Origin of the sequence: Exiguobacterium sp. UBA3968, from assembly GCF_002385115.1 — a bacterium.
In the GTDB taxonomy this organism is placed as follows: Bacteria; Bacillota; Bacilli; order Exiguobacteriales; family Exiguobacteriaceae; genus Exiguobacterium_A.
Genome location: NZ_DGCW01000005.1, coordinates 82,132 through 197,474, shown reverse-complemented (window position 1 = coordinate 197,474; position 115,343 = coordinate 82,132). Strand labels below are relative to the sequence as shown.

Annotated in this window: 108 protein-coding genes and 1 pseudogene (1 of these 109 running past the window's edge); 21 read left to right on the top strand and 88 right to left on the bottom strand. The window is 46.4% G+C overall.

What is annotated here, in order from left to right; genetic code table 11:
- The 5 genes from B3S86_RS02645 to B3S86_RS02625 form a co-directional block, all read right to left on the bottom strand.
- On the bottom strand, nt 1-561 hold the 5' portion of the coding sequence (locus B3S86_RS02645; protein WP_290748860.1) for a bifunctional diguanylate cyclase/phosphodiesterase. 1,269 nt of this gene lie to the left of the window's left edge; the window shows 561 of its 1,830 coding nt (coding positions 1-561); the start codon lies at nt 559-561; the stop codon falls past the left edge of the window.
- Between the two features lie 151 nt (nt 562-712).
- Nucleotides 713-2,143, bottom strand: coding sequence for a bifunctional ADP-dependent NAD(P)H-hydrate dehydratase/NAD(P)H-hydrate epimerase (locus B3S86_RS02640; protein WP_035409177.1), 1,431 nt, complete (start codon nt 2,141-2,143; stop codon nt 713-715).
- 95 nt (nt 2,144-2,238) lie between these two features.
- Nucleotides 2,239-2,670, bottom strand: coding sequence for a Fur family transcriptional regulator (locus B3S86_RS02635; protein ID WP_290748857.1), 432 nt, complete (start codon nt 2,668-2,670; stop codon nt 2,239-2,241).
- On the bottom strand, nt 2,642-3,511 hold the full coding sequence (locus tag B3S86_RS02630) for a metal ABC transporter permease (RefSeq protein WP_290748854.1): 870 nt from the start codon (nt 3,509-3,511) through the stop codon (nt 2,642-2,644). Before B3S86_RS02630 ends, B3S86_RS02635 begins: the two co-directional genes overlap by 29 nt.
- A complete protein-coding gene (locus tag B3S86_RS02625) occupies nt 3,508-4,275 on the bottom strand; it encodes a metal ABC transporter ATP-binding protein (protein ID WP_035409184.1) in 768 nt (255 codons plus the stop codon). Before B3S86_RS02625 ends, B3S86_RS02630 begins: the two co-directional genes overlap by 4 nt.
- A 215-nt stretch (nt 4,276-4,490) precedes the next feature.
- On the opposite strand from B3S86_RS02625, the gene B3S86_RS02620 reads away from it, so the two are divergent.
- The 3 genes from B3S86_RS02620 to B3S86_RS02610 are packed head-to-tail and all read left to right on the top strand — an operon-like array spanning nt 4,491 to nt 8,404.
- Entirely contained in the window at nt 4,491-6,029 is a 1,539-nt protein-coding gene (locus tag B3S86_RS02620; RefSeq protein ID WP_290748849.1) for a Ppx/GppA family phosphatase, read from the top strand.
- A complete protein-coding gene (locus B3S86_RS02615; protein WP_035409188.1) occupies nt 6,026-8,179 on the top strand; it encodes an RNA degradosome polyphosphate kinase in 2,154 nt (717 codons plus the stop codon). The genes B3S86_RS02620 and B3S86_RS02615 overlap by 4 nt, the downstream gene beginning before the upstream one ends.
- Nucleotides 8,180-8,233: 54 nt before the next feature.
- Nucleotides 8,234-8,404 carry a XapX domain-containing protein gene (locus tag B3S86_RS02610; RefSeq protein WP_023467523.1) on the top strand — a complete coding sequence of 57 codons (171 nt, stop codon included), beginning with the start codon at nt 8,234-8,236 and terminating at the stop codon, nt 8,402-8,404.
- 120 nt (nt 8,405-8,524) lie between these two features.
- Here B3S86_RS02610 and B3S86_RS02605 read toward each other — a convergent pair whose 3' ends face one another.
- The 5 genes from B3S86_RS02605 to B3S86_RS02585 all read right to left on the bottom strand — a co-directional run bounded on the left by B3S86_RS02605 (nt 8,525) and on the right by B3S86_RS02585 (nt 14,277).
- Nucleotides 8,525-9,142 carry a hypothetical protein gene (locus tag B3S86_RS02605; protein ID WP_056060149.1) on the bottom strand — a complete coding sequence of 206 codons (618 nt, stop codon included), beginning with the start codon at nt 9,140-9,142 and terminating at the stop codon, nt 8,525-8,527.
- A 20-nt stretch (nt 9,143-9,162) separates the two neighbouring features.
- Nucleotides 9,163-10,065: a deoxyribonuclease IV gene (locus B3S86_RS02600; RefSeq protein ID WP_035409192.1), complete on the bottom strand. Its 903-nt coding sequence runs from the start codon at nt 10,063-10,065 to the stop codon at nt 9,163-9,165.
- A 98-nt stretch (nt 10,066-10,163) separates the two neighbouring features.
- Complete coding sequence (locus B3S86_RS02595) at nt 10,164-11,516, bottom strand: DEAD/DEAH box helicase (protein ID WP_035409194.1); 1,353 nt, start codon at nt 11,514-11,516, stop codon at nt 10,164-10,166.
- 47 nt (nt 11,517-11,563) lie between these two features.
- Nucleotides 11,564-12,517 (bottom strand): sugar ABC transporter substrate-binding protein, encoded by a 954-nt coding sequence (locus B3S86_RS02590; RefSeq protein ID WP_056060147.1) that lies wholly within the window; start codon nt 12,515-12,517, stop codon nt 11,564-11,566.
- Entirely contained in the window at nt 12,514-14,277 is a 1,764-nt protein-coding gene (locus B3S86_RS02585) for a two-component system sensor histidine kinase NtrB (RefSeq protein WP_035409197.1), read from the bottom strand. Before B3S86_RS02585 ends, B3S86_RS02590 begins: the two co-directional genes overlap by 4 nt.
- Before the next feature lie 145 nt (nt 14,278-14,422).
- Between B3S86_RS02585 and B3S86_RS02580 the strand changes: the two genes are divergently transcribed.
- Nucleotides 14,423-15,370 carry a 4-hydroxy-3-methylbut-2-enyl diphosphate reductase gene (locus tag B3S86_RS02580; RefSeq protein WP_035409199.1) on the top strand — a complete coding sequence of 316 codons (948 nt, stop codon included), beginning with the start codon at nt 14,423-14,425 and terminating at the stop codon, nt 15,368-15,370.
- 98 nt (nt 15,371-15,468) lie between these two features.
- On the opposite strand, the gene B3S86_RS02575 is transcribed toward B3S86_RS02580, so the two are convergent.
- From B3S86_RS02575 to rpsU, 21 genes are all read right to left on the bottom strand, one after another.
- On the bottom strand, nt 15,469-16,581 hold the full coding sequence (locus B3S86_RS02575; protein ID WP_290748838.1) for a Nif3-like dinuclear metal center hexameric protein: 1,113 nt from the start codon (nt 16,579-16,581) through the stop codon (nt 15,469-15,471).
- Nucleotides 16,581-17,297: a tRNA (adenine(22)-N(1))-methyltransferase gene (locus B3S86_RS02570; protein WP_290748835.1), complete on the bottom strand. Its 717-nt coding sequence runs from the start codon at nt 17,295-17,297 to the stop codon at nt 16,581-16,583. The genes B3S86_RS02575 and B3S86_RS02570 overlap by 1 nt, the downstream gene beginning before the upstream one ends.
- A gap of 120 nt (nt 17,298-17,417) precedes the next feature.
- On the bottom strand, nt 17,418-17,759 hold the full coding sequence (gene cccA / locus B3S86_RS02565) for a cytochrome c550 (RefSeq protein WP_035409203.1): 342 nt from the start codon (nt 17,757-17,759) through the stop codon (nt 17,418-17,420).
- Between the two features lie 153 nt (nt 17,760-17,912).
- Nucleotides 17,913-18,998, bottom strand: coding sequence for an RNA polymerase sigma factor RpoD (gene rpoD / locus B3S86_RS02560; RefSeq protein ID WP_023467512.1), 1,086 nt, complete (start codon nt 18,996-18,998; stop codon nt 17,913-17,915).
- A 34-nt stretch (nt 18,999-19,032) separates the two neighbouring features.
- The gene (gene dnaG, locus B3S86_RS02555; protein ID WP_290748831.1) at nt 19,033-20,829 is read right to left on the bottom strand and encodes a DNA primase; all 1,797 of its coding nucleotides are present in this window, start codon (nt 20,827-20,829) and stop codon (nt 19,033-19,035) included.
- Nucleotides 20,830-20,975: 146 nt separating this feature from the next.
- Nucleotides 20,976-21,785, bottom strand: coding sequence for a pyruvate, water dikinase regulatory protein (locus tag B3S86_RS02550; RefSeq protein WP_035409206.1), 810 nt, complete (start codon nt 21,783-21,785; stop codon nt 20,976-20,978).
- A 12-nt stretch (nt 21,786-21,797) separates the two neighbouring features.
- Complete coding sequence (locus B3S86_RS02545) at nt 21,798-22,427, bottom strand: helix-turn-helix transcriptional regulator (protein ID WP_029341036.1); 630 nt, start codon at nt 22,425-22,427, stop codon at nt 21,798-21,800.
- Between the two features lie 21 nt (nt 22,428-22,448).
- Nucleotides 22,449-24,509 (bottom strand): glycine--tRNA ligase subunit beta, encoded by a 2,061-nt coding sequence (glyS, locus tag B3S86_RS02540; protein WP_056060127.1) that lies wholly within the window; start codon nt 24,507-24,509, stop codon nt 22,449-22,451.
- Entirely contained in the window at nt 24,502-25,392 is an 891-nt protein-coding gene (gene glyQ, locus B3S86_RS02535; RefSeq protein ID WP_029341034.1) for a glycine--tRNA ligase subunit alpha, read from the bottom strand. Before glyQ ends, glyS begins: the two co-directional genes overlap by 8 nt.
- A 289-nt stretch (nt 25,393-25,681) precedes the next feature.
- The gene (gene recO / locus B3S86_RS02530) at nt 25,682-26,431 is read right to left on the bottom strand and encodes a DNA repair protein RecO (RefSeq protein ID WP_214854844.1); all 750 of its coding nucleotides are present in this window, start codon (nt 26,429-26,431) and stop codon (nt 25,682-25,684) included.
- Nucleotides 26,432-26,434: 3 nt separating this feature from the next.
- Nucleotides 26,435-27,343, bottom strand: coding sequence for a GTPase Era (era, locus tag B3S86_RS02525; protein WP_290748822.1), 909 nt, complete (start codon nt 27,341-27,343; stop codon nt 26,435-26,437).
- Nucleotides 27,336-27,734, bottom strand: coding sequence for a cytidine deaminase (locus B3S86_RS02520; protein ID WP_023467498.1), 399 nt, complete (start codon nt 27,732-27,734; stop codon nt 27,336-27,338). Before B3S86_RS02520 ends, era begins: the two co-directional genes overlap by 8 nt.
- 48 nt (nt 27,735-27,782) lie before the next feature.
- On the bottom strand, nt 27,783-28,133 hold the full coding sequence (locus B3S86_RS02515) for a diacylglycerol kinase family protein (RefSeq protein ID WP_035409213.1): 351 nt from the start codon (nt 28,131-28,133) through the stop codon (nt 27,783-27,785).
- Nucleotides 28,130-28,606, bottom strand: coding sequence for an rRNA maturation RNase YbeY (gene ybeY, locus B3S86_RS02510; protein WP_290748817.1), 477 nt, complete (start codon nt 28,604-28,606; stop codon nt 28,130-28,132). The genes B3S86_RS02515 and ybeY overlap by 4 nt, the downstream gene beginning before the upstream one ends.
- On the bottom strand, nt 28,603-30,660 hold the full coding sequence (locus tag B3S86_RS02505; protein ID WP_052019073.1) for an HD family phosphohydrolase: 2,058 nt from the start codon (nt 30,658-30,660) through the stop codon (nt 28,603-28,605). Before B3S86_RS02505 ends, ybeY begins: the two co-directional genes overlap by 4 nt.
- A gap of 36 nt (nt 30,661-30,696) precedes the next feature.
- Complete coding sequence (locus tag B3S86_RS02500; protein WP_052019074.1) at nt 30,697-31,659, bottom strand: PhoH family protein; 963 nt, start codon at nt 31,657-31,659, stop codon at nt 30,697-30,699.
- A 171-nt stretch (nt 31,660-31,830) separates the two neighbouring features.
- Nucleotides 31,831-32,301 carry a hypothetical protein gene (locus tag B3S86_RS02495; RefSeq protein WP_035409220.1) on the bottom strand — a complete coding sequence of 157 codons (471 nt, stop codon included), beginning with the start codon at nt 32,299-32,301 and terminating at the stop codon, nt 31,831-31,833.
- A gap of 13 nt (nt 32,302-32,314) precedes the next feature.
- The gene (gene floA / locus B3S86_RS02490) at nt 32,315-33,298 is read right to left on the bottom strand and encodes a flotillin-like protein FloA (RefSeq protein WP_035409222.1); all 984 of its coding nucleotides are present in this window, start codon (nt 33,296-33,298) and stop codon (nt 32,315-32,317) included.
- The gene (locus B3S86_RS02485; protein ID WP_035409223.1) at nt 33,295-33,804 is read right to left on the bottom strand and encodes an NfeD family protein; all 510 of its coding nucleotides are present in this window, start codon (nt 33,802-33,804) and stop codon (nt 33,295-33,297) included. The genes floA and B3S86_RS02485 overlap by 4 nt, the downstream gene beginning before the upstream one ends.
- Nucleotides 33,805-33,986: 182 nt before the next feature.
- Entirely contained in the window at nt 33,987-34,433 is a 447-nt protein-coding gene (locus B3S86_RS02480; protein WP_290748808.1) for a GatB/YqeY domain-containing protein, read from the bottom strand.
- Between the two features lie 21 nt (nt 34,434-34,454).
- Nucleotides 34,455-34,628, bottom strand: a complete 174-nt coding sequence (rpsU, locus tag B3S86_RS02475) for a 30S ribosomal protein S21 (RefSeq protein WP_012369719.1) — start codon at nt 34,626-34,628, stop codon at nt 34,455-34,457.
- A 312-nt stretch (nt 34,629-34,940) separates the two neighbouring features.
- Between rpsU and B3S86_RS02470 the strand changes: the two genes are divergently transcribed.
- The gene (locus tag B3S86_RS02470) at nt 34,941-36,194 is read left to right on the top strand and encodes a dicarboxylate/amino acid:cation symporter (protein ID WP_290748805.1); all 1,254 of its coding nucleotides are present in this window, start codon (nt 34,941-34,943) and stop codon (nt 36,192-36,194) included.
- Between the two features lie 67 nt (nt 36,195-36,261).
- Here the strand turns inward: B3S86_RS02470 and pulA are convergent, their stop codons facing one another.
- The 13 genes and pseudogenes from pulA to B3S86_RS02405 form a co-directional block, all read right to left on the bottom strand.
- Nucleotides 36,262-39,174 (bottom strand): type I pullulanase, encoded by a 2,913-nt coding sequence (gene pulA / locus B3S86_RS02465; protein WP_290748802.1) that lies wholly within the window; start codon nt 39,172-39,174, stop codon nt 36,262-36,264.
- Nucleotides 39,175-39,352: 178 nt separating this feature from the next.
- The gene (locus B3S86_RS02460) at nt 39,353-40,279 is read right to left on the bottom strand and encodes an LCP family protein (protein ID WP_290748800.1); all 927 of its coding nucleotides are present in this window, start codon (nt 40,277-40,279) and stop codon (nt 39,353-39,355) included.
- Nucleotides 40,280-40,292: 13 nt separating this feature from the next.
- Nucleotides 40,293-41,465: a DHHW family protein gene (locus tag B3S86_RS02455; protein ID WP_290748798.1), complete on the bottom strand. Its 1,173-nt coding sequence runs from the start codon at nt 41,463-41,465 to the stop codon at nt 40,293-40,295.
- Nucleotides 41,466-41,480: 15 nt separating this feature from the next.
- Entirely contained in the window at nt 41,481-42,869 is a 1,389-nt protein-coding gene (locus B3S86_RS02450) for an MBOAT family O-acyltransferase (protein WP_290748795.1), read from the bottom strand.
- Nucleotides 42,859-43,344 carry a hypothetical protein gene (locus tag B3S86_RS02445; RefSeq protein ID WP_035409236.1) on the bottom strand — a complete coding sequence of 162 codons (486 nt, stop codon included), beginning with the start codon at nt 43,342-43,344 and terminating at the stop codon, nt 42,859-42,861. Before B3S86_RS02445 ends, B3S86_RS02450 begins: the two co-directional genes overlap by 11 nt.
- Entirely contained in the window at nt 43,341-44,441 is a 1,101-nt protein-coding gene (wecB, locus tag B3S86_RS02440) for a non-hydrolyzing UDP-N-acetylglucosamine 2-epimerase (RefSeq protein ID WP_035409238.1), read from the bottom strand. Before wecB ends, B3S86_RS02445 begins: the two co-directional genes overlap by 4 nt.
- Before the next feature lie 112 nt (nt 44,442-44,553).
- Nucleotides 44,554-45,294: pseudogene (gene tagH / locus B3S86_RS02435) on the bottom strand (teichoic acids export ABC transporter ATP-binding subunit TagH); the annotation flags it as partial.
- A gap of 11 nt (nt 45,295-45,305) precedes the next feature.
- A complete protein-coding gene (locus B3S86_RS02430; RefSeq protein WP_035409242.1) occupies nt 45,306-46,106 on the bottom strand; it encodes an ABC transporter permease in 801 nt (266 codons plus the stop codon).
- Nucleotides 46,103-47,395, bottom strand: coding sequence for a nucleotide sugar dehydrogenase (locus tag B3S86_RS02425; RefSeq protein WP_035409245.1), 1,293 nt, complete (start codon nt 47,393-47,395; stop codon nt 46,103-46,105). The genes B3S86_RS02430 and B3S86_RS02425 overlap by 4 nt, the downstream gene beginning before the upstream one ends.
- A gap of 278 nt (nt 47,396-47,673) precedes the next feature.
- A complete protein-coding gene (locus tag B3S86_RS02420) occupies nt 47,674-48,927 on the bottom strand; it encodes a glycosyltransferase (protein WP_290748788.1) in 1,254 nt (417 codons plus the stop codon).
- Entirely contained in the window at nt 48,924-50,240 is a 1,317-nt protein-coding gene (locus B3S86_RS02415; protein WP_290748785.1) for a glycosyltransferase family 4 protein, read from the bottom strand. Before B3S86_RS02415 ends, B3S86_RS02420 begins: the two co-directional genes overlap by 4 nt.
- Nucleotides 50,135-51,139: a class I SAM-dependent methyltransferase gene (locus tag B3S86_RS02410; protein WP_035409251.1), complete on the bottom strand. Its 1,005-nt coding sequence runs from the start codon at nt 51,137-51,139 to the stop codon at nt 50,135-50,137. Before B3S86_RS02410 ends, B3S86_RS02415 begins: the two co-directional genes overlap by 106 nt.
- Nucleotides 51,136-53,760 carry a glycosyltransferase gene (locus B3S86_RS02405; RefSeq protein ID WP_290748779.1) on the bottom strand — a complete coding sequence of 875 codons (2,625 nt, stop codon included), beginning with the start codon at nt 53,758-53,760 and terminating at the stop codon, nt 51,136-51,138. Before B3S86_RS02405 ends, B3S86_RS02410 begins: the two co-directional genes overlap by 4 nt.
- A gap of 287 nt (nt 53,761-54,047) precedes the next feature.
- Between B3S86_RS02405 and B3S86_RS02400 the strand changes: the two genes are divergently transcribed.
- Nucleotides 54,048-54,212, top strand: a complete 165-nt coding sequence (locus B3S86_RS02400) for a hypothetical protein (protein ID WP_197026223.1) — start codon at nt 54,048-54,050, stop codon at nt 54,210-54,212.
- Nucleotides 54,213-54,267: 55 nt separating this feature from the next.
- On the opposite strand, the gene B3S86_RS02395 is transcribed toward B3S86_RS02400, so the two are convergent.
- A complete protein-coding gene (locus tag B3S86_RS02395; RefSeq protein ID WP_290748774.1) occupies nt 54,268-55,263 on the bottom strand; it encodes an NADP-dependent oxidoreductase in 996 nt (331 codons plus the stop codon).
- Between the two features lie 187 nt (nt 55,264-55,450).
- Here B3S86_RS02395 and B3S86_RS02390 point away from each other — a divergent pair, with 187 nt between their 5' ends.
- Complete coding sequence (locus B3S86_RS02390; protein ID WP_290748772.1) at nt 55,451-56,509, top strand: PTS transporter subunit IIC; 1,059 nt, start codon at nt 55,451-55,453, stop codon at nt 56,507-56,509.
- Between the two features lie 86 nt (nt 56,510-56,595).
- Here B3S86_RS02390 and B3S86_RS02385 read toward each other — a convergent pair whose 3' ends face one another.
- The 3 genes from B3S86_RS02385 to B3S86_RS02375 all read right to left on the bottom strand — a co-directional run bounded on the left by B3S86_RS02385 (nt 56,596) and on the right by B3S86_RS02375 (nt 58,370).
- A complete protein-coding gene (locus B3S86_RS02385) occupies nt 56,596-57,228 on the bottom strand; it encodes an HAD family hydrolase (RefSeq protein ID WP_035409257.1) in 633 nt (210 codons plus the stop codon).
- A gap of 13 nt (nt 57,229-57,241) precedes the next feature.
- Nucleotides 57,242-57,805 carry a DedA family protein gene (locus B3S86_RS02380; protein WP_035409260.1) on the bottom strand — a complete coding sequence of 188 codons (564 nt, stop codon included), beginning with the start codon at nt 57,803-57,805 and terminating at the stop codon, nt 57,242-57,244.
- Nucleotides 57,806-57,935: 130 nt separating this feature from the next.
- Complete coding sequence (locus B3S86_RS02375) at nt 57,936-58,370, bottom strand: YkvA family protein (protein WP_035409261.1); 435 nt, start codon at nt 58,368-58,370, stop codon at nt 57,936-57,938.
- A 136-nt stretch (nt 58,371-58,506) separates the two neighbouring features.
- Between B3S86_RS02375 and B3S86_RS02370 the strand changes: the two genes are divergently transcribed.
- Both B3S86_RS02370 and B3S86_RS02365 read left to right on the top strand, forming a co-directional pair.
- A complete protein-coding gene (locus tag B3S86_RS02370) occupies nt 58,507-59,256 on the top strand; it encodes an SDR family NAD(P)-dependent oxidoreductase (RefSeq protein WP_035409264.1) in 750 nt (249 codons plus the stop codon).
- Between the two features lie 334 nt (nt 59,257-59,590).
- Complete coding sequence (locus tag B3S86_RS02365) at nt 59,591-60,838, top strand: murein hydrolase activator EnvC family protein (RefSeq protein ID WP_290748767.1); 1,248 nt, start codon at nt 59,591-59,593, stop codon at nt 60,836-60,838.
- 63 nt (nt 60,839-60,901) lie between these two features.
- Here the strand turns inward: B3S86_RS02365 and B3S86_RS02360 are convergent, their stop codons facing one another.
- From B3S86_RS02360 to lepA, 15 genes are all read right to left on the bottom strand, one after another.
- The gene (locus tag B3S86_RS02360) at nt 60,902-62,551 is read right to left on the bottom strand and encodes a methyl-accepting chemotaxis protein (RefSeq protein ID WP_290748764.1); all 1,650 of its coding nucleotides are present in this window, start codon (nt 62,549-62,551) and stop codon (nt 60,902-60,904) included.
- Nucleotides 62,548-63,522 (bottom strand): BMP family lipoprotein, encoded by a 975-nt coding sequence (locus B3S86_RS02355; RefSeq protein WP_056060078.1) that lies wholly within the window; start codon nt 63,520-63,522, stop codon nt 62,548-62,550. The genes B3S86_RS02360 and B3S86_RS02355 overlap by 4 nt, the downstream gene beginning before the upstream one ends.
- A gap of 137 nt (nt 63,523-63,659) precedes the next feature.
- Entirely contained in the window at nt 63,660-64,325 is a 666-nt protein-coding gene (gene deoC / locus B3S86_RS02350; RefSeq protein ID WP_035409273.1) for a deoxyribose-phosphate aldolase, read from the bottom strand.
- A 75-nt stretch (nt 64,326-64,400) separates the two neighbouring features.
- Nucleotides 64,401-65,285 (bottom strand): EamA family transporter RarD, encoded by an 885-nt coding sequence (gene rarD / locus B3S86_RS02345; RefSeq protein WP_035409275.1) that lies wholly within the window; start codon nt 65,283-65,285, stop codon nt 64,401-64,403.
- 16 nt (nt 65,286-65,301) lie between these two features.
- Nucleotides 65,302-66,183, bottom strand: a complete 882-nt coding sequence (gene rarD / locus B3S86_RS02340; protein ID WP_235513988.1) for an EamA family transporter RarD — start codon at nt 66,181-66,183, stop codon at nt 65,302-65,304.
- Between the two features lie 47 nt (nt 66,184-66,230).
- Nucleotides 66,231-66,926, bottom strand: a complete 696-nt coding sequence (gene rluF, locus B3S86_RS02335; RefSeq protein WP_053452714.1) for a 23S rRNA pseudouridine(2604) synthase RluF — start codon at nt 66,924-66,926, stop codon at nt 66,231-66,233.
- A 107-nt stretch (nt 66,927-67,033) separates the two neighbouring features.
- Entirely contained in the window at nt 67,034-68,368 is a 1,335-nt protein-coding gene (gene mtaB, locus B3S86_RS02330; RefSeq protein WP_035409280.1) for a tRNA (N(6)-L-threonylcarbamoyladenosine(37)-C(2))-methylthiotransferase MtaB, read from the bottom strand.
- 5 nt (nt 68,369-68,373) lie between these two features.
- Complete coding sequence (locus B3S86_RS02325) at nt 68,374-69,120, bottom strand: 16S rRNA (uracil(1498)-N(3))-methyltransferase (protein ID WP_290748746.1); 747 nt, start codon at nt 69,118-69,120, stop codon at nt 68,374-68,376.
- Between the two features lie 4 nt (nt 69,121-69,124).
- Complete coding sequence (gene prmA / locus B3S86_RS02320) at nt 69,125-70,072, bottom strand: 50S ribosomal protein L11 methyltransferase (RefSeq protein WP_035409285.1); 948 nt, start codon at nt 70,070-70,072, stop codon at nt 69,125-69,127.
- A gap of 25 nt (nt 70,073-70,097) precedes the next feature.
- Nucleotides 70,098-71,204: a molecular chaperone DnaJ gene (gene dnaJ, locus B3S86_RS02315; protein WP_023467442.1), complete on the bottom strand. Its 1,107-nt coding sequence runs from the start codon at nt 71,202-71,204 to the stop codon at nt 70,098-70,100.
- Between the two features lie 132 nt (nt 71,205-71,336).
- On the bottom strand, nt 71,337-73,163 hold the full coding sequence (gene dnaK / locus B3S86_RS02310; protein WP_035398411.1) for a molecular chaperone DnaK: 1,827 nt from the start codon (nt 73,161-73,163) through the stop codon (nt 71,337-71,339).
- A 48-nt stretch (nt 73,164-73,211) separates the two neighbouring features.
- A complete protein-coding gene (gene grpE / locus B3S86_RS02305; protein ID WP_290748740.1) occupies nt 73,212-73,769 on the bottom strand; it encodes a nucleotide exchange factor GrpE in 558 nt (185 codons plus the stop codon).
- Nucleotides 73,770-73,793: 24 nt separating this feature from the next.
- Nucleotides 73,794-74,828 carry a heat-inducible transcriptional repressor HrcA gene (gene hrcA / locus B3S86_RS02300; RefSeq protein WP_035409289.1) on the bottom strand — a complete coding sequence of 345 codons (1,035 nt, stop codon included), beginning with the start codon at nt 74,826-74,828 and terminating at the stop codon, nt 73,794-73,796.
- Nucleotides 74,829-75,154: 326 nt separating this feature from the next.
- A complete protein-coding gene (hemW, locus tag B3S86_RS02295) occupies nt 75,155-76,294 on the bottom strand; it encodes a radical SAM family heme chaperone HemW (protein WP_290753165.1) in 1,140 nt (379 codons plus the stop codon).
- A gap of 64 nt (nt 76,295-76,358) precedes the next feature.
- Nucleotides 76,359-78,182, bottom strand: coding sequence for a translation elongation factor 4 (gene lepA / locus B3S86_RS02290; protein WP_056060060.1), 1,824 nt, complete (start codon nt 78,180-78,182; stop codon nt 76,359-76,361).
- 232 nt (nt 78,183-78,414) lie between these two features.
- Between lepA and rpsT the strand changes: the two genes are divergently transcribed.
- Nucleotides 78,415-78,675, top strand: coding sequence for a 30S ribosomal protein S20 (gene rpsT, locus B3S86_RS02285; RefSeq protein WP_023467434.1), 261 nt, complete (start codon nt 78,415-78,417; stop codon nt 78,673-78,675).
- Between the two features lie 127 nt (nt 78,676-78,802).
- On the opposite strand, the gene B3S86_RS02280 is transcribed toward rpsT, so the two are convergent.
- Together B3S86_RS02280 and holA are read right to left on the bottom strand one after the other, a co-directional pair.
- Nucleotides 78,803-79,246, bottom strand: a complete 444-nt coding sequence (locus B3S86_RS02280; protein WP_290748734.1) for a GNAT family N-acetyltransferase — start codon at nt 79,244-79,246, stop codon at nt 78,803-78,805.
- Between the two features lie 12 nt (nt 79,247-79,258).
- Nucleotides 79,259-80,260: a DNA polymerase III subunit delta gene (holA, locus tag B3S86_RS02275; RefSeq protein ID WP_023467432.1), complete on the bottom strand. Its 1,002-nt coding sequence runs from the start codon at nt 80,258-80,260 to the stop codon at nt 79,259-79,261.
- A gap of 100 nt (nt 80,261-80,360) precedes the next feature.
- On the opposite strand from holA, the gene B3S86_RS02270 reads away from it, so the two are divergent.
- Nucleotides 80,361-80,522, top strand: coding sequence for a YqzM family protein (locus B3S86_RS02270; protein ID WP_023467431.1), 162 nt, complete (start codon nt 80,361-80,363; stop codon nt 80,520-80,522).
- Between the two features lie 36 nt (nt 80,523-80,558).
- Here the strand turns inward: B3S86_RS02270 and B3S86_RS02265 are convergent, their stop codons facing one another.
- The 15 genes from B3S86_RS02265 to B3S86_RS02195 form a co-directional block, all read right to left on the bottom strand.
- On the bottom strand, nt 80,559-82,721 hold the full coding sequence (locus tag B3S86_RS02265; RefSeq protein WP_290748731.1) for a DNA internalization-related competence protein ComEC/Rec2: 2,163 nt from the start codon (nt 82,719-82,721) through the stop codon (nt 80,559-80,561).
- A complete protein-coding gene (locus B3S86_RS02260) occupies nt 82,721-83,329 on the bottom strand; it encodes a helix-hairpin-helix domain-containing protein (protein WP_035409301.1) in 609 nt (202 codons plus the stop codon). The genes B3S86_RS02265 and B3S86_RS02260 overlap by 1 nt, the downstream gene beginning before the upstream one ends.
- Before the next feature lie 229 nt (nt 83,330-83,558).
- On the bottom strand, nt 83,559-84,287 hold the full coding sequence (locus B3S86_RS02255; RefSeq protein ID WP_035409303.1) for a class I SAM-dependent DNA methyltransferase: 729 nt from the start codon (nt 84,285-84,287) through the stop codon (nt 83,559-83,561).
- Nucleotides 84,287-84,634 (bottom strand): ribosome silencing factor, encoded by a 348-nt coding sequence (gene rsfS / locus B3S86_RS02250; RefSeq protein WP_023467427.1) that lies wholly within the window; start codon nt 84,632-84,634, stop codon nt 84,287-84,289. Before rsfS ends, B3S86_RS02255 begins: the two co-directional genes overlap by 1 nt.
- A complete protein-coding gene (yqeK, locus tag B3S86_RS02245; RefSeq protein WP_035409306.1) occupies nt 84,631-85,206 on the bottom strand; it encodes a bis(5'-nucleosyl)-tetraphosphatase (symmetrical) YqeK in 576 nt (191 codons plus the stop codon). Before yqeK ends, rsfS begins: the two co-directional genes overlap by 4 nt.
- Entirely contained in the window at nt 85,196-85,765 is a 570-nt protein-coding gene (gene nadD, locus B3S86_RS02240) for a nicotinate-nucleotide adenylyltransferase (RefSeq protein WP_035409307.1), read from the bottom strand. Before nadD ends, yqeK begins: the two co-directional genes overlap by 11 nt.
- Nucleotides 85,762-86,055, bottom strand: coding sequence for a ribosome assembly RNA-binding protein YhbY (gene yhbY, locus B3S86_RS02235; protein ID WP_023467424.1), 294 nt, complete (start codon nt 86,053-86,055; stop codon nt 85,762-85,764). Before yhbY ends, nadD begins: the two co-directional genes overlap by 4 nt.
- A 2-nt stretch (nt 86,056-86,057) precedes the next feature.
- Nucleotides 86,058-86,846 (bottom strand): shikimate dehydrogenase, encoded by a 789-nt coding sequence (gene aroE, locus B3S86_RS02230; RefSeq protein ID WP_290748719.1) that lies wholly within the window; start codon nt 86,844-86,846, stop codon nt 86,058-86,060.
- The gene (yqeH, locus tag B3S86_RS02225; protein ID WP_023467421.1) at nt 86,846-87,955 is read right to left on the bottom strand and encodes a ribosome biogenesis GTPase YqeH; all 1,110 of its coding nucleotides are present in this window, start codon (nt 87,953-87,955) and stop codon (nt 86,846-86,848) included. Before yqeH ends, aroE begins: the two co-directional genes overlap by 1 nt.
- A gap of 143 nt (nt 87,956-88,098) precedes the next feature.
- Nucleotides 88,099-88,683 (bottom strand): YqeG family HAD IIIA-type phosphatase, encoded by a 585-nt coding sequence (locus tag B3S86_RS02220; protein ID WP_035409311.1) that lies wholly within the window; start codon nt 88,681-88,683, stop codon nt 88,099-88,101.
- 136 nt (nt 88,684-88,819) lie between these two features.
- Entirely contained in the window at nt 88,820-90,160 is a 1,341-nt protein-coding gene (locus B3S86_RS02215; protein ID WP_035409769.1) for an ArsB/NhaD family transporter, read from the bottom strand.
- 59 nt (nt 90,161-90,219) lie between these two features.
- Nucleotides 90,220-90,999, bottom strand: coding sequence for a phosphatidylserine decarboxylase (locus B3S86_RS02210; RefSeq protein ID WP_290753160.1), 780 nt, complete (start codon nt 90,997-90,999; stop codon nt 90,220-90,222).
- Entirely contained in the window at nt 90,992-91,480 is a 489-nt protein-coding gene (locus B3S86_RS02205; protein WP_035409313.1) for a thioredoxin family protein, read from the bottom strand. The genes B3S86_RS02210 and B3S86_RS02205 overlap by 8 nt, the downstream gene beginning before the upstream one ends.
- Before the next feature lie 13 nt (nt 91,481-91,493).
- The gene (iadA, locus tag B3S86_RS02200; RefSeq protein ID WP_290748714.1) at nt 91,494-92,627 is read right to left on the bottom strand and encodes a beta-aspartyl-peptidase; all 1,134 of its coding nucleotides are present in this window, start codon (nt 92,625-92,627) and stop codon (nt 91,494-91,496) included.
- Nucleotides 92,628-92,690: 63 nt separating this feature from the next.
- Nucleotides 92,691-92,885, bottom strand: a complete 195-nt coding sequence (locus B3S86_RS02195; protein ID WP_035409317.1) for a YjzD family protein — start codon at nt 92,883-92,885, stop codon at nt 92,691-92,693.
- 198 nt (nt 92,886-93,083) lie between these two features.
- On the opposite strand from B3S86_RS02195, the gene B3S86_RS02190 reads away from it, so the two are divergent.
- Nucleotides 93,084-93,893 carry a Cof-type HAD-IIB family hydrolase gene (locus tag B3S86_RS02190; protein WP_035409319.1) on the top strand — a complete coding sequence of 270 codons (810 nt, stop codon included), beginning with the start codon at nt 93,084-93,086 and terminating at the stop codon, nt 93,891-93,893.
- Nucleotides 93,894-93,944: 51 nt separating this feature from the next.
- On the opposite strand, the gene B3S86_RS02185 is transcribed toward B3S86_RS02190, so the two are convergent.
- From B3S86_RS02185 to B3S86_RS02155, 7 genes are all read right to left on the bottom strand, one after another.
- Nucleotides 93,945-94,796, bottom strand: coding sequence for a YitT family protein (locus tag B3S86_RS02185; RefSeq protein WP_035409321.1), 852 nt, complete (start codon nt 94,794-94,796; stop codon nt 93,945-93,947).
- Between the two features lie 188 nt (nt 94,797-94,984).
- Nucleotides 94,985-97,285, bottom strand: a complete 2,301-nt coding sequence (locus B3S86_RS02180) for a glycoside hydrolase family 65 protein (RefSeq protein WP_035409323.1) — start codon at nt 97,283-97,285, stop codon at nt 94,985-94,987.
- A 225-nt stretch (nt 97,286-97,510) separates the two neighbouring features.
- A complete protein-coding gene (locus B3S86_RS02175) occupies nt 97,511-98,542 on the bottom strand; it encodes a LacI family DNA-binding transcriptional regulator (protein ID WP_056061891.1) in 1,032 nt (343 codons plus the stop codon).
- A 34-nt stretch (nt 98,543-98,576) separates the two neighbouring features.
- A complete protein-coding gene (locus tag B3S86_RS02170; protein ID WP_290748703.1) occupies nt 98,577-100,100 on the bottom strand; it encodes an alpha-amylase family glycosyl hydrolase in 1,524 nt (507 codons plus the stop codon).
- A gap of 22 nt (nt 100,101-100,122) precedes the next feature.
- A complete protein-coding gene (locus tag B3S86_RS02165; protein ID WP_035409327.1) occupies nt 100,123-100,956 on the bottom strand; it encodes a sugar ABC transporter permease in 834 nt (277 codons plus the stop codon).
- A gap of 1 nt (nt 100,957) precedes the next feature.
- The gene (locus B3S86_RS02160; protein ID WP_035409329.1) at nt 100,958-102,313 is read right to left on the bottom strand and encodes a carbohydrate ABC transporter permease; all 1,356 of its coding nucleotides are present in this window, start codon (nt 102,311-102,313) and stop codon (nt 100,958-100,960) included.
- A 126-nt stretch (nt 102,314-102,439) separates the two neighbouring features.
- Nucleotides 102,440-103,696: an extracellular solute-binding protein gene (locus tag B3S86_RS02155; protein ID WP_035409778.1), complete on the bottom strand. Its 1,257-nt coding sequence runs from the start codon at nt 103,694-103,696 to the stop codon at nt 102,440-102,442.
- Between the two features lie 455 nt (nt 103,697-104,151).
- Here B3S86_RS02155 and B3S86_RS02150 point away from each other — a divergent pair, with 455 nt between their 5' ends.
- Together B3S86_RS02150 and B3S86_RS02145 are read left to right on the top strand one after the other, a co-directional pair.
- Complete coding sequence (locus tag B3S86_RS02150; protein WP_035409331.1) at nt 104,152-105,939, top strand: glycoside hydrolase family 13 protein; 1,788 nt, start codon at nt 104,152-104,154, stop codon at nt 105,937-105,939.
- A 140-nt stretch (nt 105,940-106,079) separates the two neighbouring features.
- A complete protein-coding gene (locus B3S86_RS02145; protein WP_290748694.1) occupies nt 106,080-107,231 on the top strand; it encodes a cation:proton antiporter in 1,152 nt (383 codons plus the stop codon).
- A 57-nt stretch (nt 107,232-107,288) separates the two neighbouring features.
- On the opposite strand, the gene B3S86_RS02140 is transcribed toward B3S86_RS02145, so the two are convergent.
- Nucleotides 107,289-108,062 carry an enoyl-CoA hydratase/isomerase family protein gene (locus B3S86_RS02140; RefSeq protein WP_290748691.1) on the bottom strand — a complete coding sequence of 258 codons (774 nt, stop codon included), beginning with the start codon at nt 108,060-108,062 and terminating at the stop codon, nt 107,289-107,291.
- 194 nt (nt 108,063-108,256) lie between these two features.
- On the opposite strand from B3S86_RS02140, the gene B3S86_RS02135 reads away from it, so the two are divergent.
- The 7 genes from B3S86_RS02135 to B3S86_RS02105 all read left to right on the top strand — a co-directional run bounded on the left by B3S86_RS02135 (nt 108,257) and on the right by B3S86_RS02105 (nt 114,957).
- Entirely contained in the window at nt 108,257-109,639 is a 1,383-nt protein-coding gene (locus tag B3S86_RS02135; protein ID WP_035398439.1) for an MATE family efflux transporter, read from the top strand.
- Entirely contained in the window at nt 109,599-110,066 is a 468-nt protein-coding gene (locus B3S86_RS02130) for an aminoacyl-tRNA deacylase (protein ID WP_035409337.1), read from the top strand. The genes B3S86_RS02135 and B3S86_RS02130 overlap by 41 nt, the downstream gene beginning before the upstream one ends.
- A 21-nt stretch (nt 110,067-110,087) precedes the next feature.
- Nucleotides 110,088-110,834 carry a CDP-diacylglycerol--serine O-phosphatidyltransferase gene (gene pssA / locus B3S86_RS02125; protein ID WP_174316042.1) on the top strand — a complete coding sequence of 249 codons (747 nt, stop codon included), beginning with the start codon at nt 110,088-110,090 and terminating at the stop codon, nt 110,832-110,834.
- A 136-nt stretch (nt 110,835-110,970) separates the two neighbouring features.
- The gene (locus tag B3S86_RS02120; RefSeq protein ID WP_035409339.1) at nt 110,971-111,726 is read left to right on the top strand and encodes a carotenoid biosynthesis protein; all 756 of its coding nucleotides are present in this window, start codon (nt 110,971-110,973) and stop codon (nt 111,724-111,726) included.
- Nucleotides 111,695-112,396, top strand: coding sequence for a lysophospholipid acyltransferase family protein (locus tag B3S86_RS02115; RefSeq protein WP_290748686.1), 702 nt, complete (start codon nt 111,695-111,697; stop codon nt 112,394-112,396). The genes B3S86_RS02120 and B3S86_RS02115 overlap by 32 nt, the downstream gene beginning before the upstream one ends.
- A complete protein-coding gene (locus B3S86_RS02110) occupies nt 112,393-113,469 on the top strand; it encodes a glycosyltransferase (protein WP_056060018.1) in 1,077 nt (358 codons plus the stop codon). Before B3S86_RS02115 ends, B3S86_RS02110 begins: the two co-directional genes overlap by 4 nt.
- 15 nt (nt 113,470-113,484) lie before the next feature.
- Nucleotides 113,485-114,957 (top strand): phytoene desaturase family protein, encoded by a 1,473-nt coding sequence (locus B3S86_RS02105; RefSeq protein ID WP_290748682.1) that lies wholly within the window; start codon nt 113,485-113,487, stop codon nt 114,955-114,957.
- The last annotated feature ends 386 nt before the right edge of the window (nt 114,958-115,343 follow it).

Here is a 115,343-nt window from a genome sequence, read left to right as displayed (position 1 = left end):
GTCACAGCGTGCCGTATCGTGTAGTTGTATCGCCAAATCATTCAAACGATTTAAATTACGGATATGCAAGTGATTGATGACAAGGGCGATGGAAACACCAATTATAATCATGCCAATTCGTCCATAATGATCAGTCGGATCAATTTTCACCGTCACGGTATCGGCATTCCACATGACGTAAAAACTAGTTGCGATGGCAATGATGATGGCGTACCACATCATGATTCGTTGATACGAAATCAAAGCGATCATTAAAAACAAAAAACTGCTAGCCCAAACGGTGACCGCCACATAAGGTAAAAAACTAATCGAAGTGATTGGAACAACGAGCAACATCAAGGACAATAAGTGGGTTTGCAACACCACGTCCATCTTACGACGACTGATATAAAAAATAAAAATCCCCATGAGGACTAAAAATGAAATAATGACAGAACGACTTAAATATGCATTCTTGATCGTCTCTTCCGTCGTCGTATAAATGATTAAAGCGCCAACAAGCATCATGAAAAGGGCAAAATTTCCGATCCACCATTGTTGTTTCCGAACAATGTCCTCCATGTATTTCCCTCCTTTCCATTAGTTTTTTCGTATATAGGTTTCGACATCGCTTGATGATACTCCTATCGTATCGAATGTGTCAATTCTTTCCTAAAAAGAAAAGTCTTCCCTCATACATGTCGTGGAAGACTTTTCTCTAACATTTATTGTCCTATAACCCAAATCGTCCTAACTCTTCGATGACATCCGTTGCTAACAAACTACTTGGATGTAATCGTCGTTCAACTTGTTTTGAAGCACACGCATACCACTCCGCTCCTAGCGCTAGCGTTTTTTCGACATCTCCTGATGGATGTTGCGCAAGGAGACTCGTTAAAATTCCAAACAAGGTATCCCCGCTTCCTCCCTTTGCGAGACCGCTCGATGCACCAGAGATGACAAACCCACCTCCATTTGGTTTAGCGATTAAAATGACATGGGATTTCAAAACGACAGTTACTTGATGCAAGACGGCATACTCAGTTGCTTGACCGAATAGATCATCTTGAATACTTGCAACAGTCTGATTCGTCATCCGAGCGAATTCGCCAATATGCGGTGTGACGATGATCGGCGCGGTTCGTTCTGGGTAACTTTCTTTTATTAGTGCTCCGGCATCTAATACTACCGGTAAATCACTCTCAAGTAGATGATCCACCCATGTTTCGGCTACTTCTTGCGATAAACCAGGACCGATTCCAACTGCTGATATGGAAGATAGCACGTTCTGAATCGCCGGTAACGTCTGGTCCACGACCATCGCTTCCGGTGCTTGGACGACGATCCCCTGTTTCGCAAGTGACGTCGTCGCGACTTGTAGTTTACCGACTCCCGTTCTTAGGGCTGCCCGTGTCGCAAGTTGAATGGATCCCGGCATCGTGTCACTTCCTCCAATCAATAATGCCGTTCCGTATGTCCCCTTGTGACCGTATGGTTCCCGCTTAAACAAGGAAGCCAGATCCTTCGGTGAGACGCGCCATTCACCAAAAGCCGGTAATCCGATATCTAGCGTTTCTGATTCTCCATAAAACGGTGCCGTCCGTATCAAAAAGGTAGATCGTTTCATCGCATGCAATTGAAATGTCGCATCTGCTCGAATCGCTATCTCTTTGAATCCTATAGTATGGTCCGTTGGCACACCGCTCGGTACATCTATTGCATAGATGCGTGCTCCTTGCTGCTTTTGTTCCGATACGAATGTACACTGCGCCTCGAATTCCGGATTAATCCGACCTGGATCAAATCCAGTACCGTATAAGGCATCCAAAATGACATCATATCGACCACATGGTTTTTCGGCTACAAGTCCGAACGCTTCTGCATAATGAGTATGAATCGTTGCAATATCCGAACGACTCTTTCCAAACGGAGTGAATAGCGTGACATCGAATCCGTCACGTATCAGTTCGCGACCAATGACATAACCATCCCCACCATTATTGCCGGTTCCACACAAAATTAGTATTCGTTCCCTCTTCGAATGGCGCGTTTTAATCTGTGTTGCAATCTGACTTCCGGCTCGCTCCATTAACACCTCGAGCGGTAGCCCAGATGTCCGTGCCCACTCATCAATTTGTCGTGCTTCCTGTGTATCATAAATCATCATCTCATCACCTCTGTTCGACTATTCCCGTTTTAATCAGGACTAGTCGTATAAAAACAAAAAAGAGAACGTCCCGAATGGACGTTCCCTTCTATTTAAGACGTCAAGCGTTGACAATTCGCACAACGTCCATAGATTTCAAATTTATGATCTTCGACTTCAAAACCAGTCTCTTGAGCGGGTGAAATCCACTCCATCGGGCAGACATTCAACGTCTCCGTCTTGCCACAGATTCGGCATATCAAATGATGATGGTGATGACCGGAAGCACAGGCAGCCCGATATTTCATCTCACCGTCTAATTCCGTCACTTCTAATAAGTCGATTTCCGAAAAATCATTCAAGTTTCGATAAATCGTATCATAACTTAACGAAGGATGAGACGTCCGGAGAGCTTCTGCCACTTCCCGCGCACTGACATACCGATTCACTTCAAACAGATACGATAGCAAATCCAGACGTTTCGGTGTTATTTTAAACCCAGAAGCCTTCATTCGTTCACGCGCTTGTTCGATGTTCGTCTTCATGTATTTTACCTCCTATCCAAAAACGTTCTAATAGCATGACGATGATCAGTTCGAGCACGGCAAGTAGGACAATCATTCCGCCGGGTGCTAAATCAAACTGATAAGCCAGGATGAGTCCAAGTACTGTTGCAATCTCACCGAAGATGATAGCTAAAAAGATCGTCGTCTTAAAACTTTTTGCAATTCGAAGTGCTGCCGCAACCGGCAACGTGATTAAGCTCGAGACAAGTAAAATCCCGACGATTCGCATACTAATCGCGATCACAAGCGCAACGACGATCATAAAGAGAATGTGAACTAAACGAAGTCGGATTCCCGAGACACGTGCTTGTTCCTCGTCAAATGAGAGGAACAACAATTCCTTATAAAAGGCAAAGACGAAGATGACGACCACGACCGTCACGATAAGAATCGTGTACACATCCGTTAAGGCAACAGCCGAAACCGTTCCAAATAAGAAGGAGACGAGATCCATTGAAAAGCCGTTCGCAAGACTAATGAATGTCGCACCGAGCCCCATCCCTGTTGCCATGATGATCGGAATCGCGAGTTCTTGAAAATGCTTATATTTAGCGCGCAACCAATCAATCGTCAGTGCCGCGATGACCGACGTCACGATTCCTAAGTACAGTGGATTTAAGTCCGCTAATTGCGCGACCATACCAGAAATCAAGAGACTGAGTGCAATCCCAGCTAACGTGACGTGCGAAAGTGCATCTGCGATCAGGCTCATCCGCCGGACGACGACGAACGAGCCAATCAATGGGGCCGTGAATCCAATTAAAATGGCAGCCACTAAAGCATACTGTAAAAATTTTAACGTCATGAATGCTTCGATCATTGGACACTCTTCCCTTCGTGAACGAGGACACGTCCCGGAACTGGATAGAGGGAGCGGATCGTCTGTTCATCTAGTTCCCAATACTCTTTAATGCCACAGTTACAACCTAAACGTCCATCGACCAAATGAATGACATCCGTGACGAGTTTGCTGACGAAATGGATATCATGTGTCACAAGGACGAACGTTCGCCGTTTATCTCGACGCAGTTCTTCAAGAATTTCATAAAATTCTTTCACGTATCGCTGATCGACACCAACAGTTGGTTCATCTAAAATCATTAAGTCTGGATCGTTGACGAGCGCACGCGCGATGAAGACGCGTTGTTGTTGACCGCCGGACAAGTCGCCGACTTTTGAATCACGGCGTTCCCACATTCCGACTGTTTCAAGGGCAGTCCGTACTTTGTCTCGATCATCGCGTGACAAACGACGAAAAAGTCCTTTTTTAGCATACAACCCCATCTCGACGACTTCTGCGACAGTTACCGGGAAACCCGAGTTAAACGAAGCTGCTTTTTGCGAGACATAGCTGATTCGCCACCATTCATTGAATTGCGATTGGGGTTGTCCGAATAAGCGAATCGTTCCTTTCGGTTGCAATAAACCTAAGATACATTTGATCAGCGTCGATTTCCCAGATCCATTTTCCCCGACGATTGCTAAGAATTGTCCTTGTTGAACCTGAAACGAAACTTGATTCAATACCCGGCGATCTGGATAATCATAGCTGACTTGATCAATCTCGATGATTGGTGTTTCCATTTATTTTCACTCCTTCCGTTTTCGTAAAACGGAATAATTACGTCTTAATCAACTGTCTTATTATAGCGTTCGCTAATTATTGGTGCAACTCTAGCAACTTCCTATCCTCCTTTGAAAATAATCAAGGTACAATAAAGACAGAAACTAGCTGTTTCCGGCTTGTTCAGGAAGGGAAATCTTTTAATGCACGCATCGCAGAGAGGAGTCGAGGTCACTTGAAACAAGAACTTGCAGTTATCGATATCGGTTCCAACTCAATTCGTTATGTCATCTTCCATCCGATCGCTTCTGGTCGTTACATCGAGAAGATTAACATTAAAGTCGTCGCGCGTTTATCTGCTCATATCAATAAAGACGGAGCACTTGACGACGCAGGCATCTCGTTACTCGAAGAAACGTTACATCGATTTTACGAAGTCGGTGTCACCCATGAGGTCGAGGAGACGATTTGTGTCGCGACCGCTGCTATTCGTAATGCGACGAATCGAGAAGCAATTGTTAAATCCGTTACTGAAAACACACCTTTTTCCATTCAGGTTCTAACAGACGAACAAGAAGCATACTATGGTTATTTTGCTATCATAAATTCGACCTTCCTGACAGATGGGTTTTCTGTCGACATCGGCGGTGGTTCCATGGAAGTCACCTTGATCGAAAATCGCGAGATGGTAGCGTATCATAGCTTTCCATTTGGCGCCGTCACATTGACACGGCAATTCGTTTCCGACGAGACACTTAGAGCAAGTGATAAGAAGAAGTTGGTGAAATTCTTACGGGAACAATTCGAATCGATACCATGGCTAAGTGATAAAAAGCTTCCTTTAATCGGTGTCGGTGGTTCTGCCCGAAACTTCGTTCGTATCCATCAATCCAATCAGGATTATCCGCTTCGGAGCGTTCATCAATATCAAATCAAGGCGAAGGAACTCGCGAAGATGGTCGATGATCTGGAAGGGAAATCAGCGAAACAGCTATCGAAAATCGAAGGGTTATCAAAGGATCGAATCGATATTTTCCTGCCGGCATTGATTGCGATCCAAGGGTTAGCTCAACACATCGAAGCGGAAGAATTCATCATGAGCAATCTCGGTCTTCGTGAAGGTCTTGTTTACGAGTTCGACGTGCAGGACGAAGCATACCGCCGGATTGAAAACGTACGTGAGCAGAGCCTCTATCAGCTTGAAAGTGATTATAAGGTCAATCGTGATCGTGCGTCGTATATCGGAACACTTGCTAAATCGATGTACCGTCAACTCGTCACGTTAGACCTGGTATCAGAACGAGCGTCCGATTTACGCCTCCTCGATTCCGCAAGTCGTTTGTTTTATTGCGGTCAATACATTAATCCGGATACGCGATCAGACCAAACGTTTTATTTGTTGACGAACACCGAAATGAATGGCATGACGCACAAGGATCGCGTTGCGCTCTCCCTTGTCAGCTCCTATTCTTCAGCGAAACGGATGCAACAATTAGCAAAGCCGTTCAAAGAATGGTTCACGGAAGAATCACTGGACCGCTTCGACTTACTCGGTTCTTTACTCAAGTTAAGCCATGCCCTCGACGTGACGGAACGAAAAGCTGTCGATCATTTGGAACTGTTCCTTAAAAAGGACCAACTCCAATTCGTCCTCGATACAGGCGATCACGATTATGGATTTGAAGTCGAAAAAGCCGAAAAACAAAAGAAACACCTGGAACGAATCATTGATTGTACGATTACCTTCGAAACGAAAGGAGATCTTCCTTCATGAAGCTCGACATACCGGAACATTTCAATAATCGTGAGCTCAGCTGGCTCCAGTTCAACGAACGTGTACTGGGTGAAGCTTTTGACACACGCAATCCATTAATGGAACGTTTTAAGTTTCTCGGTATCTTTAGTTCCAATTTAGACGAGTTCTATATGGTAAGGGTCGGTGGCTTAAAGGATGAAGTGCTCGCTGGGTTCAATAAACCGGAAAATAAACAACAGATGACACCTAAACAACAGTTACGTGCGATCGCGTTGAAAACAAAAGAGTTAGTCGATCGGCAATACGAAGCATTTCAAGCAATCAATCAGACGTTATCAGATGAAGGCATTACATTCTTAAAATACGACGCCCTGACTTCAGAACAAACGACCTATGTAAAATCCTTTTTCCGTGAACAAGTCTTTCCGGTACTCACGCCTGTTGCTGTCGATGCCTATCGTCCGTTCCCGATGTTGTCTTCAAAATCACTTAACATCGCAACGGTTCTTGAAGCAGAAGACGGGACGAAACGAAATTTGGCACTCGTACAAGTACCTGCTGTTTTACCGCGATTCGTCGATTTACCGGTAGAAGATGACGAGACGACGGCTGTCATTTTACTCGAAGACGTCATCATCGCCTTCATTGACAGTTTATTTAAAGGCTATCGCGTGTTGTCTGCCATGCCATTTCGGATCACCCGGAATGCCGACCTTCCGTTTCACGAAGAAGGGACACACGATTTATTGAAGTTAATCGAAAAGGAATTAAAAAAACGGCGTTGGGGGGTAGCAATTCGACTTGAAGTCCAAAAAGCTGCCATCAATACTGAGCTACTCAACATGCTACGTGATGTACTTGATTTGCAGGAACGCGATATCTTTGCTGTAGATGGTCCGATTGATTTGACGTTCTCCTTCGCCTTCTACAGTCAAATCGGTGTTGAATATGATCATTTGATCTATCAGACGATCATGCCGGTCGACCCACCCGCACTCGATAGTTCAAAAAATCTGTTCAATCAATTACTGGAACGCGACTATCTCTTGCATCATCCGTATCATACGTTTGATCCTATCGTCCGGTTCATCGTCCAAGCGGCTAATGATCCGAACGTCCTTGCCATCAAACAAACCCTTTACCGCGTATCTGGTGACTCACCGATCATTAAAGCCTTAAAAACAGCAGCCGAGAACGGGAAACAGGTCACTGTCCTCGTCGAACTCAAAGCTCGATTCGATGAGGCGAAGAACATCGAGTGGGCAAAGCAGCTAGAAAAAGCCGGCGCTCATGTCATCTACGGATATAGTGATTTAAAGACACACTCGAAGATCACGCTCGTCGTCCGACTCCACGAAGGAAAGATTCAGCGTTTCGTCCATCTTGGTACCGGCAACTATAATGATTCGACGGCGAAACTATACACGGATGTCGGATTATTGACGGCTCGAGAAGAAATCGCCGAAGATGCGACAAACTTCTTTAACTGGTTGTCCGGATACGGGGAACAACCCGAATGGAACGTCATCCAAACTTCACCGAACGCGATGCTTGAGAAGTTCCTGTCATTGATTGATGAAGAAATCCATCATCATCAAAAACACGGAAACGGACGAATCGTCGCCAAGATGAATAGTTTAACGGAGAAAGACATCATCTTACGTCTCTATAAGGCATCGCGCGCCGGTGTACAAGTCGAACTTATCGTTCGTGGCGTCTGTTGTCTGCGTCCTGGCATTCCAGGTGTTTCGGAGAACATTCGCGTCATCTCGATCGTTGATCGTTATTTGGAACATTCACGCATCTTCTACTTCCATCATAACGGGCAGGATTTGATGTATGGGTCAAGTGCTGACTGGATGACACGCAACATGCGAAAACGGATTGAAATCTTGTTCCCGATTATGGACGAAGAACATAAACAATATCTAAAGGATTGTCTCGCCCTCGCCCTTGCTGATAATGTCAAAGCGCGTGAGCAGACAGCCGCTGGATCCTATTATTACGTTAAAGACGGAAAACAGAGCTGCGAATCACAGTTGCTGATTCTAGATTATACGAGCGGCAAATTAAAACAAAAACCAAGTTTTACAGCTCCATTGAAACAAAAGTGGATCACAATCGAAAAGAAGGATGACAAAGTCATTCTTGATCAAAATGCCACCTGACATTTAAGATATACTTTACTTCAAATGCTGATTACAGCAGAAAGGACGAAATGTATGCTTCAGCAAATCTTGTTATCCCTTCTCGCAGGCGTCATCTGCGGAGTCGTGTTCACCGCATTGAAATTACCAATCCCTGCTCCACCCGTTTTCCCAGCCGTCGTCGGGATCTTTGGTGTCTTCCTTGGGATGAAAATCTATCTGTTTTTAGTAGAACGCTTTTTCTAATCTAAATGAAAACAGTTCTCTTTACTGCCAGCGCAGATAGAGAACTGTTTTTTTGATTCTTTTAAGGTTTTAATGATTGGATGATCAGTCATACGAGCTCTGCTTGAATAGAAAAAGCTTTTACTCACTCTCTTCCGTCGCCGCCGCCGTATCCATAGCATGCAACATCCGTTGATGTAACCACCGGTGACATGTCGGACACACCGTCTGGTATCCTTCTGATGTCAAATGCCATTCGAGTAACGACTGCCTAGACTCCTCACAATGAACACATTGACGCGCAATTTGTTCTAGATGATTCCGCTCCTTGAAGCGCTCGATTCGACGTTGTTTAGATTGTTCGAGTGTCAGCACATCGGTTTCGAAATACCCATACTGCCATGAATCAAGCAGACGTGTGCGAAACGCGCTTTCGACTGGTCCGGTTTTAAGACTAAGTTGATCGAGTGGTCGTCCAAGTAACGGATGTCGTAAATCCACACTGATGAGATCAAGACATACATAAGATCCTTCCGAATCGTCAGCAACGGTCAACCAAAACGGATCCTCTGGACGTGTCGTATACTCCGTGAACAAGACTTCTGCATACGCAATGATTCCATCAGACGTCGCAAGAAATACTTCTTCTCCCTCTGCCAGATCTGCCGGCAAATAAAACGGTTCCTTTGTTTCATAATAGTGGACAACAGCTTGTCGTATCGCAAAATTAGTCTCATCGACGACGAGTATATGACACATCACTGACACCCCTTTATGAGTTATTCGACCGGTGCTCCTAGAATCGGTAGACGCCAGTCTGCATCAAATGCACCCGAACGTAACATATCGATTTCTTGTTTATACGGTGCTACTTTTTTCTTTGGATCGAGACCAATGTAAGGTGTCTCTAGAATTTTGGGTAAATGAGCCAGGGCAGGATGATGCACGACACGGTGTAAGGCATCAAATCCAATCTCACCAAAACCAATATTTTCGTGACGGTCTTTCCGCGCACCGCGGACATTTTTCGAGTCATTCACATGGATGACACCAAGACGATCCAGTCCGACGATTCGGTCGAATTGTTCGAGAACACCATCTAGGTCGTGCACGATATCGTATCCCGCATCATGCACGTGGCATGTATCAAGACAGACGGACAGACGATCATGATGTGTGACGCCTTCAATGATCTGAGCAAGTTCCTCGAAGGTTTTTCCGATTTCCGATCCTTTTCCAGCCATCGTCTCAAGCGCGATCTTCACCTGTTCTTCGCCTGTCAATACTTCATTGAGTCCTTCAACGATCCGTTTGATTCCAACCTCTTCCCCAGCACCTACATGCGCACCTGGATGCAATACGATGTGTCGTGCTTTCTCTAGAGCTTCTGCTCGTTTGATCTCAGCTCCTAAAAACGAAACCGCGAGTTCGAATGTCTCGGGTTTTGTCGTATTCCCCAGGTTGATGATATACGGTGCGTGTACGACGATTTCTTCAATTCCATTCGCACTCATATGTTGCAACGCTTCCGGAATTCGTAACTCTTCCATCGGCTTACGGCGTGTATTTTGAGGTGCTCCTGTATAGACCATCATCGTCGTTGCACCATAAGACGCTGCTTCCTCACTGGCACCTAACAGCATTTTTTTCCCCGAAACGGAGACGTGTGAACCTATTTTCATGTTGTTTTCCACCTTTCTCTTTTTACAGTGTACCAAATCTTGAAAACGACAAGACACCCGAAAAATGTTTTTTCATTTCACGGGTGTCATCAATGGAGTTATTTTGATTTGCGGGCGTTTTCTTTACGTTGCGCGCGACCGACACCACGTTGTTCTTTGATGCGTTCACGTTTTGCTGTTTCTTTCAGCTTATATTGATGTTTCTTCTTATAACCTGGTTTAACACGTTTTTTCGCTTTTGCTGCTTCACCCGAAAGGCGACTATGCGCTGTCTTCGAGACGGCAGTCTTCATGTGCGGCTTCGCACGGCGGCGTTCTTTGACTTCGACGATTTGACTGCCTTTGACATCGACGTTCGTAAATTGAATGCCACGATCCTCTAAGCGATTGATCATACCGTTCTCGTGATCTTCAAACAGCGTGTACGCCAATCCATCTTGATCGACACGACCTGTCCGACCAACACGGTGAACGTAGAAGTCCAAGTCTTTCGGAATACCGTGGTTGATGACGTGTGAGACACCTGAAATATCGATTCCACGTGCAGCAAGATCCGTCACGATGACATACTGGTACTTCGCATCGTTGATTTCCTTGATCGCTTGTTTCCGGCGACGAGCCGGGAGATCACCGTGAAGAGAACCAACATTAAGTCCTGCTTCTAGGAACAAAGCTTCGACTTCGATTGCTTCTGCTTTTGTGTTCGTAAAGATCAGACAGATATAAGGGTTCAACGCTTTCGCGACTTTTAGCGTCAACTCTGAGCGCTCACGGTGCTTGACTGGAATCGTATGGTGAACGATTTTCTTCGCTGTCTGCTGTTTCGGATCCACATGGGCGTAACGCGGGTTGTTCATGTATTTTTTCAAAAACGGTTGCAATTTCTCAGGAATCGTTGCTGAGAAGACCATCATCTGAAGCTGTTCTGGAAGAGCTTGAGCAATCCGGTCAACTTCTGGCAAGAACCCCATATCGAGCATTTGATCCGCTTCATCGATGACGTAGTGCTTCACGAAATGCGGCTTCAATGCTTGTTCCTTGAATAAATCTAAAATACGTCCCGGTGTTCCGATGACGATTTGTGGCGAGACTTTAACACGACCAATTTGACGTTCGCGATCCATCCCACCTGTAATGAGACTCGTTTTGATGAAGTCAGGTTCTTTCACGAGTAACGATTTTAGTTCTTCATGGATTTGCCAAGCAAGTTCACGCGTCGGAGCAACGATGATCGCCTGTAATTCTTGAAGCTTCGGATCGACGTTTTGAACGATTGGAAGAAGGAACGATAACGTTTTTCCTGTTCCTGTTTGTGATTGACCGATGATATCGCGCCCCTTTACTGCAGCTGGGATGATCCGCGACTGAATGTCGGTCGGTTTTGTGATGCGGGCGTCATCGAGTGCTTCGATGACGAACGGGTGTAATTGATAATGGCTGAATCCATTCATGAATTGACACCGTCCTTTCCTTATTTGCTGAGGCATCTGCCTCTCGATTAGTTCAACATGGTTATGGGTCTACTACCGTCATACAGATAGGAGTACGTATAAAAACGATTTGGAATCTTTTTGTTTTTCGTATGAAGCTTCAATGCACTGAAGGCGACTTTCATCATCTCATCAGCACTCTGGACGACCGTCGCATCCATCGATTTCATGTCAACAGCTTCTAATATAGCACGATTCCCGTCTATGCCGACAATTATTTTTCCTTTGATGCCTGCTTTTTTCAATGCTTCGAGGACACCGAGCGCGATATCGTCATTATGACAATAGACGGCATCAAACGGAATTCCTGACTCAATCACCTGCGTCATAACCTTTTCTGAAGTGATGGGGTCATAATCCCCATTCACGGATTCGACAATCTGAAGTTCCGGCTCACGCTCAAGACCAGTCAAAAATCCTCGGTGTCGTTCATTCGTTGTATTGACGTTTGCTGTCCCTGCGACTTCAATGATATTGGCGGTAGCTCGTCCCGTCTGCTTGATACGTTCGTGTTTAATGAATGATGCAAGTTGTTCCCCAATCAATTGATTATTTGAAGTGATTGAACTGACGACTGCATCGGAACGAATCAATCGATCGATGGCAAAAACCGGAATCCCGGCACGAGCCGCTTCTTCTAATGTATTAGCGATATAGACGTCATCTAGTGTCGTCACGAAGATCGCATCGACTTTCATCCGAATGAACTCTTGAATCTGCTCCCGTTCATTGATGCGTGAGTTATGGGAAGTCGTGACGACCGCTTCGTATTTATTGATTTTTGCCTGCGTTTTAAACGCATCTACGAGCCGTTGTGCGAACTCATGCTTATCATTCACGATCGTAAATCCAACGAGATGACGTCGTGGACTAGGATCTGGATTGACGAACAAGTTGGAAATGAACAGAACGGATGAAATCCAGACAATCAGGACGAATAACCAGGCCTTATTGAATTTCATTCCATTTGCTCCTTTCGTGGCAAGTGAACTTGAATCGTCGTACCGACGCCCGGCTTACTATCAAAGATCATTTTCCCTTTATGATCACGGACGATTTGTTTCGACATGAAGATCCCAAGTCCATTTCCGTCGACTTTCGATGTTTTGAATGCTTGACCGACATGTTCGATTTGATCTCCGTCCATACCGATTCCGTTATCCTGAACAATGAATACGACCTCTTCTGGATAGACATGGACATGCAGATGACATATGCCGTCCGGTCCTTTAAACGCAACAGCTTGTAGGGCATTTCGGACACAGTTTGCTAAAATTTGTAAGATTCCCTCTTCTGACGCATAAATCTTCGGCATAAAGGATGGTGTATAAATCTTGCAGTCCGCCTCGTAATGATGCGCTTCAGCTTCGAGGATATATGTCAATTTCTTCATTAAATCATTCATATCAATCGTCGTTTTTTGAAGCGCATTGTTCTCACCTTTTGACAGATCGAGCATCGTTTGAATCATACCATTCGCCCGATCGAGTTCTGATAAAGCAAGAACGAGCATTTCTGCATTACGATCTTTTTCCGTCGCTAACAACTGTAAGGTCATCTTAACAGGCGTCAATGGATTACGGATTTCGTGTGCGATTCCTGCTGCTAATTGACCGAGCGATGCTAATTTTTCTTGATGTAACATCGTTTGTTGCTGACTCAATTGCTCAAGACGCGCATTTTCCATCCGTTGTGCATACTCGTTATAGGCGGCAACGAGTGTCTTGACCTCATTAGATCCCGCTCGCTCAAGAACGATCGGTTTGGGTGAGGTGCTTTTCTCGATTTTATTTACAAGTTCAAGCATCGGCGCGGTCAACTGCTTCGACATCAAATAGCCGACAATTAGACTGAGGACAAGCGTTAAAGCCGCGATGATCAAATATTGTTGTCGTGTCGTATAGACCGGTTCATAGAAAACATTTCGCGGCGTTCGAACGAGTATTTTCCAATCCGTCACTTTCAAATCTTTCGCAAAGTAATACATATCTTGATTCGTACTAAAAATCTCGGAAGGTTCTAGCGATTTAAAAGCACGGTCAACCACACTTCTCGATAATACGCGCTCTTCATCTGTCACGAGATTACTGGATGTGGCTAACAATTGTTTTTTACTATTGAAGAGGTAAGCAATGGTCTGATCGTCGAACGATTCAAGTGAATTTCGAAAAACAATCGAATTCATGACGCTTAATCCACCACCAAAGACTCCGACACGCTCATTGCCGTCTCGAATCGGGACGAACATGTACGTGACAGCATCTGACTCCATCGTATATAGCTTGCTCATATGAAAATCCGTACTCGTCAACGTTTGCACAAAATCATCGTCTTTTAGGATGGTACTATTCTCCACTCGACGATCATCGCTTGAGAACCAGGTGATTTGTTTCGTCTTTCGGTCAAAATAAAAGAGACTTTTAAACCCTGTATCAATGTCTAACAATTTAGACTCCTCAATTTTCCGACTCAACTTTTTAGGGTTTTTGACATTCAACTGCAAGCTCATGATTTCTTCATGCAAATTCCCGACATTGTCGCGAATCGCATTCCCAGAGACTTCAACACTTTTTTCACTCTGTTTCTCTGTTTGTTGTTCGACTCGGGAAATCGTGACCCGGTCTGCAGTGAAGGCAAGCGCTGAAATGACAAGACAAATCAGGATGAATAAGACGGCGGTGATTTGGAAAAAATACGACCGCATCATTTTCTTTGACTCCATCCCTTCGCCTCCCTTTTGAATAATTGACAACTTCATTAGTATAGCATGTTCTGTGGCTGAAACAGACTCCTCTATTTTCATTCAGCTTCAATCAATGGTACACTCTAACTAATCATTCTTTTTCACAAAGGGAGAATCTACAACTATGCTAGTAAAAAAAATCAGCCCCCGCGGCTATTGTTACGGTGTCGTCGACGCAATGAAACTTGCACAACAAGCGGCATTGAATAAAGATTTGCCACGTCCGATCCATATTTTAGGGATGATCGTCCACAATGCTCACGTCACACGTGAGTTCGAAAACATGGGCGTCATCACTGTTGATGGTCCTGATCGCCTCGAAGCCTTAGAAACGATTCAAGAGGGAACGGTCATCTTTACAGCACACGGTATTTCACCTGCTGTTTATGCTCGTGCTGCAGAGAAGAACTTACACGTCGTCGATGCGACGTGTCCTGACGTAACGCGTACCCACGACTTGATTCGTCAAGTCGTCGCAGATGATTACGAAGTCATCTACGTCGGGAAACATGGGCATCCGGAGCCTGAAGGTGCCGTCGGCGTAGCGCCGGAACATGTTCACCTCATCGAAAAAGTCGAAGATATCGATGAACTTCCTCCTCAGCTTGCTCATAAAAAAATCATCGTCACGAACCAGACAACGATGAGTCAATGGGATGTCCAAGCTTTGATGGAACACGTTCGGAAAAAATATCCGCATGTGGAAGTACACAATGAAATCTGCAACGCAACACAAGTCCGACAAGAAGCGGTAGCGGATCAAGCAGGAGACTGTGATCTCGTCATCGTCGTCGGTGACCCACGTTCGAACAACTCGAACCGTTTGGCACAGGTATCCTTTGATATCGCAGGAACTCCTGCACATCGAATCGGCGATTTAACGGAGCTTGATTTATCATGGCTTGAAGGTGTACAGCAAGTCGGCGTCACATCAGGTGCATCGACGCCAACACCGATCACGAAAAAAGTCATCGACTTCTTACAACAATATGATCCTACTGATATTAGTACGCATGACAAGACACCATTCCTTGAACTAAGACGGATTTTGCCTAAAGTCAAAGTACTTTAATCCTAACAATCGATACAGCAAAACCGAGTCGCGATTATCATTCGCGACTCGGTTTTTTACTGCTCAAAAGATACCCTTAGCGTACTCGATTCGTTGCCTCACAAAAACTGAAACGGATTCGTATTCGCTGTTGAAATTAATAGTTCAACGTCGATTTTTTTCTGATCGAATCGGCGCTTCAATTCGTTGACGACGCCTTCTTTCATGACCGACTCTACATGATGTCCGGGATCAACGACCGCTAGTCCAAGTGCCATCGCATCATGGGCGACATGAAAATAGAGATCACCCGTGACAAGGACATCGGCTCCGGCAAAAGCTGCTGTCGAGACATATTTATTCCCATCGCCACCGAGAACAGCGACTTTATTGATCTCCCGTGATTCGTCTCCAATGAAACGCAAGTTTTGAACACCAAACACCGTCCGAACGTGCTCTGCAAATGCTCGCAACGTCATGGGTTTCGGCAATCGACCTATCCGTCCGAGACCAAGTGGCGCTGCCGGACGTTCCTGCTTTATGAGATCATAGGCTACCTCTTCGTAAGGATGTGCCTGCTTCATCGCTCGAATGACTTGTTTCTGATCCAATTCCGTCACGATCGTCTCAATTCGGACTTCAGAAACCCGCTCGAGTTGATTCGCTTCACCGATATATGGCGTAGCCTCAGGCGACGGTCGGAATTGCCCAGTTCCATTGACATGAAACTGGCAGTCACTATAATCCCCTTCTTGCCCGGCTCCTGCTTTCGCAAGTGCTGTCGAGACACGCTCTGCAGCTTCTGTCGGTACAAAAACGCTCAACTTGTAGCGCGTATTTTCAAATGTGGGGGCGAGAACTTCACATGACTCAAGACCGATTGCCTCTGCCATCCAATCATTGACCCCTCCTGGTGTCACATCAAGGTTCGTATGCGCAGCGTACACCGCAATATCGTGCTTGATACATTTTGTGACGATGCGTCCTGTTGCGGAACGATCCGTCACATTCGCTAACTTGCTAAAAATCGGTGGATGATGCGCGATGATGAGATCAACCTTTTTTTCAATCGCTTCATCAACGACAGACTCCAAGACATCAAGTGTCACGAGCACACGTTTTACGTCCTTGTTCAACGTTCCAATATGCAAACCGATCGGATCACCCTCGAGCGCGAATTTTTTCGGAGCGAATGCTTCAAACTGCTCAATGACATAATTCCCATTCGCCATCAGCTTGTCACCTCTTCCATCTTTTGAATCAATCGTTCGATCGCTATGATTTTTTCAGATAAGATTTCCGTAGTTTGTCCTTGCTTCATCTGCTCCAAAATATACTGACGTTTTTGTTTTTCCATTTGCCACTTTGCAATGAATTCTGGCGCTCGCTCTCGCATCAACTGAGGACCAAAGAAGAGTTCCCATTGTCGTGTTGTTTCATCTTCCGAATATAAGGTTTCTTCGCCACGTTCCGCGACAAGGATTTCATAAATCTTCCCATTCTCCTCGACGATGGCTTCTGACAATAAGGCATACGAATGTGCGAGTAACCAGTTTCGGACATCGACTGCATCGACATTCGGTTGTAGAATCAAACGTTCTTCTCCCGACAATCGATCTTTCCCTTCTTCAAGGATTGAGGCAATCAATGTTCCACCCATTCCCGCGATCGTGATCGCTGTCGCTTCTCCCGGTTTCAATACCGATAGACCACTCCCGAGACGGACATCAATTTGGGACTCGAGTCCTACAAGTGCCACCTGTCCTTTTGCGGCTTCCATCGGTCCTTCATTCACTTCCCCCGCGATGGCGAGTTCGATTTTATTTTGTTGGATACAAAAACACGGTACGAATGCATGATCCGAACCAATATCTGCAAGAATGGCTCCTTGTGGAATATACGACACGACTTTTTGGAGTCGTTGATCCAATACGACGTTCATTTGCATCTTCTTCATCCTTCCTATTTTCCGAAAAACTCTCTTTTAAAATAGCGGATTTACAGTAAAAAAGAAACCATCCGCCCATAAAAAAACATCCATCTCGTAACGAGATAGATGCTCTTGTTCTTATTTCTTAGCAGCTAACCATTTAGCTAGAACAGCTGCTTCTTCGTCATTCGCAAGACCGCCAGGCATTTGCCCTTTACCGTTCATTGCGATGTTCTTGATTTCATCTTCTTTCAGCTTCGCGCCGATCTTTGTTAAGTTCGGACCAACGCCGCCTTCTAAGTTTCCACCGTGACATCCTGTACATCCTTTAGATGCAAACAAGTCTTCTGGCTTCATTTCTGCAGTTGACGGCCCTTTGCGAGCTTCCTTCACCTGATCGACCCCAAAGTAAGACAATGAAATCATTGCGATGATGGCGATGACTGCGATCGCCGCAAACGGTACTAATGGATTACGCATTTGGATTCCCCCCATATTCTATACCCAACCAAGTTGGTGACTGAATGGTATTCCCCGTTACTATTCTACTGTAAAAAAAACAGGGAAGGAAGAAAAAAACGAAACTTTTTTCTCCCTTCCCACTAAAATTTCATATATTCTTCACACTTTGAATTAATCGAGGAAGTCTTTCAAGCGTTTTGAACGACTTGGATGACGAAGTTTCCGAAGTGCTTTTGCTTCGATTTGACGAATCCGCTCACGCGTGACGCCAAACACCTTGCCGACTTCTTCGAGTGTTCGAGTCCGACCATCATCAAGTCCGAAGCGAAGACGAAGGACGTTTTCTTCACGATCCGTGAGTGTATCTAACACATCTTCGAGTTGCTCTTTTAAGAGTTCATATGCAGCAGCATCCTGTGGTGCTGTCGCATCTTGATCCTCGATGAAATCACCGAGGTGTGAATCGTCTTCTTCCCCGATCGGTGTCTCAAGAGAAACCGGCTCTTGCGCAATTTTCAGGATTTCACGAACTTTTTCCGGCGTGATTTCCATCTCTTTCGAAATCTCTTCCGGTGAAGGTTCGCGTCCGAGATCTTGCAAAAGTTGACGTTGGACACGAATCAATTTATTGATCGTCTCAACCATATGAACCGGAATCCGGATCGTCCGTGCTTGGTCGGCGATCGCACGTGTGATCGCTTGACGAATCCACCACGTTGCATACGTCGAGAACTTATATCCCTTCGTATAGTCGAATTTCTCGACCGCCTTGATCAGACCCATGTTACCTTCTTGAATCAAATCAAGGAACAACATACCGCGTCCGACATACCGTTTAGCGATCGAAACGACGAGACGTAAATTTGCTTCCGCTAGACGTTTTTTCGCTTCCTCATCGTTTTGTTCGATTCGTTTTGCGAGTTCAACTTCGTCTTCTGCATTCAACAAATCCACGCGTCCGATTTCTTTTAGATACATCCGGACAGGGTCATTGATCTTAACGCCGGGTGGAACAGACAAATCGTTCAAATCCGCCTCTTCCTTTTCATCTCCTGTACCGTCATTGTTAACCTTGATACCTTCTGTTTCAAGCAATTGAAGGAATTCCTCGAATTGCTGAGCATCCATTGATTCGAACGAACTCAGTTTGTCTTCGATTTTCTGGTGCGACAATTCACCATTCTTATGTCCGAGCGCGATGAGTTCCTCTTTCGCGAGACGGAGTAATTCAGCTTCTGATCTTGCTTTTTCTGCCATCGAACCATACACTCCTTCCACATCATGCAGCAGGTCATCGATCTTTTAAACGACGCTTTCGTTCAATGATCGCCTGCATCAGTTCCGCTTGGGCACGGATATCTGTTTGTTGATTCAATCGTGATTTTTCTTCTTCGAGCAATCGACGTTGCTGTTCGTTCTGGACGGCACGAATGTAATGACTGAGTAAGTCAGGATCATATTCAGGCATCAGCATGAACTCTAGATCCACTACGATTCGTTGCAGGGAAGCATCATGGAGCATCGTCAAAAAACGATCGGAACTTCCTTGCGTACCTGTCCCGTAAAATTCATATAACTTGCCGGCAATCAATTGATGTGCCGGATCATTGAATTGGACACCCAGCTGCTCACGCACTTCTAGACATACTTCTTCGGAACGGATCATGTAGGCAAGCAAGAAGCGTTCTGCCTTTTTCCAGTTCGCGAACGTTCGATCAGGAGGTGCTGTCGGTACAGCGGTCGGGCGATCGGAAACGATTTGTTCTCTTTTCGGCTGTTGAACGGTTGGACGCACTTGTGCGATCAAGGAATCTTTCGAGAGTTTAAATTCCTCAGAAAGTTTTCCTAAATAGATGTCCCGTAACAACGGATTGGATGTTCGACCAATCTCTTCAAGCATAGTTTCAATATATCGAACGCGTTCTCCTTCTAATCGCAAGTTTTTTCCTTGTCGAAAATAAAAAGATTTGAATTCAAGACTTGAAACCCGTTTTTGTTCGATCCAGTGTAAAAACGTCTCTTCTCCCTGGTTCCCAATAAAAGAGTCAGGGTCTTCGCCATCCGGTAAGCGGATGACGGAACAGTCGACGGCAACGGCCTCAAGCAACTGTAAGGCTTTTAGCGTCGCAGCGCGTCCTGCTTTGTCTCCGTCATAACAAACAATGACTTCATCGACGATGCGTGCCAGGTTTTGGGCATGAACAGGCGTTAACGCTGTTCCTAAAGAAGCTACCGTATAAGGTATACCCGCTTGAGCAACACGCACAACATCAAGATTTCCCTCAACAAGGACGACTTGTTTAATTTTACGCATCGCCCCTCGTGCTTGAGCAAATCCAAATAACAGTTCACTTTTATTGAACAAAGGGGTTTCCGCTGTATTAACATACTTTGGGTCACGACCGTCAATCGAACGACCACTAAATCCGACGATCGTGCCATCACGATCGGAAATAGGGAACACGACCCGACCGTTGAATCGATCTCGATAATCACCATCACGTCCGATTGAAATCAGTCCCGCTTCGACCATCTCATCTAAATCAAACCCACGTCGTGCCAAGGAATCCACTGTAAAACGATCTTGATCCGGTGCATACCCGAGTCGAAACTCACGCATCGCCCCCTCGCGTATACCGCGATTTTCTAAATAGATTCTTCCGGCGTCGCCTGCTTCCGTTTGAATCAGCACCTCGTGATAGAGCTCGGTGACGATTCGATGCGCTTCGCGCATGCGGAACTTCTTTTCCTGTTCAGGCGTCGATTCCGACTGCTCGAATCGGTCTGGTTCTAGCTCTGGAAGTGTGACGTCGCTTCGATCGGCTAATTTCGAAACGGCTTCCTTGAAACTCATTCCTTCTGTTTCCATGACGAAAGTGATTGCATTTCCTCCTGCACCACATCCAAAACAGTAGTACATCCCTTTATCAGGAGAAACAGAAAAGGAAGGTGATTTCTCAGAATGAAACGGGCAAAGCCCTGAATATCGATTCCCTTGTTTTTTTAATTCTACACGTTCTGAAATCAATTCGACGATGTCCGTTGCTTGGCGGACCTGATCGACGATTTCATCAGGAATTCGCTTCATTCCGTCCTCTCCCCTTTCCTTGAGAACTTATCCTTACATGACCATACCCGCAATGAAACGGAACGATGACTCGTTCCGTTTCATTAGAAAAAGGGCATTATCTCATTTATCAGCTAAACAAGTATACTATGTTCCTGACTGCTTGACTAGTCATGCGCTTTCCCGGAAATTCCGGTCAAAATCAAATTCGCCGTCTCTTCGACTGCTTTATTCGTCACATCAATAATTTGGCATCCGATTCGTTCATATAAATTCCGTGCGTATTCAAGTTCCCGATTGATTCGGTCCATCTGCGCATAGGCTGCTTCAGGTTTGAGTCCTAATGAACGCAATCGTTCCATTCGGATATCGATCAACTTTTCCGGTGAGATGAGTAGTCCAAAACATTTTTCTTTTGGAATATCGAATAGCTCTGCCGGTGGAATTGATTCGGGTACGAGTGGTACATTTGCTACTTTATATCGCTTTAAGGCTAAATACTGCGAGAGCGGCGTTTTAGATGTACGCGACACACCGATCAAAACGATATCGGCGCGTTTAATTCCTTTTGGATCACGTCCATCGTCATACTTAACAGCGAATTCGACCGCTTCGATTTTCCGGAAATATTCCTCATCTAAGCGATAGATTAATCCAGGTTCTTCCTTCGGTTGCATCTGCAAACGGTCTTCCATCGTGTCAAGCAATGGACCAAGTAGATCAATCGCCTTTACACCGTGGGCACGCGCTGTGTCTGCAAGCAAACGACGATGCGTCGCATGAACGATCGTAAAAGCGATCGTTGCTTGTTCTTCTTTTGCATGAAGAACCAAGTCATAAATGACTTGATCATCATCGACGAACGGAATGCGGACCGTTTCGATGGCTTGTTCCGGGAACTGAATAGCAGCTGCGCGGACGACGAGTTCACACGTCTCTCCGACAGAATCACTCACGACATAAATCCGTTGACGCATCAGGAGCCCCCCTTAAATTTCTTCATCACGTGCTAAAGCGACCAACACTTTCGTCATGTTCGTTTTCGTCATTCGACCGACGACTTTCAAGACCCCGTTCTCTTCTTCGACGACTGGCATCGAATCAATCTGTTTTTCGATCAGTTTCATGCCGGCACCAATTAACGTTTCCGATTTTTCACAGACTGTCAAATTTGGCATTCGTGTCATGATGATATTGACCGGTAACGAGTCTAATTCTTGATTACCGATTGCCGCACGTAGAAAATCCTTACGTGATAGCACACCGACCAACGCATGGTCCTTGCTGACGACAAACAGCGAACCGACATCTTCTAGGAATAAGTGGACGATTGCATCATACACAGTCATCCCTTCATGAATGACCTTTGCTGATGACATGAATTCGCCGACGGTCAAGGTGTCCAGTTTCTCATGAAGCATGGAAGCATTTTTCTTTCCGACATACATATAGCCGACACGTGGGCGCGCTTCTAACATGCCGGTCATCGTTAAAATCGACAAATCAGGTCGTAACGTCGCTCGTGTCAGGGAGAGCGCTGCAGCAATCTGCTCTCCCGTGATCGGACCATTCTCTTTGACGATTTGGAGTATCTTTTTTTGCCGTTCATTTAACTTCATCGGCTCATCCGTCCTTTTTCTTTACGCTAAAGTGAGTGCATTGAACCGAGCGACTGATTCGATTGCTTCTGCAAATCGTTTCATTTCGCTAAGACGGTTCGTACGGACCGTTTCGTCATCCGTCATGATCATCGTACCGTCAAAGTAGGCTGTGATCGATGGAACGGTTGCCTCAAGTGCCTCAAGTGCACGTGCATAGTCAAGTGACGCGATAGCTTGATCGACCTCTGGTAAGGCTTTCTCAATCGCCTCATGCAATTCGCGTTCCGCATCATTTTCAAAGAGCGCTGGATTAACAGTTGTGACACTTTCTGCTTTTTTCGAGATGTTCAAGACACGGCTTAATTGTTCGACCGTTTTCTTGAACGATTCTTTTTTCGTCGCCTCTTCGAGCATGGCAGCACGCTGTTCATTCGCTTCGACTGTCAACATATGGTCAAGAGCGGCTTCGACGACATCATGACGGAAGTCCATTTCCGATAGACGGTACTTCAAACGTTGCGCAAAGAAATCTTGTAATGCGGCTTGTACTTCTTCGGCATCCTTCGTATAAAGACCTGCTGCTACCTGTTCAGACACGACGAAGGCAATCAGTTCAGTCAATGTCAAGTTCAACTTACGATCCGATAAGATTTGCACAATTCCTTGTGCTTGACGACGCAATGCATACGGATCCGCTGATCCACTTGGAATCATGCCGACACCGAAGAATCCAGCGACGCTGTCCATCTTATCAAGGATCGCGTAGAGTGTCCCTGTCGGTGTCTCCGGACTTGCATCACCCGCGAAGCGTGGCATGTAATGTTCGCGAATCGCAGCAGCGACTTCCGGATCCTCGTTTTTCATGTTCGCATAACGTTCACCCATCAGACCTTGTAATTCCGTGAATTCATAGACCATCTGACTGACGAGGTCGAATTTATAAATCTGACCCGCGCGTTCGACACGTGTTTTGTCTGCGCCGACACGGTCAGCAAGTGCGAGTGCCATTTGACGTACACGACGGACTTTTTCACCTGTCGTTCCTAATTTTTCATGGAAGACGATTTTATCAAGACGTTTCGCCTGTTCATCAATGTCTGCTTTTTTATCTTCTTCATAGAAGAACTGAGCATCTGCTAAACGGGCACGAATGACTTTTTCGTTTCCGCGAGCAACGTTTTCAAGATGGGTTGCGTTCCCGTTTCGTACTGTCACGAAATAGTGGAGCAACGCACCGTCACGTTTGACTGGGAAGTACCGTTGATGTTCTTTCATCGTCGTGATCAAGACTTCTTCCGGCAACTCAAGATACGCTTCATCGAATGCACCGAACAAGGCTGTCGGATATTCGACGAGATTCGTGACTTCTTCAAGTAAAGACGCATCGATCGGTACTTCGAATTGTTCACGCGCCGCAAGCGCCGCGATTTGTTCTTCGATTAATTGACGACGAGCTTCATAACTGACGATGACGTGCTCTCCTGCGAGCGCTTCGACATAGGCATTCGGACGAAGAATCGTGATGTCTTGCCCAAGGAAGCGATGCCCACGAGACGTCCGACCTGTTTCGACGGATGCGACTTCAAACGGGATGACTTGATCGTCAAGAAGAGCAATTAACCAGCGAATCGGACGCATGTAGCGTAACGATTGTGTGCTCCAACGCATGTTTTTCGGGAACGTCATCGCTTCAACGACTTGTTTTAATCCAGGAAGTAGATCGGCTGTCGCTTGTCCAGTTTCCTTACGCGTCGCATAGAGGTATTCGACTCCCTTTTCTTCCCCAAGGAAGAGATCGTCCGTCGTGAGTCCTTTACCACGCGCGAATCCTTCTGCAGCTTTCGTCCAGTTCCCTGCTTCGTCCATCGCGATCCGTTTTGCGGGTCCTTTTAATGTCTCTTCGAGGTCGCTTTGACGTGCTGCGAGACCCTTGACATATACTGCAAGACGGCGTGGTGTCGAGAAGGATTCGACGCTTGTGAACTCAATCCGTGCTTCTTCAAGGAAACGCGTCACGCGTTCCTTGAGTTGTGTTTCGGATTGAAGGACGAATCGAGCCGGCATTTCTTCTAAACCGATTTCAAGTAATAATTCATGCATGTGACTCACCTGCTTTCGACTTGATCAATGGGAAGCCAAGACGTTCCCGTTCTTCGATGAAACTTTGCGCACAACGGCGCGACATGTTCCGTACACGATGGATGAATCCTGTGCGTTCCGTGACGGAAATCGCCCCCTTCGCGTCGAGAAGGTTAAAGGTATGCGAACATTTCAAGATGTAATCATATGCTGGGAAAACGAGATTCTCATCCAAGGCACGATTCGCTTCTTTTTCATATTGATCGAATAATGTAAAGAGTAAAGCGACATCTGATGTTTCAAATGTATACTTCGAATGTTCGAATTCCGGTTGATAGAAAATATCACCGTATTTGAACCCATCTGTCCAAACGAGATCAAAGACGCTCTCGACATCTTGGATGTAAGAAGCGAGACGCTCGATTCCGTAAGTGATCTCTACTGCGATTGGATTACACTCGATTCCACCGACTTGTTGGAAGTACGTGAATTGTGTAATTTCCATTCCATTTAGCCATACCTCCCAGCCGAGACCAGCAGCACCGAACGTTGGGTTCTCCCAGTTATCCTCTACGAAACGGATGTCATGTTCGAGTGGATTGATCCCGAGCAACTCGAGACTTTGTAAGTACAATTCCTGAATGTTGTCAGGTGATGGTTTCATGATGACTTGGAATTGATGGTGTTGATACAGACGGTTCGGGTTTTCTCCATAACGACCATCAGCCGGACGGCGTGATGGTTCTGTATAACAAACGTTCCACGGTTCCGGTCCGAGACTCCGTAAAAACGTCATCGGATTCATCGTACCGGCTCCTTTTTCTACGTCGTATGCTTGCATCGTCAAGCAGCCTTGTTCTGCCCAAAATTTTTGTAATGTCAAGATCATGTCTTGTACTGTCATCTTCACGACTTTCACCTCCGAAATGATTAAGGAACGCAAAAAACGCCCCTATGTACAACAATCGTTGCACATAGGGACGAGACGAGCCCGCGGTTCCACCCTACTTGCATGCATCGCATGCCACTCTTTTTGACAAAAAACACTCCGAAACGCCGTTCGCGCCCCTCTCACTCCCAGCTCGCACCACCCTGGAATCGCTTGATTGAGAAAAAAGACGGTACTCCTTTTCGTCATCGTGTTCATTTAGTTACTTCTTCCGCATTCATTCTACCGAACCCGCTTGTTGCTGTCAATCGTTGCCGAAATCAATCAACTGGTCGAGGACACGTTTTGAACGCAGACGTAACCCGCTGTAGCGTTCCATATAAGCATCCATGATTTGACGCAATAGACGCTTCGTTTCTGGCTTTACCGTCACGGTACCAATCCGTGAGAAATCATAGACGGAAAACACATAGAGCATCTTCGCAACTGCCTCTGACATATAGACAGCATGTTCATCCTCATGGCGATGCCGGCGACAGAGTAGACCGCCATGGTGTAACGAAAAAGCGAATGGTGCTTCAGCACTTCCGCAAATCGTACAACCATTCAAATGTGGAGCAATGCCTAGATGACGCAACAGACGCAATTCGATAATGAAAGAGACGACGTCAGGATCTAGTCCTTCATCCATCGCCTCTAGTCCTTCGACGAATAAATCATACAGCGCCGGTTGCGGCACCCGTTCATCAAGCGCTTTATCCGCAAGCTCCAATAGATACATCGCATAAGCCATCAACACGACATCTTGCCGAATATGCGCATGACTTGTAATGACGTCTGCTGATTTTAACTGACCGAGACCCCGTGAACGTGGATAGATATAGACAGCTCGGACGAAAGGCTGACTAGCCGCGTTAAAACGGCTACCCGGCTTCTTCGCTCCTCGCGCCATGACGGCGAGCTTGCCGTATTCACGTGTCAGTAGCGTAACGATCTTATTCGATTCACCATATACGACCGTTCGTAATACAAGCCCTTCCGCCTTATCGATCATCGCTTAATACTCATCATCGCGGAAGCCGAGTTCACGCAATTGACCGGCCTTGTTGCGCCAATCCTTTTGGACTTTGACCCACAAGTTCAGGTAAACTTTCGTCCCGAGTAACATCTCGATGTCCGTTCGTGCTTCAGAGCCGATTTCTTTTAGAAGTGCTCCGCGTTTACCGATGATGATTCCTTTTTGGGAATCGCGCTCGATCAAGATCGTCGCATGGACATCAACCATATTTCCATTCTCACGCGTCTTGATTTGATCAATCGCGACGGCAATCGAGTGTGGTACTTCATCGCGTGTCTTTTGCAAGACTTTTTCACGAATCATCTCTGAGATGATGAAGCGCTCTGGGTGGTCAGTGACTTGATCCGCTGGGTAATACATCGGTCCTTCTGGTAGAATTTTTGCGATTTCTTCAAGTAACGGTCCGACGTTATTCCCTTGTAGCGCCGAAATCGGAACGACTGCCGCGAACTCGAGTTCATTTTTGTACGACTCGATGATCGGTGGAATATCATTCGGATGAATCAAATCGACTTTATTCATGACGAGAATGATTGGTGTATCGAGTTCCTTCAATTTTTCAATAATGAAGTCGTCACCTTTTCCTTTTAGTTCCGTCACGTTGACCATGAACAAGATCGCATCGACTTCACGCAATGCGTTCGTCGCGACCTTCATCATGAAATCGCCGAGTTTATGTTTTGGTTTATGGATCCCAGGTGTATCGATGAAAATCGTCTGAACATCTTCTGTCGTGTAGACACCTTGAATCTTATTACGCGTCGTTTGTGGTTTATCAGACATGATGGCAATTTTTTGTCCGATGACACGGTTGAGGAATGTCGATTTTCCGACGTTCGGGCGTCCGATGATCGAGACAAAGCCCGATTTGAATCCTTCTTTAAACATGTAAATCTCCTTTCGTGAATGCTCCCGGTAAGAGAGCGCCCACTGTTGTTTCTGTGACATCCCCTTTAAGGTTCGTCAAATAGATTGGCATATCCGCATCACACATCTCTGATAACACTTGGCGGCATTGTCCGCACGGTGCGACCGGTCCTTCTGTGTCCGCAACGACAGCCATCGCTGCATACTCGCGCGCATCTTGTGCCCACGCAGAGAAGATAGCTGTCCGTTCTGCACAGTTACAAAGACCATACGCTGCGTTTTCAATATTGCAGCCATGGAAGACTTGTCCGTCTTTCGTTAAGAGAGCAGCACCGACTTGGAATTTTGAATATGGAACATACGCTTTTTCGCGTGCACGTTTAGCTTGTTCGAGTAATTGTTCTGTTTTCATGTGAGTATCCCCTTTTTAGGAACGGTATTGGCCAAAAAGGCCGGATTCTTATTGTACCAAATATGGGATGAAGATGCATAGCGCAATCGCAACAGATGTAAGCGCCAACACTAAAACAGCACCACTCGCGATATCTTTGACTGCTTTTGCCAGTGGATGCCACTCCTGTGTCACGAGATCCACGACGCGCTCAAACGCTGTATTGAACATCTCGGCACTTATGACGATCCCGACCGTCAGAAAAAGAATCGCTCGCTCGACAGATGTCAACGGTAATAAAAAGGCGACAAGTAATACGATGCCGCCAATGATGACATGAACTTTCATATGCCGTTCTTCTCGAATCGATTGGCGCAACCCATGCATCGCATGTCGAAATGGTTGCCACCAGCTTTTCACAATATGCCCCGGAATAACTCGAAGTGATGCAGGATTTCCTCCTGTCGCTTCGTCATGATTTCCTCATCTGCCTTTTCAATGTGATCATATCCGAGTAAGTGGAGGAAACCATGGACGGCGAGAAAACCGAGTTCACGCTCGAAATGATTGCCATATTCAGCCGCCTGTTCGCGACATCGTTCCACGGAAATGATCAAATCACCGAGAACGACTGGTTCATCTTCCAATAATCCAAAATCGATTTCATCTTCTCCGAGTTCTTCCATCGCGAAGGAAATGACGTCTGTCGCCTGATCTTTCCCACGCCATTCACGATTAATCTCTTGAATTTCATCGTTTGAGACAAAAGTCACGGACAACTCGCTGTTCGGATCGACTTCTTCTTGTTCCGCCGTGTAAATCAAAATCGATTCGACAAGCTGTCGTTGCTCTTCCGTTAGACGATTATTTTCGTCTGTCATATAAATGTTCATTTCGTTGCCTCTTTCTTTAATTCTGGATACTCGATTCGTTCATGGAACAAACCGGATAAGGTATGACATGCACTTTCACCAACACGATAAATCTCGCGTGTCGTGATGTCACATTCCGCAAATTGGTCGTCCATCATCTTTTCACGAATGATTTTCGCGACTAGGTCCCGAATTCCTTCTTCCGAAGGAGCTTTCATTGAACGAACAGCCGCTTCAATCGAGTCGACGATCATGATGACCGCCGCTTCACGCGTTTGTGGTTTAGGTCCTGTATAACGGAACGTATCCTCATCGACTTCACCTTGTTCTGCTGCCTTGACATAAAAATATCGGAGCAACGATGTTCCATGATGCTGGCGACAAATATCGATGATCGCTGCCGGGAGTTTTGCTTTTTCGAGCAATTCAACACCATCCTCCGTATGTGCCAAGATGACACGTGCCGACTCTTCCGGCGTCAATCGATCATGCGGATTGCGTCCATGCTGGTTTTCAATGAAATAAAGTGGTCGTCGTGTTTTTCCTAAATCATGATAGTAGGCACCGACTCGCGCAAGCAACCCATCTGCACCGATTGCTTCACAGGCTGTTTCTGCTAGGTTCGCGACCATCATGCTATGATGATACGTTCCTGGCGCTTCGACCAAGAGTTTCTTCAACAAGGGATGCGTCGGGTTCAACAGTTCGAGCAGACGCGTCGGTGCTAAGATACCAAATGTCATTTCGAGGAACGGCAATAACCCAATCGCAAGAATGGCACTCAAGATCCCACTAGCAATCGCAAAACCGACTAAAGTCAATGTTTCACGTAATTCGAATGTGCCACTACGTAATAGAACGAATGCAAAGAAAATCGCGATGTTTGCTCCGGCAATCGAAATACTGCTCATGAAAATACGACGACGTGACAAACTAGACTGTAGGAAAAACGTTGCGACTAAACCACCGACTAACAAATAGATCGCGATATTGAAGCTGAAGTTTTGATTCGTACTATAGAAGAATGTTCCGGCAAGTGCCGTGAAGAGTGAACTTGACAATGCAATCCGTTCGTTTAATAAATTGCGCAGAACAAGCGCAACAAAAGCGGTCGGTGTGAGTAAGTAAAGTGCAGGATTGATATCGTTTGCTAAAAACGCCATGCCATACATGACAAGCAATTGTAAGCTGACGACGAGGTAGACAAGCCCAAACAACCGGATCCGCCCCATCTGTGCATACCGTAGTTTCGAGCGATGAATGAAGCCGAATAGGAAAGCAGTCATCAATGCACTGACAAGCATCGCTCCAAGTAACGGTTTCAACGACTGACGGTCAGAAATCAAGCCGACGAGTTGTAGCTGGCGGTAAGCATCTTGCGAAATCACTTCGCCTCGCTTCACGATCACTTCCCCTTCCGAGATGATGACCGGTTCCACTTTATCACTTGTTTGTTTACGAAGCTGTTCCGTCTTTTCCGGATCATAGACGTAGTTCGTCACGATCAGTTGATCGGTCAACGCCTTGGCAATCGCCTTTAGCGAGAAAGAAAGCGGTGAACGTTCGATATCAGTTCGGGCATTTTCACGTGCTTCAGCCACTTCGCCGCCATCAGACGAGATGCGCTGACGCATCGCTTCTTCGATTGCTGTAATGACGACATCCCGTGTCGTGTCTCGAAGCGCTGTCGTTGAAGCTACAAGTAAACGTAGTTCGTCGTCCTTTAAAAGAGTTGCCGCTTCTGTCCCACGCAAACGCTGTTTGATTTTACTGATCTCGTCTGCTTTTTTAATGCCGGATAAACTAGCAAAAAGTTGTTCGACTTTATCAATTTGCTGTGCTGCATACTCTTGTTTGATCGTATACTGACTCTCGATTGCAGCAATCGCATTTTCCTTGATTTGATTCGTCGCGACCCGATCCTCCATCGTCAATGGCGACCGGATGTCTTCTTCTGCAATCGAGAACGGTTCTGCGGACAAGGCTTCTGGTCGGACACTGACATACATCATCGTCGATACGACGAGATAGAACACTACTGTCAAAAGTCCAACCCAGACCCTAACCTTGCGCATATCATCTCCCCCTTTTTCCATTATTCCCGTAACGGCTTATGTCAATTCCTGACTGTAAGCATCAACGATTTTCCGGACAAGTGGGTGACGCACGACATCAGCTGAGCCGAAGTGTTCGAAATGAATGCCTTTGACATTTCCGAGCAGATGCAATGCTTCTTGTAGACCAGACGTTTTTCCGCGCGGAAGATCAACTTGTGTCAAATCGCCTGTGACGATCATCTTCGAATGAAAACCAAGACGTGTCAGGAACATCTTCATTTGTTCACGTGTCGTGTTTTGCGCTTCATCTAGAATGACAAAGGCATGTTCAAGTGTCCGCCCACGCATATAAGCGAGTGGCGCAATTTCGATGACACCACGCTCAAGTAGTCGAGCCGTATGTTCGACACCAAGGACGTCGTGTAACGCATCGTATAGAGGACGTAGATATGGATCAACTTTTTCTTTAAGATCACCAGGAAGAAATCCAAGATTCTCTCCTGCTTCTACTGCTGGACGCGTCAGGACGAGTCGTTTGACATGTCCTTCCTTCAGTGCTTTTGCAGCCATCACGACTGCGAGATATGTTTTTCCAGTCCCCGCTGGTCCAATACCAAATGTCAAATCACAGCGATCAATTCCGCGGACGTAACGTGCTTGACCGAGCGTTTTCGCACGAAGTGGTTTTCCTTTATGATTCGTATGGATGACCGTATCGTAAAGTTCCAGTAGTTCATCCACCCGATCTTGACGTGCGAGTTGAATGGCGCTCGTTGCGTCACGCTCCGTCAAAACAGCTCCACGATTGACGAGTTGCTTCAGGACACCAACGACTTGTCCTGCCAAGATCACAGACTGTTCCTGTTCGGATTGTGCCAACAGCTCATCTCCTCGATGTGTAAGCTGGACTTCAAGTTCCGCTTCCATCGTACGTAAGACTGCGTCATTCGGACCGACGAATGCTTGAATCTGTTCTGAATTCGAAAATGCAAATGGGATTCTTTCGTTGAATATCACGTTGTGAATGGCCTCCTAGTCATGGATAACAAGTTGTCATCGCTTCATATCTAATCTCTTCCACTTTAGCACTTCCACCGAAAAGATGGAAAGAAAAACCCGTTTCCACCTTTTGGAAAACAAAAAGAGTCGATCCTACACGTTTCGTAGGATCGACTTCCTGTCCAACCATCATCGTTTTCGTTTAGAGACAGGCGCTCCGAGAACCTCACTCCAGACGATCGCACGTCGCATTTCGTCTTGCGAAAGCGTCGTTGCTGATGCCGAACGACTCGATGTTCCAATAGCACCGTCTGCGACGCTGTCTTTGATTTCACCAATACTCGAAGAAGGCACCCCTTTTTTCGAATGTTGTTTCTGACGTTGGTCCAAACGTTGTTGCAATTCCGTTCGTTCATGAACTGGTCGTGCTTTCGTTTGGGTTACCCCAGGTTGTTTCTTCGCAGGTGCTTTTTTACGAACGACAGGTGGAGGTGTCGTCTCTTGTCGAACCGTATCCACCTGTTCGACCATTTGCTTCACATACTCCCCGAACTCTTTTGAAGGTGTCCGGTTCGTCTGCTTCGGTTTTTTATCTGCTGCTTTTGAGATGACGGAGATGACACCGAATGCGATCATCAATCCGACCCATATGATATCCATACCGTCTCACCCTTTACTGTGAGTCATGTGGTGATGATTGTCCACCGATTGCTTGACGCATTTTCGTATCGGCTGTCACGTTCAAGTAGTTCGCATAATCCATGACGCCAAAATTTCCGTCACGCATCGCTTCTGCGATAGCAAGTGGTACTTCCGCTTCAGCAGCGACAACCTTCGCTCGCATCTCTTCAACACGTGATTTCATCTCTTGTTCGCTTGCGATCGCCATTGCGCGACGCTCTTCCGCCTTCGCTTGCGCAATGTTCTTATCTGCTTCCGCTTGATCCGTTTGAAGGACCGCACCGATGTTCTTACCAATATCAATGTCTGCGATATCGATCGAGAGAATTTCAAACGCCGTTCCTGAATCGAGTCCTTTTGCAAGTACTGTCCGTGAGATCATTTCTGGATTCTCAAGTACTTCTTTTTGGTCATTACATGATCCGATGGTTGAGATGACGCCCTCACCAACACGCGCGATAACTGTTTCTTCCCCAGCACCACCGACGAGACGATCAATATTCGCACGTACCGTGATCCGGGCTTTCGCTTTCACTTCAATCCCATTCATCGCGACACCGGCGATGAACGGTGTTTCAATGACTTTTGGGTTAACCGACATTTGAACAGCTTCTAAAACATTACGACCAGCAAGATCAATCGCCGCTGCGCGTTCGAAGCTCAGCTCGATATTCGCCCGGTGTGCTGCAATCAAGGCATTGACGACACGGTCAACGTTACCCCCTGCAAGGAAATGACTTTCCAGTTGGTTCGTATTCAAGTTCAATCCCGCTTTAACTGCCTTGATCAACGGATTGACGATTTTTGATGGTGTTACTCGACGAAGACGCATCCCGACTAATGTAAAGATTGATACGCGTACGCCTGCTGCGAGCGAGCTAATCCAGAGTGGAATCGGGACGAGCGTGAAGAAAATAGCGAGGAAAATTAAGATTCCTCCAGATATGAGTAATACGGTCAATAATTCAGGTGTCATGTGTGGGACTCCTCCTTCGTATGTTGGACTCTAACAATGACGCGTCCGTGCGTCACTTCTTTTACAACGATCGTTTCCCCCGCTTGAATGAAGGTTCCTTCTGTAACGGCATCAATTCGGTTCCCATCGATTTCAATCGTTCCTGACGGACGTAATGGTGTCAGACTGACTCCTTCTTGTCCTAACAGTTGTACTTTGTCTTGATGAGAAAGGTAGCCCTTTTCAGACGATGTAGAATCCGTCAAAATCAAACCTCTCCAAAGCAATGACTGATTTGATTTTATTCTGCGATACGCCCAGAACCCGGCCGCAAGTGACAGAAAAACTGCAAGCCCAACGGCTAAACCGACTTGTCCGACGGTCGCACCTGCCATAATCAAGCTAGCAAGGACAGCACCGATCCCAAGGACGCCAAAGATTCCAAACCCTGTGACGAATATTTCAACCAGTAACATGAGTACCCCGATCATGAAGACCGTCAAAATCATCCCTAAGCTAAACGTCATGCGTACGTTCACCCCTTTTCATTCGTGTCAGAAGCTACTTCTTTTGCACTTTGATTCGTTACTACAATTATATACGCTTTCAAAACAAAAAGGTTTCATGACTATTCTGAATTCATCAAGAAACTTTAAAAACGTGACAGGAACGACAAAAAAAGGTGTCCCTCGGGACACCTTTCCATGTATTAAGCGAGACGTTGTTTGACGAGTCGATTAATTAAGGCACCGTCTGCCTTGCCCTTAAGCTGCGGCATGACGACACCCATTACTTTCCCCATATCCGTAGGAGCAGAGGCACCCGTCTGCGCAATAGCTGCGTCGACGATTTCCTGTACTTCTTCCTCGGAAATCTGTTTTGGCATATAAGCTTCGAGCACGACAATCTCTGCTTGAATTTTCTCGACGAGATCGTGACGACCAGCGCTTTCGAATTCTCGGAGGGAGTCGTTGCGCTGCTTCATTTCACGTGAAAGAATCGTTAATTCTTCCTCGTCTGTCAATTCTTGCTTACCGAGTTTGATCGTTTCATTTTGCAGCGATGATTTCACCATGCGAATCGTCGTAAGACGATCTTTTTCACGAAGACGCATGGCATCTTTCATATCCGCTGTCAAACGCTCCTGAAGACTCATGAGGATACACCCTCTCTAACGTTAGAACTTCTTACGCTTACGCGCAGCCTCCGATTTAAGCTTACGTTTTACACTTGGCTTTTCGTAGTGTTTACGTTTACGAACTTCTGCAAGCGTACCATCTTTTGAAACACCACGTTTGAAGCGACGAAGTGCGTCTTCAAGTGATTCATTTTTACGTACACGAGTTTCCACTAGTTTTCCCTCCCTCCGATATTACCGACTAAAGGAAACGTGTCAGACACGTCATACAACATTATAGTAGGAATATACAATTTGGTCAACAGTTGATTCAAGCGACTTTTCTGTACCCTACGCTGTTCCTTTTTGTTCTTTTCTATCCTCTCATGCTTGCATCCGTTTGACAACAAAATCTGATCATTCCTGCATCAAAATTCAGAAACTTTTTTGTAAGCGTTATCATCATTTTTTAAAATGTTTTGTCAAAAAGGGTGATGATATGTCAAAATATAGACAATTATCAAACAAAGGAGTGTGACATCACGTATGAAAGAAGCAAAACGTATCATTTTCGGACTTATCCTCGGATTGATTCTCGGAATCGTCCTCGCTGCATTGCCCGATAAGTCGATTTATGAGGGATTGAATAAATATGCTCTACAACCGATCGGGACGATATTCTTGAACCTGATCAAGATGCTCGTCGTACCGATCGTCTTCTTCTCGATCACCCTCGGCGTCATGGGACTCGGTAATCCAAAAGAATTGGGTCGTGTTGGCGGAAAAGCGATCACTTACTTCATGACGACGACGGCTGTCGCGATCGTCATCGCTCTCGGTTTGTCATTATTGATTAAACCGGGTACGTTCGGTAACTTCGAGACGCAAGGTCTTGAATACGATAACGGAAATCTACCAGATACGAGCTTGATCAATACAATCGTCGGTATGTTCCCGACGAACCCGATCACATCGATGGCGGAAGGCAACATGCTACAAATCATCGTTTTCAGTGTGTTCGTCGGTTTTGGAATCACGTTCCTTGGTAAAAAAGTTTCGACGTTACGGACATTCGTCGAACAAGGGAACGAATTGATGACGTACTTGATCACGCTCGTCATGAAGATGGCCCCGCTCGGTGCGTTCGCTTTGATTGCATCGGCAGTTGGCTCACAAGGATGGTCTTCAATTAAAGCCATGTTCTTCTACATGTTAGTTGTCGTTTTATCTTTAATTATCCATTCTTTATTGACGTACGGTTCAACCGTCTCACTTCTTGGGAAGATGAATCCGTTCTTCTTCTTTAAAAAGTTCGCACCTGTCATGTTATTTGCTTTCTCGACGTCTTCGTCGAACGCAACACTTCCTGTCGCGATGCAAACGGCTCAAAAAGAGCTGAAAGTTCCACGCTCCGTCTCAAGTTTCGTCCAACCGCTCGGTGCGACGATCAACATGGACGGTACGGCGATCATGCAAGGAGTTGCGACTGTTTTCATCGCGCAAGTCTATGCGGTTGATTTAACACCTGGGCAACTTGCGACGGTCGTTCTGACAGCTGTTCTCGCATCGGTCGGAACAGCTGGTGTTCCGGGTGTCGGTCTCGTCATGCTAACGATGGTTCTTCAGTCGGTCAATTTACCCGTAGAAGGGATCGCTTTGATCATCGGTGTCGATCGTCTTCTGGATATGATGCGTACAGCCGTCAATATCACGGGTGACGCAGCATGTGCCGTCATCGTCTCGAAATCAGAAGAAGGTAACCTCAAAGAAGGCGAAGAAACCGATGAACGCTATGCGTAATCGTATGTCTCTTACTCCAAGAAAGGACGTTCCGCAGTTTGCGGAACGTCCTTTGTCGTTTGTTTGATTATTTTGCTAAGACGAACGAGCTGAGTCCCTCAACACGAACCGTACCTGAAACAGTGCGGATCGTTTTTGTTCCTGCTTGTTTACCATCTACGAGAAGCTTCCATTTCCCTTTCGGTAGCTTCATGTCAACTACTGTTCGATTTGCATTGTGAATGACATATAAATCGTTCTTCTGTTGTGGAGCGTCGTCATCTAGTCGATACGCAATGACTTGTGCCGGTGCTGCTTCAAACGTCAAGTAACGACGGATATCTTTAGCTGTTGCTAAGTGAAGTGCAGGGTTCTTCTTGCGTAATTCGATTAATCCTGTCATATAATCGACGTCTTGTTGACGATCCATCTTCCGTTTCCAATCGAGCTGGTTGACAGAGTCCGGTGATTTATATGAGTTATGATCGCCACCTTTTGTCCGCATGAAGTCCTGACCTGCATGGATGAACGTCGTTCCTTGTGACGTCAGCAAAATACTTGAAGCTAGACGGTGCATCTTCGTCTTCGTTGCGTCATTGTCTTGTGGATTCGTCAGGTTCAACTTATCCCAGAGGGTATGGTTATCATGTGCTTCAACGTACGTGATCGCTTGATCTGGTTCTTGCGTAAATCCTTGAATGTCTTTATCGTAAGCAATCTCGCCGACGATACCACGTTTGATACGTGTCTCAAGACCCGCTTTCCCGTTGATGAATCCAGCATCCGTGTCTTCAAAGACACTACCTTTGAGCGCATCGCGCAGGTTGTCGTTGAAATGTCCGATTCCCGGCATTTGTTTTGTGTTCGTTTGGTTTGCTTTCTCTGAATCTGGAAGAGGAGTTCCGAGGCTCCACCCTTCTCCGAACACTAGAATCGACGGATCAATTCGCTTCGTCGCCTCTTTGACAGCGTTCATCGTCTTGACGTCGTGAATGCCCATCAAGTCGAAGCGGAAGCCATCCCAGTGGTATTCCTTCGCCCAGTACGAGACAGAATCAACGATTAGTTTATGCATCATCTGACGCTCAGACGCTGTATCGTTCCCGACACCCGTTCCGTTCGCTAAGTCGCCGCCTTCTGTATAACGGTAGTAGTAACCAGGGACGATCTTATCAAGATTTGATGCTTTGGCGTCGAACATGTGGTTGTAGACGACATCCATGACGGCACGAAGACCATTGTCATGTAATCCTTGGATCATCTGCTTCATTTCCGTGATCCGGACTTTTGGATCATATGGATTTGTCGCATACGATCCTTCTGGTGCATTGTAGTTTTTCGGATCATAACCCCAGTTGTATGATTTAAGCGGATTCGTCTCATCGACGGACGCTGTATTGAAATCATAAACAGGAATGAACTGGACGTGCGTGATGCCAAGTTCCTTTAAGTGATCGAGTCCCGTCTTTGTCTTCGTTTTTTTGCCATCCTTCGTTAAACGTGTACCTGGCTCAATGACGCCAAGATATTTTCCTTTTTGTTTGATACCTGAATCGTAACCTGAATTCGTCACATCAAACATCGATAGATCACGGACGTGGGATTCATAAATGATCGCGTCTGTTGCGTGACGAAGTGGCATTTTCCCATTCGTCCAGCGTTTTGGATCCGTCTCGCGTAAATCAACGACGACACCTTGGTCTCCGTTAACAGCGACCGCTGTCGCATACGGATCAACGGCACGCGTCGATTCTTTTGCGTGTTTGACTTCATATGTGTAACCGACACCGTCAAGATCACCCTTGACCGTCACTTGATAGACACCACGATCCGTCCGTTTCATCTGGATTTCACGCGTGATATCTTTTGTCGTAGCTGCTTGTTGTTTCGGTAAACGATATAACTCGAGTTCAACGGCTTGCGCTGTCGGCGCCCAGACCTTGAATGTCGTCTTCGATTTCTGATAGTCGACGCCGAGCTTACCACCATAGGCATACTTTTGATCGAATGCTTTCGAACGCAGTACCTTCCCTGCTTCAAGAACTGCTTCTCCAAAAACAGGATGCGTCACGCGGACGACTTTTGCTAAATCGATATCAGAAGCGACTTCGACTTTCGCCGTCTTGGCATCGATCGCTGATACGACTGGATTCGTCACACCTTCGAACGTAAATGCCTTTAAGTCTTCTGCCGTCATCGGTGTATTCGTTTTAAGCGTCATCGTCCGGAAGTCATCAGCCAAAAAGCTCGTGATTTTTGGCGTCCGATCAATTTCCGGTTTGCTGTAGTACACTGTCTGGTCCCCTTCGATCAACCAGATGTCCTTCGCACCTGCATAAAAGAAACGATCGGCTCCGTCTTTTTCCGACCAGCCCTCAAGATGAGGAATGACGCCTGCAAGACGTGCTTTCGTTGGGTTATCAAGCGTTATTTTGGCAATGGCACCGAACTCATCCTGCTGATCGAATTCGAATCGTTTGCCATCTTGCGCTTCCGGCCAAGACCAGACGCCGTATTTATCATAATCATTGTCATACCGATAATAGTGGATATTCGTGTCGATTTTTTCGACGTCTGCTCCATTAGTCGGATTGACCGTCGAGATATCCTTGCTTCCCGACTCGATCCAGATTTCAGCAACTCCGTTTTTAATCATATCTTTCGTGATGAAACGATCGTTCTCAGATCCCCCATCCTTGTTCCAGTTATCATCTCGCACGATGAAGCCGACTTTTTCCGGCTGATCGACTGGAAATTCATAGGCTGCGATTTTTCCGTAAGTATCTTCACCATTAAAGGCATGTGCTTTATTCGGAAAATAATCCGGACCATTTGTCCATAACCACAGGTTCCAATCCTTCGTGGCATTCGGGTCTTCCTTGTAGTGAATGATGACCAATGTAGACTTTCCTTTTTCCAGTGCTTGACCGGATAAAGACAGTCCACTAAATATTAGTGCAAACGTTAGCGCAACGATACAAACGGATCTTATGCGTTTCATACGATAGCCATCTCCTTTGTTATGTAATCGTTTTCATTTTGCATCCGTTTACAAGTCCTGTCAAAGCCTATTTGATGATTCGAACAGAAAATAAGACTTTTGAACCAAAGTGATTCGGTTGGATGGAAAACAACAAAAAAAGAACCGTCCGTGTGGTAGACAGTCCTTTTTACCGGGTTTAAGAAGACGCGAGGATGGCATGAATCTTGGCTTTCGTTTGTCTCATGGATTCATCCGATGCAAAGAAGTACCATACCCCATCGTTTGCGATATAGCCTTCTCCGTCTAGCTTTAATGGTTTCAGCTGCTTGAATCCCGGCTGATTTTCTTGAGCAAGTTGTGCCGCCACGTCAAAACCGATGTTCGTCGCGAAATTATGCTTCATGACATTCGTGATTTCTTCCATCTTGGTCAGTAAACGAGGTCCAGCCAGTTTAGCACCGACGGCTTCTAAAACTTGACGTTGCCGAATCTGTCTGCCCATATCGCCGAGTGGATCTTGTTTTCGCATACGTGCGTAACCACTTGCTTCTAGACCAGTTAAATGAATCTTTCCTTTTTTATACTCCTTTTGTAAACGACGGTCGTTCCAGCTGAAGGCGGATGGATTATCCACTGTGACACCGCCAACAGCATCAACCAATTCAATCAACCCATCCATATTGATCTTAGCGTAATATGGGATATCGACATCAAACGTTTGTTCCACCGTCTCGACCGTCTCCTTCACACCACCATAGGCATACGTATGATTGATTTTCGTCTTCTCACCTGTCGGTATCGTAACTTGCATGTCGCGTGGAATGGACAACGAAGTCGCTTGCTTCGTTTTCGGGTTAAACGAGAGCAACATGATGGCATCTGCCCGTCCCTTATCATTCTTTCGCTCGTCGACGCCAATCAAGAGGACATTGACTGGCTTCATCGATGCGAGTGGCTTTGCTTTTTCCCCACCCAACGGTTGTAAAAAGGAATGCGCCGTCTGTTGGATTTTTAAAAATGCCAGTCCCGTCGAAGCGCTAGCAATCAAGACGATCACGAGCAGAAGCGCACTGATGACGCGCCAGAGGATCGGAGGTCTTCGTTTATCGATGCGTGATTTCATACTCTGTTCTCCTTCACAATTTGTCCTCGTACGTCTTCATCAAACCGGCAATGTTCGAGTTGTGCAGAAACAGCACCGAATCGATCTGCTTTTGTTTGGCAAATCGGGAAACATCAAATGATTTTGGAACGTATCGAATATCCACGACTTCTAAGTTGGCACTTTTCGCAAGCAATGGTAACACAGGATTTGCAAACGAATCCTTTAAAACCAAAATCGTCGGGCGATTTCGATTCGCCGCTGACTTCATTGACATGATGTCGTGGTTTCCGCGAAGAAATACTTCATATCGATCGACATAATCACCTTCTTGTTTGACGAATGATTCATCAATGACAGGACGTCCACATTTCCCTTCATAACAAACATCAATGCCGTTGAAGAACGCAGGAGCATAATAATCTAGACGGTCACCGGACGCCGCATAGGAGAGCGTCGTTTTTCGTGCTAATGATCCATAGTAGGCGTGTTGATCTTCCTTCTGCCACTTCGTCTCAGGTAAAGTCGTTGACAGTCCCATTCTTTTCGTGATGACTTGGTAAGCTTCTGTTGCACCGTCGATGTTCCAGTGATGATCTGTTTTGAAGTAGTCACTTAACTTCAATCCTTGCAAAGAAAGATTGGTCATCCCCGCCGCTTGAAAGTCTCGTACCATTTTTTCATAGCGCTCGTTTGCATTGGAAGCGACATAAGACGGAATTAGTTTGTCCCGTTCTGCGATGACGGTTTTAGACGGTGCTAACGCCATATAGACCGGACGATCGACTTCTCCAACGAATTGTTTGAAGGCTTGCGGAATTTTTACGTTTCCTGATGCACTCGGTTCAATCATATAATCATTGTTTGCCGTATAAATGCCATTACGAAACGGCTGTCGAAAGACATCTTTTGATAAAAGCGCCTGTATCTCGACGAACGTTCCTCGCAACAGTAATTGATCCGTGAAATAGGTCTCCATTTTGAGCATATCCTTGCCCGTCGCGATTCCCTCGACGGTGGGCTCAACGGACTGGGCAAGTGTACGATTTTCCAGCTGGGACCGGACACGGTCTTCCCGGACAAGCGTTCCGAGTCCGATCGTCAGTAAGACGAGAATAAAACTGACAGTCGTCACCCACATCATGATTCGCTCGAAAGAAGGTGTCTGATTCGTCTCCTGTTGCGTTTTCATCAATGGCTGCTCCATGGATAGTCCTCCTTTTTAGAACCGGAAATATATGAACGGATTAAACGTGCTCGCAACGAGTGCCGATGTCGCAAGGAACAACATCAACATGGCGTACCCATACTGCATCGTTGTTCCGATCTTCCCGAGAGAGACGACGACACGTTCTCCGAGATACTTCGGAATCGGTGTCGCAGCGATACACGCGACAAGTAGTAGGACTCCGTTCTGAACAAGTTGGTAACTCGCCCGTTCATCCCATAGCACATCCGGTACGAACATTGCTTGAATATACATAACGGCTTCTGGAAACGTCTCTGAGCGGAAAAAGACCCAACCGACGAGCACGAGGATGAGCGTCCAGACTGTCGAGACGACAGGCATACGCTCGAGCCATCTCCCGAGAAATGCCTTCTCGAGCATGATCCAAACTCCGTAATATGCGCCCCACGCGACGAATGTCCAACTCGCACCGTGCCAAAGGCCCGTCAACATCCAGACGATCGCCAGATTTCGATACTGCCGCCACGGCGATACACGGTTTCCCCCTAACGGAATATAAACATAGTCGCGGAACCAAGAACCGAGCGAAATATGCCATCGACGCCAAAATTCTGACACGGATTTTGAAATATATGGGTAGTTGAAGTTCTCCAAGAAATGAAATCCGAACATCAGTGCTAAACCAATTGCCATATCGCTATAGCCCGAAAAATCAAAATAAATCTGTAAGGCATAAGCGATGATTCCAATCCATGCTAGCCCCATCGAAAGGTCTTTCATATTAAAAACAGCGTCTGCGACCTGACCACATCCGTTCGCAAGAATCAATTTTTTTGATAGACCAATCGTAAAGCGGCGAACACCACGTGCAAAATCAGATACCGTCTCTTGACGAGATTCGATCTGACTCGCAATCGTGTTGTAGCGGACAATTGGCCCCGCGACGAGTTGCGGGAAAAACGCGATATAAAGGGCAAGGTCGAGTGGATTCTTTTGCACCGCTTCCTTCCCTTTATAAATGTCGATGACGTAACTCATCGCATGGAATGTATAAAAGGAAATTCCAAGCGGTAAGACGACTTCTGGAACGAACCAACTCAGACCAAACGATTCGTTGACGGAGTGGACGAAAAATCCGCTGTACTTAAACCAACCGAGCAATCCAAGGTTGACGACGATCATGCTGAACATGATCCACTTCACTCCGACACGTTGCCGGTAGAAATCAACGAATAAGGCAAAGAAGTAATTGATCGTGACGCTGAGTAGCATCAGTAAGGCAAAGCGTGGTTCTCCGAATGCATAAAAGAACAGGCTGGCAACTAACAGCCAGCCGTTACGGAATGTCCGAGGCAACACGTAGTACACGAGCAGTACTGTCGGCAAGAACAAAAATAAAAAAATCGTCGAACTAAACAGCATAGGTTGCTTCCTCCTCTGCCTTGACGTATTGCGCGATGGCGAGTTCGCGGAGATGGACCCGGAAGCTCCCTTCGTTTAAAAACTTCCAGGCCATTTTGAAATAAACCGCTCCTGGCACACGCTCCATCTCGAACTGGACGATCGTCTCATTCGTCAACGTCAGATGCTCCGTCTCAGAGACCATCCGCTTCTTTTGCCCATACTGCATCTTGAATACTTGAACGAGACATGGTTCCGCCACTTCAAAACGGCACGTTACCTGAATGATGTCACCTATCAGTTCAGCATCTTTTCGATACAGTTTTGAAGGCGGATGTTGAAAGCCTTGATCGAACAGTTGCAGATACAGTTTGTCAGTCGCTATCGCATCCTGAAAATCAAAACACACCCCCGGCGCTGCATCTTCGAGCAAAATCTTTTCCTGAGTACCGAACGGAAAAAACTGATAGCTCGCGACGGTCAGCTCCTTATTCATACCGGTACCTCACTCATGATCGCATCGACGATTCGTTCTGCTGCCTGTCCATCGCCATACGGATTCGCGGCTTGCGCCATCGATTGATAGAAGATTTCGTCCGTCAATAATTGATGGCTCATCGCATAGATATGCTCTGGATTCGTACCGACCAGTTTCAAGGTTCCTGCTTCGACGCCTTCAGGTCGTTCCGTCGTCTCCCGTAAGACAAGAACGGGAACACCGAGTGAAGGCGCTTCTTCTTGAATCCCGCCTGAATCTGTCAGGATGAAGGAAGCACGAGCTGCCAGGTTGTGGAAATCAAAGACATCAAGCGGCTCAATCAACTGAATCCGTGGATGATGCTCTAGGCGAGCTGCTGCTTCTAGCACGACTGGATTCGGATGGACTGGATAAACGATTTCTATTTCCGGATGATCATTTGCCAACTGTTCAATCGCTTCAAAAATCGTTGCCAGTTGTAAATGGTTCTCACGACGATGAACCGTCAGCAAGACGAGTTTTCGCCCCGACTTCTCAAGTCGTGTCAGAACAGGATGCGTATAGCTAGCAGAAACGGTTGTCTTAAGTGCATCAATGACCGTATTACCCGTTACGATGATTGGTGTCTGTTTGTTCTCAGCACGTAAATTCATCGCCGCTTGTTCGGTTGGAGCAAAATGATAATCCGCCAACACACCTGTCAATTGACGATTCATCTCTTCCGGAAACGGTGCATACTTTTCATATGTCCGCAGTCCTGCTTCGACATGACCGACTGGAATCTGTTGATAGAATGCCGCTAACGAAGCAGCGAACGTCGTCGTCGTATCCCCATGGACAAGAACGAGATCCGGCTGTTCCTTTTCGAGGACACGACGCATCGCATTCAGAATACGTGCCGTCATCTCCTCTAACGTTTGACGCGGACGCATCAAATCCAAGTCATGGTCCGGAGTGATCTGGAACAATTCGAGTACCTGATCAAGCATTTCCCGGTGTTGCGCCGTTACGACGACAATCGGTTCGACGTCTGGGCGGTTTTCAAGTGCTTTTACGACAGGTGCCATCTTAATGGCCTCAGGTCGTGTTCCGAATACGAGCATGACACGTTTCATCTACTTCATCCCCTATCTCATTTCATGACGATCGTTCGATCGTCTCGCCTCTCATCTGTTGCTCAATGTCACCGATTCGACCGGTTCGTTTTTTCGAAACATAGTGAGTGGCTTGCTTTTTGGATAACTGTTTGTACCAATATAAATATTTATTGTATTCCGCGAGTGTTTCATTCGTTGGACCAAATAAACGCACTTCACCGTATTCCAACCAAAGGATCTTCGTACAAAAGCTTTTGACTTGATTCAAAGAATGGCTGACGAAAAAAATCGTTTTTCCTTGATCCCGGAATTCGCGCATCTTATCGAGACACTTCTCCGTAAATGTTTGATCGCCGACAGATAAGGCTTCATCGATGATCAAGATATCCGGATTGATATTGATCGAGATAGCAAAACCGAGACGTGCCCGCATCCCACTCGAATAGGTTTTGACTGGCTGATCGATGAACTCTCCGATATCCGCGAATTCGAGAATTTCCGGTGTGATCTCCTCGATTTGCCGTTTGGTCAGTCCCATCATCAATCCTTTGAGCTCGATGTTATCGCGACCTGTCAGTTGACTGTTCAATCCACTTGAGATGGCAATCAGTGCTGATTTTCCTCCTAGCGTGACACATCCATACGTAGGCGGTGTGACGTTAGCAAGTAAATGGGATAACGTTGATTTCCCACTACCGTTGATGCCTACGACACCCACGATTTCTCCCTCTTCAACAGAGAAGGAGACATTTTTGAGCGCATAAAAGGATTTTCCGCTCACTTTTCCAAAGAGCACTTCCTTTAATTTATCGATTGGACGCTCATAGAGCATGTACCGTTTTGAAACGTTCTCAAACACGACGTGACTCATCGTCTTTCCTCCTATACATAATCAATGAAGTAGCGTCGGAAACGAATATGGACCGCTGCTCCGACGAGCAGGATACCGAGTGTCACACTCCAAAAATAAGCGCCATACCAGATGTGATCCATCAAGTAACCGGTTCCGATCAAGGCGGAGCGGTACCCCTCAATCAAATAGACGAGTGGATTCAACATCAATAGCATCTTAAACAGTGAATGTTCTGGGGGAATCCACATGATCGGCGTTAAATACATCAGCATCCTTATCGCGGATGTCACCATGTTCTGGACGTCTCGGATCATCGTAGCAAGAGCCGACAATAACAACGAGACGGCATAAAGAAAGATGACGCCGGCTGGAACGATATAAAACAGCTCGAGCGTATGCCATCCTGGGAAGTAACCAAATGCACTTCCTAAAACGATCGTCAGGGCAATCATCGCAAGGTGTCGGTAGAATTGAGCCAAAATGACATATGCCGGAATCGTACTCAACGGAAAATGCATTTTAGAGACGAGCGCGACCCGACCGTAGATCGACCGTGATCCACTTGGAATCGTGCTTCCGATGAAGAACCATGCGATCAGTCCACTAACGAGCCAAAAGACGAATGGAATTCCGTCGACAGGATGTCCACCACGGATTCCAAAACCAAAGACGACCCAGTACACCCCGATCTGGAGGAGTGGCGTCATGATCTCCCAAAACCAACCTAAATACTGCATGCTATACTGACTTTTTGTTTCATAGAGTGACAGCCGAAAGATCAGATACAGATGATCTTTCAGCTCCCCTCCAATCGTTCGTAACGCGTTCATATTGCTTTTGCATCCACTTCCGTCACGCGGTGCGTATGCAAGTTACCGAAGTTGAGGACCTTGACCGCATCGAGTTCACGGACAATTCCTTTTGTATCGAAGAGTAACGGTGTCCGCATGTAGTTTGCGAAACGACGTGAATCGAATTGTTTGAACTCATCGTGGTCGACTAAGACGAGTGCTAGATCGGCGTCTTGGATCGCTTCGATTTCATCAACGAGTTCAAAGCGTGTCGAGATGGAATGCTCGACGTGTGGATCACAGACCGCGACATCGAGTCCACGATCGAGCAATTGTTCAATGACTTCGACAGCTGGGCTCTCGCGCATATCGTCAACATTTCCTTTATACGTCACACCGAAGACAGCGATTTTTGGACGAACACGTGAACCGACGAGACGAGCGGCTTGTTCAGCGACGAATTGTGGCATTTGGACGTTCGTTTGTCGTGCCGTATGAATGATGCGTGCAAGTGATGGGACTTTTGCGACGATGAAGTACGGATCGACTGCGAGACAGTGACCACCTACACCCGGTCCTGGATGATGCAAGTTCACACGTGGGTGCATGTTTGCCATCTCGATGACATCTAAGACGTTGATCTCAAGCTGGTGACATACTTGCGTCAATTCATTTGCCAGTGCGATGTTGACATCACGGAACGTATTTTCCATCAATTTCGACATTTCGGCTGTCTTCGCGTCGGTCCGAACGATTTCTCCTTGAACGAATGTTTCATAGACGGCTGCTCCTACCTCTGCACATGCCGGTGTCAATCCTCCAACGATCCGGTTGTTATGAACGAGCTCGTGTAAGATCTGCCCTGGTAACACACGCTCTGGGCAATGAACGACATAGACGTCTTCACCGATCGTAAAGCCGGCTTCTTCAATCAGTGGACGAACATGATCGTCCATAGTGCGTGGCGCGATCGTCGATTCAACGATGACGACGTTTCCTTTTTCAAGGAACGGCAACATGTTGTTGACGGCTGACACGACGTATTTTAAATCACATGATTTATACGTATCGTTCAAGTTCGGCGTCGGGACGGCGATTAAGAAAACATCGGCCCGTTCTGGCGTAAGTGTCGCTCGGAATTTTCCGTTAGCGACGACTCGTTTGATGACATCCTCGAGTCCTGGTTCCTCAATATGAATCGTTCCCGTGTTCAGAAGATTGACGATGTGTGGATCGATGTCGACACCGACGACCTCCGTGCCGTGATCCGCGAACATCGCCGAAGAAGGTAATCCAATATATCCTAGTCCGATTGTGCAAAGTTTCATTTTGTCATTCCTCCATCGAGTTAGTCATACTAGCCAACGAACGGTCTGTGGCTTGGCTGTAACTAGACCATAACGACATTTCCTTTGCTTTCCAATGCTTCTAACCATCTCTTAAACCATTCTTCACAGACCTTACATTTCCAGCGTTTTCTATTGTTTTTGTAAATCTTATGAAGCTTTCACGAATACTTCGTTGCCATTCATATCAAACAAAACGACCCGTCAAGAATCCACCTTCAATCCACGTGGATTTCCCTTCGAGTCGTTGACTATTTTTCTTATTTTGTCCCAGATTCCATGAAAATCGAGTCATAGACAGCAAGAAGTCGGCCTTTTTCTTGCTCCCAGTTGTATTGTCTCCTTGCTACGCTTGCTCGCTCCTGCATCACTCCGCGCAAGCTCTTATCCTTCACTAGACGATTGACCGCCTCGGCGATACTATGCGGTGATTCGACATCGACGATTAATCCAACTCCTTCTGTTTCGACGACACGACGGATTTCTGGTAAGTCGGCCGCGATGACAGGAATCAACGCTGCCATGTATTCGAATAGTTTATTCGAAGAAGCTGAATAATGATTGAAGCAAACGTTCTGGAGGACTTGAAAGCCGACCGTCGCCGCTGCCGTATAGCTTGGTAGTTCAGCAAGCGGAACCTTATCAATGAAGCGGATGCGAGACTTTTCCGATGATTGCGTGGCCAGTTGCATCAGTTTTTCTTTTAATTTTCCATCTCCAACGAAAATCAATGTTCCACGATCGATGAACGGCATCGCTTCAATGAGTCGCTCCAGTCCACGTCCTTCCTGGATCCCGCCTTGATACAACAAAATCGGCTCATCTGGTGCGAGTGCTAACTCTTCGCGTAACGGTCGCGGTTGCGGAATAATCGGTTCGTAAAACGGATAATTGTGCAAGACGGATGGTCGGGTTCCATATAATTTTTGATGATAATCTGCACGCGTGTCATTTTCAACGATCGTCTGGTCGACGAATCGAAGCAACCAGCGTTCTAATTTCCCTTGCATGCTTCCGTATCCTGTCCGATCGGTCTGGACTTCATGCGAGTCATAGACGATTTGTGCACCACGCGCCGCCCCAATCGCTTGTGGTAACGTATTGACATCGTTCGCATGCATGACGTCGTAATTATGCTTCCGGGCAGCACGTGTCATACGAAGAATGCCGAAACTGTTATATAGGGCGTAACGGATGAATCGACTTCGCATGAATAAAAAGAGCACGAGCATCACGGGAATGAGCCATGGCGCAAGAAGCGCACCCATCAATCCGATAGCAAGTGTCCGTTTTTTCCGTTTGCGAAAGAACGGGAGCCACCTTGCAAAAGGTGGCGTCCGGTCGATTCGAATGACGCGAAACCCTGACATCGGGTATTCGACTTCTGGAAGTGTGCCGTCATTTAGACAGTATAGGTCCACGCGGTGTCCTGCTTCGACGAGTGCCGTACATTCACGTAAGACACGGGCGTCATTCGTAAAAGGATTCCAAACAAACATTCCAATGCGCTTCATTCTGCGACCGCCTTTCGTGACTGCGTTTGTTCGATGGCTTCAAACAAGCGCTGTTCATTTTGTTCCCAATCGAAATGGCGTTGGACGTAATCCACACCCGCCCGTCCCATCGTTGCACGTTTCTCTGGATTTCGTGATAACTCGAGAATATGATCGACGATCTCCTCTTTTTTCCGCTGGACAGACACATAACCGGCTCCTGCTTCTTCGATGACATGCGCCGCATGACCGGATACCGCACCGACGATGGCACAGCCCATCGCCATGTAGTCGATGATTTTGCCTGGTGTCACTGTATCGAACGCTGTACTCTCGACGAGTGTCGCAAAGGCGATGTCACTCTTCGCGAGTTGTTTCAACGCATCCCAGCGTGGCATCGCGTCAAGAAACTCGATATTCGTCAATCCACGTTCCTTGACGAGTCGTTCGAACGTTTGTTTGTGATAACCGTAACCGACGACTTGAAAGCTGATATCCTGTTCTTGTTGAAGTTCCTGTGCGACATCGAGTAACAAGAATACATCTTGCGCGAGCCCGATATTCCCTGTATACACGACGCGAACTTGTTCCGATACTTTTCGACGTTTGATTAACCACTCGTTTTCCTCGATCGAGTTCGGGATATAATGAATTTTTTCCGGTGCAATGCCTCGTCCTTCGATATACGATCGAAAACCTTCACTGTTGATGACCAATTGATCCGCCTGTCGATACATCCACTTTTCAAGCCAGTAGAGCGGAGTCAATAAGAGACGCGATTTCGTAATGCCGACGCCAATCAACGATTCTGGCCATAAATCACGCACATCAAGAATCAAAGGAGCCTTTTTGACATGTTTCGCGACGACCCCGACGAGCCCCATGAAGATAGACGGCGTCGTCGCATAGATGTAGGCGTAGGATTTTGGATCATGTCGAACCTCTTTCACCGCAAGTACGAATTGTTCCACGAACAAGCGAAGGCGCCGCCATAAATTATTCGTCGCCCGGACGTCACGCGGTTGGATACGAGTCACATGTGCCGTGTCGAGGCTCGGTTCATCCCAGAACATCGAGTCCGTATAGAGTTCTGCCGTCGGATAAAGCGGTTCTGACGTCAGGACATGAACGTCACTTCCCGCTTGTTCCATCCGCTTGAAGATATTCTTCATTCGGTTTGCCGCACTGCCAATTTCCGGATAGAAATTTTGACAAATCATCAAGACGTTCATCGACGACTCCGGCGCTGTTTGAGTTGACGTCGGAACTTCCAGTAGCGGACGACGATTTTTCCGAGCTTTGAACGCGCGAGTGAGCGGTATTTTGATTTCCATGATGCATTCACCTCCAGCAATTCTAGATTTGACACCAATGACGCTTCGAATCGATCAAGAAGTGCGGCATATTGTTCTTCGAGCATCTTATATTGTTCACGCTGTTCCTGTAGTTGCTGTTCATGACGTAGTGATTCCGCTTGTGCCTGCTCGAATAAATCTGTTTGTTCCGCTAACCGTTGAACTTTTCGTTCTAGAGTCTGTTGCTTGCGCTTTAAGTCAATGATCGTTGCAAGATGCAATCGTTCCACTTCTTCAAAGGCATCCTCGAGCCATTCGACTTCCGTTGGTACAATTGCTCGACCATCTCGTGGTTCAGGATAGACTTGAATCGTGATTCCAAGCCACTTATCAAGCCGCTCGACCGTCTCGATTTTACCGAAGGGCGTCAACTGTTCAAGCAGTCGATTTAAATAATACGTCCGTTTGTGATCCGCATAATCGTTCACTCCAAATGGAACTGTGATGACGAGTCGTCCTTCTGGTGCGATGAACGAGACGGCACGAGCGATGAAGCGTTCCGGCTCCCCGATATGTTCCAATACTTCCGTCATCAAGACTGTGTCGAATTGAATGTCAGGTGTATACGTCATGACATTCGCTTCATGTAACTCCACTTTTTCCTTTACGGATGCCGGTTCCTCAAGCAATGCTTGTTTGGCTTCAGTAATCGCTTCTGGTAAGACATCGATTCCGACGACATGTTTCCCTTCCCGTCCAAGCAAAATCGGAACAACTCCACCGGAACAACCGATATCTAAAATGTGCTCCCCTTTTGCTTGTCGAACGATCCAGTGAACACGCGCGCGCACTTTTTTACCGAATCCCCCCCCTAATTGATCGTAGTAAGCTGCTCGGATTTGATCTTTTGGTCGTGCTGTCTTCATCGATGCCGTCATTTCTGCACCTCCTCAAGTAATAGATGTTGAAGGCGATCTGTCTCCTGACGGTCTGCAAGCTCCATGAATCGACGGATCAACGGGTTCGTCAATGTGATCGGCTCATAGAAACCAATGATTGTGCGCAACAATGCGACACTTGGTGCGAAATCCTTATCACTGCAGTAGCGTAATTTAACGAGATACCAATGCTCGAAGAAATGCTCGAATCGTGTTTCCTTGTATTCCTCAAGCACTCCATAACGAGCGAATTTCTCAGCTCGTGCCCGTTCTCGGACAACACTGCGTTCAAAAAATTTCACCGTCAATGCATTCACGGTCGATCCTGCAACTGCTGCATAATAATAATGGATGACCCGATTGACGAGTAAGACACGATTGGCGCGAAGCATCAATTCCTGGAAAAACAAGGAGTCCTGACCGACTGCACCGACGACCTGTTCCAATTGATGTTCGAGCAAGAAGGTACGACGGACGACGAGTGCTTGAATGCTTTGTACCGCAAAGCGATGTTTCAATAGAAAAGCTTTTGGATCTTCACAAACCGTTCGTCCTTGTTTGCGAATCGTCGGCAAGGCGATGATACTCGTCTTCTCGGCAAGTTTTTTCATATGACCCGCTACAAAATCAAGTGATGGATCGTTCTCTAATTCCTGAAGCAAAAAGGCATAACGATCGCTGAGTACCTCGTTATCTGGATCAAGGAACGTCACATAGTCAGCTCGTGCCATCTCGACTCCCTTGTTGCGAGGACGCGAAGCACTACCACTACCACCTGTCTCGAAGAAATAGGTTCTGACATTGCTATAACGTCGCGCGAGACGTTCTACGGCTTGACGTGCCTCTATGTCCGTCGATCCATCATCTACAAGTAAAATCTCGGACTCCATGAATCGATCCATCCGTGTTAGACTGGCGAAGCATTTATACGTGAGATGTTTCCCATTGTTATAGATGGGAACAACGACCGACAGTTGCGGTGTGTGATCCGTCGGAACTACTGTCTGCTCGTTCCACTCAAATTGATCGAGCAACAGCGTTTTTCCGTTCAATTCACCTGCTTGGAACGCGTCATATCCGATATCTGACCGCCAGATAATCGCACCGTTTCGGCTACCGCTCATCTCATGTAGATGATATGGATGTTGGCTCCCCTTTCGGACAATGCTGGCATCGCTATATTTAAAGCCATTCACGAGGTCCTCTAAATAATATTCACCGTAGGATTCATGCCCATCCATCCAAGCAACGAGATCAGCTTGATCATAGGTTTGCTCCGTCAGTGCATCCGCTGAGACGATTTCGTCTGGTGTGAGACTTTGACGATTGATCACGTCACGAATGACTTCCCCATCCTGAGCGACAACGATTAGTAAACGATGCTTTCGTGTTTCAGGTACTCGTCCAATGAACGCTAGAATCTGATCCATCCGTTCGAAGACTGTATGCTCCGTCATGACGACACGAAGTCCTTCTGCTCGTAAACGTTCGATTTCTTCTTGCGATGTGCGTTCTACGATCGCCGTCGCCTCCTGTGCGTCATGTACGGTGAAGATGTTCGGAAACTCGTTGTTGACGGCGATACTGTAATTCGACAGGATCAAATTACCGAGTGCTTGCGATTCATAGACGCGACGGGCACACATCGTCTTACTATATTTGATGCTATTTAGGTTCAGGACCCAGTCATAACATTTACTGACTTGTTGTAAGGCATCATAAGGAATCGCTGGTGCGACCCGTGATTGATAGCGTTCCGGAAACTGATAGGCTGGTAAGTCGAGATGATAATTCCGGTCCACGATATCGAGTTCGTGCGAAGACTGCATGACCCCATCAAACAACATCTCCGTATCTTTCACACGCTCCGGATATTTCGCCATCCAGCTACCGGCGAATAAAACGCCCTTCTTTCGGCTACGTGTCGCTCCAATCGGATTGTGAATCAATGGATTGACTCCAAACGGCATCGCCATGATTCGATCATGCCCACATAAAACACGATATTCAGGAATCATCGCCTCATCTGAAGTCAGGACATAATTGGCAGCTTGAGCCACGTCTTGAAACCGTTCATGGTTACTCGGGTCTTCCGTCGATTGAAAGACGACTGGAATTCCTTTGGCTTTGACTTCCTGCATCATCGAAAGTAACCGTTGGCGTTTCTTTGAATTTGGTGTGGCGACACCTTTCCAATCATCCCCACGTAATCCTTTCCATGAAGATACGACCAAAAAGAGATCAATCTCGCGCTCGAAAACTTCTTCGAATGTGTTCGCATTGACATAATGGAGATGAACGGCATCTTCATAATAGGCATACATGAATTCCGAGCAGACGATTGCCATCTCGATTGGTCGTTTTTCATAATAACGCGTCGTCGTCCGTACCGGAATATGTGAGACATCCAATTGATCTAGTAATGACGCTTGGCTATTTTGTTGATAACGTGTCGTCGTGTTTTTAGAAGTTCGAACCGTTGGCAGACGCAAGACGTCCAGCTGACGAATTTTTTCGAGTGACTCTTTACTTGCTGTCGTCTCGCTTGTGAGCCGCTTTTTCTCTTCGCGAACCCAGTTTAGTTGTTGCATGATTTGTCGTTTCCATTTTTGATCACTCACACGTAAACACCCTTCCTCTTTTCAACTCTTTTTTAGTCTACGGAAGCAATTCAAAGGCTACTTGAAGGACTTGCAAGGTTTTTGTAAAGACTTAGTGAAGCTTTTTTGGATTTTCCTTACATTCCATTTCAGTCAACCTGTATTTCCTAGGAAATCGACCGGTTTCGCTTTCTTGTCCGTGGAAATCATTTACGCGTTTTCGAAAACGACTCTTATGCACTCTCATTGTTTTGGATTTAAAAAACGGGGAAACATTACTACGTACTGATAAAAGGAGATGACTGGACATGTTAAACGAAAAAAATCATGATTTACCAGATGAAAAGGCAGACGTTGGTCTTCACCCGGACCCTGATCCAGCTGAGACATCAGATCCCGGAATCAAACCTGCGGAAACACAACATCCGGATCCAGATCCAGAAGAACTCAAGCGCGATCAAAAGGATTCATGAATCTCATGCCATAAAAAAGAGGTTGCGGAATAATTCCGCAACCTCTTTTGGCGTATTACTTAACTTTTACTAATAGTTTCCCTGTGTTCGAGCCATCGAATAATCCGAGGAAAGCATCTGGTACACGATCGAAGCCTTCAAAGATCGTCTCTTCATATCGTAATTTCCCTTCACTGACCCATTGACCGAGTTGCTCAGCCGCTTCCTTGAATCGTTTGCCATAATCCCCCACTAAGAAACCTTGCATGCGCGCACGCGCAATGATTAATTTCGATTGAACACGTGGACCGATGTCCTGATGTGCGTTATACCCAGAAATAGCGCCGCAGACCGGTACCCGCGCGAATGGATTAAGCCGATCCAGAACCGCATCGCCGATCTCTCCACCGACATTTTCAAAATAAACATCGATGCCGTCTGGACACGTCCGGTCTAATGCTTTCCGGATGTCTTCCGTTTTGTAGTTGATGACTTCGTCAAAACCAAGATCTGCTTTTAAGTGCTGTAACTTTTCGTCACTTCCTGCAATCCCAACTACTCGTGCACCTTTGATTTTAGCGATTTGACCAACGATCGATCCAACAGCACCTGCTGCTGCCGATACGACAACAGTTTCTCCTGGCTGTGGATTCCCGATATCAAGCAACCCGAAATACGCCGTCATCCCTGTCATTCCGAGAACACCGAGCGCTGTTGAGATTGGAGCGATCTGCTCATCGATTTTACGGACACTTTTCGCATCGACGACTGCTTTCGTTGCCCAATCGAGCATCCCCACGACGACATCACCTGACTTGAACGCCTCACTTTTAGACTCGATGACACGCGCTACGACACCCCCGTGAATCGGTTCATCAATCTCAAACGGTTGCGAATAAGAACGCGTATCGTTCATACGTCCCCGCATATATGGATCGACTGAGATATAGAGTGACTCCAGTGCGACTTGCCCTTCTCGTAAATCTGCTAACTCAAATGATTCATAACGGAATGTTTCCCCTGTTGGTTTTCCGTTTGGTCGTTCCGCTAATACGATACGTTGTTCTGACATGATTCATGACCTCCTCATTCAATATACTTCTTCACTGTAACAATTCCGTTTCTGAAAGACGAATCCTTTGCTCGTTTGGAATTTTCTAACTTTTCCTTGACGTCCTTCTGTTCTTACCGTAAGATAAAACACAATTCATAACTTTTATACTGTTATGCACAAAAGCGTTACATAAGGAGAGGATTTTGTGGATTCATCTATTTTGCGTCAGCCACGTCAATTTGCAGTGCATGTTTTAAACGGTCTCAGTATTGGAATTCTCGTTGCCCTTATTCCAGGAGCCTTACTCGGTGAACTCGCTAAGGCATTATTGCCATACGTTTCTGGTGCCCAACACGTTTTGGACGCAACGACACTCGCGATGCGACTTTTACCAATGGTGATTGGTGTCGCCGTAGCGATGCAATTTAAAGTGACACCGATCGCCACCACATCGATTGGACTCGCGACGGTCGTCGGCTCAGGTGTTGCGACCCGTGCGGATGCGACATTCGTTTTCGTCGGTACAGGTGATGTCATCAATGCTGGTTTGACGGCAGCTATTGCAACAGCAATCGTCTTATTGATTGGTGAACGCTTCAAAACATATACGGTGCTTGTCATGCCAACGATTTTGATTGTCGGTGCCGGTGGAATTGGTGTTCTGACGTATCCGTTCGTCACACGGATCACAACAGCAATAGGACATGTCATCTCAGACTTCACGGCACTTCAACCCGTCTTGATGGGCATTCTAATTGCGGTCGCCTTTTCCGTTCTCATCGTCTCTCCGCTTTCGACGGTCGGCATTGCGACCGCGATCAGTTTATCGGGTGTTGCTGCCGGAGCTGCCAATCTAGGTGTCTGTGCCGCTGGGTTCGGTCTTGCGATTGCCGGTTGGCAAGCGAATTCACGCGGAACGTCGATTGCTCATTTTCTTGGTTCTCCTAAAATCCAGATGGCGAACTTCATTCGTAATCCATTGATGATTCTACCTGTCATGTGTAGTGCCGCTATCCTTGGTGCATTAGCAGGAATGCTCGGTGTTCAAGGTACACCGTTTAGTGCCGGATTTGGAATGTCTGGTTTAATCGGTCCAATCAATGCGCTACACCTGATGTCAGGAGGATGGACGCTCTTCAATATGACATTCGTGCTTGGTCTTTTTATCGTCTTACCCATTATTCTCTGTTTATTGTTCCATCTACTCTTCCGGAAGTTCCGTCCATGGATGAGCGCAGAATCGTACCGACTCGATTTCGAGTAAGTGCATCTTGATTGATATTTTAACCACAAAAAAGCCAAGCCGACCGTCTGAAAAAATCGACGTGTCTAGCTTGGCTTTTTACTTCTTTATTTTTCAATCACTGTTAACAAATCAAGCGGTGTCTCGATGACATGATCTGCCGAATTCCACTCGGATGGCGTACCAAAACCATATTGACATAAGACGACCGGCATATGTTCCTTACGAGCCGCTTCGACATCAGAAGACCGATCTCCAATCATCCAGTAAGATCCTTCTCCAAACTCATCGCGGTGAGCGCGTAAGATATCCGATTTTTCTTTTCCATTGACAGATTCCAAGCATTTCGGACTTGTGAAGAACGAGCGGATTTCCTGACTATCAAGCACAAGGTTTAGATAATGGTTGCCGCAATTACTTGCAGTTGAGACCGTGTGTCCCGCTGAAACAAGAGCTTGCAATAATGATCGAATTCCGTCAAATAATACATTCTGTTCAACCATCGTATCTTCTAAATGACCATGTCTCTTTTTTCGAATTAAACGAATATCCTCTTCTGAGGCTTCCGGAATCGCTTTTCGCCAAAAGGCGCTTCCTGCAAGACCGTAGCTTGCCTGAACACTTTCTTGCGAAGGTTTTGGAAGATGCGGCATGTCCTCCATCGCCCGATGGATTGCTTCTGTCATTTGTTCCGTTGAGTCAATCAATGTACCGTCAATATCGAATAAGATAATTGCCATGTTCCCACTCCTTTTACATCTCTTTTTTTGCTTTTCTCTTTTTCTGAATCAAATAGCCAACCGTAATCAACACGCCTAAACCAATCCAAACTATCGGATGATTGAGGTGATGCAATTTTCGCCATTCATGACCAACAGCTTTCCCGCCCCAAATGAAGAGCGTCGACCAGAGGAAAAAGGAAATCGTCGTCACGACGGTAAACGTCCAGCGTGAAACACCAGTTAGACCGGCACCAATCGCAAATCCGATACGCCACATCGGAGAAAGAAGAAGAATATAGCGTCCTTTCGTCTCCATTTGCGTCTGAAACTGGAGCATTTTTGTTTCCGAAATCCGAAACCATTTGAATAAACGATTCAATAACCGTTCACTCCCGAACTGTCCAATCGTAAAAAAGAGGTTCTGACTAATGACGAAGCTTACTACAGCAAGGAACACCATGAATAGCAGATTCGCCTGTGCCGTATGCACGAGATATCCTGCATACGCGAGCGGTACTTCGCTCGGTATGAATGGAAACATGAGCGTCATCATGATCCCGATATAACCGTATGACTCCATCCAATGATGTCCCACCTTCGTCCCTCCTCTCTCTTTACCAACTATTTCTAGTGTATCGAAATTTCAAGAGGGCGTACAGGAAACGGCTCTTTGTAGACAAAAAAGAGCGACTTCTTGTGTGAAGTCGCTCGGATCATCTATTTGATCAATACGCATCCTCGCTTTGCAATGGTTGCGTACGACGTTTTTGTTGTTCATCTTGCCAGTCGCTGAAACGTGTCAATTCTTCAAAGACTGTTTTCGTGACGAAAAGGATGACCGCGATATCGTCTGCAAATCCAAATCCGAGTACGAAATCAGGTACGAGGTCAATTGGTGACACGAGATAAACCAATGCGCCGATTACTTTTAAGATCGTCGTACGACGAATGTTACGGTATTCACCTGACTGGTACGCGCGAATCATATCGACGAACAACGTCAACGGTGAAAAGACGACGGACAAACGAGAGTTCCCGTTTACCTTTGCAGTTGCTCGTTGTAACAGCGAGTTCGTCTTTTTCGGGCGATCAATATAATCTTTTGCATCTTCGGCATATTGATTTTGTTGTTTTTCTAATTGTTGATTCGAGAATTTCATTCCTATTTTCCCCCATTCTAAAGTAACTTCGACGCTTTTCTATTTCCCTGTTCCTACGGATGATAATCCTGTCAGGTTTCAGGATATGATGGAACGGTAAAAAAGGGAGAGAAGCGTTACAGAAAGGATGATTTTTATGAATCATGTTAATCAAACCGTCATCATTACGGGAGCCGCGAATGGCATTGGTGCAGAACTCGCCCGCACCTACGCTGCGCATGGCGCAAATGTCGTTCTTGCTGACATCGATCAGATGACAGGAGACGAATTAGTTCAACAAATTGAAGAAGATGGTGGGACGGCTTACTTCTATCATCTCGATATCCAACACGAAAAAGACGTTCAACTGTTGATTGAGAAAGCGATTGAACATACTGGTCGTATCGACATCGTCATCAATAACGCCGGTATCATGATTCGAAAACCCTTACTCGAATTGTCACTTGAGGAATGGGATCGGGTTCATCATACGAACCTGCGTAGTATCTTTTTAACGACTAAGGCCGCTACACCTTATTTGAAACAAAGTAAAAGTGGTGGTCGGATCGTCAACCTGGCTTCGACCCGCGCCTTCATGTCGGAACCGCATACAGAATCTTATGCATCGACGAAAGGTGGCATTTTTGCTCTGACCCATGCACTTGCTGTCTCACTCGGAGAAGACGGAATTCTCGTCAACGCGATTGCTCCTGGTTGGATCGAAACCGGTGACTATCAAGAATTATCACCTGAAGATCATAGTCAACATCCAGCTGGTCGCGTCGGAAAACCAAGTGATGTCGCTCGTGCTGCTCTCTATCTAACACACCCGGATAACGATTTCTTGACGGGCGAAACACTGGTCCTAGACGGTGGGATGACACGAAAGATGATTTATGAAGAATGATTCGGATGGAGTGCCTTTCGGGGCACTTTTTCATTTCACAAAAACTATATTTATACCTTTTTCAAACATTAATAAACCTTCTATTTATACGATGTTACAAAAATATATCTTCTGACATCATTCGGAAATCAATCAATTACATAATGATTTTTCCTTTCATATCAACATATTCTATTTATTCTTCTGTTCACGCATCATTATTTTCATAAATTCTTCATACTTTCTGCTAGCTTCTCTTGTATTTTTTTAAAAGAATTGTAAAGTGGATTTTCTGATTTTCTTGTTAGAGTGGGATAGGTAACACTTCACAAGGGAAAGGAATGACGCTTAGTTTATGAAACGACCTTTCAGAAAGTCACTCGGGCTATCGCTCATGACACTCACTTTACTCGCAAGTCCGCTCATGACGACAACTCCCGTCGACGCAGCAAGTTCATATAGAGAAAAGCAACAACAAAACCAGCAACAACAATCGAAGCAACGCGAGGCGTTGTCTCAAAAAAATAATCAATTATCTAAAGCACAGCAACAAGTCTACGCCCTGGATCAACAGATTAATGGGCTGACATTACAAGTCGTCGAGAATCAAAAGAAAATCGACGAAAACACGAAACAGATTGCTCGATTAGAAGATAAGATCGAGAAGTTGCAAAAGAAAATCAAGAAACAAGAAAAAATGCTCGGTGATCGTCTAGCGGTCCGTCAGTCGAAAGCCGATAACGCCCCACTGCTTGAAGCCGTCTTCGGCGCAAAAGATGTCGGTGATATGATTAGCCGTTTCAACGCCTTCAATACAATCGCGGAAAGTGATGCTTCTTTATTAAAAGATTACGAATCAAACAAAAAAGAACTGGCAGCTGCGAAAGAAGAACTGAAGCAGACACGCCAAGACTTGATTGAAGATCGTAATGTTTTAAAAAAGAAACAACGTGAATTAAAACAAGAAAAACAAAAGCGAACAGCACTTCTGAAACGTCTGACGTCGCAAAAGAAAAAAATCGAATCCAGTATCCTTAGCCTGAAAGAGGCATCGGCCCAACTGAAGGCACAGGAAGAGGCAGAAAAAGCTGCAGCACGTGCCGCGAAAGCAGCTGCAGCAAAAGCTGCAAAACAATCGGCAGTGCCAGCATCTGTTAGCAAGGCCAGCACGAAAGTCATCTCAAAAGCAAAAGGTAAATTCATCAAACCTGCTCAAGGCTCTGTTTCGCAAGGAATGGGTGCAGCAAGCGGAAGTAATGGTTATGCGTACCACAATGGAACCGACTTCGCTGGTCCACTCAACTCGCCAATCGTTGCGTCTGCAAATGGAACAGTCATCTTAGCAAGTTCCGGTGGTCCTTACGGCAACCACGTCTATATCTCTCATAATATCGACGGAAAAACGTATACGACCGTGTATGCCCATATGAATGCCTTGAACGTTAAACAGGGACAACAAGTCAAACAAGGACAGCAAATCGGTGTTCTCGGAAGCACCGGTAACTCGACTGGTCCACACTTGCATTTTGAAATCCACGATGGTGGATACCAGTATGATGCGAATGGACGGACGAATGAGCTCGATCCAGAAAGCTTCTTCTAAGTCGATTCAAGAAAAAGTGCACGCCTTCTCTTCCTGAGAATGCGTGCACTTTTGCTGTGTTCATTAAATTTTGAATTGATGTGTCTGACTGTCAAGCGACGTCGTCGTCGACTCGAGTTCTTGCATCAATTGATGAATCTGTTCGAACGATGCCTGTTGATCACGCATCGAAGCAGCAATCTCTTCATTTCCGGCTGCAAGTTCTTCCATGACACCACTAACTGTACTGACTTGACCAACGACATGGCGGGCTTGTTGTTTCGAATGTACGAGTTGTTTCGTCACATAATCGAGTGTTTCGGTCACACTCGCTACTTTTTGACGCGTCTCACCGAATGCTTGTTGGACGTGTGTAAAATTCTCGACCTGGTTCGTCTGTTCCCGCTCCGCTTGCACGAGTGCTTCTTGTAAAACAGCGCCGTCTTGGCGAATCGAACGGACGAGTGAGAAGATCGAACGCGTCGCTTCGTGTGTCTCATCTGCTAACTTTTTAACTTCACTCGCCACGACGGCAAATCCACGACCGGCTTCCCCTGCTCGCGCCGCTTCGATTGCCGCATTGAGTGACAATAAGTTCGTCTGCGCAGAGACTCCAGCGACGAGTTGCGCCATCTGTTCGATTTGTTGCGTTTGCTCAAGGAAACCTTCTAATTTCTGACCGAGTTCACGATTTTGTTCTGTTGACGCGCGTAATGAAGTAGCCTGTTGTTCCATGACAGAACTACTTTGAACCATCACGTGATCTGCCGCCTGTCCTTCTGCATAAGCGGTTTGTGCGCGTTGTTCGCTCTCCTCGAAGAGTTGTTGCATATCAGCCATCGTACTGACCGTTGTCTGGATATCATCCGACACCGTTTGTGTACCGCTCGCCATCTCATTAATCGCATGGGTCATGTTACCAGAAACTTCGACGATGTTCGCGTTCTCTGTCGTCGCTTCCGTACTCATTTGACGAATCGTGTTCGACGAGCGACTGATCGTTCCGATGACCTCATGTAAAGTTCCTTGCATCTGCGCAACAGCCGTCTCGAGTCGACCAATCTCATCTTTTCGACCGGATACGACCAGTTCCTGTGACAAGTCTCCATCCGAAATTTGCTCTGCTGTCCGGACGACACGGCTGATCGGTCGCGTGATACTACGTGCGAAGTACCAATTGTATAACGCTAGACCAATCAAGAGGAGGAATGTCGCGATTAGGACGGTCCGCGTCAAATTCAATGTCTCGTCTTTTGCCTCACGTTGTAAGACATCATAAAACTCCCCATTTTTCGTATGTAACGTATAGAGATCACTGAGGACACCTTCAATTCGTGCGGCATGGGAGCGAATGTCAATCGGATTCACCGCGTCCGTCAGTTCCGTCCGTTTTGCAGCGAGCGTCTTATACTTCATATCCGCCCGGTTCAACTCTTCTTGAAACGCTGGAATCAAATATGTCTTCTGTAGCTGATTCAAAGCTTGCTCGTTCTTCTTACTAAGAGCCTGAACCTGCTCCGCCTGACTCTCAGACGGTTGGCTTGCCAGTCGGTTCCATGCTGCCTGTTCATATAAGAGCTTCGTTTCGAGTTCTGAAATTTCAACGAGTTGTTTCCCGTAGTCTTCGTTATAGGATTGAATTTGACGGAGTTGGAACAAGGTCCATCCCATCAAGATGACGACACTCAAAATCGTCACTAATGTTGAGAGTAAAAATCGTTTCCGTAACGTCATTGGATCGTCACCTTACCTTCGAGCACATCTTGTTGCAGCTGCTCTAATTTTTTTCGTTCCCCGTCCGTAAAGTTCGTATTACGGATTGGAGCCAACTGGATTGCCCCTTCTTTGACACCAAGGACGACTTGTCCAGATTGGAGTCCTTTTGCATCCACATCTTGTCCGATTTTCGTAATCGCAAGATCAACTTGTTTTAGCATCGACGTCATGACGGCGTCAGGCGCGATCGGGGTCTGATCGCTATCAACACCGATAGCTTTTTTCCCCTTCGTTTGCGCTGCCTCAAGGACGCCGCTCCCTGTTAATCCAGCAGCTGCATATAACACGTCTGCCTTTTTCTGCATCATTTCGTTTGCAAGCGTCCGTCCCTTTTCGGGCGCCGCAAAGTCCTCCGCATATTCGACGAGTACCTTTGTTTTCGGATTGACGGCTTTAGCGCCAGCTATGTATCCTTTTTCGAACTTCTCAATCAAAGGCGACTTCATCCCACCGACGAAACCAATCGTATTCGTCTTGGTTTGGATTCCTGCAGCGGCACCCGCTAAGTAGCTTCCTTCGTCCTCTTTGAACGTAACCGAGAGTACGTTCGGTAACGTCGAGACGGCATCAATCAAGGCGAATTGTTGTTTCGGATATTTTTTAGCAACGGTCTCAAGATCTGTCTGCCCCATGTAGCCGAGTCCGACGATAACGGTCGGCTTCTTTTTCGCTAACGCTTCAAATGCTGTTTTATAGGTCTTCGTTTCGTTTAATTCCCGGTAATCGATCGACCAGCCTTCCTTCTCCCGTAACAACGCCATACCGCTCATCGCTGCATCGCTGAATGATTGATCGCCAAGACCAACATCCGATAAGACGACCGCCATTTCCTTTCGCTCCTTGACTGCCCGTTCTGGATCATCGATGACACTACCGCATCCTGCAAGGCTTAGTGTCGATGCCAGTATGATTCCACTCCATCGTTTCATTCATTCCACACCCTTCCGACATTCTACATCTGATTATCGGAAGCGATGTCTGACTTTTTAATACAAAATCCAAATTCAGAATAATCCCACAACAAAAAAACATGCCCCTCTAAAAAAGAGGAACATGTGACATATTCTTAGTAGTCGCTATCAGACGTACCACCAGTAACGATTGCGATTCCTGCTGAAGCACCAATGCGTGATGCACCTGCATCGATCATTGCTTTTGCACCTTCGAAGTCACGAACGCCACCAGACGCTTTAACACCGATATCAGGACCGACTGTCTCACGCATGAGACGGATATCTTCGACTGTTGCACCACCTGTTGAGAAACCAGTTGATGTTTTCACAAAGTTAGCACCTGCTTTAACTGAAAGTTCAGCAGCTGTTTTGATTTCTTCTTTTGTAAGAAGACAGTTTTCAAAGATGACTTTAACGAGCGTACCGTTCGCCGCTTCGACAACTGCACGAATATCACGTTCTACTAACTCAAGATTTCCATCTTTTAGTGCGCCGATGTTTAAAACCATATCGATTTCTGTTGCACCGTTTTGAATGGCATCCTTTGTTTCGAATGCTTTCACTTCTGGCGTGTTTGCTCCAAGTGGGAACCCGATGACTGTACATACTTTCACGTCATCATCTGACTTTAAGAGTTCTGATGCTAACGCGACGTATGTCGGGTTAACGCAGACGCTTGCGAATTTGTATTCTAATGCTTCTTTACAGAGTGTTTCGATTTGAGCACGTGATGTTTCTGGCTTCAGTGCCGTATGGTCGATCATTCCTGCTAAATTCATGATTGTTGTCCTCCTTAAGGCTTCCCTTTGACTCTGATATTATTCTATCACGCAAGAGGTCTGACTTCTATCTTTTTACGCGACTTTTCGAAGCTGTTTTTTTCGAATCCAGACTCCATTGAGCGTAAAGACAATCGCTGCTGTCCAAATACATGTAAACGCCACCATGTGTGTTTTAGTAAACGGTTCATGATAGAGCAATACACCGAGTCCAAGTGATAAGGTTGGTGCGACGAATTGCAGGAATCCAACCCATGTGAATGGAATCCGTTGTGCCCCGAATCCAAATAACAAAAGTGGCACAGCGGTGACGATCCCCGTTAAGATGAGTCCAGTCATCGTACCGACAGATTCGGTTATCGAAGACGTTCCCTGTACTTGCCAATATCCGAGGAAGATCAAAGCCAGTGGAAGCGGCGCCATCGTCTCAAGTGTCAGACTGACCGTTGATTCAAGCGGACGACGTTTTTTGACGACGCCGTAAAAACCGAAGCTTAAGGCAAGCGCAATCGAGATCCATGGAAATTCGCCGTAGCCAATCGTTAAAATCAGAACACCGATCGTCGCAAGGACAATCGAGATCCATTCAATCCGTGAGAGCTTTTCTTGAAAGAAGAAGACACCAAAGACGATGCTGACGAGCGGATTGATGTAATAGCCGAGCGATGCCTCAACGATGAATTGATGATTGACAGCCCAGATGTAGATGAACCAATTCAAGCTGATGATCAGTCCATTTAAGAAAAAGAGTCGGCGCGTGAACGGATCACGCAATGCCGTCTTCCATTTTCCAAGTGCTTTTTGAAACGACAGTAAGATGAGTAGAAATAGAAACGACCAGATGATCCGGTGCGCTAGTATCTCTTCACTCGGTACATTAGCGAGCATCTTCCAGTAAAGCGGTAAGAGCCCCCAAATGATATATGCGACAAGCGTCGCAAAAAATCCCGGTAGATTCACATAATCCCTTCTTTCGTTATGATACCTTCTTCATCCGTATCTTTCCTGCTGATAAACCGCTGATCGTAAACAAAGCAACGGCAATCCAAATGAACAGGAAAGCGATGAAGTGAATCGTCGTAAAGACGTCATTAAATAGATAAATTCCAAGGAGTAGCGTTAACGTTGGTGCAATGTACTGCAGAATTCCGACGTAAACGAACGGGATTTTCGGCATCCCGTATCCAAATAACATCAATTGAACTGCTGTTGCGATTCCGAGCATGATGATTGCAAGCAGTGCACTCGTCGGCATCGCAAGCGGTTGACTATCCGTCACGCCTAGCGTCAAGAGAGCGAACGGGAGCGTGACGAGCGTCTCTAAAAATAATCCCGATAATGGCTCGGCTGCCGCCTTTTTCTTCAGCACACCGTAAAATGCGAACGAGATGGCAAGTGAAAAGGCAATGATCGGAAATTGACCATAACCGAGTGTTAAAATCATCACACCAGTGATTGCTGATACAATCGCGATGATTTGTGGACGCGTTAATCGTTCCTTAAAAAAGATCAAACCGAACAAGACGCTGACGAGCGGATTGATATAATACCCGAGCGACGACTCGACGATATACCCTTCTCCGATGGCATACAGATAGAGTGACCAGTTCCCACCTAATACGAGACCTGCCGCAAGCACGGTATAGCGCTGGCGTTTGTTTTGCCACAGGTGACGAACGAATTGAAACTTCTTCGTCAAGCGTAACAATAGTGTCACGAAGATGAACGCACTTAAAATCCGGATTGAAACGACCGTCCATGCTGGAATTCCAGCAGCAAATACTTTGTAGATCGGCAACAGTCCACCAATCACGTAGGCGACGAATGTCGCACTCATACCCCGTTTGTCCACGGTCATCCCCCTTATGTATGAAGAAAGCCGCCAGTGGCGACTTTCATTGAACCTTATTGCCCGTCAAGCGTCGTAAACAACTCGCGTAATTCCTCTTCTGTCAAATCACGCCAAGAACCAATCGGTAAATCGCCAAGCTCGATGTTCATGATCCGGACGCGCTGCAGCCGTTTGACCCGGTAGCCGAACTCTTTACACATTCGACGAATCTGACGATTTAACCCTTGCGTCAAAATGATGCGAAATGTCCGTGTCTCAAGTGGTTCAACGATACATTCCTTCGTCGTTGTACCAAGAATGTCAACACCACTCGCCATTCCTTGAATGAATGTGTCCGTGATCGGGGCATCGACAGTCACGATATATTCCTTATCGTGATTGTTTTCTGCCCGGAGAATCCGGTTGACGACATCACCGTCATTCGTCAAAAGAATCAAGCCGTCTGAATCCTTGTCGAGACGACCGATCGGGAAAATCCGCTTCGGATGATTAACGAAATCGATGATATTTCCTTCGATATCAAGCTCCGTCGTACACGTAATGCCGACCGGTTTATTTAAGACGATGTAGACGGGTTTTGGTTTCGTTTGGAGTGGCTGACCGTCGATTTCGACGACGTCCGTCTCTTCAGCTTGCGAGCCGAGTTCTGCCGTCAGACCGTTGATCGTCACACGACCTGCGTCGACTAATTTATCGGCAGCACGCCTTGAGCAAAAGCCCGTTTCACTAATGAATTTGTTGATTCGCATGAATAATATCCTCTTTCCTTAATTGAACTGTATTCAGTGTAGCGCATTCCTGAAATGAAAACAAAAAAAGTGGCAAAGAAAACCAGAGGTTCCCTTTGCCCTTTCGATTAGACTACAGCGTCTTTAAGTGTCTGCATGATGCGAACAAATTGACCATCGTTCATCGGATAACCGGCTTTCGTGATTTTGACACGAACGAGTTGTCCGATCATCGACTCATCGCCTTCGATTGCGACACGCAAATAGTTATCTGTGTAACCGACGAGACGACCGCCTGCTTCTTCCGAGAATTCTTCCGGAATGATCTCAAGCAGTTCCCCTTCGTATTTCGAAGCATATTCCTTTGCGAGTTGATCCGATAAAGCGATCAAACGCGCGACGCGTTCTTCTTTGATTGATTCCTCGACTTGATCATCCATCATCGCAGCGGGTGTTCCTGTCCGTTTTGAGTACGGGAAGACATGCAACTCACTGAACTTATGATCGTTGATGAAGTTGAACGTTTCCATGAACTCTTCTTCCGTCTCACCTGGGAAACCAACGATGACATCCGATGTGATCGCACAGTCAGGCAGGACTTCCTTCAAACGCGTAATCCGTTCTCCGAATTCTGCCATCGTATACTTCCGGCGCATCCGGCGAAGGACCGTATCGGAAGCCGACTGGATCGGAACGTGCAAGTGACGAACGACAATCGGTGAATCCTTCAGGACATCAAGTACCTCGTCCGTGATTTGACTAGCTTCGATCGACGAAATCCGCAAACGTTCGAGTCCATTGACGGATTCGAGTGCTTTAAGTAATTTCGCTAAGTTGTAGTCTTTTAAGTCTTCTCCGTAGCCACCTGTATGGATGCCCGTCAAGACGATTTCTTTATAACCCGCATCAACGAGCTGTTGTGCTTGCTTCAAGACATCTTCTGGTTGACGAGACCGCATGAGACCACGCGCCCATGGAATGATACAGAACGTACAGAAATTGTTACAGCCTTCCTGAATTTTCAGAGAAGCCCGTGTCCGGTCCGTAAAGGCCGGTACATCCAGTTCTTCATAGACTTTTGCTTTCATGATGTTTCCGACCGCATTGATTGGCATGCGTTCTTCACGGAATTGTTCAATGTATCCAATCATTTTATGCCGATCTTGTGTTCCGACGACGACATCGACGCCAGGAATCGCCATGATTTCAGCAGGAGATGTTTGGGCATAACAGCCCGTTACGCAGATGACACTATCCGGATTTTGGCGAATCGCCCGTCGGATGACTTGGCGACTTTTCTTATCTCCGGTATTCGTGACCGTACATGTATTGACGACATACACGTCCGCATGATCAGCAAAATCAACGCGTGCGTAACCAGCGTCCTTGAACAGTTGCCAGACAGCTTCTGTTTCGTAATGGTTGACTTTACAGCCAAGCGTTTGAAAGGCAACAGTTGCCATTTCGTTCACCCTTTCAATTCAAAATGATACGAGACGGCGGAAAGGACATACAACGGTGCCGTTTCCGTCCGTAAGATGCGGCGCCCTAGAGCGGCTTGTTTAAAACCGGCATCCGTCAAACGTGCGATTTCTGCTTCAGCGAACCCACCTTCAGGTCCGATGACGACAAGAAGGGAATCTCCTTCTTGCAGTCCAGCAAGCGTCATAGCGAGGACGGAGGCCTCCCCTTGTTTCGCTGATTCTTCATAGGCAACCAGACAAGCCGTGTAGTTCGATGCATCCTGTAAGACTTCATCATACGCCACGAAGTCGACTGTCGGCAAGTGGGCACGGTACGATTGTTCCGCTGCTTCCTTGACGATTTTTTCGAGGCGTTCAATCTTTTTCGGAACCTTCTTCTGATCCCATTTCGAGACGGAACGATCGGCTTCGAAAATCCGTAGATAATGCATCCCGAGTTCCGTTGCTTTTTGGGCAACGAGTTCGATCTTATCGCCTTTTGGCAATCCATGGGCGATCGTCACACGAATCGGTAACTCCGTCTCGATCGGTAAAGTCTCTTCGATCCGGGCAGAAGCCGCTTCTTTATCGAGTGCTTCCAGGCGACACCGGTAAAGACCTGTCCCGTCGAGTACGAGAATCTCTCCGCTGACTTCCATCCGCATGACGTTTTTCATATGGTGTGCGTCGTCTTTCGGGAGATGAAAGACATCTCCCTGACGCATCGAGGGCTCGACGAAATACCGTTGCATGCGCTTATGCCTCCCGTTTCGCGATGATTGCGACCCAGTCTTCAAGCTTCGTCGTCTCGACGATCGTGAATCCTGCTTCTTGCATCGCTTGTACGACCATATCTTTCTTCTGACTAATGATACCGGAAGCGATGAAATGCCCGCCTGGTAACGTCAGCGTATAGGCATCCTTGACGAAGAGGAGGATGACTTCCGCTAAGATATTCGCGACGATCAACTCGACCGGCTCACTCAATTCCTTCATCAAATCGCCTTGACGGACCGTGATCTGCTCACTGACGTTGTTCAAAGCGACGTTTTCTGTCGCTGATTTGACAGCGACTTCGTCTAAATCCAGTGCAAAGACATCTTTTGCCCCAAGCTTCGCTGCTGCAATCGCTAAGACACCGGATCCCGTTCCGACATCGACGACACGGTCTTGCTCTTGCAAGTAGTTCTCAATCGCTTGAATGCAGAGGACCGTCGTCGGGTGTGTTCCTGTTCCGAACGCCATACCTGGATCGAGCTCGATGATCTTTTCATCCGGTTGTGGCGTGTAGTCTTCCCACATCGGGACGACCGTCAGATGACGACTGATTTTGACCGGTTTATAGAATTGTTTCCATGAATGTGCCCAGTCTTCTTCATCTACTTGAGTCAGCGTGACAGCACCCGTGCCAATCGACAGACCGAAGTTCGTCAATTGTTGGATGTCCTGTTCGATGCCTTTGATCGTGTCCGTCAAATCGCTGCTTTCTGCAAGATACGCCTTCACGAGTACACCTTGAGTCGGGTACTCGTCCCGTTTCGTCTCATCCCAAATTTCACCGAAGTTATCTTCTCGGTGGGACATCATCTCGAAATCTTCGACGTCCTCGATGACGACTCCGCTTGCTCCCGCTTCATGTAAGATGTTTGAAACTGCTTCGATGGCTTCTTGTGTCGTATGGACACAGATCTCTGACCATTTCATTTCTTGTCACGCTCCTCTGTAGTGATCACCCTGTAAAGAATGTCTTGATCCGGCTGAAGACACCTTCGTGTTGCTCTTCGACACCTTTTTCATCGCTGATTTCATTGAATTCCCGTAATAGTTCTTTTTGACGTTCCGTCAGATTCTTCGGTGTGATGACGACGACGTTGACGTATTGATCACCATGATGACCGGACCGGACGTTCGGCATCCCTTTTCCGCGGAGACGGAAACGTGATCCTGTCTGTGTGCCCGCTGGAATCTTCAGACTGACCTTGCCATGAACGGTCGGTACTTCGATCTCATCTCCAAGTGTTGCTTGTGCGAATGTAAGTGGCATATCCATGACGATATGATCATCGACACGTTCGAACAGTTCGTGTGCTGCGACACGGACGACGACATACAAGTCACCTGCTGGTCCACCGTTGACACCGGCTTCCCCTTTGCCTGCTAAGCGGATTTGTTGCCCATTGTCGATCCCTGCTGGAATTTTGACACGGACATCTTTGTTTTTACGGACACGACCGGCTCCACGACATGTTTCACATGGCTCCTTGACGATTTGTCCACGCCCATGACATGTCGAACACGTCGTTTGGTTGACGACACGACCGAACATCGTGTTTTGTTCGACGTTGATGTGCCCCGAACCACCGCATCGTTTACATGTTTCTGGATGTGTTCCTGGTTTAGCACCCGAACCATGACATGTACCGCAATCTTCTTCGACTGGGATCGTGATCGTCTTCTCGACGCCTGTGACCGATTCCATGAAGTCGATTTCCTCGACGTATTGTAAGTCCTGTCCTTTACGTGGGGCATTTGGATCTTGACGACGTCCGCCACCGAAGAACATGTCGAAGATGTCGCCAAATCCTTCAGCTCCACTGAATCCACCGCCACCTTGTGATGGATCTTGGTGACCGAATTGGTCGTAACGTGCTCGTTTATTGTCATCGGACAACACTTCATACGCTTCCGATAATTCCTTGAATTTCGCATCCGCATCCGCTTCCTTGTTGACGTCCGGGTGGTACGTCCGGGCAAGCTTACGGTACGCGCGTTTGATTTCCGCTGATGAGGCATCGCGCGCGACGCCTAGTACTTCATAATAATCGCGTTTTTCCACGTGCAGTCTTCCTCTCTCTATTCCGATTCATTTCATACTGTTTGATTTTACCGAACTTCGTGCGACATGGAAAGAGCCAAAGCGCGGATACGCTTTGGCTCTCTCTAGCGCCCGAAAAATCGGTCGGATGAATTACTTGTTGTCTTTCTCGTCGACTTCTTCGAACTCAGCGTCCATGACGTTGTCGTCTTGACCACCAGCTTGTGCGCCTTCAGCGCCCGCTTGTTGCTGTGCCATGTTCTCGTAGACTTTTTGTGTCAACTCTTGGACGACTGTCGACAATTCGTCTTTTGCAGAACGGATTGCTTCGATGTCTGTTCCTTCGAGAGCTTTTGTTACTTTTTCTTTTGCAGCTTCTGCTTTTTCTTTATCAGCGTCAGCGACTTGCTCACCGAGGTCTTTGATTGCTTTATCTGTTGCGAAGACGAGTTGGTCTGCTTCGTTGCGTAATTCGACTTCTTCTTTACGCTTGTTGTCTGCGTCCGCGTTTGCTTCTGCATCTTTGACCATTTGCTCGATGTCCGCTTCAGTCAAACCGCTTGATGATTGAATCGTGATCGACTGTTCTTTGTTCGTTCCGAGATCTTTCGCAGAAACGTTAACGATACCGTTCGCGTCGATGTCGAATTTAACTTCGATTTGTGGCACACCACGTGGTGCTGGCGGAATGTCCGTCAATTGGAAGCGACCAAGTGTTTTGTTATCTGCTGCCATTGGACGTTCCCCTTGGAGGACGTGGATGTCAACAGCTGGTTGGCTGTCTGCTGCAGTCGAGAAGACTTGTGATTTCGAAGTTGGGATCGTTGTGTTACGATCGATCAATTTCGTCATCACGCCACCCATTGTCTCGATACCGAGTGAGAGTGGAGTTACGTCGAGAAGAACGACGTCTTTGACGTCTCCTGTCAATACGCCACCTTGAACCGCTGCACCGAGGGCAACGACTTCATCCGGGTTAACCCCTTTGAACGACTCTTTACCAGTGAAGTCTTGGATTGCTTTTTGAACTGCAGGAATACGAGTCGAACCACCAACGAGGATGATTTTGTCGATTTTGTCTGGTGTCAGACCTGCATCGTTCATAGCACGGCGTGTTGGTTCCATCGTACGTTCAACGAGATCTGCTGTGAGATCGTCGAATTTCGCGCGTGAGAGCGTCATTTCCAAGTGAAGTGGACCTGATGCGCCAGCTGTGATGAACGGAAGGCTGATTTGTGTTGAAGAAACACCTGAAAGGTCTTTTTTCGCTTTTTCAGCTGCATCTTTCAAACGTTGAAGCGCCATCTTATCTTGAGCAAGATCGATGCCGTTTTCTTTTTTGAATTCTGCTACGAGATGATCGATGATTTTTTGGTCGAAATCATCTCCACCAAGACGGCTGTCACCTGCAGTTGAAACTACTTCAAAGACGCCATCACCGAGCTCAAGGATCGACACGTCGAACGTACCGCCACCAAGGTCATAGATGAGGATCGTGTGATCTTCGCCTTTTTCGAGACCGTAAGCGAGCGCTGCTGCTGTAGGCTCGTTGATAATCCGTTTTACATCAAGACCAGCAATTGTACCAGCGTCTTTTGTCGCTTGGCGTTCTGCATCGTTGAAGTAAGCCGGTACTGTGATGACAGCTTCTGTGACTTTTTCACCGAGGTAGTCTTCTGCTTGCGCTTTTAATTTTTGAAGGATGATCGCAGAGACTTCTTGTGGTGTGTAGTCTTTGCCTTCAACTTCTACTTTATAGTCTGTACCCATATGACGTTTGATCGACATGATCGTGTTCGGGTTCGTGATTGCTTGACGTTTTGCAACTTCCCCTACTTGACGCTCACCGTTTTTGAATGCGACGACAGATGGTGTCGTACGGTTTCCTTCTGCGTTAGCGATGACGACGGGTTCGCCACCTTCCATTACTGCAACACATGAGTTCGTTGTACCTAAGTCAATACCGATGATTTTTGCCATGATCTATTTCCTCGCTTTCAATGATTGGAATAATGAAGTACAGGCTGATTACTCAGCTACTTTAACCATACTCGGACGAATCACACGATCGTGCAATTTGTACCCTTTTTGGAATTCAGCGATGACGACACCTGATGCGTGTTCTTCGCTCGCTTCTTGAACGACCGCTTGGTGTAAGTTCGGATCGAACGCTTCACCGACAGCTGGAATCTCGACGACGCCTTCATTTTGAAGCGTTTCGACGAGTTGACGTTTTACCATCTCGACACCCGTCAAGACAGATTTCGTCTCCTCGTTTTCCGTCTCGATTTGGAGCGCCCGGTCCAAGTTATCGACGAGTGGCAACAGCTTTTCGACGATCGCTTGTGAAGAATACTTCGCGCGGTTCTCTGCTTCGACACGGTTACGACGCTTGAAGTTCTCAAAATCCGCACGGAGGCGTAATTCTGAAGCTTTTGCTTCTGCGAGTTGTGCTTCGAAGTCCGGCTTCTCGTCTTCGACGAGATCCGCTTGGATGACTTCTTCTTCTGTGACTTCGACGGTTTCAGTCGGCTCTGTCACGTTTTCTTCTTGTTGGAGGTTTTGATTCTGTTCTTTTTCTTCCACTCTGAATCGAGCCCCTTTCTATATTCAATCCAAATTGTTCTTATGCAATTCGGTTTGGAATGCTTGAAGTAGATGGATGATCGAGTTGATTCCCCGGTTGTAATCCATCCGTTTCGGTCCGATCAATGCGAGTGTCCCAATTGAGACACCGTCGACCGAATAATGGGCCCGGATGACGCTACAATCTTTTAATGCATCCATATTGTTCTCACTCCCGATCGTAATCAAGATTTGATTATCGAGATTCGGTCGTAGGAAATCGAGAACAGCTTCTTGCTGTTCGATCAGTTCGAGAACAGGTCGTAGTTTTGCGACGTCCTGAAATTCAGGCTGATCGAACATGTTGGCTTTCCCGCCCAAATAAATGAACGGTCGCTCCTCTTGATCCGTCAAGACGAGATCAAGTGCTTTCGAGAGCAATACCGTCTGCTCAGAATGCTCTGAACGGAAGCGACGGATTTCCTCAAGCAGACGACTGCGTAAGGCTGAGAGCGGCGTACCGCGCAACGTCTGGTTCAGACGTTCCATCAGTCGGCTCGCTGCTTCCTGGGACAACGCTTGATTCAATTGCAATGTCTTGTGTTCAACATGTCCCGTCTCTGTGACGAGAACGATGACGACACGACCCTCGGCAAGAGGAATTAATTCTAGATGATGCAGTCGTTGTCCGTCTTCTTTTGGTCCAAGTACAAGTGTCGTGTAATGGGTTAAATCACTCAACAGGTCTGCTGTGTGCCGAATCAACCGATCATTCTCATTCACGGAATGGGCAAAGAGTGACTTCAATGCCTGTGCTTCTTTTGGTGTGATGTTTTCCGGACGAATCAGATGGTCGACATAAAAACGATATCCGAGTTCGGAAGGAATCCGTCCTGCGGAAGTGTGTGGCTTTTCAATCAGACCCATCTCTTCGAGGTCCGCCATCTCGTTACGAATGGTCGCGGAACTGAACGTCACGTCGTCTCGTTTTGAGAGCGTCCGTGAGCCGACGGGTTGAGCAGTCTTGATATAATCATCGACGATTGCACGTAAAATCAACAATTGACGATCCGTCAGCACCTTCTTCACCACCTTATTTTGTTAGCACTCACTTTTAACGAGTGCTAATTACATCTTTTACTATAAGGAATTGTCCGCCCGATGTCAACCGAATTGCGTGACCCTTTGAACAGTTTCCCATTCTGCGATACAGTGAAACAAAGAACGGAAAGGATGAATCGGATGATTGAATTATTGGCAATGGCGGGAGTCTTTGTCTGGCTGTTCATCGCGGTCATCGGAACGACTGCGTATTTTTTAAGGAAGTCGAAAAAATGAGAGAAGCAGTGTTCCACATTTGGGAAACACCGCTTCTCTCATTTTCATTGATTTCAGCTACTCTTATGTCATTGTACTTGCGCTTCACCAATGAACTCTGCAAAGACTTCGTTCGCTAGCGGAATTCCGGCTGGCGTCAAACGGATATGTGTCTCCGTCTGCTCGACGAGACCGTTTGGCAACAACCGTTTCATGACTTCACCAAATACATCTTTAAACGCTACTCCATACTTCTCCTGGAAACGCTCGAGCGATACGCCGTCCTTCATTCGAAGACCGAGGAACATCTCTTCTTCCATCCGCTCAACGTTCGTCAACGGCGTCTCTTTTCGAACCGGTAACCCTTCCGCCTTGATATAGTGCGGAATCGGTGCGATGTTCGCACGACGCGTCTGATTGATATAGCTATGTGAGCCTGCACCAAATCCGTAGTACTCATCGTTTTCCCAGTAGACGCGATTATGACGACTCTCTTTTCCAACTTCTGCGAAGTTCGAGATCTCATACTGTGCATAACCACCTGCTTCAATCGTTTCGATCATCACTTGATACATCTCTGCCTCGAGATCTTGCGTCGGTAGCGGTAGTTTTCCTTTTCGCTCTTGAATCGCAAAAACCGTGTGTGGTTCTAAAATCAATGAATAGGATGAAATATGCGTAATCGGTAATTGTAGCGCCCGTGTAACGTCGTAGCGGACCTGATCGAGCGTCTGATTCGGTAATCCGAACATCAAGTCGACGGAGATGTTATTAAATCGTTTCGCTGCTGCATCGAGCGTCTGCGCGACTTTCGCTTCCCGGTGCGTTCGACCGATGCGTTCGAGCAAACCATCGTCAAACGATTGGACACCGAAACTGACACGATTGACACCACCTATCTTCATGATATCAAGTTTCTCTTCCGATACACCGTCCGGATTCGACTCGACCGTATACTCTAAATCGTCACCTGTTAGTGGCAACAAATGCTTTTGAATGATTTCCATTAAACGTTGCATCTGTGGTTCATTCAAAGCAGTTGGTGTGCCACCACCAATGAAGATCGTCTCGAGATGATCCGTCGGGTATTGTTTCAGCGTCAGTTCGATTTCGCGTTCAAGCGCATCGAGGTATTCATCGACGGGCTGATTCTTTAAAAAGACTTTATTGAAATCACAGTAGTAACAAATATGTTCACAAAAAGGGATGTGGACATATGCGGCGCGTATTCCCATTTCGCCTCATCCTTTCTCTATAAAAACCAAAAAGGGGACGCAAGCGCCCCCCACCTGTTTAATCTTCGTCCATAGATAGAACGGACATGAAGGCTTCTTGCGGTACCTCTACTGAGCCTACCATCTTCATGCGTTTCTTACCTTCTTTTTGCTTCTCGAGCAACTTCCGTTTCCGAGAGATGTCTCCCCCGTAACATTTCGCGAGAACGTTCTTCCGTAATGCTTTAATCGTCGAACGCGCGACAATCTTTGTTCCGACTGCTGCCTGAATCGGCACTTCGAACTGCATCCGCGGAATCAATTCCTTCAGCTTATCAACGATGACCTTTCCACGTTCGTACGCGAAGTCACGGTGAACGATGAAGCTGAGCGCATCGACGTTTTCGTTATTAAGAAGGATATCCATCTTGACGAGACGCGACTGTTGATAGCCGATCAATTCATAATCAAGTGACGCATATCCTTTTGTACTCGATTTCAACTGATCAAAGAAATCGTAGACGATCTCAGATAACGGCAATTCATAGGTGATTTTGACACGTGTCGTATCGATGTATTGCATATCGACGAATGTTCCGCGTTTCTTCTGACACAACTCCATGATTGCACCAACGTAATCATTCGGTGTCATGACAGCAGCCTTAACGAACGGCTCTTCAATGAATTCAACTTTTTGCTGATCCGGCATCTTCGATGGGTTATCAACATGCAAGACTTCACCCGCTGTCGTCGTCACGTGATAGATAACGGACGGTGCCGTCGTGATCATATCGATGTTGAACTCACGTTCGATCCGCTCCTGAATGATTTCCATGTGGAGCATCCCGAGGAATCCACAACGGAATCCGAATCCGAGTGCTTGTGAAGTCTCTGGTTCGAATTCGAGCGCCGCGTCACTGAGTTGCAGTTTTTCAAGTGCTTCTCGTAAATCATTGTATTTCGCAGCATCGATCGGATAGAGTCCACAGTACACCATCGGATTCATTTTTCGGTATCCTGGCAGCGCTTCAGCAGCCGGCTGTTTCGCGAGCGTAATCGTATCCCCGACACGTACATCGCCGACCGTTTTGATCGAGGCCGACAACGTTCCAACATCACCAACTGTCAATTCTTGCTGACGTAATGGTTTTGGTGTTGCGACAGCAAGTTCAAGGACTTCGAAATCCTTACCTGTCGACATCATTCGGATTTTATCGCCAACCTTAACTGTTCCGTTGACGACTCGAATCGAGGCAACGACACCACGATACGCATCATAGTACGAGTCGAAGATCAATGCTTCAAGCGGTGCAGAGGGATCACCCGTCGGAGCTGGTACTTTCTCGACGATCTGTTCGAGAATTTCTTCGATTCCGATTCCGGCTTTCGCGGATGTCGGAACGGCTTCAGACGCATCAAGTCCGATGACATCTTCGATTTCTTGACGGACGCGTTCGACGTCTGCAGAAGGCAAATCGATTTTGTTGATGATCGGAAGGATTTCGAGATCGTTGTCGAGTGCTAAGTAAACATTCGCAAGCGTCTGCGCTTCGATTCCTTGTGCCGCATCAACGACGAGGACAGCTCCTTCACAAGCTGCAAGTGAACGCGAGACTTCATATGTGAAGTCGACGTGTCCCGGTGTATCGATGAGGTGAAGAATGTAATCTTCCCCGTCTTTTGCTGTATACTTCAATTGAACAGCATTCAGTTTAATCGTGATGCCACGCTCACGTTCGAGCTCCATGGCATCAAGTGTCTGATCTTTCATTTCACGCGATGTCAGCGCGCCAGTTTTTTCTAAAATCCGGTCAGCGAGTGTCGACTTCCCGTGATCGATATGGGCAATGATCGAGAAGTTACGAATACTCTTCTGCCGCTTTAAACGGTCTTCATTCGTCATGTTTAGAGTCACCTTACCTTATTTTCAAACGTACATACGGTTCATTATACCAAAAAGCGCTTCACTGTACTATCTCGTTTTGTTTTACCCGAAAAACAAAATGTGAAGATTCCCTAGACGTCGTATTGCTTTTAAGAAAAACGTTTGCTACAATTGTGTTTGTTCTGTTGAACGATAACTGCAGATATGCGAATATAAATCTCGAATGAGTTTTATTGGAGGTGAATCATCCATGGCTAACATTAAATCAGCAATCAAACGCGTTAAAACAGCTGAAAAACGCCGCGTCGCTAACGTACAACGTAAATCGGCAATGCGTTCAGCGATTAAAGCAGTCGAAACTTTCGCAGCTGAAGGTAACAAAGACCAAGCGGTCCTTGCTTTCGCTACAGCTTCTAAAAAAATCGACAAAGCTGCTGCTAAAGGTCTCATCCACAGCAACAAAGCTGGTCGTGACAAATCACGTCTCGCTAAACTCGTAAACGCACTTTAATTCTTTCCGAAGAATACGGTGATGGGTCGCCACTAGGAGGTATCTCCAGTGGCGATTTTTTTATATGATGTGAAATGGCGGACGAAGGACTCGTGTGAAACGATTCCTTCGTCCGCCATTTGTTGTCCTATTTGTCGTTTAGACGGTCGATCATGACATAGTGAAGACCGATTCCTTCAATCATGAAAGGCTCTCCGACGCGCTCTAGTCCAAGACGCTCATAAAAAGGAAGTGCCGTAACGCGGGCGTTACACCACCAAGCTGTCACTTGTCGTTCTTTCAAGAGACGACGGGCTTCTTCGATCAGCGCCCGACCATATCCTTCACCACGCACTTGTTCACTCGATGCCATGCCACGAAGTTGGTACGTCGCTCCTGGCGCTTGTTCATGTGATTGTTCCGAGAAACTACCGATCGCGACAATTTGTTGTGCTTTTATCCCGCCGAGATGAAACGTCGAGGCACGCGCATCGTCTGGATAAACACACGCTTCACGTGGTTGATGAGGACGCAACACTTCATGCCGTAATGGGATGACTTCTTCTGCTGTTATGAGCTGGACTTCCATCATCATTCTCCTCCTCTATAGTGTCGCTAAGCGAACGATCAACGCATCGAATAGAATCTTCTTATCACCGCGCCCCGTCTTCATGCCTTCATCCGTGGTCGTGATGGCGATGAGTGCTTGCTCGAGCTGCGCAAAGGTAAACCGCTTCGCAGACTGTAATGCCAATTTGATCGCATAGGGATGGGCTCCGACTTTCGATGCGATTTGTCGTTCTCCGTATCCTTGTTCTGCTAATCGTTTCGACAGCAGCATCATCCGGTATTGCCGTGCCATCAGCCCAAGAAGTGCCAACACTTCCTGTCCTTGTTTTTCTAGGTCGCGAATCAAACGGATTGCTGGTTCGAGTTGACGCTTCATCAAGTAGTCCGTTAATTGAAAGACGTTGTCCTCTAATGTCCGCGGAACCAACAAATCGACATCCTCGATTTCGATCGTCGGGCGATCTCCTGCAAACAACATCAACTTCTCCAGTTCGTGCGCTAATGTCCCCCACATCTCAGCAGTCAGGAAAATAAGCCGCTCGATCGCCGGACGTTCCATCCGGTACCCTTTGTCATTGACGGCATCCAGGACGAAGCGGAACAGCTCTTCGGTCGTCGGTTTTTTCGCCTCCAGCACCGTCGCGCGCTCCTTCAATCGTTTAACGACGGTTTTTCGTTCATCGAGCTTTTCTGCTTCGACAATCAAGACAACGACCGCATAGTCTGCCGGTTGTAGGATATAATCTGCTAACCGTTCGAGGTTATGTTGTTTTTTATCTTTTGCTCCTGTCAGAAACGTTGCAGGTTTTGCAACGACGACACGGTAGTCACTCAAGAATGGCACCGTCTCTGCTTCATCAAGCACCGCATCAAGCGGTTGGTCGTTCAAATCGATTTTCATATAATCAAAGCGTTCTCCGTCCGGAAGAGCCGCTTTCACGATTTCACGTTCCCATTCTTCTAACAGATGTCGTTCCGTTCCATATAATAAGTATAAATTCGCTAATTTTCCGTTGACGAGCCAAGGAGTTTTCATCATTCCCACCACATTTCACAGTTTGTTCTTAACTTCATCATAGATAATCCTCTTTTATTCCGCTATACTAGAAGCGGAATCTATTAAGGGGGAATGCAGCATGGCACATTCAGTACGCCCACCAAGTGAAAACGCGTTCGAGAACGATATTCAATCAAAACGCAACGATGCGCTCGACTCTGCCGTTGGTTTTGGTGCATCATTCGGCTTCTTCGCAGTCTTGTTCATCATCGGTGTCGCAATTAAGTTCTTAAGTCTATAATCAGTAAAACAGCAACCTTGGGGGGTTGCTGTTTTTTTATTTTATCATAGGTTCACAGCCCGCTGAAGAACAAGTTACACTCCCGTCCTCATCCGTTCGAAAGACGATCCGATCTGTCCCGATTCGTTCGAGGACGTCCGGATGTGGATGCCCGTATCGATTTTTTCGTCCGACTGACAAGATGACAATCTTCGGATTCGTCTTTCGTAAGAGTTCTTCACCGGTCGACGTGTTCGAACCATGATGACCTGCTTTTAGAATATCGATCGGACCAATCTTTAACTCGTCTTCGATTGCTAGTCCAGCGTCGCCCGTCAGTAAAACACGTTGCTTGGCAATCTGTGCGAGTAATATGATAGACCGATCGTTTTCTTCTTCTTTTCGTCCAGTTGGTGCAAGTACCTGTAACCAAGGACGAATCGTTTGCCCCTTTTGAACGAACTCAACACGCGTTCCAGTGGCTTCGATAGAACGAATCAAATCATTTCGCTTCTCATCCATGTTGTCATATGCACCTAAATAAATGGTTTTCACGCGAACTTGGCGCAGTACACCTAGAAGTCCACCGACGTGATCGTGATCAGCATGTGTCACGATCAGACCGTCAATTTCGGCTTCTCCTCGTGTGAATAAAAAGGGAGCGACGATATGACTACCTGGATCAAACGGACGGAGCAGTGGATGCGTCGTTTGTTGATAAACGCCACCGGTATCCACGACGAATGTCTCTCCTGCTTTCTCAAGCACGATACTATCGCCTTGCCCAACATCTAAAAACGTGACTTGCTCAGGTGCGCGCCACTCGGTGTAGCCCCATGCCGCAAGTAAAAGGATCAACGGGAGAACATGCCCCCACCATCTCCGCTCAGCAATGAACCAAGCAATTCCGATTCCGACAACGACGATCGTCAAGACGATCGGAGAAAATGCCGGAACGGCAACCATCGCCAACGGTAAATCCTCCGCCAGTCGTAACACTTGATCCATCCATTGAATCGCATACTGATGCGCAATCTGAAACGTTGAACGAATCGATAAGAACGGAAGTGTCGCGAGAATGAACGATCCCGGCAGAATCACCCATTCAATCCAGCTACCAATCAATAGGTTCAACAATGGCGACCAAATTGAAACAGTCGTCTGTTCAATCCCCTGCAAAAAGAGGAGTGTTCCAAACTGTGCCCAAGCACTGATCAGCAGCCAGTTCCAAGGACGACGAACCGAACCCATTAGTCGTCTCGACAGCACAAGAAACAGCGTCAGTCCGACCGTCAATTGAAATCCGATATCGTAAATGACAGTCGGTTGAATCGCCAATTGAAAAGCCGCGACCCCTGCAATGACCTCCACCGGATCTAACGGTTTGTGGAAACGACGACCGAGTAACAGAATGATCGCGACAAGAACAGCTCGTGTGACTGGAGGGCTCCACTCCGTCAACCATCCGTAAATCGGCAGTAAGATAAGAACGATATCGAGTCGTTTTTCTTTTGTCATTCTGATTTTTCGTAAGACATACAGCAAACTAAATACTAAAAAAGCGATATGTGATCCTGAGATGACGATTGCATGTAATAAGCCGAATTTCTTAAACCGTTCGAGCGTCACTTGATCTATTAGTCGATCCTCACCAAACACAAGCGCTTCGACGTAGAATGTTTGCTTTTGTGGTAACAATTCTTCGATCCGCTTTAGCCATACTTCACGTACCCGTCTTCCTTCTGCCGCATACCCAGGTGTCCGATGACAGGAATCAAATGAACGGACTTCCCACTTTCCAGCGTAACGATGTGTATGCATGAATTGCTGTTCATCAAACCCTCCAGCATTCGATTGTTGGCGGACATCGAGCGGTTCCGTATTTACGCGACAGGAGTGCCCGATTCGTTCGTATCCTGTTTCTTCTTCCGTAATCGTTGCCGTCAATAGAACCGATTGACCGTTACTCTCTGCCTCATAACGAATTCGATCCCCATTACGCTTCCCTGACAAGATGTCAACAGACGAGACGTCATGCGGTTCAGGTGACAGATGACCCATTCCGATGAATAGGCAACTCAGAATGAACAGAAAAAAGAGACGACCAATTGAAAAAGACCATGATTTCAAGACAGCGAAGAGCATGAGGAGCACTAACCACCAAATCGATTCTTTGATGGCAACGATGAGTAAGAGGACGAACAGCACATGAAGTGGCATCAGTAGACGATCAGGTAGGATTTAAGCGATTCTAACGTCTTTTCCCCAAAGCCCTTCACATCTCCGAGTGATTCATATGTCGCAAATCCCCCCTTCTCCTCACGATAGGCTAAGATCGCTTCTGCTTTGGCGGGACCAATTCCCGGAACCTCCATCAACTGTTCCGCCGTTGCCGCATTGAGGTCAATCAATCCTTTCGGTATCTCTGCTTTTGAGCGTTTCGTTGGTTTTGGCTGACCTTTCCCTTTTTTCACCGGCACGATGACTTCCTGTCCATCAATGAGACGTGCCGCGAGATTCATTTGTCGAATATCGGCTTTTTCAGTCGTCTTTGCTTTTTCGATTGCATCCTTCACTCGATCACCCAAATGGAATTGATAAGGTCCAGGCGCTTCTACTGCTCCTTTTACGTCGACCATGATGAGTTTGTCACGAATCGAGGTGTCCTTTTCTGCTGGCTCTGCTTTTGCCTCTTGTTGTTTATCCGTTAAGGACGGTTGATCGACCATCGCTTCATTTGAACAAGAGGGTAATGGTACGAACAATAAAATGATGAGCAGCAGGACGACGACGAGACCTGCGATCTGTTGCAAACGTGGAACGGTCAAGACGAATCCCTCCTTTTCCCACGACTCTAACAGGTCACTACAGACTTCAGGAAACGAAGGAATACGCACTAACCATTCTTTACAGCACGATTCTGCGGTGTTTCGTCGGATGAAAGTCCTACCATCCATACCGTTACTTTGAATTAGCATCTGTTTCACGAACAAAAAAATCCGTCTCCTTCAAGCAACACGAACGTGTATCGCTAAAAGAAGACGGATGAAATCACTTTTACATTTTTTCGGCAACGAAGAAGATCCGCTCGACTGTCTCAGAAGGAGCGTCCGGTCCAAAATCGCCTGTGACCGCGAGAACCCGGAATCCGGCTTCGCGTAACCATGTTACGTATTGTGCCGGAGGATACGTCCGCTGATGATGCGTTTCATCGACACGCTCATAGCGACCATCCTCCTCCTCGATGAAGAATGTCAGTTCATGGACGACAGAAAGCGGCGCTTCACCAGGATCCGCGAACCAGATATACGAGCTTTGTTCCGCATGTGTCGCGTACGTCTTCCCATTGAACAGCGTCTCCATTTTGTAAGGGGAGTGTGTATCAAATAAGAGACGTCCACCCTCCTTTAGAATCGCTGCTACATGTGTAAACGTCTGTTTGACATCCTCTTCCGTCTGGAGATAATTCAAGGAGTCGCATAGGATCGTCACGGCATCGACAGGTGTCGGCAATTCGATTTCGCGCATGTCTTGCGCCCAGAATTGAATAGTCAATCCTTCTTCCATCGCTTTTTCCTGCGCGACTTCGAGCATCTCTTCCGATAAATCGATCCCGAGCATCTCATAGTGGGCTGCTAATGCAAGCGTCGCCGTACCCGTTCCACATCCGATATCAGCAATCGTACTTCCAATCGGAACGTATGCTTTGACCCAGTCAACCCATTGATCGTAAGGGACGTCTTGCATCAATTCATCATAGATGTAGGCGAACTGTTCGTATGCCATTAGTTGACCTCGACTTCAACCTTTGGAGCATCTGCCCATAGTTTTTCGAGGTTATAGTAATCACGATCGTCACGGTGGAAGACATGAACAACGACGTTTTCAAGATCCGCCAACACCCAACGTGCCGCATCGAATCCTTCGAGGCGTTTGATCGGCAGGTTATGTTCGTGCGCGACTTCTTTGAGTTCACGCGCGATTGCCTGTACTTGTTTTTCTGAATTTCCTTCACAGATGACGAAATAGTCGGCAACTGGTGAGATGCTCGACATATTCAGGACGACGATATCTTCAGCACGTTTATCGTCGATGGCATTTACGATTAATTGTAATTCTTGTTCGACTGTCATAGGACGGTCCCCTTTCGTTTGGCCGCGACGAAGGCATTATAGGTCTCAATCGTTCGCGGAAAGATGATAGCTTGTTTTGTACATAAAAAATGAATCGTCTGACTGAGTGTTGCGATGACGGCGTCCGTCAAATCCTGCTCGGCTACTTCACGAAGCGCTTCGACACCCGAATAACTACGATTCGGCTCAATCGCATCCGCGACGAAGATGATTTGATCAAGTAACGGCATACCAGGTGCCCCTGTTGTATGATTCGCGATGGCCTGATAAATCACGTCTGAATCAAGACCAAGTTCTCGACGCACAAGCTCCGCACCCACTGGCGCATGAAGTAGTTCGTCATCATAGTCGAGTAAGATCCGTTGATTCAATTCAACGGCAATCGAACGCATCTCATTCGTATCGCGGTATTTTGCATAATCATGGAGCATGGCAGCAAGTGTTGCTTCTTCTTCGTCAACACCATATTTAAGAGCCAAGTGTCGTGCCGTCTCGACGACACCTAACGTATGCACATAGCGTCGCTCAGGTAATGTGTTTTCAATGATTTGACGTGCTTCTTCAAGGCGCATATAGATTCCACTCCTCAATCCGTTGTCGAACGGCTTCCGGTACAAGGTAGCGAATGCTCCGTCCGCGCGCGACCCGTTGCCGGATATCCGTCGAAGAAATTTCTAATAATGGCATATCGACCGCTTTCACACGGGCACCACGCGGAATCAAATACCGACTTCCCGGTCGAGCGACGGCACCAAAGACGACTTCCTCGTATAACCGTTCAGCTTGATACCACGTATCGAGACTAACGAGTGAATCTGCGCCGATTAGAAACAGAAACTCATGCTCTGGGTATCGGTGCTTGAGTGCACGAATCGTATCATACGTATAGGAAGGTTCTTTTCGCTCAAATTCAATCGCAGAGACAGAGAAGGCAGGGTTCAATGCAATTGCTTCTTCTACAAGACGGAGACGCTTAGTTGCGTCTGTGACAGTACGTTGTTTATGCGGTGGTACATTCGCTGGTAAAAACCAGACCGCATCAAGTTCGAGTTGTTCCTGCGCTTGTTCGGCAATCAGGAGATGACCGATATGCGGAGGGTCGAACGTTCCGCCCATCAGTCCGATTTTCATCGTGGCAATTCGAGCGTCTTGTTCTCTTTTGATTCTTTATAGAGAACGATGACTTTTCCGATGACTTGAACGAGTTCAGCATTCGTTCCTGCGACGAGTTCTTGTGCGACATCCTTTGGTGCGTCCGCACAATTTTGTAGTACTTGTACTTTCAAGAGCTCCCGCTTTTCGAGCGCATCCATCAAATCAGCGCACATCGCTTCACCGACTCCATTTTTACCGACTTGGAAAATCGGGTTTAAATCGTGAGCTGTCGCGCGTAAAAAACGTTTTTGTTTACCTGTTAACATGATTAAAATTCCTCCAATTGCTTTCGTATCACCTGCTCGCCAAGTGCGAGATCAGGTGCTTGTCCGGTGAAACGTTCAAATGCTTCAGCCGCTTGTAAGACGAACATCGGGACGCCGTCGAGTGTGTCGAGACCTTTTTCAGTCGCTTCACGTAATAGACGGGTCGGCGTCGGTCGATAAATAATATCACAAATCAAAGCGTTCGTCTCTGTCAATTCAATCGGACGTGCTTCGACATGTGGCGCCATCCCGACAGAGGTCGTATTGATGATGACGTCGTAACTCGTTAAATCAAATGTTTCGTGCCATGGCAAAACGTGTGTTCCGAATTCATCGGCAACCGCCTTAGAGCGTTCTTCTGTGCGGTTCGTGAGCGTCACATCTCCCGGTAGCGCAGCAATGATTCCTCGTGCTGCACCGCCCGCACCAAGGACAAGTGTCTTTTGAAATGACGGACGACGTTCTGTCAACGCACGGACGAATCCGATTCCATCTGTATTCGCACCAATCAACTGCCCATTCTTCCAGTATACCGTGTTGACGGCACCCGCTTTTTGAGCTGCCGGCTCCAGCCGATCCAGGTACGGAATGATTGCTGTCTTATGGGGAATCGTCACATTGATTCCATCTAGCTGATGCGTACGTAATTTCGTAATGATTCGTGGCAATTCATGCTCCGTTACATCGATAAGGTCATAACAGCCGAAAAGCCCAGCCGCTTCCAGCCAAGCTGTATGCAGCTCAGGTGAAAGTGAATGGGCAATCGGATGACCGATGACGGCAAAGCGCATCAGACGAGCGCCTCACGTAAAGATACAGCGACACCTTTCGGGGCATAAGCAGCGACACGTCCACCTTTTCCATGAACCGCAACCCACCCGAGTCCACTGAAGACGATATCCGTCTTCATGTTGTCGCGAAGACTGAATTCATGACGGACGAGCGGAGGTAGCATCTCACGCGTCTTTTCGTTCGGCGGAGACAACAGCTCACCGTTATGGTTCGCATATAGATCATCTGCTTTTTCAAGCTTCGTCCGGTGAACTTTCAATTCGTTCGACATATAGATGACGAATGAACGCTTGTTCCCTTCCATATAGTCCAATCGCGCAAGACCTCCAAAGAAGAGCGTCTGTTGCGGATGGATTTGGAAGACTTGCGGCTTGATCTCTTTTTTCGGTGTGATCAGCTTCAAGTCCTTCGCATCAACGTAGTGAGCCATTTGGTGATGATTAATGATCCCCGGTGTATCATACAGGTTACAGTTATCGTCAAGTGGGATGTCGATTAAATCTAGTGTCGTTCCTGGGAAGTGACTGACCGTGATGACGGCCTCATCCTCTTCACCGAAACGTTTGATGACTTGGTTGATCAGGGTCGATTTCCCGACATTTGTACAACCAACGACATAGACGTCGCGTCCTTTTCGATAATAATCGATTTTCTCAGCAAGTTCATCGACCCCGTGACCTTTTTTCGCACTGATCAGATGAACGTCAACTGGACGTAATCCAAGTTCTTTCGATGCTTGACGCATCCAGTTCATGAGACGGTTCGGGTTCAATGACTTCGGTAATAAATCGGCTTTGTTCCCGACGAGTAAGACATCATTTTTTCCGACGAACCGATGTAATCCCGGTAACCAGCTTCCATTAAAATCGAAGATATCAACGATTTTAACGACAAGTGCATCTTTTTGACCAATTCCGTCTAAGATTTTAACGAAATCATCGTCCGATAAAGATACATCTTGAATTTGATTGTAGTGCTTTAATTTAAAACAACGTTGGCAAATGACCATTTCACGATCAAGTGCAGATTTAGGTGCGTATCCTGGTGCTTTTGTGTCTTCCGTTTGAATGGCGACACCACAACCAGCGCAGTGGATTTCTTCGATCATATTATGTTGAGCCGCATGCGGGAATGATTTCCCTTCTCTTTTCACCGTAGCGCCCTGCTCGCTACTCCAAGAGCGTAACTTCCGACCTCTCGCCGTACATGTTGCGACTACTGCCTTCCCTTTCATCTACCGATCTGACAGGGTTATTGTTGCTTATCCTGACGAAGTGTTTCGATCGGATGCTTCAGTGCAGAAGGATCTTCCTTGACGCGTTGTGTCAATTTATAGATTCCTTTGCGTTTCATCCGGTGGAAAATGACACGTTCCATCAGGCGATTGAATTTCGTGACGACACCGTCCGTCTTAACGACGGGTTGAACGTGGATGACTTCGATTCCAACGGAGTTTGCACCGAGTACATCCGTGAAGAGTTGGTCTCCTAAGAAGACGACTTCTTTCGCGTGATAGCCGAATTCCGTCAATGCCCGTTTAAACCCGATAGGAAGCGGTTTTCGAGCAGGCGCAATATAATGCAGTCCGAGTGGATCCGCGAACTTCTTAACGCGGTCTCCGTTATTGTTCGATACGATGATGACGTCAAAACCATATTGATTATTCACCATATCCAGCCAAGCAACCAATTCGTCTGGAGCATCTGCGATATTCCATGCGACGAGCGTATTATCAAGATCGGTCAAAATAGCTTTGACACCGTTTCGTTTGAGCATTTCAAGGTCGATATCGTAGATCGAAGCCACGAAATGTTTCGGATAAAGTCGTTTGAACAAGAATAAAACCTCCAGATAATGGTCTAGCTCTATAGTTAAGTTTAAGAAACAGTTATGCTCTTATCGTTCGATTATAGCACAATCAGGTAGCAAGAGCGACGCACAAAAGAAAACGGAAGGCGAACCTCCCGTTTTCTTAATAATACCGAATCCACAAATAGAGTTGGGATAGGATCAACGTCACAATCGTGATCGGTGCTCCGTAAATCAAAAAGCGCATATAGGTGAATTTTTCACCTTGTCGTGTCGCAAGACCCGCGACAATGACGTTTGCCGATGCACCGATCAATGTCCCGTTACCACCGAGACATGCACCGAGTGCGAGGGACCACCATAAAACATCCACTTTCGCATCTGCTGGTGTAAGTCCGATCCCAGCAGCGACATCATTGATGAGCGGGATCATTGTCGCGACAAACGGAATGTTGTCAATCGTCGCACTCGCGATACCGGACAACCAAAGAACAGCAGTTGCTGTCGTCTGAATGTCACCGCCTGTCAAATCAATCGTCTTCTCCGCAAGATATCGAATGATACCGGCTTCCTGAATTCCACCAACAAGTACAAATAGTCCGGCGAAGAAAAAAATCGTCGTCCATTCAACACGTGCAAAGATTCCTTCCAGCTGATGATCGTTTTCAATCGTTAGCAACATCAGGACGGTCGCTCCAAGAATTGCGATCGCTGGTGCTTCGAGATGGAGTCCGATTCGATCAAGCATCGGATGCAATACGAAGAGTGCAATCGTACTAACGAGTACGACACTACTCCGCGTGACGAGTTTTCGACTGACAATATAACTCTTTTCATCGATTTCCATCAATTTTTGTCGATCTTCTGCCTCGACATGCAGTTGCTTCCGGAAAACGAAGTACAAAATGCCGATCGTCACGACCGTAATGATCAGGATGATCGGTGCAAGATTCAGCAAAAAGGCATTGAACGTTAAGTGTGGATTCGCGGCACCGATCATGATGTTCGGTGGATCGCCAATCAAGGTCGCCGTCCCACCGATGTTCGCAAATAATACTTCGGCGAGCAAGAACGGAAACGGCGCGATTTTAAGTATCTTTGTAATCGAGAAAGTGATCGGGACAATCAATAAGACTGTCGTGACGTTATCCAAAAAGGCAGATCCAAGTGCCGTCAATGCGGATAATAGAATCAACACTTTGATTGGGTCGCCTTTTGTTGTCTTCGCTGCACGAATCGCAATATATTCAAACAATCCAGATTGATTGGCAATCGTAACGAGAATCATCATCCCAATTAATAAGACGATTGTTCCCCACTCGATGTATTCAAATAATGCAGTCTCGAGATCCACAATGCCGACGATGACCATCGCGAGCGCTCCGAGTAGAGCGACGATCGCCCGGCTTACTTTTTCACTGATGATGAAGCCATAGGTCACTAAAAAAATGATAAGTGCGATATATGTCTGGACCTGTGTACTTCCGATTTCTGCTAATGCCATTGCCGGCATGATTCATTCCTCCTAAACGTAAGGAGACGCCCTGAACGGGCGCCTCGCTCTCATGAATGCCATTGTCCGAGGCGTTGCCCCATTAAAACTGGTCCAATCGCTTGTGTATCTAATGTCAATGCATCTTTCGGACAGATCAGGACGACCGTTGAACCGAAAGAAAAGTATCCGAACTCATCTCCTCGACGAAGTTCCTTTGCTTCGTTTGTCCGAACGATTGAGTTGACGTTGAGTGCACCGACCATGACATGTTCAAGTGCATGTTTTCCTTGGACGATACGTGTCACGCGACGATAGTTCCGTGTCAATGGACGAAGCGCATGTGTGAGACCGATCTCATTCACCGGTGCCGAATCCCGACCGAGCGTATAACTGGTCCGGATCGTTCCGTCCATCGGTACATGGACACGGTGGTAGTTTTGCGGACTCAAGTAAAAGATCATCACACGTCCCCCGACATATTGTTGCGCCTCGTGATGGGAACCGAGTAACTCTGATACCGTATACGATTGTCCTTTGACGGTAAAGCGGCTATCAGCCGTCAAGTCGTCAACGACAGACAACATACCGTCACACGGACTGACGAATGCGCCTTCTGATTGATCAATTGGTCGCATTTCCGGTTTGACATGACGAATGAAAACGTCATGTAAACTCGAATACGCTTCTAAATTCCGAGTCGCTTCTGCCATATTCAAATCATATGCCCGAACGAACGGACCGATGAACGGACGACTGACCCGGCTCATCGCAAACCGTTTCAGCTGTTTGGCAACAAGCGGGTGTCCATTTAACTCGAACACGCGAGAGTAGAACCATTTTTTAATCATTGAGATCACCGGACGATTCTTCTTTTGAATCCTTTACTTCTTTTCCAGCAAAGAACTCTTTATAGCTGTCTTCTGTTTGTTCACCAGCTACCCGTCCGACTTCCTTACCGTCCTTAAAATGAACGACCGTCGGTGTACCCTCGATGCCAAACGTGTCCCAAGCTGACTGTTCGAAAGCAAGATCGATTTGTTCGAACGGAATGTCTTGTTTTTCACCAAGCGGAACAAGATATGGTTTTACTTTTTCGCAGTGCACGCATCCCGTTTGATAGAAATACGTATAGAATTCGTCACCGGATTTTACTTTATCCGAGACTTGTGTAGCTGTTAGATTGCCATTCTTCGATGCGGAATCATCACGATCCGTGAAGACGAGCAGTAATCCCCCAACCAATACGATCAAGGCAATGACTCCCGCTGTAATCCAGTTCGCTTTGGATTGCGGTTTTTTCGTGTTTTTTCGTTTCGACTTCTTTGACACGTCTATCCCTCCGTCATTCTGGTATAAGCCATTTTTTCTGAATCATTATAGCATGACCATTCGCAAGAATCGTATCGATTTGCAAAGCGTCATCAATCAGTAACAGATCAGCACGTTCTCCGGTCGCTACCTGCCCACCCGGAACGCCATATGCATCCGCGACATGTCGCGTGATCGTCGAAATTGCCTGATCAAAATCAACACCATGCTCTACTGCATCGCGCACGGCTTGCATCAAGGAAGATGGTTTTCCTGTATCGATTCGCACTAATCGACCTGCATCATCAAACGCCGGAAGACTTGCACCAGCGTCGCTCGACATCGTGATCTGCTCGGGTGGGATTCCCGCTGCTAAAGCACGGGCAACAGCCTGCCCTGCCGGAATCTCTCCTTCATCAACGAAGCTTTCTGTCGTACACGTCGTGAAATCGATTCGTCCGCCCTGTTTCGCCCAAGCGAGTCCCGCCTCAAAAATCCGTTCACTCCGATTGATATGCGTCGGGAGAAATTGCCCTATTGGAATATCAGTCGTTTCAATCACTTCATGTAATAAATCAAGCCCTTGTTTCCCGTCTCCGATGTGGACGTTCATCGTTCCCGACACGCCTTTGACCATGCCGGCGATTCGAGCCTCTGATGCTAACCGCGCGAGTTCATGGGCAGTCGGCTGTGTCGATCGGTGATCATTGATGGCAATCTCTCCGATGCCAATCACTTCATTGATGAGGACGATATCATGCCCTGTCGAATGTGTCAGGAAGACGGGTGGCACCATGTAACTTCCGCTCAAGAGAAAGGGACGAATACCGGATGCGGCATATCCTCGTATGTGTGCCAGTAGATCAATTCCGGTTCGCGTCCAGCCATCTGTTCCGAGCAATCCGACGACTGTCGTGACACCGCCTTCGAATATGTCACGAACAGTCAACGGAGCCGTTCGTGTCGCAAATCCGCCTTCCCCTCCTCCACCAATTGGATGTAAGTGTCCGTCGATGAAACCAGGAACTAGCCGTTTGCCGCGACCATCAATCCGGTGTGTAATCAGTGCTTCATCTATGGTGTAGGAACCGATTCCGATGATCTGATTTCCTGCTATGTAGACATTTTGCGGCATCTGTTGCCACATGACCTGTTCGATAACGATCATCGCTCATTCCTCCTTAAGACAAAAAGCGAGCCTATCGTCCAAGTGACGATATCTCGCTTTTCCTTATTCTGCCTTAGTCCCTTGACCAAGACCTAAATCTTCATTGACGGCATCGAGTGCGAAGACGACAAGTGAAGTGACGACAGACATCGCTGTCGCGAATCCAAAGCTATACGATACTGCATCAACCGCTGATACGATGAACACGGCTGTGTTCACGAGTAAGAATGACCAAAAGAATGTAACGAGAAAACGCATGATTTCCCCTCCGTTTCCATAACGTACTATAGTGTTGTCCTACGATTTGTAGTATACCATTTTTTAATCTAAGCAACAGCCTTTCTCCGTTTTTTTCAAACGCTTTCTTTTCCTTGAAAAACTTCATCAATTCATACAGGCGACTGTCACTTCGTATGCTACAGTAGAACTAACGAAAAGAAAGCGGAGGATTTCATCATGACTCGTCACTTAATTGCTGTCGATCTCGACGGCACCCTTTTAAAGGATGATAAAACGATCAGTGTGGCGAACATCGCTGCGCTTCAACGTGCACGTGCAAACGGTCACGAAGTCGTCATCGCAACCGGACGACCATTTCGTCACGCCAGGAAATATTATGAACAGCTCGGTTTGACGACACCGATCGTTAATTTTAACGGTGGTCTCGTCCATCACCCGCAGAATGTTCATTTTGAAGTCCAGCACCATCCGATTCCACTCAAGACCGTCCAACATATTTTGGAATCCGTCGCTGAAACAAAAACACAAAATATCGTTTGTGAAGTCACGGATCATGTCTATTTTCAATATGATCCTGTCGGTATCTATGAATTTTATACCGATCACGCCTTGTCGGTCACAACGGGAGATTTACGAAAGGTGCTTATGCATGAACCAACGTCACTTTTGATTCATGCTAAAGGAGAACATGTCGATGAGATTCGTTCCGAACTATCCGATGTCCATGCTGAGACAGTACTTAATCGTCAATGGGTGAAACCTGAATTCATGGTCGAAGTGATGCGAAAAGGTACAAGTAAGGCGATCGGTCTTGCTCACATCGCGCATCATCTCGGGATTGATTCCCGACAGATCGTCGCGTTTGGTGATGAGGAAAATGATTTGGAAATGATCGAGTATGCTGGTCATGGTGTTGCAATGGGAAACGCCATCCCTGCCTTAAAACACCTGGCAAATGGCACGACGAAGCGAAACGAGGACGATGGTATCGCGTACTATTTAAAACATGTCTTAGGACTCGCATGAAGAGATACGAAAAGGCACTTGCTGCATATCGCAGAGCAAGTGCCTTTTTCATTATCCTTTTCGGAAGTATCCAACGACCGAGTCCGTCGCGACGACGTTGATGAATACTGTCTCGTCCGCTTCCCGACAAATCCGTTCGATATCCCGCAATTCGTGACGCTCAATGACCATCATCAACGTCGCTTTCTCAGCTCGTGAATACGTACCGATCGAAGGAATCTGCGTGATTCCACGAATGATATGCTGATGCAGAGCCGTCGTGATGTCATCCGCATGATTCGTGACAATAAAAATCGTCAAGCGTTGGTTACTTGTATGAATCTCATCGACGACCTTAGAAGTCACGTAGATGAAGACGATCGTATATAAGGCAGTCGACCAGCCGAACAACGCACCTGCCAATAATGCGATCAAAAAGTTCAAGACGAACAGATATAAGCCGACACTGCGATCGGAGAAACGGGCAAAGATGAGGGCGACGATATCAAACCCACCCGTTGAAGCACCGAATTTAATCGTGATACCGGTACCAATCGCAAGCAAGACCCCTCCAAACACTGCATTCAGTGTCTGATCACCTGGTATGACAGCATATTGAGGAATAAGACCAATAAAAATTGTCGTTGCCAGAACCGAAATCAACGTGACGATTGTAAAACTCCGACCTAACATGATCCATGCAAGCACGATCAAAGGTAAGTTCAGCGCTAAGAACCAAACGTTTTCACCAAACGCAAACGCTGTATTTTGAAGGACTTGCGTCAAGATTTGGGCAAGTCCTGTAAATCCAGTCGAATAAACACCACTTGGAATCAAAAACCAGTTCATGGCAACGGCAATGACGAATCCTCCGATCGTAGCCACGATCACTTTTAACATACTTTCCTTTACTACTGCTGTCACATGCCGTTCTCCTCTCATTCATAACTATCTTGAAACACTTTAGCACATTCAAATGTCGTCGGATAGTCAAGATTTCCAAAGATTGATGTTCTTTTTCATGATGGCGTTTTCATTTGTGACAAAGGTGTACTCTAATTCGTGTTACAAAAAAAAAGAACCGACTTGGCATCAGTTCTTTTTCATCGTATTTATACTGTCATCGAAGCAGGCACCGTAATATTTCCTCCTGCCGGAACTTCTACAGTCGTTCCATGAACGTTTAAGCTGAATGCTTCGCCTTCCGTCTGAGTGATTTCGACGGCGTTTGGCTGAACATGGACATGGATATGATGACCGCGCCACTGCATCCGGAACGCATAGCTCGTCCAGCCTTTTGGCAACATCGGCTTAAAGGACAACGTATCGTTCGCTACCCGTAATCCAGCGAATCCATGGACGATCGACATCCAAGATCCAACCATCGACGTGATGTGTAATCCGTCTTCTGTATCATTGTTGTAGTTATCGAGATCAAGTCGTGCCGAACGTTGGTACAATTCAACTGCCTTTTCCTCATAGCCGACTTCCGCTGCAATGATCGAGTAGATACATGGAGATAATGATGATTCGTGAACCGTACGTGGTTCATAGAAATCGAAGTTCGCTTTCTTCTCTTCTAGACTGAAGCGATCCGTCAAGAAGTAGAGACCTTGCAGGACATCTGCCTGTTTAATGAATACAGAGCGAAGGATCCGGTCCCAAGACCAATTCTGGTTCAGCGGAAGATGTTTGGGATCGAGTTCAGCGACCAAAATTTGTTCCTTATCCATGAAGCCATCCTGTTGCATGAAGATACCAGGAGCTGCTTCATCTTTTGGATAATACATCTTCGCGTCGATATCTGCCCACTTCGCCAGTTCCTCATCCGTCAACGCTAATTGATGCATGAGTTCTTGCAAACGTTCTGGTTCTTCTTGTGCTAGATGACGGTGAACGGTCTGTGTATATTCGAGACACCATGCTGCGATCAGATTCGTATACCAGTTGTTGTTCACGTTGTTCTCGTATTCATTTGGTCCCGTCACCCCAAGAATCATGTAGACATCCTTATGCGCCACATAATTGACACGGCTTGCCCAATAACGAGCAATCTCGACTAACACTTCAAATCCGTATTGTCCGAGATACGACGTGTCACCCGTGTAGTTCGTGTAATTATAAATCGCATGCGCGATTGCGCCGTTCCTGTGAATCTCCTCATGCGTAATTTCCCACTCGTTGTGGCACTCTTCTCCATTCATCGTCACCATTGGATAAAGCGCACCCTTCATCCCGACATTCTTATCCGCGTTTTCTTTTGCTTGCGGTAATTGATTATGCCGATATTTGAGTAGGTTCCAAGCCACTTCCGGCTTCGACGTCGCGAGGTAGAAGTTCAAGCAGTACGCTTCTGTATCCCAATACGTCGCACCGCCATACTTTTCGCCCGTGAATCCTTTCGGTCCAATGTTAAGGCGTGAATCTTCGCCTGTGTATGTCTGGAACATATGGAAGATATTAAATCGAATCCCTTGTTGTGCTTCGACATCTCCTTCAATCTTCACGTCTGCTTCTTCCCAGTGATGCAACCACGCTGCTTCATGTGTCGCAAGTAATGTATCAAATCCGGATTCGAAAGCGGTATGAACCCGTTTCATCGCTTGTTCCAGTAATGCGTCGATGTCATAGTCACGATTCGTTACGAGCGCAACGAATTTCTCGACAGTGACACCTTCTCCGACTACTGCTTGTTTCGTAAAACGATTCGCGACATACTGCGTATTGCCGTCAACGACTTCACAACGTGCGCCTTCGACATCCGTGATCATAGCTGCTGTCACATGCCAATCAAGCTTTTTCGTCTTCGACGTGACGTAACCAAAACGCTCTTCGATTCCGTGTTCAACGGGAAGCCAGAACTTCTCATCATAGTTTGAGTCTTCATTCTCAACATCCGCATCGAGATACGATTCAATGATGATCTCTGCTTCGAAATTGACAGGTGTTACCGTATATTGCAAGGCTGCGATTTCTTTATCGACAATCGAGAAGAAACGTTTGGATTCAACTTTTATTTCCTCTTCCCCATGTTTCAACAGCATCGTCCGTGACAACACACCGTGTTGCATATCGAGTTCGCGTTTGAAGTCGACGACTTCCCACGTGTTCAAATCAACTGCTTTTCCATTAACGGATACTTTTAAGCCCATGATATTGACAGCATTGAGTACTTTCGCGAAGTATTCCGGATAACCATTTTTCCACCAACCAACACGTGTCTTATCTGGATAATAAACACCTGCGACATACATGCCTTGATGTGTGTCACCTGTGTACTCTTCTTCAAATGTACCGCGCATTCCCATATGACCGTTTCCGATCGATGTCATCGATTCTGCTAGTCGATTATCTTCTGGATGAAAACCAAGCTCTGTAATTTTCCACTCATTGACCTCAAAAAGTCGTTTCATCGTCAAGTCGCTCCTTTTATGCTAAACATGTCAGCTAGCCTGATCATGTAAGCGTTTCATCTGTACTCTACATTCTTTATTGTACACATAAAAAGCTTCAATGCAATCGTTTGCACGAAAATAAATTTCTTTTTCTGCAACCGCTTCCTTTTACTAGGAATAGATGTCTCTTGCATCAAAAAAAGTCTATGATTAAACCCGTCGGTTTAAACATAGACTTTCGTTTCATGCTTCGGATTTTCCGCCACAAGACTGACGGACGACAAGATAGTGTGGGACAATGACGCGTTTCCCATAAGGCGTCGCATCTTCATTGATTTGTTCAATCAGACAATTCGTTGCTTCAAAGCCAAGTCCAAAGATATTGATTTCGACAGAAGTCAACGGTGGACTTGAGAATTCTGCGATGAACAAGTTATTGAAACTGACGACAGCCATTTGATCTGGTACACTGATGCCCATCTCATTGAGCGTACTCATGACACCAAGTGCCATCATGTCGTCACTGACAACGACAGCGGTCGGTGGGTGTTCAAGTGACATTAGTCGTTTGACTGCTTCAGCCCCTCCTGTCGTCATAAATGGTGCGCTGACAATATAAGACTCTTGAATTGGAATGCCCTCTTCCATGAGAGCCGTCTTGTATCCGCCGACACGCTCTTGCGTCACGGCTAAGTCCTGTGCGCCACCTACGAATGCGATGCACTCGTGTCCGAGTTGATGTAAATACTTCGTTACCTCTCGACCTGCCAGATAATTATCCGTATCGACATACGTGACGTGCGACGAATCACTGAATGGTTTCCCGACGACAACGAACGGGAACTTCGAGTCTTGCAAAAATTGAACGACTTTATCATCCGTTCGGGAATAAAGAACGACGACACCATCGACGCGGCGACCCTGAACCATCGAGACGACACCTTCGTACACCTCTTCTTCCGAGACACCTGTCGTCATATAAAGCGAATATCCATTTTGATGCGCTTTTGTACTAATCCCTCGAATGACTTCCGAAAAGAATGGATTTTGAAGCGTTTTTGTTGCGGCACTCGGCATGACGAGACCAATCGCTTGTGTCGTCCGATTCGCTAGACTGCGCGCATGAACGTTCGGATAGTATCCGAGTTCATCCATCGCCTGTCGTACCCGTTCTTTCGTCTTTTGACTGATACGCGAACTGTTCGCGATGACGCGTGACACCGTCGAGGGTGCGACATTTGCCTCCCGTGCTACATCCTTGATTGTTACCTGCATCCCCTTCACCTCACATTTCCCCTACTTAAGTATTTTATTTCGTTTGACGTTGCATCCGTTTACGGTGAACGAGAAGAAGTATGAGCGCTAAAATTGGAGCGATTGCACCGATTGCGACGATCGACCACCAATTGACTTGTGATTTTTCGATGACGTAGCTATTTGCGCTACTTGCATCGAGCGTGATTTCATACGCGTCACCATCTTGACGCACCAAGTCTGAGAATAAAAGACCTCTCAAACGCTGATCATTACCGATTTCCTTCGCAGATACACGTAAGCTCGTTTTTTTCTCCCCAAGATTAATCGCATAAACGACTTGTTGTTGTTTGGTTTCCCGTGAGTAGACCGCCATATGATCCGTTTTTGCGATCAAGCGTTGCTTCCCTGTGGCAAACGCTGGGTAGTCCTCGCGCATCTCATTCAACGTTTTTACGTACTGTTGCATCTTCTTGTTTTCATCAAATGTCATCATCATCCGGTTTCCGGGATCCTCACCGCCTGGCATCGCTACCTCTGTTCCTTGGTAGACGATTGGCATACCTGGAGCAGCATAGAGTGCAAACAGCGCTAATCGAAGTTGACGCTCCTCTTCTTTTGCGCCACTAATCTTCGCTTCCGTGATGAAACGTTTGACATCATGATTGTCAATGAAAGTTGCAAGTCCTTTAGCATTCGGATTAAACGTAGTATCTCGATTATAAACTGAATCGAGTTCTTCCGCTGAACCATTTTTGCGGGCAAACTGGTCCTTAACCCCATAATAAAACGGGAAATTCGTGACGGAATCAAAGCCTAATTTTGAATAGGAGGCAATTTTTCGCGGATCTCCGTCAAACACTTCAGCCAGTAAGAATAAGTTTGGATGCTTTTCCTTTACTGCAGGAATGAATGTTTTCCAAAATGCGGCTGGCACATGGCGAACCGTATCCAGTCGATAACCGTCTATACCCGTTTCATCGACCCAGTAGTTCGCAACATCAATTAAGTAATTCACAACTTCAGGATTTTCCGTATTGAAGTCTGGTAAATCAAATAACCAATTATTTTCGACTTCCGATGGGTTATTCCAGTTCATGATGGGTTGATTTTTATGGAACCAGTCCGGTTTTTCTTTGACCATTGGGTGATTCGGTCCTAAGTGATTGACGACAAGATCGAGAACGACCTTGATATCTCGGTCATGCGCTTCCTTGACGAGACGCTTGAACTCTTCTTTTGTTCCAAAATGCGGATCAATCTCGTAATAATCATCCGTCCAGTATCCATGATACCCATTTGGACGGTTCTTAAAGATTGGTGTTAACCAAATTGATGTGAAGCCTTTTTTCTTGATGTAATCAAGACGTTTCGTCACCCCTGCTAAATCTCCACCTTGGAAGGCTTTTGGATTCTCAGGATCCGCCTCTCGGTCATTACTCGGGTCTCCGTTCTCGAACCGATCAACCATGATGAAATACATCCGTTCTTTTTCCCAACTTGCTGCTTCCCCGATCATCGGTTGAAGTCCGATAGACAAGAGAAGCGGCAAGAGGAGAAGCATTATGCCTCGTCTCATGCCGCTGATTTCCCCCTTATGATTATCCTTTCGTTCCACCAGCTGTCAAACCAGAAACGAAGAAACGCTGGAATGCGAAGAAAAGAAGAACGATTGGAACTGCTGATAATACGGCACCTGCCGCGAATAACGTAAAGTTGTTGTCGAACTGCTCTGACACCATGTTATACAACCCGACCGCAAGCGTCTGTTTCTCAGGAGAACGCAGCACAAGCGATGCTAAGATGAAATCGTTAAATGGAGCCATGAAGTTGAACAACGCGATGACGGCGACCATCGGCTTTGCGAGCGGTAAGATGATTTGCCAGAAGATTCGTAAGTGACCGGCACCATCCATCCGTGCCGCCTCATCAAGTTCTTTTGGAATCGTATCAAAATATCCTTTGGCAAGATACGTATTCATTGGAATCGCGCCACCTGAATAGAGTAAGATAAGCGCCAGATGCGTATCAAATAATTCTAACATATTAAGCAGGACATAAATCGCAATGATTGCAACGAATTGCGGTACCATCTGCAACACGAGGAATAGGATTAGTGAATTTTTCCGACCGACAAAGCGATAACGTGAAAAAATATATCCTGTTAACGTAATCAAAGCGACGGATACCACCATCGTGATGACGGCGATCTTAATCGTATTCAAATACCACATGCCGTAATCCGTTTTTGCTGGATCAAACAAATCGAAATAGTGAATTAATGTCGGATTACTTGGGAAAATATCCGATGTAATGCTTTTCCCTGGGTTCAGTGAGGTACCCACGACCCAAAGAAGTGGATAGACGATAATGATGGAGGCGATCGTCAAAATGAGATATGACAACGCCATATTAATTCGGTTTTGTTTTCTCATATTAGATCATATCCTCATCTTTGAATGATTTTGAACGCTTGAACTGAATGACGGCAATCGTCATGATGAAGAACGACAACACAAGCGTGATGGCTGCTGCGAATCCGTACTGCGGATTTGAGCCGAGCGATAATTTGTAAATCCATGAAATCAAGATATCCGTTCCACCTGCTGATTGTCCCGGTACTGCCGGTCCACCATTGTTGAAGAGATAAATGATATTGAAGTTATTGAAGTTGAACGTATACTGCGTGATTAAGATTGGTGCCGTTGCAAATAGAATCATCGGTAACGTGATTAGGCGGAATTTCTCGCCTGCTGTTGCTCCGTCAATCGTCGCCGCTTCATAAAGATCTTCAGGAATCGACTGTAAGATTCCTGTCGTCAGCGTCATGATGTACGGGAATCCTAACCACCACTGAATACCAATCAAGGCAAGCTTCGTATACGTCGGATCCGTCATCCAGTCGAGACCATTCTCAAGACCGATCGCTGGTAACAATGTCGTATTGAAGACACCGAAAGTTTCATTGAACATCGAACGGAAGATCAAGATCGTGATGAACGCTGGTACTGCCCATGACAGGATCAAGATGGAACGGAAGAACCGTTTTCCTTTGAGTCCTTTTTGATTCAGCAAGACTGCAAGGCCGATTCCAATTGCGATGACACCTGTCGTCGAAGCGACGGTCCAGACAAGCGTCCAACCAAGAACGCTCACGAACGTATCACGGAAAATATCGACGGTGAAAATGTTCAGGAAGTTTTGGATGCCGATCCAGTCGACCAGCTTCGCTGGTGGTGAGTTGTTGAATTTGTAGTTCGTAAACGCAATCAAGAATGTAAAGATCAACGGTAAGACGACCGTGAACACTAAAAGTACTAGTGAAGGAATCAACATCGCGTACGGGAACCCGTTATCGCGGAAGTTCCGTAGTTGCATCTTCAAGGAAGGTACTTCGAGGTTCATGTCACGTAACTTACCGATTCGATACGCATCGATAAAGTTCCAGACGTAAATGGCGATACCAAAGACAAGTAAAATCAAGGCAATGATGCCCTCGACCATTAGAAAGATCGAGTGATCCCCCCTTACGCCTGGTACCTCACCGAGTGTAATCAAGCCCCAGATCGCTCCGCGATCGCCAGGACCATTTCCGGCTCCTTTGAAGAACAGTTCAAAGTTAACGAGGAAATATGAAAGTACGACAATAAAAAATGTCGCGCCTTTAAGGAATTGTTTATTGTATAGTTGTCCTACTCCTGGAATGATCGACATCAGCGCCGCAATCTTGCGGTGGTTCGTCTTTTTTTCAGGCGTTGGATTCGTCGGGTGTGGTGTTGCAATCGCAGCCATCGTCCGTTCTCCTTTCCAAAGGTCATGTCTGACCTCAGGCTTCTCTTCCAACCATAAAGATGAGGGGGAATCCAAGATCCCCCTCTCTTTATCTCTTTGTCATGGATTCATGCGTTCCACTTACGCTTATTGATTGTTTGCTTCGATTTGTTGCTTGATTTGTTTGACAGCATCATCTGCTGATTTTTGTGCGTCTTGTTTGTTCGTTGCAACAAGTTGAAGTGCTGCTGCCATCGGCTCCCAAACTTGACCCATTTCAGCGATGTTCGGCATAGGTACACCGTTTTTCGCTTGCGCGAAGACTGCTGCTGCGACTTCATTGTCCTTGATTGTTGCATCTTCTTGAAGTTCAGTGACTGGTGGGATCTCGTTGTATTTCTCGAACATTGCTTTCGCGTTATCTTTACCAGTGAGAGAAGCCAAGAACTTTTCAGCCCACTCAGCATTTTCTGAGTATGCTGAAATTGCGTATGTTTTTACACCAACGAAAGTTTTGATCGGTTCACCGTTTGGAAGTTTTGGAAGTTCCGAAGCTCCAAGGTTGATACCTTTTTCCTTATAACTTGCAACAGCCCATGGTCCGTTCATGACAGCTGCAGCTTTTTTATCACCAAAGAGTTGGTCCATGGCTTGACCACCGCCACCACCGATGAGACCTTTCGGGAAGAGACCCTCTTTATACCATTTACCGATGTAATCCATTCCTTCGACGGCACCTTTATTGTTCAAGCCGATATCTGCTGGATCCAATTTGCCACCATTGTCTTTAAAGACATAACCACCGTATCCACCGATTGGACCGTATGCGAAGTAGAAGTTGTCCCACAGAGCAAGGAATCCGTACTTACCATCTTTTTTCTTTTCAGTAGACAGTTTGTATAAGTCATCCATCGAAGTTGGTGCTTCTTTTAGTTCATCTTTATTGAAAAGGAGGATTGGTGTTTCAATGGCTTTCGGATATCCGTAGACTTTCCCGTCAAACGTTACTGCTGATTTTGCAGTATCGAGGAACGGCTCAAGTGCTTTTTCTCCGTCTTTAAGTTCAGCAATCAACCCTTGGTCAACGACTGTACCAATTTGATCGTGAGGAAGAAGCATGATGTCTGGTCCTTTACCTGCTGGTCCATCAAGTGCTACTTTCTTTTGCTGATCCGTCATTTTGACTTCTTTGACTTCGACTTTCACGCCTTCTTTTTCTTCGAACGCTTTAGCTGCCGCTTTTGTCGTTTCAGCTTTGTCTGTATCTTCCCAGACGACGATTTTAGATGGTTTTTTACTGCCTGATTCTGAAGATGAAGAATCAGAATCTGATCCACCGCCACATGCTGCAAGTGCACCCATTGCCATGACAGATACAGAAAGACCTGCTACGAATTTTTTCATTTCCATGATTGAAATTTCCTCCCCAAGTTAACTTATGAATGATACGTTTTAATGCACAACGTTTGCATAAAGGCACAACCATTTTCCCATGATAACAACCAAATGGTTGTAAGCGTTTTATGAAAACGTTTGCATCACCTTTACATTTTTATTATACAATCTAAAATCCTTTTGACAAGACCTTTTAATCAATTATTTTCTTACATTTCAAAAACTTTTTATTTCTGATTTCATTATTTGAATCAAATGCTAGGTTGGATAAGCAAACAAAAAGAAAACGTTTTCATTTTTATCGTTTGCACAACATGATGCAAACGATTGCATCATACTCTCGACTTTTATCAGGAATCCTTGATTTCATGGGATTGCAATTGACTTTAAGAAAGCGCTTTACTATTCTTAGGTCGAAGATATAATCAATACGATGCAAGCGATTGCGTTAAGGAGTGACTGCCATGTTCAAAGAAGCTGTGTTTCACCGTGCGATGTCTCCCTTCGTCTATAAGTATGACGAGCGAACGATCCACATCCGTTTACAAACAAAAAAAAATGACGTTGATCGCGTCGATTTGATTTGGGGCGATCCGTATGATTGGCATACTGAAAACCCAGATGCCGCCGACTGGAACTTCGATCCCTCGAAATCAAACTACTGGAATACATTCGAAACGCCGATGAAGCGTAGTGGCTCTGATGAACTATATGATTATTGGTTCATTGATGTCGTTCCACCCTTCCGTCGTCTACGATATGGTTTCCGTCTCCATGACGGTGCGACAAGCCAAATCTTTACAGAGCGTGGATGGTTCGACGAAAAACCACTTGATGACACTGGATATTATTTCTGCGTTCCTTTCCTTAATGCAGTCGACGTATTTACTGCACCAGATTGGGTCCAGGATACGGTTTGGTATCAAATCTTCCCAGACCGCTTCGCAAATGGCGATACGACGAACGACCCGGCTGGTACACTTCCATGGAACAGCACGGCACCGACGACGACGAATCTCTTCGGTGGAGATTTCCAGGGTGTCATCGATCATATCGACTACCTTGTTGAGCTCGGTATTACTGGCATTTACTTCTGTCCGATCTTCTTGGCGAAATCGAATCATAAATACGATACGATTGATTACTTAGAAATTGATCCACAGTTCGGCACTAAAGAAAAATTCAAGGAAATGGTTGATTTGTTACATGCACATGGTATTCGCATCATGCTAGATGCCGTCTTTAATCACGCTGGCTTCCACCATAAAGCCTTTGCTGATATCCGTGAACATGGTAGTCATTCGACATATAAGGAATGGTTCCACTTGCGCGATTTCCCACTCGTGACCGAACCGCTACCGAACTACGATACATTTGCTTTCGTACCTGAGATGCCGAAATTCAATACCGAGAACGATGAAGTAAAGTCATACTTACTCCATGTCGCCCGCTATTGGGTCGAGGAATTCGGAATCGATGGCTGGCGACTCGACGTCGCCAACGAGGTCGATCACGCATTTTGGCGTGATTTCCGTCAAGTCGTCAAGGAAGTCAACCCTGACACGTATATCCTTGGTGAAATTTGGCATGACTCACAGGAATGGTTGCTCGGTGACCAGTTTGACGCCGTCATGAACTATCCATTTACGAATGCCGCTTTGAATTTCTTTGCTTTAGATAAGACTAAAGCAACTTCGTATGCGAACGATATGTCGCATGTATTGTTCTCAAACACGATGAATGTCAATGAAGTGACCTTTAATTTAATCGGTTCACACGATACACCACGTGCGTTGACGCGTGCTGGCAATAACAAACAAAAGCTTCGTCTTCTCTTGTTATCGATGTTGACGTTCTCGGGTAGTCCCGTCATCTATTATGGTGATGAAATCGGTCTCGATGGCGATCAAGATCCAGGCTGTCGGAAATGCATGCCATGGGATCCAGAGGAGCAGGATCAGGAGTTATTCGCCTATACGCGACACTTGTTACAGCTTCGAAAGCAGCATAAGACGCTTGCGAACCAAGGTCACATTTCTTTCGTTCATGCGAATGATGAGACGAATACGATCATCATGCGTCGCATGAGCCCGGAAGGATTGTATTATATCTACTTCAACAATTCAGATGTTCCTGTTTCGCTGACCGCTCCACAAGCTGGTCGAGGACTTGATTTATTGACGAACACGCACCAGCAGACACTTGATGTTTCTCTCCCCGCGTATTCTGGAACGATCGTTCAAGTCTTATAACCACCTAAAAGCCTGTACACCCACCTTCTAAAAAGAAGTTTTGTGTACAGGCTTTTTTCTGTATCCGTTCTCCAAGATAAAAACAAGTTAATGAATGCCATCGAATTAGGGTATAGGGTACAGAAAGGAGAACATCCTCCATGGAAATTTTCTTTTACGCCGGTCTCATCCTCATTGGCTTGTTTACGATCAGTTACTTGAGTGAACGATTCCACGTCCCGAGTATTCTGGCCTTCATCTTGATTGGAATCGTCCTTGGATTTTATTACGATCCTCCCGAAGAACTGAAACTCGGAGGAGAAGCGGGCATCATCGTCCTGTTCTTTTTACTCGGCCTAAAATTTTCAGTGGCGGACTTGCTGATTCAGCTCCGTTCCATTTGGAAAGCAGGAGTCATCGATATTCTACTTTCGTTTGGTGGAACAATCCTGTTGACTTTATCGTTCGGTTTTTCCATCGCCGAATCGTTTTTGATCGGCTGTGTTTTGTATGCGACGAGTTCTTCGATTTCAGCTCGACTGCTCGATCGGGAACCGGATAAACATCAGGATGTGAATCGCTTCGTGCTGTCCTTACTCGTCTTCGAAGATTTGATGGCACCGATCCTACTGACGACGGCCCCGTTCGTTTTAGGGACTGAGACGTTCTCGGTTGCCAAAATCAGCATCATCTTTTTAGGGTTCGCCTTCTTCTTCATTGCTTTAATCATCATGACGTTATTCATCCGAAGACGGAAACGTCTCGTCGATTCACTCTACCGTCATCCTGATGCCGGCATCGGAATCATCGGGTTAATCTTGTTATTTTCCGGTATCGGTATTTTATTCGGATTGTCAGAAGTACTTGGCGCCTTTATCATCGGTATTCTGTTAACCGAACTGGATGAGACGCGTTATCTTAGACGACTAGTCACTCCGTTTCAAGACTTATTATTACCATTGTTCTTTATCACGTTCGGAATGTCATTCGAGTTGACTGACGGATTACCGATTGATCTATTTTTCTTCGCTCTTGTCATTTGGGGAGTCGTCTCTAAATTCTTAGTCGGTTACCTCGGCGGAAGGTCCTTTGGTTTATCAAATTATCATGCGATCGAATCTGGCTTCTGTCTTGGTCCACGTGGTGAATTTTCGATACTTTTCATCACGCTCGCTAGTGGTGCATTCGTGACATTGACTGGGATATACATTTTTGTTTCTGCTTTTCTTGGAATTTTACTATTCCGTATCTCTACGGGATTAACGAACCGTACACATGCGACTGCACGAAAAATCAAAAAGAAATTGAAATAAAAAAGACGTCGGCGCATAGTGCGTTTCCGACGTCTTTCTTCTATAGATAACCTCGATTCATCGTCCGACAAAAACAGGGCGTTTTTTTTCGATGAAGGACTCAACCGCGTGACGGTGATCTTTTGTTTTTCCAGCACATGACTGGTAGATGATTTCTTGAGCGAGCATTTCCTCCAAATTATTTTCATAACTCGCTGCTTGCAGCTGCTTAATGTACCCGATCACTTTCGTCGGACGATTCGCTAGCTGACGAGCAAAAGCTGTGACCTCTTCTCCAAATTTCTCTGATTCAATGCTTCGCGTCGCAAGGTTGAGCGTAACGGCTTCTTCTGCTGAAATCGTATCACCGAGTAACGCAAGCTCCGTTGCTTTTGCCGCTCCGATCAGTCGAGGTAAGAAATACGGGGCACCCGCATCCGGAACAAGACCGATATTAATGAATCCGAGTGACAATTTCGCTTCCGCGTGGACAAGCCGAAAATCGCAGGCTAGTGTCATTGATAAACCGGCACCTGCTGCTACACCATTGATAGCAGCAATCGTCGGTTTTTTCGATTTAGCGATTGCCCGAACGACAGGATGGTAATACTGCTTTAGATATTCACCATGGTCGAGCTCAGGAGAGACAGTTTTTAAATCTTGTCCTGCGCAAAAACCGCGTCCTTCACCAGTCAAGACGATGACTCGTACTTCTTCATCTTGATTTGCTTCTTCTAAAGCGTCTGCGAGTTCTTCTAATAAATTCGAGGTTAATGCATTCAATTGTTTCGGTCGAGCGAGCGTTAACGTCGCAATCTGATCCTTGACGACATAATTCAGTTCTCGTTTCATCGGATTCCCCTACCTTTTAAAAATGAATGATTGTTCATTATGATGTATTCGTGATATTTTATGAAAATCCTTTTAAATCTCTATTTTTTCGATGAAAGACAAAAAACCCTCTTTCATTATGAAAATTGAAGGCGTATAGTTTCAAAAAGATAAAGAAACACTATTCGTTTTATGAAACAAAGGGGATTTATTTTATGAAAACAGTCAAGCAACCAAGCTTATTCCACATTACGTGGCCATTATTCATTGAAATCGCACTGCATATGAGTCTCGGAATCATTGCAACGTTGATTTTAAGTTATTACTCGGATAGCGCTGCTGCGGCAGTCGGCGTATCCAATCAAATTTTGAATATCTTCATCATTTTATTCAATATCACATCGGTCGGTGCAACGATCATCATTGGTCAGTATCTTGGTGCAAGAAAGACACAAAATGCTCGCCAAACTGCTCGATCCGCTTTTGCAATTAACTTGTATACCGGTCTCATCGTTTCTCTGACCGTCGTCTTGTTCGGAAGACAACTTCTTGGATTTTTCTCATTAGAAGGAGAGACCCTCGTTTATGGCGAAACGTTCATTAAGATCGTTGGTTTGTTCCTTTTCTTAGAAGCCATCTCACTGACACTGGGTGCGATTCTTCGGAGTCATGGATTCACTAAAAATGCTATGTACGTCACGCTACTCATGAATTTCGTTAGTGCTTTTGGTAACGTCATCGCTGTTCTTGGACTCTTCGGCATTCCCGTTCTCGGTGTTGCTGGTGTCGCTTGGTCGATCGTCATCGCCCGGACAATCGCTGTCCTTGTGTTGTTCTTTGTCGTTTACCGCAAACTTTCTTTACGTTTTACAGTAAAAGACTTGATTCATTTCAATCGTGAGGATGTGAAACGAATCATGAACATCGGAATCCCATCTGCTGGTGAAGGGATCTCGTATCAATTCTCACAACTCATCATCACAGGATTCATCGCAACGATTGGTGAAGCAGCGTTGTCTGCTCGTGTTTATGTATCAAACATCACGATGCTTTGTTTCCTATTTACGCTTGCCATCGCTCAAGGAACTCAATTACTCGTCGCACGCCAAGTTGGTGCTCAACAATTTGAACAAGCATACGGACGTGCTGTGAAAACATTGAAGATCGCTGTTTTCGCAAGCTTCATCTCAGCTGTCGCTCTTGCTTCATTCGGTTCATCGATTCTATCAGCGTTCACATCGAGTCCCGAAATCATTGCAATTGGTATCCCACTACTCTGGGCAAGCGTCATTCTTGAACCAGGTCGCGCAATGAACATCGTGCTCATGGGAACTCTTAAATCGGCAGGAGATGTTCGTTTCCCTGTCGCCATCGGTATTCTATCGATGTGGGGAATCGCGGTCGTCCTAAGTTATACGCTTGGTCTTGGTTTCGGTCTCGGTTTACTTGGAATCTGGATTGCCTTCTCTGCTGACGAATGGTTCCGTGGCATTTTCGCCATGAAACGTTGGCACGGACGGAAATGGGTCCAATACTCACTCGTCAAAGGAGAAACACATGAGCAAAACGAACGTCGAGAGGCTTCTGAAGCAGTCTAAGATTGACTTTGAATCCCTCACTTATCCTGTTGATCTTGATGATTTATCTGCTGAAGCCGTCGCTAGAAAGATTAATTACCCCCTTTCGACCATTTTTAAAACCCTTGTTTTGAAAATGGTCGAAAATAAATATGTCTTCGTCGTCATTTCGGGGGAAGAAGAACTCTCTCTAAAGGCAGCGGCTAAAGCATTGCATTCGAAAAAAGTCGCGCTTGTTCCGATGAAGGAGTTAGAATTCCTGACTGGCTATATTCGAGGTGGTGTCTCTGCCATCGGTGCTAAGAAGAATTTTCCGGTTCTTTTATCGGATCGTGCTATCCATGAACCATTCATCATCATATCCGCTGGAAAACGTGGACATCAAGTTCGATTGAATCCTCATGATTTTTTATCTTTCACTCAGGGGATTCTCTTTACAAACGGCTGAATTCCATCTCCTAATTATGGTATGATGAGTAGTATCGATGAAGTGGCAGGAGGAATCATTTTGTGGAAAGATCGTGTTCGTAATTCAATACCCAACCTATTTACGTTCGGAAATCTGTATTGTGGTTTTTTAGCCATCGTCATGGCAGCAAAAGGTGATTTTCAAAATGCCACCTTACTAATCGTCATCGCGATGATGCTTGATAGTCTGGACGGACGTCTTGCTCGGATGCTTGGTGTAGCAGGCGACTTCGGAAAAGAACTGGACTCATTAGCAGATATCGTGACATTCGGTGTCGCACCTGCAATGATGGCCTACTATACGTATTTCTATGAATTCGGAGAAGTTGGTTTACTAATCTCTGCTCTGTTCCCGTTGTTCGGCGCATTCCGTCTTGCCCGGTTTAATTTATCGGCAACGAATGTGGCATCTGCTTATTTTTCAGGTGTACCAATTACGGCGGCAGGTGGTATTTTGGCCGTCGTCACGTTGTTTAGTGGACGAATGAACGACTTGATGGTCCCACTTGTCTTCACAGGTCTTGCCTTCTTGATGGTCAGTCGTGTCAAGATTCCGAGTTTTAAAGACATTCCCGTTCCGCGCCATACGTTCGTCATCACCTTTACGTTGCTGTACGTGACGTATGTCATGATTGCGCGTAGCAATGAGTGGTCGACGTTTTGGTTCGTTGCTGTTCCGTTGTATATCGCGTTTCTCCTTTTCTCATTTATCAAAAAGAAGAAGCAAAAACAACATTCAAACGGATGATGATAGGAAGTGGTTCGGTTTCTCTTGCGAGAAGCCGGACCACTTTTTTTATAAGACCGCTTCTCCCTCGCTCGTTTTCAAGATATATGGGTATACTTATGACAGAAGCTATTTTGGAAATGGAGGAATGTCACGCATGGAGCAGTTTCATAAACGTCTTTGGATTTTCTTTTCGATTTGGTTCGCCATTGGCTTGATCTTAGTCGGTTTTTCGTTACTTCCTCCTTGGCTCGAGTGGGCCAATGCCGTCTTTTTATTCGCTTCCGGCTTATACGCAGCTCTCTATTTTTGGCATGTCTTACCGAAGGGACGTCTTGTCATCCCCTTCATCTTTTTTGGTTCGATCATCATTGAGTCGATTGGGGTCCATACCGGTTGGCCGTTCGGAACATATCGTTACGAGTCGGATTTCGGTGTCCAGTTATTAGGTGTGCCGATTACGATTGGGGCTGCATGGTTGTCGGTCATGGGTGCGAGTCTCGCTTTCTCCCGTTTGTTCTCATTTCGCTATAGTACACTGATTCTCGTTCCATTGTTTGCCGTTTGGCTCGATTTAGCGATCGATCCTGTTGCTGCTAACGTGAAATCGTATTGGCTTTGGCAAGACGGTGGATGGTATTACGATATTCCGACACAGAATTTCTTCGGGTGGTATGGAACGGCGCTCGTCTTTTCCTTTTTCATCAATCGCTATCAAGTCAAAGCGACGGATGCCGCACTCGAACAAAACAATCAGTATCTCTTTTTGATGTTGCACACTTTATTCGGTGTAACAGCAGGAGTTGCTGGTCTCTATGGCGTCACTTTGGTCAGCTTAAGTGCGTTCATCGTCTATTTCATTGTGAAACGAGGGGTTATCGTTGAAAGAAGCAAACAAAAGCAAATTAGCTGAATCCGTATTTCATGCGTATGTTGATCATGCTTTGATTCAGCGTCATTTTCACCGTGTTTTATACCGCGCAGACGATTTACCCGTCCCAGGACTCATGCTTGCTACGCATAGTTCTTGGTGGGATGGTATGATTCTTTTTCATTTGGATCAGACCTGTTTCCATCACGACCCCTATGTCATGATTGACCAGGCAGGACTCGCCCGTTTTCCATTCTTCTCCCGTCTCGGAGCTTTCTCTGTCGACCGGACATCGTTCTCTGATATCAAGAAAAGCCTTCAATATGCAAAAGCACGACTCCAAAACGGAAGCAGCGTCTGGATGTTTCCTCAAGGTGAGGAACGGCATCAAGAAGAACGACCGATGCACTTAGCAAGTGGAGCAACGCAATTAATGCGTCATGCGGATACCGTGTCTCTCGTCGCCTTCTACTATTCGTACGGACATGAACAGCAACCGGATGTCTATGTAAGGACGCGTCGCTTTTATCCATTGTCTGACGAACGATCCAGTGTCCAAGTAAAACGTCTGACAGTAGAGCTAACAGCATTATATGACGACATACGAGCAGATGCGATGGCAGAGCGTGTTGATTTGTATCGCTGTATCTCAAAACGAAGGGAACCACTCCCTGCGCGAACGGAGCGCTGGTTACGGGCACTTCGGTCATGAGTTGGTTCTTTTTTTTCCTCGCTCTAGCTGTCTGTCTCTACACATGGGTCAATTTAGCTTTTTTACCTCGATTAACGGATGCCGTTCAACCAGATAGTCTAGCAATCTGCATCCCGTTACGTAACGAGGAGCGCAATGTACGAAAATTATTAGACGCACTGGAACCCGCTTTGACATCAGGTATGCACGTCTACTTATATGAAGATCGTTCGACCGATCGGACGCGTGAGTTATTGCTCGATCGGATTGGTCAAGACAATCGTTTTACGGTGATTGATGGTCTTCCCTTACCAGTAGGCTGGGCAGGAAAGGTCCATGCGTGTCATCAACTCGCGAGACGAACGACAGAGGACTATCTATTATTTCTCGATGCTGATGTGACACTGACACCTGATGCAATTTGTCGCTTATACGGAACGTTACGAACAGAACGAGCCGTTTTCCTTTCTGGTTTTCCGTCATTTCCTGTACCGACGTTTCTCGGGAAGTGTTTGATTCCGATACAACATGTTCTTATCGCACAGCATCTTCCGATTCCGTTTCGCAAGGTGAAACATCCGGCTTTTGCCGCTGCGAACGGAATGGTCGTCCTCGTCGAACGACATGCTTACGAACAAGTCGGTGGACATGACAGCATTCGAACGGCTCTTGTAGACGACCTAGAGCTTTGTCGTACATTTAAACGACATGGATGGACAACGACACTTGTCGAAGTCGCCCCAGTTGTTTCTTGCGACATGTACGCCACGAATGAAGAAGTCTGGCAAGGTTTTCTAAAGAATGTCTTTCGTGGGATGAACGATTCCTACGTCGTCGGATCATACTTTCTACTCTTTTACTTGATTCAAGCAAGTGTCCTACCTTATCTCATCCTTCACCCATCCTGGCAGATGGGTGGCGCACTGATTCTTCTTTACTTAGCAAGATTCCGGATCGATCGTGCGGCACAAATCCGACATGTTTGGTGGCTTCATCCACTGGCGGTACTCCTTTATGTCATCTTGCTAGCCAGTGCGATGATTCGAAGCTTTAGGAAACGGGAAATCACATGGAAGGGTCGAACCTATTCATAAGGAGGAATCAATAGTATGAAACATATAGCTGTCATCGGAGCCGGTCTTGGTGGACTCAGCGCCGCCATTTCATTAGCGGCAAAAGGGTTTCGTGTCACTGTCGTCGAGCGTAATGCACATATTGGCGGCAAGATGATGCCGATCGTCACAGAAGGACATCGCTTCGACTTCGGACCTAATACGATCACAATGCCGGAAGTCTTTCAGTCTGTCATTCTCGAGTCCGGAGCAGATCCCGATGAATACTTTACATTTACGAAACTTGAGCGCCATACGATCAATCACTTTTCAGACGGACGCACGTTAACCTTTTCGTCTGGGCGAGAAGCGATGCGAACAGAAGTAGATCGTTTCACGAACGGTCAGTTGGCGAAAAACGATATTGCCGGTTACCAAGAGGAAGTCGCGAAGTTGCATACGATCGCCAAACGACAATTTTTCACAAATATCGATTCATATGTCCGCCCTTCCCTGTGGCGTGACATGCTAAAAGTACATCCCTTTCAAAGTCTCCATGGACTGCATAAACACTACTTTAAGGATAAAGAGTTAATTCAGGCACTTGATCGTTATGCGACATATATCGGGAGCAGTCCGTATCAAACACCTGCTACCTTCAGTTTAATCGCTCATTTAGAACTAAATGACGGCGTCTACTTCACGAATGGCGGCAATACAGCAATCGCAGAAGGATTCGCTCGACGTGCAAAAGAACTCGGTGTCGTCTTCCGGCTTGGAGATGAGGTGACCCAGATCGAAGTCGTCGACGGACAAGCAACGGAAATCGAATTGAATCATTTAGAGTATCTACCCGTCGACTTCGTCGTCATGAACGGTGATTTGTTGACACAATATCCACGTCTGATCTCAGAAACCGCACGACCTGATTTTAAAAATCCGACGCCTACTCAAGTCGAACCGTCCATTTCTGCCTATGTCCGTTGCATCGGTCTCTCACGGCGGATCGAAGGACTGGCTCATCATAACGTCTTCTTCTCTTCAGATTACGAAGCAGAGTTCAAAGCACTTTTTGATGAAAAACGTTATGCGGAGGAACCGACGATCTATATCTCCAATTCTTCCGTCACAGCCCCAGAAATGGGACAAGCGGGTGACAATCTGTTTGTACTCGTCAACGCGCCTGCGACAGATACTGGACATGCGATTGATTTTGATACGTATGATCAACTGATCAATCAACGGTTGCAGTCGTTTGGAATTGATATTTCATCAGATGTCGTCTACGAACAACGGGTCACACCACAGGATATCGAACAAACCTTCTTTGCTTATCACGGCTCGTTGTATGGCTTGTCATCCAATGGCATCCGGTCGTCTTTCCTCCGTCCGAGCAACCGTTCAAAGAATGTTCACAATTTGTTTTTTGCTGGTGGATCAACGCATCCTGGTGGTGGTAGTCCAATGGTGACGCTTTCAGGAAAACTAGCAAGTGAACGAATCGTCTCTGCTGTCGCCGCTACCCTGTGAACGTTATGTGAATTGCATATCAATCACTTGTACGGACAACTAAGATTTGATACGATTACTTCGAGTTCAAGAGGTAGTGATTGACCCCACATCCTCAATCAAGCGCAAGGTGACTTCCCCGAGTCAAGAGCGTTGAAGAACTTACTTTTTCTAACCAGCGAAATTAAATGGGACCCACCCATTTCATCACGTGACTCATCGTGTGTCCATTCGCATGACTTACGACGTTCCCCCTTAGATCGTCTCATCCGAATGGTCCACAGATAGCTCGATAAAGAAAAGACCATCCCCGTGGTCGAAACAGACCTATCTCGTAGTCCAGATGTTCGCTCTGGTGTAGAAGTAATCTGAGACTCCCCGGTCTCAGACCATAGAAAAAAGACCTT

What these genes read in the sequence shown, in the direction of transcription:
- B3S86_RS02610 (WP_023467523.1), top strand. Translation starts at nt 8,234, where the DNA reads ATGCTTCAGCAAATCTTGTTATCCCTTCTCGCAGGCGTCATCTGCGGA.
- rluF (WP_053452714.1), bottom strand. Translation starts at nt 66,926, where the DNA reads ATGCGAATCAACAAATTCATTAGTGAAACGGGCTTTTGCTCAAGGCGT.
- B3S86_RS02105 (WP_290748682.1), top strand. Translation starts at nt 113,485, where the DNA reads ATGAAACATATAGCTGTCATCGGAGCCGGTCTTGGTGGACTCAGCGCC.
- holA (WP_023467432.1), bottom strand. Translation starts at nt 80,260, where the DNA reads ATGAAAACTCCTTGGCTCGTCAACGGAAAATTAGCGAATTTATACTTA.
- lepA (WP_056060060.1), bottom strand. Translation starts at nt 78,182, where the DNA reads ATGACGAATGAAGACCGTTTAAAGCGGCAGAAGAGTATTCGTAACTTC.
- B3S86_RS02325 (WP_290748746.1), bottom strand. Translation starts at nt 69,120, where the DNA reads ATGCAACGGTATTTCGTCGAGCCCTCGATGCGTCAGGGAGATGTCTTT.
- B3S86_RS02110 (WP_056060018.1), top strand. Translation starts at nt 112,393, where the DNA reads ATGAGTTGGTTCTTTTTTTTCCTCGCTCTAGCTGTCTGTCTCTACACA.
- B3S86_RS02370 (WP_035409264.1), top strand. Translation starts at nt 58,507, where the DNA reads ATGAATCATGTTAATCAAACCGTCATCATTACGGGAGCCGCGAATGGC.
- B3S86_RS02210 (WP_290753160.1), bottom strand. Translation starts at nt 90,999, where the DNA reads ATGATTAAAAAATGGTTCTACTCTCGCGTGTTCGAGTTAAATGGACAC.
- B3S86_RS02280 (WP_290748734.1), bottom strand. Translation starts at nt 79,246, where the DNA reads ATGATGGAAGTCCAGCTCATAACAGCAGAAGAAGTCATCCCATTACGG.
- aroE (WP_290748719.1), bottom strand. Translation starts at nt 86,846, where the DNA reads ATGCGCTTTGCCGTCATCGGTCATCCGATTGCCCATTCACTTTCACCT.
- rpsT (WP_023467434.1), top strand. Translation starts at nt 78,415, where the DNA reads ATGGCTAACATTAAATCAGCAATCAAACGCGTTAAAACAGCTGAAAAA.
- B3S86_RS02640 (WP_035409177.1), bottom strand. Translation starts at nt 2,143, where the DNA reads ATGATTTATGATACACAGGAAGCACGACAAATTGATGAGTGGGCACGG.
- B3S86_RS02270 (WP_023467431.1), top strand. Translation starts at nt 80,361, where the DNA reads ATGGCACATTCAGTACGCCCACCAAGTGAAAACGCGTTCGAGAACGAT.
- B3S86_RS02585 (WP_035409197.1), bottom strand. Translation starts at nt 14,277, where the DNA reads ATGGAGTCAAAGAAAATGATGCGGTCGTATTTTTTCCAAATCACCGCC.
- prmA (WP_035409285.1), bottom strand. Translation starts at nt 70,072, where the DNA reads ATGAAATGGTCAGAGATCTGTGTCCATACGACACAAGAAGCCATCGAA.
- B3S86_RS02255 (WP_035409303.1), bottom strand. Translation starts at nt 84,287, where the DNA reads ATGGCATACGAACAGTTCGCCTACATCTATGATGAATTGATGCAAGAC.
- B3S86_RS02460 (WP_290748800.1), bottom strand. Translation starts at nt 40,279, where the DNA reads ATGAAATCACGCATCGATAAACGAAGACCTCCGATCCTCTGGCGCGTC.
- B3S86_RS02615 (WP_035409188.1), top strand. Translation starts at nt 6,026, where the DNA reads ATGAAGCTCGACATACCGGAACATTTCAATAATCGTGAGCTCAGCTGG.
- B3S86_RS02580 (WP_035409199.1), top strand. Translation starts at nt 14,423, where the DNA reads ATGCTAGTAAAAAAAATCAGCCCCCGCGGCTATTGTTACGGTGTCGTC.
- ybeY (WP_290748817.1), bottom strand. Translation starts at nt 28,606, where the DNA reads ATGAACATTTATATGACAGACGAAAATAATCGTCTAACGGAAGAGCAA.
- B3S86_RS02550 (WP_035409206.1), bottom strand. Translation starts at nt 21,785, where the DNA reads ATGCGTCAACGGATTTATGTCGTGAGTGATTCTGTCGGAGAGACGTGT.
- B3S86_RS02520 (WP_023467498.1), bottom strand. Translation starts at nt 27,734, where the DNA reads ATGAAAACAGAACAATTACTCGAACAAGCTAAACGTGCACGCGAAAAA.
- B3S86_RS02600 (WP_035409192.1), bottom strand. Translation starts at nt 10,065, where the DNA reads ATGAAAATAGGTTCACACGTCTCCGTTTCGGGGAAAAAAATGCTGTTA.
- B3S86_RS02630 (WP_290748854.1), bottom strand. Translation starts at nt 3,511, where the DNA reads ATGATCGAAGCATTCATGACGTTAAAATTTTTACAGTATGCTTTAGTG.
- B3S86_RS02595 (WP_035409194.1), bottom strand. Translation starts at nt 11,516, where the DNA reads ATGAATGGATTCAGCCATTATCAATTACACCCGTTCGTCATCGAAGCA.
- B3S86_RS02265 (WP_290748731.1), bottom strand. Translation starts at nt 82,721, where the DNA reads ATGCCACTTCATGTGCTGTTCGTCCTCTTACTCATCGTTGCCATCAAA.
- rarD (WP_235513988.1), bottom strand. Translation starts at nt 66,183, where the DNA reads ATGACCGTGGACAAACGGGGTATGAGTGCGACATTCGTCGCCTACGTG.
- rsfS (WP_023467427.1), bottom strand. Translation starts at nt 84,634, where the DNA reads ATGACAGTCGAACAAGAATTACAATTAATCGTAAATGCCATCGACGAT.
- B3S86_RS02505 (WP_052019073.1), bottom strand. Translation starts at nt 30,660, where the DNA reads ATGCGCAAGGTTAGGGTCTGGGTTGGACTTTTGACAGTAGTGTTCTAT.
- yqeK (WP_035409306.1), bottom strand. Translation starts at nt 85,206, where the DNA reads ATGCGCCTTGAAGAAGCACGTCAAATCATTGAAAACACATTACCTGAG.
- B3S86_RS02625 (WP_035409184.1), bottom strand. Translation starts at nt 4,275, where the DNA reads ATGGAAACACCAATCATCGAGATTGATCAAGTCAGCTATGATTATCCA.
- B3S86_RS02425 (WP_035409245.1), bottom strand. Translation starts at nt 47,395, where the DNA reads ATGAAACTTTGCACAATCGGACTAGGATATATTGGATTACCTTCTTCG.
- B3S86_RS02180 (WP_035409323.1), bottom strand. Translation starts at nt 97,285, where the DNA reads ATGAAACGACTTTTTGAGGTCAATGAGTGGAAAATTACAGAGCTTGGT.
- B3S86_RS02575 (WP_290748838.1), bottom strand. Translation starts at nt 16,581, where the DNA reads ATGGCGAATGGGAATTATGTCATTGAGCAGTTTGAAGCATTCGCTCCG.
- B3S86_RS02485 (WP_035409223.1), bottom strand. Translation starts at nt 33,804, where the DNA reads ATGACGTTTAGCTTAGGGATGATTTTGACGGTCTTCATGATCGGGGTA.
- B3S86_RS02175 (WP_056061891.1), bottom strand. Translation starts at nt 98,542, where the DNA reads ATGCAGGTAACAATCAAGGATGTAGCACGGGAGGCAAATGTCGCACCC.
- B3S86_RS02135 (WP_035398439.1), top strand. Translation starts at nt 108,257, where the DNA reads ATGAAAACAGTCAAGCAACCAAGCTTATTCCACATTACGTGGCCATTA.
- pulA (WP_290748802.1), bottom strand. Translation starts at nt 39,174, where the DNA reads ATGAAACGCATAAGATCCGTTTGTATCGTTGCGCTAACGTTTGCACTA.
- glyQ (WP_029341034.1), bottom strand. Translation starts at nt 25,392, where the DNA reads ATGACAGTACAAGACATGATCTTGACATTACAAAAATTTTGGGCAGAA.
- B3S86_RS02155 (WP_035409778.1), bottom strand. Translation starts at nt 103,696, where the DNA reads ATGAAAAAATTCGTAGCAGGTCTTTCTGTATCTGTCATGGCAATGGGT.
- iadA (WP_290748714.1), bottom strand. Translation starts at nt 92,627, where the DNA reads ATGATCGTTATCGAACAGGTCATGTGGCAACAGATGCCGCAAAATGTC.
- yhbY (WP_023467424.1), bottom strand. Translation starts at nt 86,055, where the DNA reads ATGTTAACAGGTAAACAAAAACGTTTTTTACGCGCGACAGCTCACGAT.
- B3S86_RS02410 (WP_035409251.1), bottom strand. Translation starts at nt 51,139, where the DNA reads ATGACGGCATCGATGAAGACAGCACGACCAAAAGATCAAATCCGAGCA.
- cccA (WP_035409203.1), bottom strand. Translation starts at nt 17,759, where the DNA reads ATGCGTAATCCATTAGTACCGTTTGCGGCGATCGCAGTCATCGCCATC.
- deoC (WP_035409273.1), bottom strand. Translation starts at nt 64,325, where the DNA reads ATGAATTTAGCAGGAATGATCGACCATACGGCACTGAAGCCAGAAACA.
- glyS (WP_056060127.1), bottom strand. Translation starts at nt 24,509, where the DNA reads ATGCATGAATTATTACTTGAAATCGGTTTAGAAGAAATGCCGGCTCGA.
- B3S86_RS02360 (WP_290748764.1), bottom strand. Translation starts at nt 62,551, where the DNA reads ATGACGTTACGGAAACGATTTTTACTCTCAACATTAGTGACGATTTTG.
- era (WP_290748822.1), bottom strand. Translation starts at nt 27,343, where the DNA reads ATGTTTAAAGAAGGATTCAAATCGGGCTTTGTCTCGATCATCGGACGC.
- nadD (WP_035409307.1), bottom strand. Translation starts at nt 85,765, where the DNA reads ATGAAAATCGGACTGATGGGCGGAACGTTCGACCCTCCGCATATCGGT.
- B3S86_RS02170 (WP_290748703.1), bottom strand. Translation starts at nt 100,100, where the DNA reads ATGAGACGAGGCATAATGCTTCTCCTCTTGCCGCTTCTCTTGTCTATC.
- B3S86_RS02120 (WP_035409339.1), top strand. Translation starts at nt 110,971, where the DNA reads ATGGAGCAGTTTCATAAACGTCTTTGGATTTTCTTTTCGATTTGGTTC.
- B3S86_RS02495 (WP_035409220.1), bottom strand. Translation starts at nt 32,301, where the DNA reads ATGGATATCATATGGGTCGGATTGATGATCGCATTCGGTGTCATCTCC.
- rpoD (WP_023467512.1), bottom strand. Translation starts at nt 18,998, where the DNA reads ATGGCAGAAAAAGCAAGATCAGAAGCTGAATTACTCCGTCTCGCGAAA.
- B3S86_RS02420 (WP_290748788.1), bottom strand. Translation starts at nt 48,927, where the DNA reads ATGAAGCGCATTGGAATGTTTGTTTGGAATCCTTTTACGAATGACGCC.
- B3S86_RS02570 (WP_290748835.1), bottom strand. Translation starts at nt 17,297, where the DNA reads ATGCAAATGAACGTCGTATTGGATCAACGACTCCAAAAAGTCGTGTCG.
- B3S86_RS02195 (WP_035409317.1), bottom strand. Translation starts at nt 92,885, where the DNA reads ATGCGTTTTCTCGTTACATTCTTTTGGTCATTCTTACTCGTGAACACA.
- wecB (WP_035409238.1), bottom strand. Translation starts at nt 44,441, where the DNA reads ATGAAACGTGTCATGCTCGTATTCGGAACACGACCTGAGGCCATTAAG.
- B3S86_RS02385 (WP_035409257.1), bottom strand. Translation starts at nt 57,228, where the DNA reads ATGGCAATTATCTTATTCGATATTGACGGTACATTGATTGACTCAACG.
- B3S86_RS02365 (WP_290748767.1), top strand. Translation starts at nt 59,591, where the DNA reads ATGAAACGACCTTTCAGAAAGTCACTCGGGCTATCGCTCATGACACTC.
- B3S86_RS02145 (WP_290748694.1), top strand. Translation starts at nt 106,080, where the DNA reads ATGGAAATTTTCTTTTACGCCGGTCTCATCCTCATTGGCTTGTTTACG.
- B3S86_RS02165 (WP_035409327.1), bottom strand. Translation starts at nt 100,956, where the DNA reads ATGAGAAAACAAAACCGAATTAATATGGCGTTGTCATATCTCATTTTG.
- B3S86_RS02190 (WP_035409319.1), top strand. Translation starts at nt 93,084, where the DNA reads ATGACTCGTCACTTAATTGCTGTCGATCTCGACGGCACCCTTTTAAAG.
- B3S86_RS02375 (WP_035409261.1), bottom strand. Translation starts at nt 58,370, where the DNA reads ATGAAATTCTCGAATCAACAATTAGAAAAACAACAAAATCAATATGCC.
- B3S86_RS02470 (WP_290748805.1), top strand. Translation starts at nt 34,941, where the DNA reads ATGAAAGAAGCAAAACGTATCATTTTCGGACTTATCCTCGGATTGATT.
- yqeH (WP_023467421.1), bottom strand. Translation starts at nt 87,955, where the DNA reads ATGATCGAAGAAATCCACTGCGCTGGTTGTGGTGTCGCCATTCAAACG.
- B3S86_RS02445 (WP_035409236.1), bottom strand. Translation starts at nt 43,344, where the DNA reads ATGAATAAGGAGCTGACCGTCGCGAGCTATCAGTTTTTTCCGTTCGGT.
- B3S86_RS02635 (WP_290748857.1), bottom strand. Translation starts at nt 2,670, where the DNA reads ATGAAGACGAACATCGAACAAGCGCGTGAACGAATGAAGGCTTCTGGG.
- B3S86_RS02130 (WP_035409337.1), top strand. Translation starts at nt 109,599, where the DNA reads ATGAGCAAAACGAACGTCGAGAGGCTTCTGAAGCAGTCTAAGATTGAC.
- mtaB (WP_035409280.1), bottom strand. Translation starts at nt 68,368, where the DNA reads ATGGCAACTGTTGCCTTTCAAACGCTTGGCTGTAAAGTCAACCATTAC.
- B3S86_RS02480 (WP_290748808.1), bottom strand. Translation starts at nt 34,433, where the DNA reads ATGAGTCTTCAGGAGCGTTTGACAGCGGATATGAAAGATGCCATGCGT.
- B3S86_RS02395 (WP_290748774.1), bottom strand. Translation starts at nt 55,263, where the DNA reads ATGTCAGAACAACGTATCGTATTAGCGGAACGACCAAACGGAAAACCA.
- B3S86_RS02605 (WP_056060149.1), bottom strand. Translation starts at nt 9,142, where the DNA reads ATGTGTCATATACTCGTCGTCGATGAGACTAATTTTGCGATACGACAA.
- dnaK (WP_035398411.1), bottom strand. Translation starts at nt 73,163, where the DNA reads ATGGCAAAAATCATCGGTATTGACTTAGGTACAACGAACTCATGTGTT.
- B3S86_RS02140 (WP_290748691.1), bottom strand. Translation starts at nt 108,062, where the DNA reads ATGAAACGAGAACTGAATTATGTCGTCAAGGATCAGATTGCGACGTTA.
- dnaG (WP_290748831.1), bottom strand. Translation starts at nt 20,829, where the DNA reads ATGAAGCGAATTCCTGATGAAATCGTCGATCAGGTCCGCCAAGCAACG.
- B3S86_RS02545 (WP_029341036.1), bottom strand. Translation starts at nt 22,427, where the DNA reads ATGAAGTTAAATGAACGGCAAAAAAAGATACTCCAAATCGTCAAAGAG.
- B3S86_RS02415 (WP_290748785.1), bottom strand. Translation starts at nt 50,240, where the DNA reads ATGGAAATCAAAATACCGCTCACTCGCGCGTTCAAAGCTCGGAAAAAT.
- B3S86_RS02400 (WP_197026223.1), top strand. Translation starts at nt 54,048, where the DNA reads ATGTTAAACGAAAAAAATCATGATTTACCAGATGAAAAGGCAGACGTT.
- B3S86_RS02150 (WP_035409331.1), top strand. Translation starts at nt 104,152, where the DNA reads ATGTTCAAAGAAGCTGTGTTTCACCGTGCGATGTCTCCCTTCGTCTAT.
- B3S86_RS02590 (WP_056060147.1), bottom strand. Translation starts at nt 12,517, where the DNA reads ATGAAATTCAATAAGGCCTGGTTATTCGTCCTGATTGTCTGGATTTCA.
- B3S86_RS02450 (WP_290748795.1), bottom strand. Translation starts at nt 42,869, where the DNA reads ATGCTGTTTAGTTCGACGATTTTTTTATTTTTGTTCTTGCCGACAGTA.
- B3S86_RS02355 (WP_056060078.1), bottom strand. Translation starts at nt 63,522, where the DNA reads ATGAAACGATGGAGTGGAATCATACTGGCATCGACACTAAGCCTTGCA.
- pssA (WP_174316042.1), top strand. Translation starts at nt 110,088, where the DNA reads ATGATGAGTAGTATCGATGAAGTGGCAGGAGGAATCATTTTGTGGAAA.
- B3S86_RS02215 (WP_035409769.1), bottom strand. Translation starts at nt 90,160, where the DNA reads ATGGCATTAGCAGAAATCGGAAGTACACAGGTCCAGACATATATCGCA.
- B3S86_RS02430 (WP_035409242.1), bottom strand. Translation starts at nt 46,106, where the DNA reads ATGAACGCGTTACGAACGATTGGAGGGGAGCTGAAAGATCATCTGTAT.
- floA (WP_035409222.1), bottom strand. Translation starts at nt 33,298, where the DNA reads ATGACACCTGAATTATTGACCGTATTACTCATATCTGGAGGAATCTTA.
- B3S86_RS02160 (WP_035409329.1), bottom strand. Translation starts at nt 102,313, where the DNA reads ATGGCTGCGATTGCAACACCACACCCGACGAATCCAACGCCTGAAAAA.
- recO (WP_214854844.1), bottom strand. Translation starts at nt 26,431, where the DNA reads ATGATCGATAAGGCGGAAGGGCTTGTATTACGAACGGTCGTATATGGT.
- B3S86_RS02455 (WP_290748798.1), bottom strand. Translation starts at nt 41,465, where the DNA reads ATGGAGCAGCCATTGATGAAAACGCAACAGGAGACGAATCAGACACCT.